The organism is Enterococcus sp. DIV0210g (genome assembly GCF_050559705.1).
Classification (GTDB): domain Bacteria; phylum Bacillota; class Bacilli; order Lactobacillales; family Enterococcaceae; genus Enterococcus_B; species Enterococcus_B faecalis_A.
Map to the genome: position 1 here is coordinate 1,612,746 of NZ_CP187903.1, position 115,343 is coordinate 1,728,088.

At 39.0% G+C, this 115,343-nt stretch carries 97 protein-coding genes, 17 tRNA genes, 3 rRNA genes, 1 other RNA gene, 1 pseudogene and 1 riboswitch (2 of these 120 cut by a window edge); of the genes and pseudogenes, 30 read left to right on the forward strand and 89 right to left on the reverse strand.

Annotation, left to right across the window (positions count from 1 at the left end; all coding sequences use genetic code 11):
* Both IGI64_RS07810 and IGI64_RS07815 read left to right on the forward strand, forming a co-directional pair.
* A protein-coding gene (locus tag IGI64_RS07810; protein ID WP_429940118.1) for a DUF58 domain-containing protein crosses the window boundary here: on the forward strand, positions 1 to 593 show its 3' portion. Its footprint begins 451 nt before the window's first position; 593 of the gene's 1,044 nt are visible here — the last part of the coding sequence; its start codon lies beyond the left edge, outside the window; its stop codon occupies positions 591 to 593.
* An 11-nt stretch (positions 594 to 604) separates the two neighbouring features.
* Positions 605 to 2,767, forward strand: a complete 2,163-nt coding sequence (locus tag IGI64_RS07815; RefSeq protein ID WP_429940119.1) for a transglutaminase-like domain-containing protein — start codon at positions 605 to 607, stop codon at positions 2,765 to 2,767.
* 67 nt (positions 2,768 to 2,834) lie between these two features.
* On the opposite strand, the gene IGI64_RS07820 is transcribed toward IGI64_RS07815, so the two are convergent.
* The 4 genes from IGI64_RS07820 to IGI64_RS07835 form a co-directional block, all read right to left on the reverse strand.
* Positions 2,835 to 5,015 carry a heavy metal translocating P-type ATPase gene (locus IGI64_RS07820; RefSeq protein ID WP_429940120.1) on the reverse strand — a complete coding sequence of 727 codons (2,181 nt, stop codon included), beginning with the start codon at positions 5,013 to 5,015 and terminating at the stop codon, positions 2,835 to 2,837.
* Entirely contained in the window at positions 5,015 to 5,224 is a 210-nt protein-coding gene (gene copZ / locus IGI64_RS07825; protein ID WP_429940121.1) for a copper chaperone CopZ, read from the reverse strand. The genes IGI64_RS07820 and copZ overlap by 1 nt, the downstream gene beginning before the upstream one ends.
* Positions 5,225 to 5,249: 25 nt before the next feature.
* The gene (locus IGI64_RS07830) at positions 5,250 to 5,690 is read right to left on the reverse strand and encodes a CopY/TcrY family copper transport repressor (RefSeq protein WP_016625481.1); all 441 of its coding nucleotides are present in this window, start codon (positions 5,688 to 5,690) and stop codon (positions 5,250 to 5,252) included.
* A 160-nt stretch (positions 5,691 to 5,850) separates the two neighbouring features.
* On the reverse strand, positions 5,851 to 7,320 hold the full coding sequence (locus IGI64_RS07835) for an amino acid permease (RefSeq protein ID WP_016625480.1): 1,470 nt from the start codon (positions 7,318 to 7,320) through the stop codon (positions 5,851 to 5,853).
* 625 nt (positions 7,321 to 7,945) lie between these two features.
* On the opposite strand from IGI64_RS07835, the gene IGI64_RS07840 reads away from it, so the two are divergent.
* On the forward strand, positions 7,946 to 8,620 hold the full coding sequence (locus IGI64_RS07840) for an ATP-binding cassette domain-containing protein (protein WP_429940122.1): 675 nt from the start codon (positions 7,946 to 7,948) through the stop codon (positions 8,618 to 8,620).
* A gap of 3 nt (positions 8,621 to 8,623) precedes the next feature.
* Complete coding sequence (locus tag IGI64_RS07845; protein ID WP_429940123.1) at positions 8,624 to 9,748, forward strand: ABC transporter permease; 1,125 nt, start codon at positions 8,624 to 8,626, stop codon at positions 9,746 to 9,748.
* A 349-nt stretch (positions 9,749 to 10,097) separates the two neighbouring features.
* Here IGI64_RS07845 and IGI64_RS07850 read toward each other — a convergent pair whose 3' ends face one another.
* The 3 genes from IGI64_RS07850 to IGI64_RS07860 form a co-directional block, all read right to left on the reverse strand.
* Entirely contained in the window at positions 10,098 to 12,182 is a 2,085-nt protein-coding gene (locus IGI64_RS07850) for a heavy metal translocating P-type ATPase (RefSeq protein ID WP_429940124.1), read from the reverse strand.
* A gap of 133 nt (positions 12,183 to 12,315) precedes the next feature.
* Positions 12,316 to 12,684 (reverse strand): YccF domain-containing protein, encoded by a 369-nt coding sequence (locus tag IGI64_RS07855; RefSeq protein ID WP_016625474.1) that lies wholly within the window; start codon positions 12,682 to 12,684, stop codon positions 12,316 to 12,318.
* The gene (locus tag IGI64_RS07860) at positions 12,681 to 13,061 is read right to left on the reverse strand and encodes a hypothetical protein (protein ID WP_429940125.1); all 381 of its coding nucleotides are present in this window, start codon (positions 13,059 to 13,061) and stop codon (positions 12,681 to 12,683) included. The genes IGI64_RS07855 and IGI64_RS07860 overlap by 4 nt, the downstream gene beginning before the upstream one ends.
* A 198-nt stretch (positions 13,062 to 13,259) precedes the next feature.
* On the opposite strand from IGI64_RS07860, the gene IGI64_RS07865 reads away from it, so the two are divergent.
* Positions 13,260 to 13,478 carry a hypothetical protein gene (locus tag IGI64_RS07865; RefSeq protein ID WP_429940126.1) on the forward strand — a complete coding sequence of 73 codons (219 nt, stop codon included), beginning with the start codon at positions 13,260 to 13,262 and terminating at the stop codon, positions 13,476 to 13,478.
* Positions 13,479 to 13,535: 57 nt separating this feature from the next.
* Here IGI64_RS07865 and asnS read toward each other — a convergent pair whose 3' ends face one another.
* From asnS to IGI64_RS07895, 6 genes are all read right to left on the reverse strand, one after another.
* On the reverse strand, positions 13,536 to 14,834 hold the full coding sequence (gene asnS / locus IGI64_RS07870; RefSeq protein WP_016625471.1) for an asparagine--tRNA ligase: 1,299 nt from the start codon (positions 14,832 to 14,834) through the stop codon (positions 13,536 to 13,538).
* 32 nt (positions 14,835 to 14,866) lie between these two features.
* Positions 14,867 to 16,063 carry a pyridoxal phosphate-dependent aminotransferase gene (locus IGI64_RS07875; RefSeq protein WP_429940127.1) on the reverse strand — a complete coding sequence of 399 codons (1,197 nt, stop codon included), beginning with the start codon at positions 16,061 to 16,063 and terminating at the stop codon, positions 14,867 to 14,869.
* Positions 16,064 to 16,080: 17 nt separating this feature from the next.
* Positions 16,081 to 16,608: a DUF5590 domain-containing protein gene (locus IGI64_RS07880; protein ID WP_429940128.1), complete on the reverse strand. Its 528-nt coding sequence runs from the start codon at positions 16,606 to 16,608 to the stop codon at positions 16,081 to 16,083.
* 52 nt (positions 16,609 to 16,660) lie between these two features.
* Complete coding sequence (locus IGI64_RS07885; protein ID WP_429940129.1) at positions 16,661 to 19,441, reverse strand: helicase C-terminal domain-containing protein; 2,781 nt, start codon at positions 19,439 to 19,441, stop codon at positions 16,661 to 16,663.
* Positions 19,442 to 19,608: 167 nt separating this feature from the next.
* Positions 19,609 to 19,809 (reverse strand): cold-shock protein, encoded by a 201-nt coding sequence (locus IGI64_RS07890; RefSeq protein ID WP_016625467.1) that lies wholly within the window; start codon positions 19,807 to 19,809, stop codon positions 19,609 to 19,611.
* Positions 19,810 to 20,064: 255 nt separating this feature from the next.
* Entirely contained in the window at positions 20,065 to 21,186 is a 1,122-nt protein-coding gene (locus IGI64_RS07895) for a hypothetical protein (RefSeq protein WP_429940130.1), read from the reverse strand.
* A 212-nt stretch (positions 21,187 to 21,398) separates the two neighbouring features.
* On the opposite strand from IGI64_RS07895, the gene IGI64_RS07900 reads away from it, so the two are divergent.
* From IGI64_RS07900 to IGI64_RS07910, 3 genes are all read left to right on the forward strand, one after another.
* Positions 21,399 to 21,527, forward strand: coding sequence for a hypothetical protein (locus IGI64_RS07900; protein WP_016625465.1), 129 nt, complete (start codon positions 21,399 to 21,401; stop codon positions 21,525 to 21,527).
* 96 nt (positions 21,528 to 21,623) lie between these two features.
* Entirely contained in the window at positions 21,624 to 22,925 is a 1,302-nt protein-coding gene (locus IGI64_RS07905; RefSeq protein ID WP_429940131.1) for a serine hydrolase, read from the forward strand.
* A 154-nt stretch (positions 22,926 to 23,079) separates the two neighbouring features.
* Positions 23,080 to 24,279, forward strand: coding sequence for a YdcF family protein (locus IGI64_RS07910; RefSeq protein ID WP_429940132.1), 1,200 nt, complete (start codon positions 23,080 to 23,082; stop codon positions 24,277 to 24,279).
* Between the two features lie 48 nt (positions 24,280 to 24,327).
* Here the strand turns inward: IGI64_RS07910 and galU are convergent, their stop codons facing one another.
* The 6 genes from galU to IGI64_RS07940 all read right to left on the reverse strand — a co-directional run bounded on the left by galU (position 24,328) and on the right by IGI64_RS07940 (position 30,138).
* The gene (gene galU / locus IGI64_RS07915; protein WP_016625699.1) at positions 24,328 to 25,206 is read right to left on the reverse strand and encodes a UTP--glucose-1-phosphate uridylyltransferase GalU; all 879 of its coding nucleotides are present in this window, start codon (positions 25,204 to 25,206) and stop codon (positions 24,328 to 24,330) included.
* 19 nt (positions 25,207 to 25,225) lie between these two features.
* Positions 25,226 to 26,242 carry an NAD(P)H-dependent glycerol-3-phosphate dehydrogenase gene (locus IGI64_RS07920; RefSeq protein WP_429940133.1) on the reverse strand — a complete coding sequence of 339 codons (1,017 nt, stop codon included), beginning with the start codon at positions 26,240 to 26,242 and terminating at the stop codon, positions 25,226 to 25,228.
* A gap of 159 nt (positions 26,243 to 26,401) precedes the next feature.
* Positions 26,402 to 27,661, reverse strand: a complete 1,260-nt coding sequence (locus tag IGI64_RS07925) for a voltage-gated chloride channel family protein (RefSeq protein ID WP_429940134.1) — start codon at positions 27,659 to 27,661, stop codon at positions 26,402 to 26,404.
* Between the two features lie 61 nt (positions 27,662 to 27,722).
* A riboswitch (Fluoride riboswitch) is annotated at positions 27,723 to 27,790 on the reverse strand.
* Positions 27,791 to 27,828: 38 nt separating this feature from the next.
* Positions 27,829 to 28,476 carry a FusB/FusC family EF-G-binding protein gene (locus IGI64_RS07930; RefSeq protein WP_429940135.1) on the reverse strand — a complete coding sequence of 216 codons (648 nt, stop codon included), beginning with the start codon at positions 28,474 to 28,476 and terminating at the stop codon, positions 27,829 to 27,831.
* Positions 28,477 to 28,738: 262 nt separating this feature from the next.
* The gene (locus tag IGI64_RS07935; RefSeq protein WP_016625704.1) at positions 28,739 to 29,248 is read right to left on the reverse strand and encodes an HD domain-containing protein; all 510 of its coding nucleotides are present in this window, start codon (positions 29,246 to 29,248) and stop codon (positions 28,739 to 28,741) included.
* Between the two features lie 122 nt (positions 29,249 to 29,370).
* The gene (locus IGI64_RS07940) at positions 29,371 to 30,138 is read right to left on the reverse strand and encodes a TrmH family RNA methyltransferase (protein ID WP_429940136.1); all 768 of its coding nucleotides are present in this window, start codon (positions 30,136 to 30,138) and stop codon (positions 29,371 to 29,373) included.
* A gap of 104 nt (positions 30,139 to 30,242) precedes the next feature.
* Here IGI64_RS07940 and IGI64_RS07945 point away from each other — a divergent pair, with 104 nt between their 5' ends.
* Both IGI64_RS07945 and yidC read left to right on the forward strand, forming a co-directional pair.
* Complete coding sequence (locus IGI64_RS07945; protein WP_034863383.1) at positions 30,243 to 30,518, forward strand: acylphosphatase; 276 nt, start codon at positions 30,243 to 30,245, stop codon at positions 30,516 to 30,518.
* A 311-nt stretch (positions 30,519 to 30,829) separates the two neighbouring features.
* Positions 30,830 to 31,789: a membrane protein insertase YidC gene (gene yidC, locus IGI64_RS07950; protein WP_429940137.1), complete on the forward strand. Its 960-nt coding sequence runs from the start codon at positions 30,830 to 30,832 to the stop codon at positions 31,787 to 31,789.
* 60 nt (positions 31,790 to 31,849) lie between these two features.
* Here the strand turns inward: yidC and glyS are convergent, their stop codons facing one another.
* The 35 genes from glyS to dnaE all read right to left on the reverse strand — a co-directional run bounded on the left by glyS (position 31,850) and on the right by dnaE (position 59,871).
* Entirely contained in the window at positions 31,850 to 33,922 is a 2,073-nt protein-coding gene (glyS, locus tag IGI64_RS07955) for a glycine--tRNA ligase subunit beta (protein WP_429940138.1), read from the reverse strand.
* 1 nt (position 33,923) lies between these two features.
* On the reverse strand, positions 33,924 to 34,841 hold the full coding sequence (gene glyQ, locus IGI64_RS07960; RefSeq protein WP_034863392.1) for a glycine--tRNA ligase subunit alpha: 918 nt from the start codon (positions 34,839 to 34,841) through the stop codon (positions 33,924 to 33,926).
* A 324-nt stretch (positions 34,842 to 35,165) separates the two neighbouring features.
* Complete coding sequence (gene recO, locus IGI64_RS07965; RefSeq protein WP_016625711.1) at positions 35,166 to 35,948, reverse strand: DNA repair protein RecO; 783 nt, start codon at positions 35,946 to 35,948, stop codon at positions 35,166 to 35,168.
* Positions 35,949 to 36,129: 181 nt separating this feature from the next.
* Positions 36,130 to 37,029 (reverse strand): GTPase Era, encoded by a 900-nt coding sequence (gene era, locus IGI64_RS07970; protein ID WP_429940139.1) that lies wholly within the window; start codon positions 37,027 to 37,029, stop codon positions 36,130 to 36,132.
* Between the two features lie 13 nt (positions 37,030 to 37,042).
* A complete protein-coding gene (locus IGI64_RS07975; RefSeq protein WP_016625713.1) occupies positions 37,043 to 37,438 on the reverse strand; it encodes a diacylglycerol kinase family protein in 396 nt (131 codons plus the stop codon).
* Positions 37,422 to 37,898 carry an rRNA maturation RNase YbeY gene (gene ybeY, locus IGI64_RS07980; RefSeq protein ID WP_016625714.1) on the reverse strand — a complete coding sequence of 159 codons (477 nt, stop codon included), beginning with the start codon at positions 37,896 to 37,898 and terminating at the stop codon, positions 37,422 to 37,424. Before ybeY ends, IGI64_RS07975 begins: the two co-directional genes overlap by 17 nt.
* A complete protein-coding gene (locus tag IGI64_RS07985; protein ID WP_016625715.1) occupies positions 37,898 to 40,099 on the reverse strand; it encodes an HD family phosphohydrolase in 2,202 nt (733 codons plus the stop codon). Before IGI64_RS07985 ends, ybeY begins: the two co-directional genes overlap by 1 nt.
* A 22-nt stretch (positions 40,100 to 40,121) precedes the next feature.
* The gene (locus tag IGI64_RS07990; RefSeq protein WP_016625716.1) at positions 40,122 to 41,093 is read right to left on the reverse strand and encodes a PhoH family protein; all 972 of its coding nucleotides are present in this window, start codon (positions 41,091 to 41,093) and stop codon (positions 40,122 to 40,124) included.
* Positions 41,094 to 41,347: 254 nt separating this feature from the next.
* Positions 41,348 to 41,432: transfer RNA gene (locus tag IGI64_RS07995), tRNA-Leu, on the reverse strand.
* A gap of 18 nt (positions 41,433 to 41,450) precedes the next feature.
* Positions 41,451 to 41,522, reverse strand: a tRNA-Gln gene (locus IGI64_RS08000).
* Positions 41,523 to 41,538: 16 nt separating this feature from the next.
* Positions 41,539 to 41,611, reverse strand: a tRNA-His gene (locus IGI64_RS08005).
* A gap of 61 nt (positions 41,612 to 41,672) precedes the next feature.
* Positions 41,673 to 41,757: transfer RNA gene (locus IGI64_RS08010), tRNA-Leu, on the reverse strand.
* Between the two features lie 23 nt (positions 41,758 to 41,780).
* Positions 41,781 to 41,851: transfer RNA gene (locus IGI64_RS08015), tRNA-Cys, on the reverse strand.
* Positions 41,852 to 41,883: 32 nt separating this feature from the next.
* Positions 41,884 to 41,955, reverse strand: a tRNA-Gln gene (locus IGI64_RS08020).
* A 13-nt stretch (positions 41,956 to 41,968) separates the two neighbouring features.
* Positions 41,969 to 42,041, reverse strand: a tRNA-His gene (locus IGI64_RS08025).
* Positions 42,042 to 42,043: 2 nt separating this feature from the next.
* Positions 42,044 to 42,117, reverse strand: a tRNA-Trp gene (locus IGI64_RS08030).
* A gap of 6 nt (positions 42,118 to 42,123) precedes the next feature.
* A tRNA-Tyr gene (locus tag IGI64_RS08035) sits at positions 42,124 to 42,204 on the reverse strand.
* 1 nt (position 42,205) lies between these two features.
* Positions 42,206 to 42,281, reverse strand: a tRNA-Phe gene (locus tag IGI64_RS08040).
* Between the two features lie 40 nt (positions 42,282 to 42,321).
* Positions 42,322 to 42,394 (reverse strand) — tRNA-Asp (locus IGI64_RS08045).
* Positions 42,395 to 42,403: 9 nt separating this feature from the next.
* Positions 42,404 to 42,476: transfer RNA gene (locus IGI64_RS08050), tRNA-Val, on the reverse strand.
* A gap of 16 nt (positions 42,477 to 42,492) precedes the next feature.
* A tRNA-Glu gene (locus tag IGI64_RS08055) sits at positions 42,493 to 42,564 on the reverse strand.
* Positions 42,565 to 42,577: 13 nt separating this feature from the next.
* Positions 42,578 to 42,666: transfer RNA gene (locus tag IGI64_RS08060), tRNA-Ser, on the reverse strand.
* A 45-nt stretch (positions 42,667 to 42,711) separates the two neighbouring features.
* A tRNA-Asn gene (locus tag IGI64_RS08065) sits at positions 42,712 to 42,785 on the reverse strand.
* A 9-nt stretch (positions 42,786 to 42,794) separates the two neighbouring features.
* Positions 42,795 to 42,910, reverse strand: a 5S ribosomal RNA gene (gene rrf / locus IGI64_RS08070).
* 77 nt (positions 42,911 to 42,987) lie between these two features.
* Positions 42,988 to 45,901 (reverse strand): 23S ribosomal RNA (locus IGI64_RS08075).
* Positions 45,902 to 46,078: 177 nt separating this feature from the next.
* Positions 46,079 to 46,151 (reverse strand) — tRNA-Ala (locus tag IGI64_RS08080).
* Between the two features lie 78 nt (positions 46,152 to 46,229).
* Positions 46,230 to 47,789 (reverse strand): 16S ribosomal RNA (locus IGI64_RS08085).
* Together the 16S, 23S and 5S rRNA genes with 16 tRNA genes alongside form the textbook arrangement of a ribosomal RNA operon.
* A gap of 673 nt (positions 47,790 to 48,462) precedes the next feature.
* Complete coding sequence (locus tag IGI64_RS08090) at positions 48,463 to 49,968, reverse strand: HAMP domain-containing sensor histidine kinase (protein ID WP_016623592.1); 1,506 nt, start codon at positions 49,966 to 49,968, stop codon at positions 48,463 to 48,465.
* Positions 49,965 to 50,651, reverse strand: coding sequence for a response regulator transcription factor (locus IGI64_RS08095; protein WP_002290973.1), 687 nt, complete (start codon positions 50,649 to 50,651; stop codon positions 49,965 to 49,967). Before IGI64_RS08095 ends, IGI64_RS08090 begins: the two co-directional genes overlap by 4 nt.
* 187 nt (positions 50,652 to 50,838) lie before the next feature.
* Positions 50,839 to 52,260, reverse strand: a complete 1,422-nt coding sequence (gene gndA / locus IGI64_RS08100; protein WP_429940140.1) for an NADP-dependent phosphogluconate dehydrogenase — start codon at positions 52,258 to 52,260, stop codon at positions 50,839 to 50,841.
* Positions 52,261 to 52,432: 172 nt separating this feature from the next.
* Positions 52,433 to 52,612, reverse strand: coding sequence for a 50S ribosomal protein L32 (gene rpmF / locus IGI64_RS08105; protein ID WP_016623590.1), 180 nt, complete (start codon positions 52,610 to 52,612; stop codon positions 52,433 to 52,435).
* Positions 52,613 to 52,668: 56 nt separating this feature from the next.
* Positions 52,669 to 53,235, reverse strand: a complete 567-nt coding sequence (locus IGI64_RS08110) for a YceD family protein (RefSeq protein ID WP_429940141.1) — start codon at positions 53,233 to 53,235, stop codon at positions 52,669 to 52,671.
* 336 nt (positions 53,236 to 53,571) lie between these two features.
* Positions 53,572 to 55,356, reverse strand: a complete 1,785-nt coding sequence (pyk, locus tag IGI64_RS08115) for a pyruvate kinase (protein ID WP_016623587.1) — start codon at positions 55,354 to 55,356, stop codon at positions 53,572 to 53,574.
* Between the two features lie 78 nt (positions 55,357 to 55,434).
* Entirely contained in the window at positions 55,435 to 56,397 is a 963-nt protein-coding gene (gene pfkA, locus IGI64_RS08120) for a 6-phosphofructokinase (protein WP_016623586.1), read from the reverse strand.
* A gap of 168 nt (positions 56,398 to 56,565) precedes the next feature.
* On the reverse strand, positions 56,566 to 59,871 hold the full coding sequence (gene dnaE, locus IGI64_RS08125) for a DNA polymerase III subunit alpha (RefSeq protein ID WP_429940142.1): 3,306 nt from the start codon (positions 59,869 to 59,871) through the stop codon (positions 56,566 to 56,568).
* A 258-nt stretch (positions 59,872 to 60,129) separates the two neighbouring features.
* Between dnaE and IGI64_RS08130 the strand changes: the two genes are divergently transcribed.
* Positions 60,130 to 60,318 carry a YjzD family protein gene (locus IGI64_RS08130; RefSeq protein ID WP_016623584.1) on the forward strand — a complete coding sequence of 63 codons (189 nt, stop codon included), beginning with the start codon at positions 60,130 to 60,132 and terminating at the stop codon, positions 60,316 to 60,318.
* 44 nt (positions 60,319 to 60,362) lie between these two features.
* Here the strand turns inward: IGI64_RS08130 and IGI64_RS08135 are convergent, their stop codons facing one another.
* Together IGI64_RS08135 and IGI64_RS08140 are read right to left on the reverse strand one after the other, a co-directional pair.
* On the reverse strand, positions 60,363 to 61,559 hold the full coding sequence (locus tag IGI64_RS08135) for a multidrug efflux MFS transporter (protein WP_429940143.1): 1,197 nt from the start codon (positions 61,557 to 61,559) through the stop codon (positions 60,363 to 60,365).
* A 139-nt stretch (positions 61,560 to 61,698) separates the two neighbouring features.
* The gene (locus IGI64_RS08140; protein ID WP_429940144.1) at positions 61,699 to 63,135 is read right to left on the reverse strand and encodes an NCS2 family permease; all 1,437 of its coding nucleotides are present in this window, start codon (positions 63,133 to 63,135) and stop codon (positions 61,699 to 61,701) included.
* Between the two features lie 415 nt (positions 63,136 to 63,550).
* Between IGI64_RS08140 and IGI64_RS08145 the strand changes: the two genes are divergently transcribed.
* Complete coding sequence (locus IGI64_RS08145) at positions 63,551 to 64,357, forward strand: Cof-type HAD-IIB family hydrolase (protein ID WP_034861596.1); 807 nt, start codon at positions 63,551 to 63,553, stop codon at positions 64,355 to 64,357.
* A 57-nt stretch (positions 64,358 to 64,414) separates the two neighbouring features.
* Here IGI64_RS08145 and asnB read toward each other — a convergent pair whose 3' ends face one another.
* Both asnB and IGI64_RS08155 read right to left on the reverse strand, forming a co-directional pair.
* A complete protein-coding gene (gene asnB / locus IGI64_RS08150; RefSeq protein WP_429940145.1) occupies positions 64,415 to 66,310 on the reverse strand; it encodes an asparagine synthase (glutamine-hydrolyzing) in 1,896 nt (631 codons plus the stop codon).
* Between the two features lie 305 nt (positions 66,311 to 66,615).
* A complete protein-coding gene (locus tag IGI64_RS08155; RefSeq protein WP_429940146.1) occupies positions 66,616 to 67,305 on the reverse strand; it encodes a M23 family metallopeptidase in 690 nt (229 codons plus the stop codon).
* A 525-nt stretch (positions 67,306 to 67,830) separates the two neighbouring features.
* Here IGI64_RS08155 and IGI64_RS08160 point away from each other — a divergent pair.
* Together IGI64_RS08160 and IGI64_RS08165 are read left to right on the forward strand one after the other, a co-directional pair.
* Positions 67,831 to 68,151, forward strand: coding sequence for a helix-turn-helix domain-containing protein (locus IGI64_RS08160; protein WP_429940147.1), 321 nt, complete (start codon positions 67,831 to 67,833; stop codon positions 68,149 to 68,151).
* A gap of 18 nt (positions 68,152 to 68,169) precedes the next feature.
* The gene (locus tag IGI64_RS08165) at positions 68,170 to 68,589 is read left to right on the forward strand and encodes an ImmA/IrrE family metallo-endopeptidase (protein WP_429940148.1); all 420 of its coding nucleotides are present in this window, start codon (positions 68,170 to 68,172) and stop codon (positions 68,587 to 68,589) included.
* Positions 68,590 to 68,812: 223 nt separating this feature from the next.
* On the opposite strand, the gene IGI64_RS08170 is transcribed toward IGI64_RS08165, so the two are convergent.
* Together IGI64_RS08170 and IGI64_RS08175 are read right to left on the reverse strand one after the other, a co-directional pair.
* Positions 68,813 to 68,900 (reverse strand) — tRNA-Ser (locus IGI64_RS08170).
* A 105-nt stretch (positions 68,901 to 69,005) separates the two neighbouring features.
* A complete protein-coding gene (locus tag IGI64_RS08175) occupies positions 69,006 to 69,572 on the reverse strand; it encodes a TetR/AcrR family transcriptional regulator (RefSeq protein ID WP_016623569.1) in 567 nt (188 codons plus the stop codon).
* Positions 69,573 to 69,824: 252 nt separating this feature from the next.
* Between IGI64_RS08175 and IGI64_RS08180 the strand changes: the two genes are divergently transcribed.
* From IGI64_RS08180 to IGI64_RS08195, 4 genes are all read left to right on the forward strand, one after another.
* Entirely contained in the window at positions 69,825 to 71,153 is a 1,329-nt protein-coding gene (locus IGI64_RS08180; RefSeq protein WP_429940149.1) for a DUF1576 domain-containing protein, read from the forward strand.
* A complete protein-coding gene (locus IGI64_RS08185; protein WP_429940150.1) occupies positions 71,122 to 71,457 on the forward strand; it encodes a hypothetical protein in 336 nt (111 codons plus the stop codon). Before IGI64_RS08180 ends, IGI64_RS08185 begins: the two co-directional genes overlap by 32 nt.
* Before the next feature lie 187 nt (positions 71,458 to 71,644).
* Entirely contained in the window at positions 71,645 to 72,241 is a 597-nt protein-coding gene (locus IGI64_RS08190) for a VTT domain-containing protein (protein ID WP_034861525.1), read from the forward strand.
* Between the two features lie 141 nt (positions 72,242 to 72,382).
* Positions 72,383 to 74,179: a glycerophosphodiester phosphodiesterase gene (locus tag IGI64_RS08195; protein WP_429940151.1), complete on the forward strand. Its 1,797-nt coding sequence runs from the start codon at positions 72,383 to 72,385 to the stop codon at positions 74,177 to 74,179.
* A 258-nt stretch (positions 74,180 to 74,437) separates the two neighbouring features.
* On the opposite strand, the gene IGI64_RS08200 is transcribed toward IGI64_RS08195, so the two are convergent.
* Both IGI64_RS08200 and IGI64_RS08205 read right to left on the reverse strand, forming a co-directional pair.
* On the reverse strand, positions 74,438 to 74,659 hold the full coding sequence (locus IGI64_RS08200) for a hypothetical protein (protein ID WP_010819209.1): 222 nt from the start codon (positions 74,657 to 74,659) through the stop codon (positions 74,438 to 74,440).
* A gap of 76 nt (positions 74,660 to 74,735) precedes the next feature.
* Positions 74,736 to 74,951 (reverse strand): hypothetical protein, encoded by a 216-nt coding sequence (locus tag IGI64_RS08205; RefSeq protein WP_236922033.1) that lies wholly within the window; start codon positions 74,949 to 74,951, stop codon positions 74,736 to 74,738.
* A gap of 1,450 nt (positions 74,952 to 76,401) precedes the next feature.
* Between IGI64_RS08205 and IGI64_RS08210 the strand changes: the two genes are divergently transcribed.
* Complete coding sequence (locus IGI64_RS08210; RefSeq protein WP_010776551.1) at positions 76,402 to 76,884, forward strand: type III toxin-antitoxin system ToxN/AbiQ family toxin; 483 nt, start codon at positions 76,402 to 76,404, stop codon at positions 76,882 to 76,884.
* A gap of 511 nt (positions 76,885 to 77,395) precedes the next feature.
* On the opposite strand, the gene IGI64_RS08215 is transcribed toward IGI64_RS08210, so the two are convergent.
* From IGI64_RS08215 to IGI64_RS08230, 4 genes are all read right to left on the reverse strand, one after another.
* Positions 77,396 to 79,327 (reverse strand): hypothetical protein, encoded by a 1,932-nt coding sequence (locus tag IGI64_RS08215; protein WP_429940152.1) that lies wholly within the window; start codon positions 79,325 to 79,327, stop codon positions 77,396 to 77,398.
* A 2-nt stretch (positions 79,328 to 79,329) separates the two neighbouring features.
* Positions 79,330 to 79,572 (reverse strand): hypothetical protein, encoded by a 243-nt coding sequence (locus IGI64_RS08220; protein WP_429940153.1) that lies wholly within the window; start codon positions 79,570 to 79,572, stop codon positions 79,330 to 79,332.
* A 540-nt stretch (positions 79,573 to 80,112) separates the two neighbouring features.
* Positions 80,113 to 82,464 carry a MucBP domain-containing protein gene (locus IGI64_RS08225; RefSeq protein WP_429940154.1) on the reverse strand — a complete coding sequence of 784 codons (2,352 nt, stop codon included), beginning with the start codon at positions 82,462 to 82,464 and terminating at the stop codon, positions 80,113 to 80,115.
* A gap of 18 nt (positions 82,465 to 82,482) precedes the next feature.
* On the reverse strand, positions 82,483 to 82,719 hold the full coding sequence (locus IGI64_RS08230; RefSeq protein WP_060813053.1) for a hypothetical protein: 237 nt from the start codon (positions 82,717 to 82,719) through the stop codon (positions 82,483 to 82,485).
* Positions 82,720 to 83,271: 552 nt separating this feature from the next.
* Between IGI64_RS08230 and IGI64_RS08235 the strand changes: the two genes are divergently transcribed.
* Both IGI64_RS08235 and IGI64_RS08240 read left to right on the forward strand, forming a co-directional pair.
* Positions 83,272 to 84,021, forward strand: coding sequence for a hypothetical protein (locus IGI64_RS08235; protein ID WP_429940155.1), 750 nt, complete (start codon positions 83,272 to 83,274; stop codon positions 84,019 to 84,021).
* A gap of 5 nt (positions 84,022 to 84,026) precedes the next feature.
* Entirely contained in the window at positions 84,027 to 84,515 is a 489-nt protein-coding gene (locus IGI64_RS08240) for a hypothetical protein (protein WP_429940156.1), read from the forward strand.
* A 77-nt stretch (positions 84,516 to 84,592) separates the two neighbouring features.
* Here IGI64_RS08240 and IGI64_RS08245 read toward each other — a convergent pair whose 3' ends face one another.
* From IGI64_RS08245 to gdhA, 3 genes are all read right to left on the reverse strand, one after another.
* Positions 84,593 to 84,820, reverse strand: a complete 228-nt coding sequence (locus IGI64_RS08245) for a hypothetical protein (protein ID WP_429940157.1) — start codon at positions 84,818 to 84,820, stop codon at positions 84,593 to 84,595.
* A gap of 292 nt (positions 84,821 to 85,112) precedes the next feature.
* On the reverse strand, positions 85,113 to 86,459 hold the full coding sequence (locus IGI64_RS08250; protein WP_034861520.1) for a glucose-6-phosphate isomerase: 1,347 nt from the start codon (positions 86,457 to 86,459) through the stop codon (positions 85,113 to 85,115).
* A gap of 111 nt (positions 86,460 to 86,570) precedes the next feature.
* Complete coding sequence (gene gdhA, locus IGI64_RS08255; protein WP_429940158.1) at positions 86,571 to 87,920, reverse strand: NADP-specific glutamate dehydrogenase; 1,350 nt, start codon at positions 87,918 to 87,920, stop codon at positions 86,571 to 86,573.
* Between the two features lie 113 nt (positions 87,921 to 88,033).
* Here gdhA and IGI64_RS08260 point away from each other — a divergent pair, with 113 nt between their 5' ends.
* Positions 88,034 to 89,305, forward strand: coding sequence for an NAD(P)/FAD-dependent oxidoreductase (locus IGI64_RS08260; protein ID WP_429940159.1), 1,272 nt, complete (start codon positions 88,034 to 88,036; stop codon positions 89,303 to 89,305).
* A 133-nt stretch (positions 89,306 to 89,438) separates the two neighbouring features.
* Here IGI64_RS08260 and ybaK read toward each other — a convergent pair whose 3' ends face one another.
* From ybaK to IGI64_RS08275, 3 genes are read right to left on the reverse strand one after another with little or no spacing between them, the layout of a single operon-like run.
* Positions 89,439 to 89,927 carry a Cys-tRNA(Pro) deacylase gene (ybaK, locus tag IGI64_RS08265; RefSeq protein ID WP_429940160.1) on the reverse strand — a complete coding sequence of 163 codons (489 nt, stop codon included), beginning with the start codon at positions 89,925 to 89,927 and terminating at the stop codon, positions 89,439 to 89,441.
* A 37-nt stretch (positions 89,928 to 89,964) separates the two neighbouring features.
* Positions 89,965 to 90,702, reverse strand: a complete 738-nt coding sequence (gene aroD / locus IGI64_RS08270) for a type I 3-dehydroquinate dehydratase (RefSeq protein ID WP_016623555.1) — start codon at positions 90,700 to 90,702, stop codon at positions 89,965 to 89,967.
* Between the two features lie 18 nt (positions 90,703 to 90,720).
* The gene (locus IGI64_RS08275) at positions 90,721 to 91,893 is read right to left on the reverse strand and encodes a class I SAM-dependent rRNA methyltransferase (RefSeq protein ID WP_429940161.1); all 1,173 of its coding nucleotides are present in this window, start codon (positions 91,891 to 91,893) and stop codon (positions 90,721 to 90,723) included.
* A gap of 227 nt (positions 91,894 to 92,120) precedes the next feature.
* On the opposite strand from IGI64_RS08275, the gene IGI64_RS08280 reads away from it, so the two are divergent.
* The 5 genes and pseudogenes from IGI64_RS08280 to IGI64_RS08300 form a co-directional block, all read left to right on the forward strand.
* Complete coding sequence (locus IGI64_RS08280) at positions 92,121 to 94,241, forward strand: LTA synthase family protein (RefSeq protein ID WP_429940162.1); 2,121 nt, start codon at positions 92,121 to 92,123, stop codon at positions 94,239 to 94,241.
* A 147-nt stretch (positions 94,242 to 94,388) separates the two neighbouring features.
* Positions 94,389 to 95,093: a hypothetical protein gene (locus IGI64_RS08285; protein ID WP_429940163.1), complete on the forward strand. Its 705-nt coding sequence runs from the start codon at positions 94,389 to 94,391 to the stop codon at positions 95,091 to 95,093.
* A 2-nt stretch (positions 95,094 to 95,095) separates the two neighbouring features.
* Positions 95,096 to 95,605 carry a hypothetical protein gene (locus IGI64_RS08290; protein WP_429940164.1) on the forward strand — a complete coding sequence of 170 codons (510 nt, stop codon included), beginning with the start codon at positions 95,096 to 95,098 and terminating at the stop codon, positions 95,603 to 95,605.
* 149 nt (positions 95,606 to 95,754) lie between these two features.
* The gene (locus IGI64_RS08295) at positions 95,755 to 95,931 is read left to right on the forward strand and encodes a hypothetical protein (RefSeq protein ID WP_429940165.1); all 177 of its coding nucleotides are present in this window, start codon (positions 95,755 to 95,757) and stop codon (positions 95,929 to 95,931) included.
* A 27-nt stretch (positions 95,932 to 95,958) separates the two neighbouring features.
* Positions 95,959 to 96,498, forward strand: a pseudogene (locus tag IGI64_RS08300) (potassium channel family protein); the annotation flags it as partial.
* 69 nt (positions 96,499 to 96,567) lie between these two features.
* Here IGI64_RS08300 and ssrA read toward each other — a convergent pair.
* Together ssrA and IGI64_RS08310 are read right to left on the reverse strand one after the other, a co-directional pair.
* Positions 96,568 to 96,936: a transfer-messenger RNA gene (gene ssrA, locus IGI64_RS08305) on the reverse strand.
* 197 nt (positions 96,937 to 97,133) lie between these two features.
* Positions 97,134 to 97,907: a Cof-type HAD-IIB family hydrolase gene (locus tag IGI64_RS08310; RefSeq protein WP_429940167.1), complete on the reverse strand. Its 774-nt coding sequence runs from the start codon at positions 97,905 to 97,907 to the stop codon at positions 97,134 to 97,136.
* A 187-nt stretch (positions 97,908 to 98,094) separates the two neighbouring features.
* Between IGI64_RS08310 and IGI64_RS08315 the strand changes: the two genes are divergently transcribed.
* The 3 genes from IGI64_RS08315 to IGI64_RS08325 are packed head-to-tail and all read left to right on the forward strand — an operon-like array spanning position 98,095 to position 100,590.
* Positions 98,095 to 98,445 (forward strand): SdpI family protein, encoded by a 351-nt coding sequence (locus IGI64_RS08315; protein WP_429940168.1) that lies wholly within the window; start codon positions 98,095 to 98,097, stop codon positions 98,443 to 98,445.
* On the forward strand, positions 98,426 to 99,142 hold the full coding sequence (locus IGI64_RS08320) for a response regulator transcription factor (RefSeq protein ID WP_016623546.1): 717 nt from the start codon (positions 98,426 to 98,428) through the stop codon (positions 99,140 to 99,142). Before IGI64_RS08315 ends, IGI64_RS08320 begins: the two co-directional genes overlap by 20 nt.
* Entirely contained in the window at positions 99,142 to 100,590 is a 1,449-nt protein-coding gene (locus IGI64_RS08325; RefSeq protein WP_016623545.1) for a sensor histidine kinase, read from the forward strand. The genes IGI64_RS08320 and IGI64_RS08325 overlap by 1 nt, the downstream gene beginning before the upstream one ends.
* A gap of 89 nt (positions 100,591 to 100,679) precedes the next feature.
* On the opposite strand, the gene IGI64_RS08330 is transcribed toward IGI64_RS08325, so the two are convergent.
* From IGI64_RS08330 to IGI64_RS08400, 15 genes are all read right to left on the reverse strand, one after another.
* The gene (locus tag IGI64_RS08330) at positions 100,680 to 101,924 is read right to left on the reverse strand and encodes an MFS transporter (RefSeq protein WP_429940169.1); all 1,245 of its coding nucleotides are present in this window, start codon (positions 101,922 to 101,924) and stop codon (positions 100,680 to 100,682) included.
* A gap of 123 nt (positions 101,925 to 102,047) precedes the next feature.
* Positions 102,048 to 102,515 carry a MarR family winged helix-turn-helix transcriptional regulator gene (locus IGI64_RS08335; protein WP_016623543.1) on the reverse strand — a complete coding sequence of 156 codons (468 nt, stop codon included), beginning with the start codon at positions 102,513 to 102,515 and terminating at the stop codon, positions 102,048 to 102,050.
* Between the two features lie 184 nt (positions 102,516 to 102,699).
* On the reverse strand, positions 102,700 to 103,437 hold the full coding sequence (locus IGI64_RS08340) for a sugar isomerase domain-containing protein (RefSeq protein WP_429940170.1): 738 nt from the start codon (positions 103,435 to 103,437) through the stop codon (positions 102,700 to 102,702).
* Position 103,438: 1 nt separating this feature from the next.
* Complete coding sequence (locus tag IGI64_RS08345) at positions 103,439 to 104,689, reverse strand: PTS ascorbate transporter subunit IIC (RefSeq protein ID WP_016623541.1); 1,251 nt, start codon at positions 104,687 to 104,689, stop codon at positions 103,439 to 103,441.
* A 3-nt stretch (positions 104,690 to 104,692) separates the two neighbouring features.
* Complete coding sequence (locus tag IGI64_RS08350) at positions 104,693 to 104,974, reverse strand: PTS sugar transporter subunit IIB (RefSeq protein WP_429940171.1); 282 nt, start codon at positions 104,972 to 104,974, stop codon at positions 104,693 to 104,695.
* Complete coding sequence (locus IGI64_RS08355) at positions 104,971 to 105,450, reverse strand: PTS sugar transporter subunit IIA (RefSeq protein WP_429940172.1); 480 nt, start codon at positions 105,448 to 105,450, stop codon at positions 104,971 to 104,973. The genes IGI64_RS08350 and IGI64_RS08355 overlap by 4 nt, the downstream gene beginning before the upstream one ends.
* Positions 105,414 to 107,048, reverse strand: a complete 1,635-nt coding sequence (locus tag IGI64_RS08360; RefSeq protein WP_429940173.1) for a BglG family transcription antiterminator — start codon at positions 107,046 to 107,048, stop codon at positions 105,414 to 105,416. The genes IGI64_RS08355 and IGI64_RS08360 overlap by 37 nt, the downstream gene beginning before the upstream one ends.
* 184 nt (positions 107,049 to 107,232) lie before the next feature.
* Positions 107,233 to 107,472, reverse strand: a complete 240-nt coding sequence (locus IGI64_RS08365) for a hypothetical protein (protein WP_429940174.1) — start codon at positions 107,470 to 107,472, stop codon at positions 107,233 to 107,235.
* A 220-nt stretch (positions 107,473 to 107,692) separates the two neighbouring features.
* Entirely contained in the window at positions 107,693 to 108,166 is a 474-nt protein-coding gene (locus tag IGI64_RS08370; RefSeq protein WP_034861514.1) for a GAF domain-containing protein, read from the reverse strand.
* A 118-nt stretch (positions 108,167 to 108,284) separates the two neighbouring features.
* On the reverse strand, positions 108,285 to 109,208 hold the full coding sequence (locus tag IGI64_RS08375) for a peptidylprolyl isomerase (protein ID WP_429940175.1): 924 nt from the start codon (positions 109,206 to 109,208) through the stop codon (positions 108,285 to 108,287).
* Positions 109,209 to 109,566: 358 nt separating this feature from the next.
* Complete coding sequence (budA, locus tag IGI64_RS08380) at positions 109,567 to 110,274, reverse strand: acetolactate decarboxylase (protein ID WP_429940764.1); 708 nt, start codon at positions 110,272 to 110,274, stop codon at positions 109,567 to 109,569.
* Between the two features lie 4 nt (positions 110,275 to 110,278).
* Positions 110,279 to 111,943 (reverse strand): acetolactate synthase AlsS, encoded by a 1,665-nt coding sequence (gene alsS / locus IGI64_RS08385; protein ID WP_429940176.1) that lies wholly within the window; start codon positions 111,941 to 111,943, stop codon positions 110,279 to 110,281.
* 274 nt (positions 111,944 to 112,217) lie between these two features.
* Complete coding sequence (locus tag IGI64_RS08390) at positions 112,218 to 112,979, reverse strand: formate/nitrite transporter family protein (protein WP_429940177.1); 762 nt, start codon at positions 112,977 to 112,979, stop codon at positions 112,218 to 112,220.
* Positions 112,980 to 113,211: 232 nt separating this feature from the next.
* The gene (locus IGI64_RS08395; protein ID WP_429940178.1) at positions 113,212 to 114,630 is read right to left on the reverse strand and encodes a glycoside hydrolase family 1 protein; all 1,419 of its coding nucleotides are present in this window, start codon (positions 114,628 to 114,630) and stop codon (positions 113,212 to 113,214) included.
* 22 nt (positions 114,631 to 114,652) lie between these two features.
* A protein-coding gene (locus IGI64_RS08400) for a PTS sugar transporter subunit IIC (RefSeq protein ID WP_429940179.1) crosses the window boundary here: on the reverse strand, positions 114,653 to 115,343 show its 3' portion. It continues 617 nt past the right edge of the window; 691 of the gene's 1,308 nt are visible here — the last part of the coding sequence; its start codon lies beyond the right edge, outside the window; its stop codon occupies positions 114,653 to 114,655.

A 115,343-nucleotide genomic window follows, 5' to 3' on the forward strand; every position in this document is an offset into this window, starting at 1 on the left:
AACTTGCGCTGCCAACAACTGTACTGCCAGCTTTTCAGCCGGATAAAGCTCATTTGATCTTTCAGCTCCTGGTTCAGCAGCAGCTAGTAACCGAAACAGATTTACAGGATTTTGAGATTGCGGGCCATCGCTTATATCAAACAGGAGATTCTTTCAATCGAATCAATTGGAAATTATCTGCTCACGCACAGGAATGGCTGTATCGCGAATATGAAACAGAAAAGGAACATCAATATCTCTTGTGCTTTTGGGGAGAGAATCAGCAATATTTTGAACAGAGCCTTGATCTGTATTATTCACTTCAAGAAATATGGCCTTTGAAAAATCACACAAAATTACTTATTCTTGGCAATCTAGTGTCCAAAACACCTGCTCCGGAAATCATGGCGCAGGTCCAACCCGAGCCGCTTTTGGACGTTTCTGCTTTAACTAATGAAACAAATAAACATATCTTGATTTTTTCATCAGGAGATTCACAGTTATTAAAAAAGACTTTACCTCTGTTGAAAAAAAAGAACAGCGTCTCACTGCTTCATTTTCAGGAAGATGACTTTTTTATCCAAACTCCTGAAAAAAACATCCGCTTATTTTAGGAGGTGCGAATTTGACTCATTTTAAAATCAATTGGCTTCGCGGTCTGCTTTATTTTCTTTTAGCCGCTATAGCTATCCCGCCATTTTTGCAGGCAAATACGATTGCACGCTCCTTTCCGATGTTCGCGGCTGCAGGGTTGATCACTATTGCTTCATTGGTCATCCAGTCCAAGCTTTTGCGGCTTCCGGTCTATGCGCTGATTGTTCTAGGCACGTTATATACTTATTTTCCTTTAAAAATGCAGGTTTCATTTGCTTGGCTCCAACGTTTTTTTGAAGAAGTCGCTCAGGAGATCCAGCAGCTGTTTGTTGGAGAATTAGGATATATCCCAGAAAAGACCTCTCTTTTCTTACTCTTGCTTCTTTTATTTATCTTCGCTGTGCTGATGATCGATTATCATCTTTGGCCACTGCCGATCATTGTCATTTTAGGCTATTTTATGTCGCTTGCAGTTTTTCGAAACTTTGATTTGACGAAAGAAACGATTTTTCTTCTTGTGCTTCTTTGCTATTATTTATTTTTCCAAAATCTTGATTTTTCTTTGCTGCATTCTCGTTATTTTTGGATCGGTAACCTGATTCTGCTTTTTCTCTTTGCTGTCAGTATGCTTCTTCCTGCTTCTTTTCCTGAGATCAATCAGTATCTAGAGAAGCGCAGCGAGCCTGTACGGACATTCTTCAATAAGGAAGGGTTATACGACACGATCAAACAATATCAGCTGACACAAGCAAGGACGGGTTTCAGCGAACACGATGAGCAGCTAGGCGGACCTCTTTATGAAAACAATGAGGTAGTCTTTACTGCAAAACAAGAAAATGAAAGTTATTGGAAAGTAGAAAATAAATCGATCTATACAGGAAATGGCTGGACGGAAGAAGAGGCAAAAAATATTGTCCCTATCGATTTTCTGCCTTATTCCTTGAACAGTTTTGAATCTGTTACAAGCGATACTGCTGAAACCATCGAACTTTCACTCGATCCTAGTCTGACCTACCTTCCTTTTGCTTATGGTAATTTTCAGCTGAAAAAAATCCAAGAAAGCCACCCGCCGCAGTTTTATTTTATGCCGGATACGCAGCGCTTCATTATCGGGACGCATGAGATACCGCTGACGATCGAGTTAGAAGTTGCGCGGCTGGATGCGGATCGCGAAAAGCTGGCGAGCATCGAATTATCGCCAGCAGATTTGGAGGCACAGAAAGACAATCTGCAGCTTCCGGAAAATTTGCCTGAACGCATTTCTGATTTAGCAGAAGAAATCACTGCTTCTTCTGCTACTTTATTAGAAAAAACCGAAGCAATTGAAAAGTATTTGAATGTCAGCGGAGATTTTCGCTACTCAAGGATCGATACACCGCACACACCTTCAGGACGCGATTACGTTGATTATTTTTTATTTGACAGTAAGGTCGGCTACTGTGACAACTTTTCTTCTGCCATGGTCGTTCTGCTTCGTACACTGGATATTCCGGCTCGCTGGACGAAAGGATTTTCAACAGGCACACGAACAGAGAATGATGAAGAATCAACCTACACGATCCGCAACAGCCACGCACATTCATGGCCGGAAGTTTTCTTTCCTGGTGTTGGCTGGATACCCTTTGAACCGACAACGACTTTTACTGGACCAGCTGGCACAACCGCTGATACTCCTGCTTCTGAAGAAACGACAGCCACCGAAACAAGCGAAGCAGAGACGAGCGAATCCGCTGCGGCAGATGGTTCTTCTTCTGAAACAGAATCTGCATCAGAAACCGAAGAGGAAACGGCAGCTGCTCCTTCTTCTTTTTCTCAAAACGGTAAACGTATTTTCCAAATCAGTGTGTTCATTCTGATTGCTGTTGGTTTGCTTTTCTTCTGGAAAAAATTCACTTGGCTGACTTATTGGGTATATCTTCATTTCTTCACGACAAGCTTTCAGAATGCTTATCGCAAGCTTTTGACTCGCTGTGAAAAAAGAATGCCCAGAACCTCTTCTGAAAGTTTGAGCCGCTATAGTGAGCAATTTGAATCCGTTCATCCTTTAGATGGCAAATTCATCCAGCTAACGAAAATCTATGAACAAGCTGTCTACGGTATAGGAGAACCCGAACTTGCAGTATACAAAAATGACTTTGATGCCATCATCAAAAAAATGCTGAAGGAAAAAAACAAGCGTATTTCTGATAAATAAAAAAAATCTCTCGGATATTCGAGAGATTTTTATTTGGTTTTGATTCAATTTCGAAAAAGAAAATCTTTTATTCATGTTTCACATTCAGCCTCAATGAATTCAATAAAACACTGACAGAACTAAACGCCATCGCTGCTCCTGCAATAATTGGATTCAAAATCCCAAATGCTGCAAATGGAATGCCCACTGTATTGTACACAAATGCCCAGAAAAGATTTTGTTTGATCTTTCTTAATGTACTCTTTGAAAGCATGATTGTTTCATACACAGAGGTCAAGCGGCTGTTCATCAAGGTTACCTCTGCCGTCTCCATCGCGACATCTGTGCCGCTGCCCATAGCTATCCCAACATCAGCAATAGCTAAAGCGGGCGCGTCATTGATTCCGTCTCCGACCATACCGACTTTTTTTCCAGATGCTTGGATTTTTTGGACATAGGCAGCTTTTTCCTCCGGCAATACCTCAGCAAAAATATGCGCAGGATCGATACCCACTTGTTTTCCGATAGCTTCGGCTGCTGGCCGATTATCCCCTGTGACCATGAAGACATCCAGTCCTTGCTGCTGAAGTTTTTCGATTGCTTCTTTGGTATCTGGTTTGATTTGATCAGCCACCGCGATGAGTCCAATCACTGTTTCTGTATCTGCTAAAAACATCACTGTTTTGCCTTGTTTTTCCAATTGAAGTGCTTGTTCCTGATAGGCTGAAAATGAGACAGACATTTCGGACAAACGTTTTCTGGTTCCGGCAAAATATTCATTTCCTTCAATCATTCCTGAGACACCAGCGCCAGGCAATGCTTTAAAGTCGCTCAATTCTTTTGCTGTGATTCCTTGCTGATTGCCATATTCGATGACGGCTTTTGCTAATGGATGTTCTGAACCTTGCTCCAAAGTATAAAAAAGCGGTAACACTTCTTTTGACCCAAGGATATCCGTCACTTGCGGTTTTCCTTCTGTAATCGTCCCTGTTTTATCAAGCAAAATACTGTTCAAATGTGCTGCACCTTCTAATGCTTCGCCGCCTTTGATCAAGATTCCTCTGCGTGCCCCTGTTCCTGTTCCGTCCATAATGGCTGTCGGAGTTGCCAGACCTAATGCACAAGGACAGGCAATCACTAATACTGAGACGCTGTGGATCAACGCTTGCTGCCAATCTTGAGTCAATACTCCTGTAAGTAAAAATGACAGTGCTGCAATGACAAGTACGATTGGCACAAAAATCCCCGAAAACTGATCAGCAATTTTTTGGATGGGCGCTTTACTACCTTGTGCATCTTCGACCATTCGAATGATTTGAGCAAGGACGGTTTGATTGCCGATTTGGGTCACTTCCATATGAATCAGCCCGTTTGTATTGATCGTGCCTCCAAATAGTGCGTCACCAACAGTTTTCTCCACGGGCAGACTTTCACCCGTCAACATACTTTCATCCACTGCGCTGCTTCCAGAAAGAATGCGACCATCGATTGGGATTTGCTCCCCAGGACGAATGACTATTGTATCACTGATTTTCACTTCTTCGATCGGCACAGAATATTCTTTGCCTTCTTTTATCACTTGCGCGGTTTTCAATTGCAAAGACATCAGCTGCTTGATGGCATCGCCTGTTTTCGCTTTGGCGTTATGTTCCAGATATTTGCCCAGCAAGATCAATGTAATGATCATACTGCTGCTTTCAAAATACAATTCATTCGCAGGGCCATGCCAAAAACCGTTATATAAACTCAATAAAAATGCTGCTGTTGTTCCTAATGCTACTAAGACATCCATATTCCAAGCATTATTTTTTATCGCATGATAAGCGCCTTCATAAAACCGCGCTCCAATATAAAATTGTACGGGTGTCGTCAAGATCAGTTGAACAATGGGCAGATGGAAAAAGTGGACCCACTCCGCATGTACCCCTAGCATCATTGCGATCATTGAAATCATCATCGGCAGAGTCAAAATCGTGCCGATTACTAAATCGATTTTCATTTTTCTTAAGTAAACCTGTTTTTCTTCTGCGATTTTTTGTTTATGTATATCATCATATAAAATCGCGCCGTATCCAATAGACTCGATACTGCGGATCAGTTTTTCTGCCGTGGTGTCTGTGTATTGGATACTCGCTTTTTCAGTAGCAAAATTGACCACCGCTTGGACGACGCCGGATTGTTTATTCAGTTCTTTTTCAATCTGAGAAGAACAATTCGCACACGTCATTCCAGTGATTACAAATGTTTCCAGCCTGGGTGCTTTATCCATTAAAGCACCTCCGCTTGGTAACCCAATTCATTGACTGCTTCCACAATTGTCTCTGGCGCTAATTGTGTGTCATCGAATTTTACTACGCTCTTTTCTTTTTTAAGATTGACTTTGACTTTTTGCACGCCTTCTAGTTGACCGATTGCTTTTTCGACGCGTTGTACGCAATGGTCACAGCTCATTCCTTGGATTGAAAATTGTTGTTTCATTTCTTTTCTCCTCTTTTCTAATCGTTTATTTGTGGTAAGAACAGATGCATTGTCCTGGTATGCAGTTGCAAGGTACTTCTGCTACACCTTGTTTTTGTTTCAATTGTTCTTGGATTTTTTCGATATCGTCTACTGACAATACAGAGTTTTCGATCAAATCAGCAATCGTTTCGCCGACTTTCTTCGCACAGATTTGAGAAAATAATTTTTCGGTGGCATTTCTTACGGTCTCATCTTCTGCAATGGCTGGGTGATAAATGAATTTTTTTCCTTCTTGTTCTGTCCAAATCACTTCTTTTTTTACTAATCTTCCAAGCAGTGTTTTGACAGTCGCTGGTTTCCAATCCATAGAGTCACCTAAAATAGAGGTGATTTCTTGTGCAGTTGTTTGACCTAATGTCCAGATGACACGCATGACTTCCCATTCTGAATCACTGATTTTCACAGACGATTTTACTTGTTCCATGGTATCTCCTTCTTTCGTTTACATAAGTAATCTTTCTTATATCTAAGTTTATAATTGTAAACGGTATTTGTCAACTTATTTCTTTTTCTATCTTATTTCTTTTAAAAAACAGCAAAAAAGACTGCGACGTTACTGTCGGCAGCCTTTTTTGAGTATTCCATTAAACTGCCGTTTTCGTTTCAGGCAATTCTTGGATTGTTTTGTTTTTGTCTCTGCGTGCGATTGCTGGCAAGATCATGCCTAATAAAATCAAGACGATTGGCGTGATGATATTTGAAACCAATTGGAACCACCAAGCTTTTGGATCTGCAGCATATTCGATTTTCGGTACCATTCCCAAGATACAAGCAAAAGCTGTAAATGCGAAACACCAAGCACCGAAGAAGAAACCAACTTTTGGATTTTTGACAAATTTGTATTCAGAATTGAATTTTTTGTAAGCTTTGTTCAACAACATATACGCTAAGAATACCCATAGATAACGCATTGGCATTACTACAGAGTTCAAGTTTGTCAGCCATTTAACTAATTCGTTCATATCTTTGATACCGAAAATCGGCAGCAAGATGATGATGCTGACAAGAATACCTGTTAATGTATAACCGTTTACTAATGTTCCTTTACGGTTACGTTTACGCAGCCAATTTGGAACGAATTCTGGGTCTGCATCAGCTAACAAGATTTTCAATGGTGCGTCGATTGAAAAGGCTAAAGCAGAGATTTGACCGATCATATTTGTCAATGCATAAATGATCATCAATGTATTGCCGATACCATAGTAATTACCTAAGATTTGGAATGCACTGTACGCGCCATTTGCCATCAAATCTTTAGGGATATTATTGCTGGCAAACAACATACCCATAGCTACAGAACCTAATACGGCACAAACACCTACCATCGCAGCTAAGAAAATCATCCCTTTTGGAAATTCTTTGGCTGGATTTCTTGTAGAGTTTACATAAGGAGAGATTTTTTCTGCCCCGCCGACAGCAAATACTAACATCGAAACAGTCGTGAAGTAAGTAAAATCAAAATTCGGGATATATGTTTTGACCTGATCCATGTGCTGTGTCGCAAATTCCATGTTTGGATTAATAAATGGAGCAGTTACTGCTAACAAAATAAATAATAACGACATAACGAACATCGCTGTTCCAGCAAGACCGCCGATGACTTTCAAGGTCGAAAGTCCTTTTGTCGATAGATATAAGAAAGCTAAAAAGATAATCAAAGAAATAACAGCTACTAATTGGACAGACATCGTATTAACGATATTGCCATTTCCTTGTACTGCCCAGCCAGCTGCGATCAAGATTGCTTGCGGTTTTTGTGCTAAATAAGGAATGTGGACAACCCAATAGGTCCAAGCCGCATAGTAAGCTAACCGTTTATTTGAACTTGTGTTTTCGACCCAAGAGCTGACACCGCCCTTGCTGTCTTTGAATGTAGATCCTAGCTGCCCAACGATCAGTGCATAAGGAATAAAATAAATGGCAAGAATCAGCAGCCAAGATGTAATAACAGAGATTCCTTGCTGTGCGTAGTTATTGACAACATTTCCCATGCCCCAAACCATGTTGAAAGCAATCAATGCCACCGTAAACCAGCGCAATTGTTTTTCGTTCATTGTTTCTCTCCTTTTTTATAAAAATTTAATGTTACATATGTTATCATAATAATTTTTTGTTATTCAATCAATAGTTTCTCTGATTCCTTGAGTATTCTTTTATCCAAAACACATCATTCTTATAGTTTTACCTACTTTCTGACGAAAAAATTTGCAGAATTTTTAAAAAAATGGATGGTTTTTCTGAACTGCCGCTTTTCATTTTGTGCGAATTTCATTCCCCATATAGATTTAAATGTCATTTTTCTTTATTAAATGACATAAATAATTCTGATATTACTATTCAATTTTATGAACTTCATTCCGTACATCAGGCAGAAAAAGATTGCGCTTTCTTTTTGGATTGATACAATAAATTAAAAGGACGTATGATTTTATGGAAACAAATTTTAAACTTATCGTCTCTTACTATAAATCTCTAGAGAATTTGAATAGTTCTCTCAATTCTTGATAGCATCTTATGACTGGATTTTTTTGTTTATGCGCTAAAACCCTCATTTATTTAATAGCTAATAGCGAACAATTTGTCCGTATTTTTAGTATTGGAGCCATTATAACGGGGATCCGCGCTCGTTTTCACTACTATATGACTTGAAGAGCGGAGCAAGTCGAAAAGGAGGCTTTTATGTCGGTTTTGATCCAGGGTATGACTATAAAAAGAGGAAAGAAAAAAATAATTGATAATCTAAATTTATCAATTATGGATGGAGAAGTAGTCGCATTAGTTGCTCCGAATGGTACTGGTAAAACAACTTTGTTGAACGGAATAGCACAGCTATTACCCTCAATATATAGAAAATTGGAAATCAATAGTTTTTCCCCTCATTCCTTAAATTTCAAACGTTCATTTTTCTATTTAGAGAGTTCAAATAATTTATTTGAACATTTAAATATTTTAGATCACTTATTAGTGATTAAAAAAAATTGGCAGAGCGAAATAGCTGTAGATGAAGTAATTAATCTCTTAAAAATCCAGCAGTATCCTACTCTTCCTATAAAAAAGATGTCATTAGGTATGAAACAGCATGCATTGTTAGCAACTTACTTGATTAGTGATGCACCTGTATTATTATTTGATGAGTCTCTAAATGGATTGGATCCTGGAAGTATCGAGATTACTAATGCAATCATTCAAAATTTAGCTTACAAAAATAAAATCATTCTTTTTTCTTCTCACGACATTGCTAATATTCAAGCTATTTGTAACAGAGTAATCTTTTTAAAAAACGGAAAAATAGAAAGAGATACAAAAAATATGGATGAAATATTGGAACTCTACAAACAATTATATGGGGGATAAAAAATGAGCTTACTTAAATTTGAATGTATAAATTTATTAAAGAATAAGATAAATTACTTACCATTTATAGTTCTAACACTCTTACTATTGATACCTGTAATTTTTCATAGAGAAGTTCCTTGGAGTGAGATAGATGAACTAAAAGCTAATCAATTTGCTAATGAGCAGACCATTAATGCAATAAAAGAGGATGACACAGCCGCAGAAACCATAGAAGACCTGAAAATTGCAAATAAGAACATTGAAGCAGTGATATCAGCATTACAGTCGCAAGATACAAACAAGATTGTCGAAAGCAAATATATTTTTGAAGAAAAAAACTTGGAAGATATGCTATCTGGAAAACTCGTTGGGATACCCATTATTGAACAAAAAAAAGTTGTTTCTAAATTAAACTATTTGTACCAAAAAAACTATCCCCTTGTTTCTTTAGACGATACTAGGGTACTTCCTTTAGCAAATTATTATGAACTAATTTTTTCGGGCACTATTCCTAGTATCTTATTTCTCGCTATTTCAGCTATTCTTGTTGCAACGATCACTTCATATGAGAAAAGAAAGCAATACATTGTTTTAATAAATTTACTTCCCAAAAGACTAGTTCCCAAAAATGCAGTACGTTTTTTTTCGTACTTCCTATTTTCTTCATTGAGCGTTCTTTTACCTTTAGCACTTGTCTCTTTGATTGTTGCTCTGAAAAATGGTATGGGAAACTTTAACTATCCAATCGCAACCATCGTTAACAATGATGTGACCATCCTGCCAATATCCACCTTTTTCTATCAAAATATCATTTTTATTATCTTATGGATTTTACTTTTGATTTTAATAAGTTTCTTTTTATCTATATTCACGGGGAATTATTTGGTTAATATAGGTGGTCTTTTACTTTCTCTTTTAATTACGAATTACAATATTTCATCAGGGGGAGCAAATAACGATAATTTTATACAATATCTTCCAACATCTTATGTTGATTTTCAACAAGTAGTTTTAGGTGGAACAGGATTTGTACCTTTAAAATCATCCAATATTAATTTCATTAATGGAATTGGTACTCTTATTACTTTTAATATATTTCTAATATTAATCACAATTTTCGTTTTGGTTAGGAAAAAACGCTATTAGACGACGGCCATTTCGTAAAAAAATTTATTAAACTTACCTTGCCCTAATAGATAAACGATTGATACACACAGTGCATATTTGAAAAAATCTAAATAGAGATAGTATAAAATTAAAGGAAGAGATAGATTAGTACGTTTATGATTACAATAATAAATGAATGAAACAGAAATTGAACTGGCAAAGCCCCGTTCAGTATCTTAAAGCAACACAATGCTGGCTAATATTTGATTTTTTTGCACGAAAAAAGGAGTGGATTTCTCCACTCCATGAAAATCTAACTTTTTGGGGCCCTACAATGTTTCACGGATTTTTCTTACTATTTAGATTGTAAAATTTGGAGCAGCTCTACTTACAAACTTTTTACTCTCAAACAACGCATCGCATTTAATACTGCAAGAACGGTCACACCCACATCGGCAAAGACTGCATCCCCCATCGAAGCAAATCCAAGGGCACCGATGGCTAAAACAATGACTTTGACGCCAATGGCAAAAACGATGTTCTGTTTGACGATCTTCAATGTTTTTCGTGCTAAATGGATAGCATCAGCGATTTTCGAAGGTTCATCATTCATAATAACCACATCGGCTGCTTCAATGGCGGCATCACTTCCTAGGCCGCCCATCGCGATCCCAACATCTGCTTGAGCTAATACGGGTGCATCATTGATTCCATCTCCGACAAAGGCTGTCTTTTTCGCTCCATCCTTCATCAGCATTTCCAATTTTTCTACTTTATCTGCTGGCAGCAGCTGGCTGTATACTGCATCGATGCCCAAGTTACTTCCGATCGATTCAGCGATTTCTTTCGCGTCGCCTGTCAGCATCACTGTTTTTTGAATTCCTGTTTTCTTTAATTCATAAATGGCTTTTTTGGCATCTGTTTTAACTGTGTCTGCGATAACGATAAAACCGATATATTTTTTATCTGCTGCAGCATAAACGATTGTTCCTGTTTCTGAAACATCTGGTACTGTGATGGCAAAACGATCCATCAGTTTTTTATTACCGATCGTTACCTCAGTCCCTGAAAGACGTGCAACAATACCTTCTCCTGAAATTTCCTCCACTTTCTCCGCTTCCATCAATGAGCCATCGTAAGCTTTTAGAATCGAAGACGCGATTGGATGTGTCGAATATTGTTCTGCACTTGCGGCAAGTTGTAAAAATTTGGAACGTTCAATCAGTGTTTCTAAAGTTTGGACTGTAAAATCTCCTTTTGTCAGTGTACCTGTCTTATCAAACACAACAGTCTCAGTATTCGCAAGGATTTCCAAATAGTTGCTTCCTTTAACCAAAATACCAATCTTGCTGGCGCCGCCGATCCCTCCGAAAAAGCTCAACGGTACAGAAATCACTAAAGCACATGGACAAGAGATCACTAGGAACGTCAATGCACGGTAAATCCATTCTGATGCATCTGTTCCAGGAATAACTAATGGCGGGATCACCGCTAAAAGAACCGCTAATACAACGACGATAGGTGTATAAAAACGTGCAAATTTCGTGATAAAATTCTCAGCAGGCGCTTTTTTACTGCTGGCATTCTCTACTAATTCCAATAATTTACTGATTGTAGATTCTTGATAGTCTTTGTCGACTTCCATCAGTATCGTTTCATTCAAGTTAATGAATCCGCTCAAAATCTTTTCACCAGCTGCAGCTTTTTTAGGTACAGATTCTCCTGTCAATGCGGATGTATCCATTGAGGAATTTCCTTTTATTACAACACCATCTAACGGCACACGTTCCCCTGGCTTGATCAATACTGTTTGACCGATCTGAACTTCTTCTGGACGTTTATCTGTGAAGCCATCTGCTGTCTGGACGTGGGCTACTTCTGGACGAATCGCTAATAATTCGCGAATCGAGCGTCGCGATTGATTGACCGCGAAACTTTGAAAATACTCGCCTACTTGATAAAAGAGCATAACAGCCACTGCTTCGGGATATTCGCCAATCAACATGGCACCGATCGTAGCAATCGACATCAAAAAGTTTTCATCAAATACTTGTCCTTTAAAAATATTGACTGCTGCTCGTTTGATCACATCAAAACCAATCAGCAGATAGACAGCTAAAAATGCTGCTAAGCGCCATGGTTCTGCTGGCTGCCAAAGAAACAGCAAGCCTAAAAATACCCCTGAAACCAAAATTCTGATCAAATCAGCACGCTGACTATCGTGTTCATGCAGCTGTTCCCCTGTGTCTTTTTTTGCTTCATAGACTGCAACATCCGGCTCCAGCTTTTTAATGAGCGTCTTGGCTTCTTCTTCTACTTCTTCAAACCCTTTTTCTTTCGCAATAATCGTCATTTTTTGCTGTACAAAGTCGACATTTGCTTGTTCGACACCTTCGATTCCACGTACATTTTTTTCGATTTTTGCTGCGCAATTTGCACAGTCAAGTCCTTTTAAATCATATTTTCTCTCCATTTCCTTCCCCTCCTTAAAAACATATGAACATCTCTTCATAAATTATTATACATGAGCAGTCGCTCATATGTCAAACAAAAAAAGAAGTCGTTTCCAACTTCTTTTTTTCTGCTTATTTTTCTAGCTTTCTTCTTTAATAACGCGTAATGATCTGCGCACCAAATGGCAATAAAGCCAGCTTTGCCAATTTGAAAGACTGCATACCAAACGGGATTCCAATAATCGTGATACATAAAAGGATGCCGCTCGCTACATGTGTCAATGCTAATGGAATGCCTGAAACGATCAGCCAGATGATGTTGACGATCAAAGAAAATCCGCTGTTGCTGTATACGATATCTTTTCCAAAAGGTGCAAAAGATAATTGCGCAAATTTAAAACACTGAAGACCAACAGGAATCCCAATGATCGTGATACACCAAAGTACCCCTGCAATACACCAGCTCAGCCCACCAATCAAACCGCCAAAAACAAACCAAATAATATTCCCTAAACACGTCATCCTTTTTCCTCCTCATCAATCAATTCCACAAAAAATTGATTGATTTTCCTTTTCTTCGCTTCTGCCAGCCAGTAACCGACAAATCGTTTTTCTGCTTCTTGTGCGTAGTCTTCTATAGAAAAAAACCTTGTCTGGATCAATCCATACTTAGGTGACTCAAAAGTAAAATCTTTTCCGCGCATCACTTCAGCCAATCCAAATGCGACGATTTTTCCATGTGCTTCGCTTTTTTCCGACTCAGCAATTATCAGACTCTTTTCTTCTTCTTGCAATTCATGAAGAAAATGTTTGATAGAAAAATGTTTCCCGCATTCTTTTGCTAATTCTTGGATTTTTTCTGCGTCTTCTGCTGCTGGTTTTCGAATCGATATCGTCATTTTTGCTCCTCCTATCAAAGAAAACTGGCACACTTTTCTCTATTGTACCCCAGACAGCAGGGAGAATGAACTGTTTCCTCTGATTAACTGTAAAAGAAATATATTTAAAAAAACTATATTCCGTTGTCCAACCAGGTCGTTTTTCAACTTTTTCTTTGTAGGGAAAAAAACGAGCAGAATCGTTGCAGATCTCTTGTTATGATTTCTTTAAGTAAAAGTTTTGAACAGACGATTTTTGAAAATATGTTGACTGAATGGGGGACAACTGATATGTACGATAAAAATGATAAAGAAAACTTGCCAGAAGAACATACGAAAAATGAAGACTTAGCATCCGCAGTTGCCGTGATGTTCGTTACATTTTCGAGTTTATTGTTGATCGTGATGTTCAGTTTTCTTTTATCAGGTGGTTTTTAGCATACAAAAAAAGACCTGGACGATCCTGTCTCAGGTCTTAAAAATAGTGGTTTATTTTTATGGATAAATACGGTTCAGCAAACGAGGGAATGGAATCGCTTCACGTACGTGGTCGATCCCAGAGATCCATGTTACTGTACGTTCTAATCCTAGTCCAAAGCCGGAATGCGGAACAGAACCATATTTACGTAAATCTAGATACCATGAATATTCATTTTCATCTAAGCCGTGTTCACGGATTTGCTCAAGCAAGAATTCAAAATCAGTTGCTCTTTCGCTTCCGCCGATGATTTCTCCATAACCTTCTGGTGCGATCATATCTGCACAGATCACTACATCTTCACGTGTTGGATGTGGTTTCATGTAGAAAGGTTTGATTGCTTTTGGATAATTCAAGATAAACACTGGTTGTTCAAATGAATTCGCGATAAATGTTTCGTGCGGAGAACCGAAATCTTCGCCCCATTCGATATCGTCAAAGCCGTTTTTCTTCAATAACTCGATAGCATCATCATACGTGATACGTGGGAACGGTAATTGTGTATATTTTTTCAATAGTTCTTTGTCACGTTCCAATACATCTAAAGCATACTCACAATGATCCAACACATTTTGGACTAAGAAAGCCACATATTTTTCTTGGACTTCTAAACTTTCTTCTTGATGCATGAAGGCCATTTCTGGTTCGATCATCCAAAATTCGATCAAATGGCGACGTGTTTTTGATTTTTCAGCACGGAAAGTTGGTCCAAATGAGAAAACTTTTCCGAAGGCCATTGCTGCTGCTTCCATGTAAAGCTGTCCGCTTTGAGAAAGATACGCTGTTTGGTCAAAATAATTTGTTTCGAACAAATCTGTCGTTCCTTCAGGTGCAGAACCTGTCAAAATCGGCGGATCGATCTTCACAAAGTTATTTGCATTGAAAAACTCGTAAGTTGCACGAATGATTTCGTTACGAATCTGCATGATTGCATGTTGTTTTGATGAACGAAGCCATAGATGACGATGATCCATCAAGAAATCTGTTCCGTGTTCTTTTGGTGTGATTGGGTAATCATGGCTTTCACCAACGACTTCCAAGTTCGTAATGCCGATCTCATAACCGAATTTTGAACGGCTGTCTTCACGGATTTCACCCGTGATCAATACAGCAGCTTCTTGGTGAAGATTTTTCGCTTCTTGGAAAATCTCTTCGCCGACTTCATTTTTTACAACGACTCCTTGAAAATAAGCAGTCCCGTCACGTAATTGCAGAAAAGCGATTTTTCCGCTTGAACGTTTGTTAGCGACCCAAGCGCCGATTTGGACTGTTTCACCTACATGATTTTTTGAATCAATGATTTGAATTTGTTCCACGTATGACTCTCCTTTTTTATTCCCATGATGACTCAGGATTGTTTTTGACTTTTACTCTCGATAAATCCTTTGATCCTGCGTACGCCTTCTTCTAATGTCGCTAAATCTGTCGCATAGCTCAAGCGGACATTTTCTGGTGCACCGAATCCTTCTCCTGTCACTAAAGCGACCCCAGTTTCTTCCAGTAGATCTTCTACCCATTTCGTCACATTTTCATACCCGCACATTTCCAGTGTTTCTTTGACGTTCGGGAAAAGATAGAATGCGCCTTGCGGTTTCTCGATCTTCACACCAGGAAGTCCAGCAACCAATGGATAAATGATGTCTAAACGTTCTTCAAAAGCTTTACGCATCTCTTCAACGGTATCTTGTTCACCATTCAACGCTTCTGCTGCTGCATATTGGCTGACAGCTGTCGGATTGCTCGTGGATTGAGATGCAATGCCGATCATTCCGTTGATGATGGTTGGATCACCGACTGCGTAGCCGATTCTCCAGCCAGTCATTGCGTAAGTTTTCGATACACCATTGATAATGATTGTTTGTTTTCGGATCGTTTCAGATAAGGCAGCGATTGGAGTAAATTCATTGTCATTATAAACCAAACGGCCGTAAATATCATCAGCAACTATCAAAATATCGTGTTTTACTGCCCATTCGCCGATTTTCTCTAACTCATCCTTTGTATAGATCATACCAGTTGGATTTGAAGGAGAATTCAAAATCATTGCTTTGGTTTTCTCAGAACGTGCCTCTTCCAGCTGTTCTACCGTTACCTTAAACTGGTTCTCTTGACTGCCTTCTACAAAGACTGGTGTACCTTCTGCCAATTTGACTTGCTCGCCATAGCTGACCCAATAAGGTACTGGAATGATGACTTCATCTGCTGGGTCTAAAATCGTTTGAAAAAGCGCATAAAGGGCAAATTTGGCTCCATCTGTCACAATCGTTTGGTTTTCTTCATAATCTAATCCATAATATTTTTTGATATAACGAATGATTGCTTGTCGTAAAACAGGCAGCCCAGCTGTTGGTGTATAATAGCTGGCTTGGCCGCTTTGGATTGCTTGGATCGCTGCATCTTGGATGTTTTTCGGTGTCGCGAAATCTGGTTCTCCTACCGTCAAACTAATAATATCTTTTCCTTCTGCTTTCAGCTTTTTCGCTTTGGCTGCTGCGGCAAGTGTCACAGACGGCTGCAAAGATTCTGCACGTTTCGATAGTTTCATACTCTTACTCCTTTTTCTCAGATATCTTTGATGACGTTCGTTTCTTCTCCTGAGTCGAACGAAATCAAATGATAACTTAGTGCGCCTTCAGGATTTTTTCCCATGACTTCCCAGACTGGTTTGTCATCGAACATCCCTAGATTCGCTTTTTGGATCGTGATATCGCTGTATTTCTCAGAAATTTTTTGTTTTGCTTCACTTTCGCTCAATCCTTTGCTGGCATCAAGGATCTTGACTTTCTCGCCAGATTTAGGAATGATGACGGCGATTTCCTGGTCATCTTTGTTTTTACCGATCAAACTGAAATAGGTTTCTTTGCGTGTGAACCAATAAAAATGATCTACTTCGTCCATATCAGCATATTTTCTCGCGATTTCTGTTGCTTCTTTTTCTGCTTGAGCCATCGGACGGTTTGCGCGTAGATAAAAAATCGAACTTAAAACGATGATCGTCAGCAAGAAAATAATCAAGCCTAATAAGACGCGATTGACGGTTTGCTCTCTTGTTGTTTCTTTTTTCAAGGACAGTCGCTCCTTTTTCTTCATTGGTTTTCATTATACCAGATTTGTGTTATGAAAAAAGTGTCTCTGCTAAAGATTATTCTTCGTTTTTCTTTAAGAAATCATGAACACTTTCAAACATTTCATCCGCCGGCAGCACTTCTAAAGGCAAGTTTTTCGGCAAAGCACGCACGATCTGCTTCCCATAACTGGCTGTGATCAAACGCTTGTCTAAAACGATCAGCACGCCGCGGTCTTCTTCTGAGCGGATCAACCGACCAAGAGCCTGCCGTAATTTCAAAGCCGCTTTTGGTACAGATTCTTGATAAAAAGGATTGACTCCTTCTGCTTCTAAATACGCATAGCGTGCTTTGACCAGCGGACGCATTGGATTTTCAAAAGGAAGGCGTGTCACAACGACCAGCTGTAACGCATCTCCTGGAAGATCGACTCCTTCCCAAAAACTGTCTGCACCAAATAATACACTGTCCGATGAAAGAATAAATCGTTTCAGTAATTTTTCCCGACTTCCGCCAAATCCTTGGGCAATGATTTCTCTTCCTTCTTCCAGCATTTTCAAGTGCATAGAATGATACACTTTTTGCAGGATCTCATGAGAAGTAAATAACACTAGGATTGGTCGTTCTTCTTTATGGATAAGATCTGTCAGCAGCTCTGTCAAATATTGGATATAGCTTTCGGCAGAGACTTTGTTGGCTGCTGGTGCGTTATCAGGCACGTAAACTCTGGCTTGTTTTTCATAGTCATAGGGCGACGCGATGACTTTCAGCGATGTTTGCTCAATTCCAAGCCGTTTTGCTAAATAGTGACGGTCAGAACCGATTTTGAGTGTCCCGCCAACATACAAGATATGCTCGTATCTGTCATACCATGTCGTTGCAGGCAAAGTTGCCGCTCGAAAATCATGCAGATGGAAAATCGTGTATTGCGGTTGTACCGCTGGAATCAGCCAATGGACATAATTTTCCTGCCAATCTTCCAACCATTGTTCCATGAATGTTCCTTGTGTTTCCAACTGATCAAATAATCGATAAAATTCTGCTAAATCGATGCGCATCCGATTGGTCCAGCTGTCTTGTACAGTTGACAGTTTTTCTTTGATCGCTTCTTGGAGCTGACGGATTTCTTGATAAAATAATTGCAGATGATCCATCGCCGTCTGTGCTTCAAAAGGCAATTGTTCCATCATTTCTTTTGTGACCAGACATTCTTCACTCGCAGATTTTGCAGCAAACGCTTCTGCCAAATGGTTCAATTCTCTGGCAATGATGAGTTGTGCTTCGATAAGTGCAGAAAGTTCTTGACGATAGATAGCCAAATAACGCAGACACTCACTGTCCTCTTTCAAATACTCTGAAAACCGTTCAAACAGCTGTCCAGGTTCATTCAGCTGATCGATTTGCTTTTTGAACTGCCCAAGATTCAATCTTCGGTCATTGATTTTTTCGGCAATGTCTGGCAGATGATGCGCTTCGTCGATCAATAAGAAGCGGCTTTTCGGCAAGAGCGGTTTTTCCCTTAGTGTTTCTTGGACTAACAGCGCATGATTGACGATCAAAAAATTACTTTGTTTCATTTGGCGTAAGAGATGCCGCAGAAAATCTTGTTCATAGAAGGGCAATTTTGCAGAAAGAAAATCAGGTCCTCGATGATAGACATCATTGAAAAATACATGATTTAGATTCGTCAATTGCAGTTCATCCAAGTCTCCTGTCGTCGTTTGGGTCAGCCAAACCAGTACGGCCATTTGATACAATGCGTATTGCTTTTGAACAGGTTCTTGCTGCAATGTCGCTTTAAAACGCTGCAAATCGATATAATGACGGAAGCTTTTTAAAACGACAGCGTGGATCGGCTGGTCCAGCAGCTGATTCAGCATCGGAATGTCTTTTTCTACGATCTGACTTTGCAAGACAAGAGAAACAGTACTGATGATGACAGGTTCTTCCGGCGTTGCTAAATAGCTCAGAGGAAAAAGATACCCAATCGTTTTTCCCATACCAGTTGCCGCTTCGATCATCAGATTTTTTGCTTCATCTTTTGTAAAATGATCATAAACTGCATTCATTAAGCGATTCTGTTCTTTTCGATATGAGAGTTTTCCTTGGAACAGCTTTTCTTTTGCTTGTTTTTTTCGCGGGTATGTTCGTTCACCGTAATAATTGGCAGAAAACAATTCGATTTCTTTTTTCTGAAGCGCGATTCCTTCAACGATTTCGACAGTATTTGGCAAAGCCATTGGCGCTGCTTTCATTTCTTCTAACACTTGCCAAATGAATCGGCCGGTATCCATACTTGTCAATTTGCTTAATCGGGCAATCTGTTCTACGGTCACTAAAGGCAGTTCTCGAATCTTTTCTTCGATCCGCAAAAAAAGACGCCCAGTTACTTCCGCGTCGCTGTCTGCCTGATGCGGATTTTCGTGGGTAAAGCCAAAACGTTCTGCTAAATCAGAAAGTCTGAAACTGGGTTCTGTCGGCAGGAAAATCTGTGCCAATTCGACAGTATCGATTCCAGGAATCTTCAACTCTGGTGCCCCGCATCTTTTGAGTTCCTCATTTAAAAAATGATAATCAAAATGGATGTTGTGGGCGACAAAAATCGTATCCGCCAATAAATGATAGATCGTCAAAGCGACGTCTTCAAAATAAGGCGCATCTTGGACTCTTTTATTGGTGATCCCTGTCAGATTTTGGATTTGTTTGGAGATCCTCTTTCCTGGATTCACATCTATTGAAAATCGACTCGTTATTTTTCCAGCTTCGATCATTACGCAGCCAAATTGAATAATGCGGTCTTCTTTAGGATTTGTGCCGGTTGTTTCGATATCTACGACCGCGTAAGTTTTTGGTTTCAAACTCATACCTCTTCTCTTGCGTTTCTTTCTGAAAATTATACTACAAATTCAGAAAAAAAACTTGAATCGCCCTACGCTTTTAAAAGAAAACTGCTTTCTTTTAAAAAACAAAAAAGGCTTGGAGCAGATATCCGAAGATTCTGCACCAAGCCTTGGTTCATCAATAATTAAGCTTTGTTAACGTTAGTTGCTTGAGGTCCGCGTTGACCGTCTTCAACGTCGAAAGTCACTGCTTGACCTTCTTCTAAAGTTTTGAAGCCTTCGCCTTGGATAGCTGAAAAGTGAACGAATACGTCGTTTCCGTTTTCTGCTGTGATAAATCCAAAACCTTTTTCTGAGTTAAACCATTTTACTGTACCTGTTTCCATAATAAAAATCCTCCTTGTGTATCAACACATATTTTGCAATTACTTGTATGGTGAATATCTGGAAGATGTTTATTTGAAACAAGCTACCATAATTACCGAACAAAAACTACACTTATTAGTATAGCACACTCACTTAGAAAAGCATAGTGTTTTTAGCTAAATAAATCGTTTTTGTCTGCTTTTTAGAAAAAAACCTCCGTTAAACTAACGAACATTGAAAACGCAACGATTAAAAATCATTAAGTTTCTCCTCAATCAATAGCGTAAAATCGCTGCTAAGCTTTTCTTATCCGGTGCATCATTTTGATCCAAGATGAATACTTGCCCGCCATTAGCTAACACATCGTCTGCGATCGTATTCAAGACTTGACGGCGATCATACTCTGTTTCCGGATCTTCGCCGAAACCATCAGCTAAATTCGAAGTAGCAATAAATAGGTGAGAGATTTTCCCTTCCTTAGCAGCTGGGACGATATCCACAAGCTGATCAAGGAATTTTCGATCTAACAGTTTTTCATAGCTTTTTGACTCTTGTTCGCCTAATTCAGCAGACAATTTTTGGATATTTTTCTCTGCTTCTTGGAGCGACAATTGCGCTGGAGAAGAAGAAATTGCTGCATCATAACTTACGTAAGGATTTTTTGCGACTTTTTTGAACATCGTTTGGTTTTCCGGCAATGCGTAAAGATAAATCGGCCATTTTTCCGGATTCTCAAATTGGTCTTTTAAATACGTATCGATTGCTTGATAATAATTTGTCCAATCGATCTCTACTTCTTCATCTTTCGTATTCACGCCATGGAATGTCATTCCCTCTTTTGAACGAGAAGAACCTCCTTGAGAAGAGTAATTCAAACCGCCGCCAGTCAATTCATCTCCTAAAGCTTTTACTAAATCAGTCGGTGCATCTTCTGGAAGCTGCACTTCAGATACTTGTTTATCTTTGACTGCAAACATCTTGATCGAATCACGGTTCAAGCCAAGGACAAAATAAGAATAGTTGAAATGTTCATTTTTGATGATCGCCAATAAATAAGGCAGATCACTGACATAATATTGATCATCTACGGCAATACTTAACCGGTGTACATATGTTTCTTCAGGAGTTACGATCACACCGACACTTTGAGTCCCGCTCCGCCAAAAGGAAGCATCATTCAATAGTGTGTCGATTTTTTCTTGGATCGGTGTCCACTCATGTTCAGGATATTTTTTTTCAAAACGTTTCTTCGCTTCTTTCGCGAAATTTTTGAATTTGATTTGATCTTTTTCTACATTTTGATGTCCTACATGTGTATTCAGCATGATCGTGACAAAAGGACCTTTTGCATCTTTCGAAGTCAGTTGTGTCAACAAATCTTTACCAATTTTTGTCATAAACGTCCCCTCCTAAAAAGTCGATCTTTATATAATAAAGTCTACCACAACAATTTTTTTCCTAACACTAAAACGATTTCTTTTTTAACAAATGTTTCTGCTCTTCACGCTTTTTTCATATATTATTCGATTCTTTCTCGATTGTTTGGGAAATTTATTCAAATCTTTTTGTTATATTGACTGTAAGATTAACTTACAAAGGAGAATTCCCTATGCAAATTCTATTGATTTTTAGTTTATTGAGTATCATCACTGTCCTTGGCTACACAGCAATTCGGTCGATCCAATTAGAACCGCAGCCTGTCAAAGCACGTGTAAAAAGCGAAACAAACCGGAAATAACCCGATTGTTTCCGACAAACATTGAAACTGTTCTCGCTCTCTGATAAAATTCTTATTTGTACACAGTCAAAAGATTTCATTTTAAGGAGAGCTGATATGTCGTTCAAAAAAAACCGGCTAGCCTTGCTAGCAGCTAGCATCATTCTATGTCTTACCCCGTTTTTGATCCCTTTTACCACTTATGCAGATACTTCGTTTAAAGTAAATGCAAAAGCAGCCTTTGCAGTAGATGCAGAAAGCGGAAAGATCCTTTATGACCAAGATGGCGAAACGCCAATGGGTATTGCATCTATCACAAAGATCATCGGCCTTTATCTTGTATTGGATCAAGTCAAAGACGGAAAGCTTTCATGGGATGACACCGTGCCGATCTCAGATTACGCGGAAGAATTAAGTACTGTCCCAGATTTATCAAACGTTCCTTTACATAAAGAGAACAGCTACACGGTCAAAGAGTTATTCGATTCTGCATTTATCCAGTCAGCAAATGCTTCAATGGTTGCTTTAGCAGAAAAAGTCAGCGGCAGCGAAAAAGAATTTGTTGCAGATATGAAAAAAGAATTGGAAGGCTGGGGAATCAAAGATGCTTCTATCGTGAATGCTTCTGGATTGAATAACCAGTATCTCGGCGACAACCGCCCAGAAGGCACTTCCGAAACAGATGAAAACGAAATGTCTGCCAAAGATGTAGCAATCGTTGCCCGTCATGTGATCAATGACTTCCCTGAAGTGTTGGACGTGACCAGCACAACGACTCAAATGTTTGGCGAAGATACACAGTCTCCTGTCGAAATGGTGAACTGGAACTGGATGCTTCCAGGTTTCATCAATTATAAAGAAGGCGTAGACGGTTTGAAAACAGGTACAACGGAACTAGCAGGTGCTTGTTTTGTCGGAACGATCACACAAGACGGCCGCCGCATCATTACCGTCGTATTGAATGCTGAAGGCCATGCCGAAAACCCAAGCGCTCGTTTCAATGAAACATCACGTTTGATGGACTATTGCTTGGATAACTGGTCAGAAAAAGAAGTTGGGAAAGCTGGTGCAAGCATCCCTGATTTAAAAACAGTTAAAGTCAAAGACGGAAAAGAAGCAACCGTTCCTGTAGCATTGAAAGATCCTGTGAAAGTTTGGGTCCGCACAGGTATGGATACTGGCAACTTGACGATCACTCCTGACTTAGACAAACTGAAAGATGATGAGTTGGCTGCCCCTGCTGATCGCGGAACGACTGTAGGAACAGCTAAAATCGCTGTGGCAGATGACAAACTGGGCTATTTGGAAGAAGACCAAATGCCGTCTACAGAGATCATCACGACAAGCAACGCCGAAAAAGCGAATTTCTTCGTTATCGGCTGGCGTCATGTTGTAAATTTCTTTAGTAATTTGTTTTAAGATTTAAATCTCTTATCAAAAACCTTTCTGAAACGATTTTTGTTTCAGAAAGGTTTTTTTTATTTGTTCTGTTTTTTCTGCGCTCCAGCAGCTGGAATTTTCCTTTTTGTTTGTTTTTCGTTATACTGATTAGTATGTAAAAGGAGTTGAAATTATGGATTTAACGAGAGATCTAAGTTTTTTTATTCTGTATCTCGCGGGTGTTGCTGGGCTGATTTTTTGGCGTAAAAAACAAAAAGATCCAGCACTGTTTTTCTACGGCAGCAGCTGGACATTTGCCGTCATGATGGCCTATTTCATCTATTTAGAGATTGCCAAGCACACATTTTATGTCGGTCTTCCTTTATTTTTCTTTGCAATTTTTGCTTATTTCTATTTTACCGAAAAACGAAGGCTGCTTAATGGGTTATTGTTCAATATCTTTTTGATGAGTTTTGGTGCTTATCTGATTTTATTGCTTTTCCAAACGCAAAATATCTTGATCGGCGGGCTTGTTGCGTTGGTTGGTGTCTTCTTTTTATTGATCGTGATCTTCGGGATCTATGCATTGATTGTTTTTCTTTATTGGAATGGCATCGTCGTACTGAAAAGAGAATCGCATTCTCTAGCTAATCTTTTAACATTATTTTTAGCGATTTTTCTAACAATCATTGTATTGGTCAACTTTTTCTTATTGGCTTATCTTCCTGATTGGGCACGAATATTAGCACTTATGGTTCCTGTGATACTTTTTTATTTTTTCATTGTTTTTTACAATTTCTTGACAGTTTCTGTCCTTTATCAATTCAACCGGCCAAGATTCAATCAAGATTTCATCGTTGTGTTAGGTGCTGGTTTGTTACATGGAGAAAAAGTCACACCTTTATTGGCTAAACGGATCGATAAAGCAATCGCCTTTTATCGAGCACAAGAAAAAGCAACGCTCAGCCCGCCAAAACTCTTGATGTCTGGCGGACAAGGACTTGATGAAAAGATTCCGGAAGCTGTTGCGATGCAGAAATATGCACTAGAAAAAGGCATACCTCCTGAACAGATATTAGTGGAGACGAATTCGAAAACGACCCTTGAGAACATGCTCTTTTCTAAAGAACTCATGGATCGCGAAAAATCTCGTTATCGTGCGATTTTCACTTCGAATAATTACCATATTTTCCGCGCCGGTATGTATGCCCGGACAGCACGATTGAAGGCGAACGGGATTGGGGCAAAAACAGCTTTCTATTATTTGCCAAATGCCTTTCTGCGTGAGTATATCGCGATTTTGATGATGAACAAGAAACGGCATCTTGTTATTTGCAGCTTGATTGCAGCATTCTTTGTTCTCTTTTCGCTTCTCACTTTCTTTATTGGTTGAAAAAATATCTAAAAAAAACAGCGTTGCGGCTTCGCAACGCTGTTTTTCTTATTTTCCTTCTAATTCTTCGCTCAATTGGATCACGTATTCTTTAAGATCCGATCCGATTTGCGGATGAGTCAGCCCATATTCGATACTTGTTTGCATGTAGCCGAATTTATCCCCTACATCGTAGCGGCGGCCTTTGAATGTCCGCGCAAATACTCGTTGTTTTTTATTCAACTTATCGATTGCATCTGTTAATTGGATCTCGTTTCCCGCACCAGGTTCTTGAGATTCTAAAATATCAAAAATATCTGGTGTTAACAGATAACGGCCGATGATTGCTAAATCACTTGGTGCATCTTCTGGTTTTGGTTTCTCGATGAAATTTTTTACACTGCATAAACCGTCGCAGACAGCTTCACCAGGATCGATGATGCCGTATTTTGATGTATCTTTATGAGGAATCTCCATGACTGCGATCGTTGAAGCTTTCGTTTCTTCGTAATCATTCATCAATTGTTTTGTCAAAGGAATCTCGTCCTTCATTAAATCATCCCCTAACATCACTACGAAAGGTTCGTTGCCAACAAATGTTTTGGCTTGCAGTACGGCATGTCCTAAACCTTGCGGATGCGGCTGGCGAATAAAGTGCAGATTTACATCTGTTGTTTCTTCAATCAATTGCAAGAGTTCATCTTTGTGTTTTTCTTTTAGATTCATCTCTAATTCAAGATTGGCATCAAAGTGATCCTCAATAGGACGCTTGCTTTTACCTGTAACGATCAAAATATCTTCGATTCCTGAATTCAGTGCTTCTTCTACGATAAATTGGATCGTTGGTTTATCAACGATTGGCAGCATTTCTTTTGCCATCGCTTTCGTTGCTGGTAAAAATCTGGTTCCTAATCCTGCTGCTGGAATAACTGCTTTTTTGACTTTCACTGTGACCCCTCCAAATTTGCTATTTTATTGAAAATTCATTTTCCATCTTGCCGTCGCGCAGCATTACTTCTTTCACTGCTTGTCGGACATCTTTTCCTTCATATAACACACTGTAGATTGTTTCTGTGATTGGCATTTCAACATTTAATTGTTGCGCTAGTTCCACGGCTGCTTTCGTTGTTGAGACACCTTCAACGATCATCCCCATGTTATCCAGCACTTCTTCCAGTTTATGGCCTTTTCCTAAAAGATTTCCAGCACGCCAGTTTCTTGAATGGACACTTGTACATGTCACGATCAAATCGCCCACACCGCTCAAACCAATGAATGTCAACGGATTCGCACCCATCGCCACGCCTAAGCGGCTGATTTCTGCTAAGCCGCGCGTCATGATGGCTGCTTTGGCATTGTCGCCAAAACCTAACCCATGGATTGCGCCAGCACCAATGGCAATGATGTTTTTCAACGCGGCGCCTGTCTCTACACCAATGACGTCATCATTCGTATAGATTCGGAAATAATCGTTCATAAATAATTGCTGAACTGTTTCTGCCGCTTTTAAATCGGTACTTGCTGCAGTAATCGTCGTAATGTCGTGGACTGCGACTTCTTCTGCATGACTTGGACCAGATAAAACAACGATTGCCTGCCGTTTTTCTTCTGGGATCTCTTCTGCGATTACTTCGGAGATACGTTTGTGCGTGCCTTGTTCCAAGCCTTTGCTGGCATGGATGATCAATGGTTTGGTGTTCATTTTCTGTACCAATTCTTGTGCAACTGCTCGCGTAGCTTTCGTTGGGACAACAAACAAGACTGCATCGACACCGTCCACAGCTTCCCCTAGTTCTTTATAGCCGATGATTGTTTCGGGCAATTTCAACTTTGGCAGAAAATGGCGATTTGTATGATACGTGTTGATTTCGTCAATTTGGGCTGGGACATTTCCCCAGATCCGTACATCATGACCATTCTCTGCTAGTGTTTGTGCTAATGCAGTGCCCCAAGAACCAGGACCTAAGACTGCGATTTTACTCATGTTATATTCTCCTTTGTACTGAAAAATCTTCCCGAAAGAAGGCGTTATTTTTTTATGAAGAAATACCATCTACTTATATAATAAACGAAAGTATTTAATATATATATTAATATACTTACGGAAGGGTGACCAGATTATTTTGAAAAAGTTTAGAAATCCCTATTTTTTAAGGTTTCCGCTTTTTTTGATTCCAGGAACAAACAGAATCCCCTTTTCGATCATTACTTTCTGCGCAGAGTAGATGCCGTTATTTCCTGAACACATAAAACTAATGATACAGATCATGAACAAAAAGCCTGCAGCATCACTGCCGAATAATTCGATGCCCATGATAAAACAAGCAATCGGAGTATTCGTCGCACCAGAAAAAACACCTATGAAGCCCAATCCAGCTAAAAACGGAATCGATACATGCATAACTTGAGCAAAGGTTGATCCTAATGATGCACCAATCTCAAATAACGGTGTCACTTCTCCGCCTTGATATCCTGCACCTAAAGACAATACTGTAAAGAATAATTTCCCAAAAAAATCAAAAAAATGAGCCTGTCCAGAAAACGCATCTTGAAGGAGGGGCAAACTCAATCCCAAATAACGATGGCCTTGGAAAAGAAGTGCCGCAAAAACAACGATGGCTCCACCCGCAAAATTTCTGAACACTGGATTTTGGAACCAGCGTGCATAAACACCTTTTAAGAAAACGATGGAACGGCTGAATACCCAGCCGCACAGACCAAATCCGATACCAGCCACCAGTAATTTGACAAAAAGAAGCACACTCCAGGAAGGGATCTCCCCCATCGAATAGTGGATATGTGTCGCTCCTAATCCTTCCGTCACGAAATTAGCAAATAATGCAGCAAAAAAACTTGGGAATAAGGCTTCTGTCCGCATTTTGCCGATTGCTAATACTTCCAGTCCAAAAAGCGTACCAGCTAAAGGCGTACCGAAAACTGAACTGAACCCCGCACTGATACCGGAAATCACTAAAATCTCCCGGTCGATTTTATCGATCTTGAACAAACGAGCAAGATTTTCAGCAATGGCGCCACCCATTTGGACAGCCGTTCCTTCTCGGCCAACTGAGCCGCCGAGCAAATGTGTAGTCAACGTACCAAACAACGTCAGCGGAATCAAACGCAGTGGGATTTTTTCTTCCCCGCCATTCCCTTGATCAATCACCAAATTATTCCCGCGTCCGGCATTTTTACCAAAATAAGTATATAAGTACGCAAACAAAGCGCCGCCCGCAGGTAATAAATAAAGCAGCCACGGATGTTCCAGACGTACATCTGTCACAAACGTCAAGCTCGTCAAAAAGAATGCAGAAAGGCTTCCCATCAATACACCCACAATAGCGGTAAGCAGTAACCACCTTGTCATGTATGTTCCGATCCTTATAATTTGACTATTTTTCATCTTATTTCCTCCTTATTATCCAAACAAAAAAACGCCTACTAAACAAAGGGCTCTCGTCCTTTCTCTAGTAGGCGTCATTAGCTGTCTTTCGATCAACGTTTAAAGGCGAACACCATCACCTTATTCCTTAAAAAGAATAGCATGTTTTCTTTCAAAAAACAATGCGGTCACTTTTCTTTTTTCACGATTTCTGCAAATTCATGAAATTTGTCCAGTTGAACAAGCTGCTTGTTGCATTGTTCGCTGTCGTGGCAAATATAGTTGCCGCGTTTTGTGTACGTCCCGTCCGAGGAAGTTTTGGTCGTTGCTAAAAACATCGAAACATTCGATGTTTTTTGGCAAATCGAACAGATTCCTTTGATGATCGTTGGTGACAACGTACCGCTGATGCCTTGCAATTTATTCTCTTTATAGAAAAGAATAAATTTCTTTTGAGTACCTGGATCATTCCAGCCGATATAAGTATGTTCACGCAAATCCAATTCTGACCAATTTGGGAATTTCAGTTTTTTGGTCTTGCGGAAGACTTTCTCAATCTGTTTTTTCTCAGGCTGTTCAAACGGGATCACCGCTTCTTTCAATGTTTCTAACGCCTGTTCTGCTTTTGCTTTCGTCCATGTCCGATCCAGCGCAAGCTTTAAGAACGCTTCTGCTTCTTCGTTTTCTGTTTCAAACAATCCTCGGATCTTTTCAGCCGCAAGTGCTTGGACTGTTTCGACCGTTTTGTTGTCATTGACAGAAGAATAAACACTTAGCAAGTGCTCTGCTTCTCGTTTGATAAAATAATAGTTGTATGTTTCGATGGTTGGTTTCATAATAGTGATTCCTTTCCTCTTTTGTTTTCATACCTTGAAGAAAGAATCAGGTTCTACAAAGTATGTTCTACTTGTAAAGCCCCATCGTTTTTAAATAAGATACGTTCTGTCTGTGCATCTTATCATCACCCCCTTTAAATTGTTGGGTCTGCCAATTTATTACTATACTTGAAAAAGGCTGAAAAAACAAGGTCGAGAAAACAGGCCTGGACGTCTACGAGCGCTTGGCGCTGTTAGAAACGATCAGACCTGTTTATCTCTGTTATTCGATGCCAACCGGTTTTTTGCCGAAGAAATGCTGCCATTTTTGTTTCATCGTTGCAGTCATTGGTTGTGATGCTTCTTTGACTGCGCAGTATTTATCGACCATTGTCACGATATAGCTTTCTTTATATTTTGGCGGAGCAATCGTTGCTCCCCACATGTGTTTCAAAATGATGTCTCTCTCCAGATCAGAGAGTTCTGTGATTTTCTCAGCGTTTTTGACAGCGATTCTTGGGTGCACATACGCATGTGTCCCTTCATCGAATTTCGTTGTCCGCCAGTCATAATAAAAGAGGTCATGTAAGAGTCCGGCGCGAGCTGTTGCTCTTGCGTCTCCGCCCCATTTTTTTGCAAGTTTATAACTATTGTAAGAAACACTGATAGAATGCTCTAATCGTGTCGAGTGGACATGTTGAGTATAATCAGCTAATTTTTTCACAGCCTCAGTTTCTAAAAGTTCTGCTACATAAGACATGTATTCTTCGTCTTCACGCCATTTTTCTGTCATATCTTCAATCTGCCACCTTTTTTGAATTTCGTTATTATTGAAATTGGTACCAGTATATCACTAGTTTTTGGTTCGTACTAGGGAGTTCTTATGCAACTATCCAAAACTTAACAGTTCCTTAATCAACGTGAAAAATGGTACATCAAGACACCGGCAGCTACGCCCACATTTAATGATTCGGCATTTCCAGGAATTGGGATATACACATTTTTATCAGTCATATCCAAGATTTCTTTTTGGACACCTTGGCCTTCATTCCCCATGATTAAAGCAAAATCAGTTGTTTTTGGCACTTCATTGAGAGGAAATGCTTCTTCATTCAGTTCTGTTCCGTAGATCGGCGTTTGCTGTTCTTTGAAAAGAGGAATGATCTCTGTCAGGTCTTTTTGGAGAATCGGCAGATGATAATTGCTTCCTTGCATACTTCTTAATACTTTAGTACTGTACAAGTCAGCTGTTCCTTTCCCCAAAATAACACCGGTTAAACCGAACGCATCGGCTGTCCGGATCATAGTTCCGACATTCCCTGGATCTTGCACATTGTCTAACAGCAGCCATCCGCCTTTGTACGATCCAACTTCTGATTCATCCATTTCGATTACTGCTAAGATTCCTTGAGGCGTCGGCAAATCTGAAACAGCAGACATGACTTCGGCGCTGACTAGATAACAGATTTCTTCCTTTACCCTGCGAGCGATCCAATCGCTCCATTCTTTGAGTCCTCGATCTGTCACAAGCAGCTCTTTGATTTTAGCGCCAGATGCCTCTGCTTCCTCCACTAAGTGAAACCCTTCTAGCAAATAACACCTCGCTTCCTCTCTGTATTTCTTTTTATGTAATTTTTTCAATTCTTTGATCAATGGATTCTTTACCGATTGGATTTCTTTCAATTTTTTCACCTCACCTGATTATAGCATGAATCAGGGGTTCGAACTTGTTTACTTTTTAAAAAATCGTTATCATAAATCTATAAAGAAGAAAGCAGGTGACTCTCATGCGCAAAGTAAGAATGAACGTGCAAGGCCGTGTCCAAGGTGTTGGTTTCCGCTATACGACGAAAATGCTTGCGGATCAGCTTGGTATTTTCGGCACGGTCAAAAATGAAGAAGATGGTTCTGTAACGATTGAAGCAATCGGTGATGACGAGACTGTAGAAGCATTTATCTCCAAGGTCAAAGATTCTCCTAGTCCTAGCGGTCGTGTCACTTACGTTGATTTACAAGAGGACCCAATGATCCAGGAACGTGAAAAATTTGACGTTATTTATTAAATAACCATTTTTTGATTTTACAGAAAAACGATGCCCTACTCTATTCGTTTTGAGCGAACCGACTTTTTCTCTGCAGAAGAAAAAAACGGCTCGCTCTTTGCTGCGCCTTGGTTTATGTCTCTATTCGGTAAAAAATCAGGACTGGTTTCTTTTCGTGTTCTATCTCTGCTTTTTCATATCAAAAAATACTTACAAAAAATAACAGTTCTTTTTAACGCAATAATGTGATTTTTCTATGAATACAATTGAATTTCGCTGTTTTTTTTAGTATAGTTAATTTTGTGTAAAAATTATGGAAGAGGAAGAATTTAATGAATAAATGGAAAAATTGGCTGCTAGGCTCCGGACTTTTGTCCATCATGCTGTTTTTGTCTGGCTGTGTACGTACAGATTCACATGGTAATCCTGATACTTCAGGCTTTGTTTATCGCATACTTGTCCATCCGATGGGTCAAGCGATCACTTATTTAGTTCAAAACTTCAACTGGTCTTACGGTTGGGCGGTCATCTTTATGACGATCATCGTTCGTTTGATCATCTTGCCTTTAGGGATCAGCCAGTCGAAGAAAACAATGATCCAATCTGAAAAAATGCAAGCCTTGAAACCTCAAGTCGAAGCAGCGCAAGCAAGAATGAAAACTGCGACAACACGTGAAGAGCAAGTTGCAGCGCAAGCAGAAATGCAGCAAGTTTATAAAGAAAATGGTATGAGCATGACAGGCGGTATTGGTTGTTTACCTCTATTGATCCAAATGCCTATCTTCTCCGCATTATACTTTACTGCTCGTTACACAGAAGGTATCCGCGAATCTTCATTCTACGGTATCGATCTTGGTTCACCTAGTCTTGTCTTAGTTGCCATTGCTGGGATCGCTTATCTGCTGCAAGGATATATCTCAACAATCGGTATTCCGGAAGAACAGAAAAAAACGATGCGTACGATGCTGATTGTTTCACCTGCTATGATCGTCTTCATGTCGATCAGCGCTCCTGCTGGTGTGACATTGTACTGGGTAGTCGGCGGTGTGTTCAGTTGTCTGCAAACATATATCACAAACGTCATCATGAAACCTCGTTTGAAAGCACAAGTAGCAGAAGAATTGAAAAATAATCCTCCAAAAACGGTCGTTACTCCGCCAAAAGATGTAACACCGGAAAAAACAGAGAAAAACGAAAAAACAGTAAAAAGCTTACCTTCTTCTGAAAAATCTGCTGGAAAAAATTCTGGCAAAGGAAGAAATGCTGGAAAACAACAAAGAAACAAAAAATAATACAAAATACTCATTGAAATAAAAAAGGCTGGGACATTTTGTCCCAGCCTTTTTCTGTGCTTATTTTGTCACTAACAGATCCAAGCTCGCTAATGAAAGAGCCATTTCGGCGATTTTTCTTAGTTGTGTCAAACGATTCATCCGTACGTTTTCATCTTCTGCCATAACCATTGTTTGATCAAAATATTCTTCGATCAATGGGCGTAAGCCTGTCAAACGTTCGTAGGTCTCTTCTGGCGTTTGTTCCGCAAAGTCTGCTTCTAGTTCGTTCACTGCTTCATACAAAGCTTTTTCTGCTTCGTTTTCAAATAAAGCAGGATCAACAGCTGCAGATGTTTCTTCTGCTTTTTTCGCTAGATTTACGACACGAGTCAATGCTTCCATGGATGGTTTGAACTCTTGGTCTTCCAAATGTTGTTTGAACAATTGTGCTGCCCCAAATATTTTCGCTAAGTCTTTTTGTTCAGCAGCTAAAACAGCATCGATCACATCATGACGGATTTGTTTTGTTGAAAGCAATTGACGCAAACGGCCTTTGATAAATTCAATAACTTCTTGCTGACCTTCAGATAACTGGATACCAAAACGTTGCGGATCAGCATTCACTGCTTCGCTGATAGCTTCTTGCAATTTTACTAATGGGAATACCCAATTTTTTGCTTCAATGATTCTTACCACACCGTATGCTTGACGACGAAGTGCATAAGGGTCATTAGAGCCGTTTGGAACCATTCCAACAGCAAAGAAAGAAAAGACACTGTCAAGTTTATCAGCAATGGCTAGAACGGCTCCGATGGCTGTTTCCGGCAATTCACCTTCACTTGAAGTTGGAAGATAGTGTTCTCTGACAGCTGCCGCTACTTCTGGTTTTTCTCCTTGCAGCAATGCATATTTCTCTCCCATGATCCCTTGAAGTTCTGGGAATTCACCGACCATATTCGTCACTAGGTCAAATTTATAGATTTCCGCAGCACGTTGCAAATCTGCAAGTTCCGCTTCAGATAAACCAACTGTTTCACCGATAACACGAGCTGCCGCTTGGACACGCTGCATTTTTTCATAGATGCTGCCGATTTTTTCATGGAACGTCACAGATTTTAATTTTTCTACATACATGTCGATTGAATTTTTCTTGTCCTCATTGTAAAAGAATTCTGCATCTTCCAAACGAGCTGTCAATACTTTCTGATTTCCGCGAATGACATTTTCGATTTTCACTCGATCGCCATTACGTGCAGAAATAAAGTGCGGAAGCAGCATACCTTTTGCATTGCGTACTTCGAAATAACGTTGATGTTCTTTCATTGAAGTAACTAGCACTTCTTCTGGAACAGACAAGTATTTTTCTTCAAAATCGCCCGCAAAAACAGTTGGGTATTCAACTAGGTTGTTTACTTCTTCCAGCAATTCAGGATCAAGGTCGATGACCCAGTTGTTTTTAGCTGCTAATGCTTCTGCTTGTTCGACGATTTCTTTTTCTCGTTTTTGAGGAGACGCGATCACGAACTGTTCAGCTAATTTTTCTTCGTATTCATTGGCATGGGCAAAAGTAATATCTTCGCCTAAGAAACGATGGCCGCGGGACACACGGTCTGTTTTGATATCCAGGATCTCGAATGGAATCACTTCATCATCCAATAAAGCAACCAGCCAGTGAATCGGACGAATATACTCAAAGTCATAATTTGCCCAATGCATACGTACTGGGAATGTCAAGCTTTTGACTACCTCAGCTAAACCAGTTAGAACGGTTTTTGCCTCGATGCCGTGAACATATTTCGTTACATAAACATATTCCGTGCCATTCAATTCTTTAAATGTGATTGCATCAGTCGTCAAACCTTGTCCGCGGACAAATCCTTCTGCTGCTTTTGTCCAGTTTCCGTCTGCATCCTGCGCGATTTTTTTCGCTGGACCTTTGACTTCTTCTTGGCTGTCTTCTTGTTTTTCAGGGATATTTGTGACTTTGATTGCTAGACGTCTTGGTGTTGAGAACGTTTCGATCGAATCATAAGTCAATTGATTTTCATCTAAAAATTTCGCTGTTTTTTCTTCTAACTGCTTCATGCTTGGTGTAACGACATGTGCAGGCATTTCTTCTAAGCCGATTTCTAAAAGCAAGTCTTTTGCCATCTTATTCTGCCTCCTTTACAGTTTCGGGGTTTGCAGTATTGTGGTTCAACAATGGATAGCCTAATTTTTCACGTTCTGCAACAAAGATTTTCGCCACAGCGCGAGCCATGTTACGGATTCGTGAAAGATACCCCGCACGTTCTGTTACTGAAACAGCGCCTCGAGCATCTAATAAGTTGAATGTATGGCTGCATTTCAAGATATAATCATACGCTGGATGGACAAGGTTTTCGTCGATACAACGTTTTGCTTCTTTTTCAAAACGGTCAAAGTTTGTCAACAACATTTCTTGGTCACTGACTTCAAAAGAATATTTTGAGTGTTCAAATTCTGGTTGTTTGAAAATCTCGCCGTATTTTACGCCTGCAGACCATTCTAAATCATAGACACTTTCCACTTCTTGGATATAAGAAGCCAAACGTTCTAGACCGTAAGTGATTTCTGAAGTAACAGGTTTGCATTGCAATCCGCCTACTTGTTGGAAATACGTGAACTGAGTGATCTCCATTCCGTCTAGCCAAACTTCCCAGCCGACACCGGCACAGCCCATAGATGGATTTTCCCAGTTATCTTCTACAAAACGGATGTCATGTTCAAGAGGGTCGATACCTAGAAGACGTAAGCTTTCTAAGTAAAGTTCTTGGATATTTTCTGGAGAAGGTTTCATAACTACTTGGAATTGATGATGTTGGTATAAACGGTTTGGATTTTCTCCGTAACGTCCGTCTGCTGGTCGGCGAGAAGGTTCAACATATGCTGCATTCCATGGTTCTGGTCCAATTGCACGTAAAAATGTGTATGGACTCATTGTTCCGGCACCTTTCTCTGTATCGTATGCTTGCATCAGCATACAGCCGTTCGATGACCAAAATTTTTGTAAAGTCAGGATCATTTCTTGAACAGTTAACTTTTTACTCATTTTTTCTGCCCCTTTCGTTTCTAAAGCTTTATGTTTGGCAGTCCGCAAAATCTTTTCAGAAAACAAAAAAATCCCTATGCCTGTTTGAACAGACATAGGGACGAATAATTTCGCGGTTCCACCCTACTTCCGGAGAATCTCCGGCAGCTTTTTCATACTGTACTCGCAAGCGCCGCTTCAAAAACCGCTGGTATCCGGCTCACACCGCCCCGGACTCGCTAAAACTGCGTATTTTCTACTGAACTTGGTCAACATACTATTTATCTATGCCTAATAATAGTCGGTCTGCCTATGTTTTGTCAAATAGTATTTTTCTTTTACCGGCTATTCTTCTGGTTTTTCTTCTTTCAGCACATGTTCCCAACTTTTCATTTGATCAATAAATTTCTTGCTTTTCAGATGGATACCCACGAATTCTTCATATAGCTGATCGATCAGCTGGCGGATTTCTTGCTTGGTCTCTTCTTTCAAATGAATGCCGGATATCTTATCATATGCGATTGCCGAAAACATTCGTGCAAAATGGACAGCCCGTGGCGATGCGTGATAACGATGCGGATCAAGCTGCCAGTGGTTTTCGCAGATAACACCATTATATTTTGAAGAAAAATCAAATTTTCCTTCTGTTTTTCCGCAAACGACACAATGCGTCCAAATCGGTGCACTACCAAAACGACGCATCAATTGGATCTCAAAAATATTCGTGATGATCTCTGCATCATAGCCTTCTTCCATTCGAACCAATGCTTGTTCAAGAAAAGAAAACAGGTTGGGATCATATTGACGGTCTTCAATCGCAGCATCTGTCAAGTTGAGCAAATATGTTCCATAGCCGCTTAAAAAAATATCTTCTTGGATTTTTCTAAAAGGCTGGATATCTTTGGCACTTGTCAAAAAAGAAAGACCCTCTTCATTAAACGTACCGATATAAACGGCTTCGGTAAATGGCAGCAATGCCGGCACTAAAGGCTGGTTTCTTCGATGGATACCTTTGACATAAAACATCATTTTTCCAGCTGATTCGGTAAATATTTTGACAAGCTTGTCTTTTTCTTTATAATTTCGGCTTGATAAAATCAGCCCTTTTGACTCCGTTAGCTGACTCATTCTATCCCTCCTTTATCACAAAAAAGAGACCACGGAAGACGTACCTCCAGTAAGAAACGATCACCTATCTTGGACGTTTTACTGATTAAAATGGTATCTAAGCCATGATCTCTATAAACTTCAAACAATAAATCACTTTTTTACGTACGATATCTGCTGCGGCTTTACGGTCTATCCTGTTTTAATATTCGTCTTTTCGATAACCGTAATCTTGAAGATACGTACGTTTGTCACGCCAATCTTTTTGGACTTTTACCCATAGCTCAAGAAAGACTTTGTCGCCTAAAAGATGTTCGATATCCAAACGAGCTTTCGTGCCGATTTGTTTCAGCATCTTGCCGCCTTTACCGATGATGATCCCTTTTTGACTATCTCTTTCAACAATGATCGTTGCTTCGATCTGAACTTTGTTATTTTCGTTTCTTTTCATTGAATCAACAACGACAGCTACTGAGTGCGGTACTTCATCTCTGGTCAAGAAAAGCACTTTTTCGCGGATCAGTTCTGAAACGATAAAATATTCAGGGTGATCGGTCACTTGATCATCTGGGAAATATTGCGGACCTTCTGGCATTTCGTCAATCAAAGTCGACATCAAACGTTCGACATTGTTTCCTTCTGTTGCTGAAATAGGAACGACTTGTGCAAAATCCATTTGAGAAGAATAATCTTCAATGATTCCTAAAAGATCGTCAGGATGGACTTTGTCGATTTTATTGATGACCAAATACACAGGCGAATCAACGTTTTTCAATCGTTCGATAATAAAGTCATCACCGCGCCCGCGTTTTTGGTCGGCACTGATCATGAACAAGACAGCATCTACTTCTCTCAATGCGCTATAAGCAGTTTCTACCATAAAGTCGCCTAGTCGGTGTTTTGGTTTATGGATTCCTGGTGTATCGATGAAGATCAGCTGTGCGTCTTTTTCCGTATACACACCTTGGATCTTGTTTCTTGTTGTTTGTGCTTTATCACTCATGATCGCGATCTTTTGTCCGACGATCCGGTTCAGCAAAGTTGATTTTCCGACATTTGGACGTCCTACGATCGCCACAAAGCCTGATTTATGTTCTGGCATAAAGATTCTCCTTTTAGTTAAACAGCAATTGATAGATTTTTGGGACAAAAATGATCAGCCCCACGATAACAGTAAAACATGCAGTAAGCAAAACGCCGCCTGCTGCCATGTCTTTGACTTTTTTACCGATTGGATGAAAATGGAAATCAGTAAACATATCAACGACATTTTCAAAAATCGTATTCACTACTTCTGCCAGCAATACTAAAAAAATAGAAAGCAGAAGCCACAGCCACTCGACTTGGGACAGCCCGAAAGCTGCACCCAAAATCAAAGCTGCTGCGCCGAAACAAACATGTTTGCGCATATTCCGTTCCTCTTCAAATACCGTTTTTATTCCTTGGACAGCAAATTCGACTGAAGTAATAAAGTGTTTATTTTTCCCTGTATTGTTATCTTTTAAGTCCATACGCATCCAGTATCTCTTTCTGCAATCCGAACATCTCTTTTTCATCTTCTGGTGTCATATGGTCATACCCATTGATGTGTAAGAAACCATGAACCGCTAAGAAGCCTAATTCCCGATCATAGCTGTGTCCATATTCTTCGGCTTGTTCCTTCGCGCGGTCGATTGAGATCATGATATCGCCTAATACTCTAGGCATTGGATTTTCATCATCTTCAAAGATTACTGGAATCTCGTCTTCCCCTTCTTCTTCCAAAGCAAAACTGATGACATCTGTCGGTGCATCTTTTCCACGGTAATCACGGTTGATTACTTGGATCGCTGCATTGTCCATGAATGTGACGGACATTTCTGTCTCTTCTGGCAAGTTTAAATGGTCTGCTGCAAATTGCAGCAGATCATCGATTTCTTTTATTTTTGTTTCCGAAACTTGATTTGTTTCGTCCATAAATGTGATATCCATTATATTTCGCTTCCTTCTTGTTCTTCTTTCATTTTCTCTGCTTCTGATTTCATCTTCGGATATTTGATCCTTGAATGGAACGTACTGCTCAGTCCGCTGATCAATGATTTCTCCACTTTTCGGATTTCTTTCAATGTCAATCCGCTGTCATCTAATTGACCATCAGAGATACGTTCTTCAATCAGATTATGCACGAATGTCTCGATTTTTTCGCTCGTTGGGTGGTCCATTGCTCGAACGGCTGCTTCACAGCTGTCGGCGATGTTGACGATCCCTGCTTCTCTTGTCTGAGGTTTTGGTCCAGGGTAGCGGAATTGCTGTTCGGTTACTTCTGGATTTCTTTCTTTTGCTTTTACATAGAAATAACGCATCAATGTCGTTCCGTGGTGCTGACGGCAGATATCGATGACCATTTTCGGCATTTTGTATTCTTCTAAGATTTTTGCACCATCTGTGACGTGCCCGAAAATGATTTGTTTACTGTCTTCTGGCAAAAGGAAATTATGAGGGTTTTCTGCTCCTGATGGCAGATTTTCCACAAAGAAACTTGCATGTTTGATTTTGCCGATATCATGATAGTAGCAGGCAACACGGGTCAAAAGCGACCGGCCTCCGATTTCTGCTACTGCATTTGCACTAAGATTTGCCACCATCATACTATGATGATACGTTCCTGGTGCTTCTTCCAATAATTTTTTCAATAATGGATGGTTCGGGTTACTTAACTCATTCAAAACAATCACACTATCGTCATTTACCAGCAATTCGATATAAGGATGCAAACCAATCGTCAATAAGAAAGACAGCAATGCGCCGGCAAATCCGCTGACTAAGGTCATCCAAGTCGTTCCATCTCGGAAACTCATGCCTTGATAAACAACTAAAATAAGATCCATTGCTAACGGAAAAACAACCACCCACATAATAGCAGGAAATCCTTGTTCAGAGATCCGTTGACGTCTTACGATCGTTGCTAAAAGGCCAGAGAAAAGATAGGTGATCAAAATAACGGTCAAAAAGTTTGTTCCGATCGATCCGTAAAAAATGAATAACGCAGAAATCACTTGGAACAAAGCTGCCATGATCCCTGCCCGCCGATTCAAGAAGAAATTCAAGACAAGCGGCATAAATGCAGCTGGATAGAACAATGGGATATACGTTGCTTGTTCTGTTTGGAATAGTTGTAAAAATTTCATCAAAATAACACTGATAGACATTGCAACTACATAAAACAAAACATATTCCGTTCGTTTTCCAACACTTTGGAATTGCATAGAATTAAACACCAGCACCGCTATTTGTAAAAGAACAGCTAAAACCATTGCTACAAGCGGGAAGATTGAAGTATTTTGATCGGTCAATCCCAGTAATTCTAACTTTTCGATTGCTGAAGCATCGATTTGGTTTCCTTCGCGGACAATGATCTCCCCTTGATAAATCATCACAGGCTGAACTGATTGGCGAGCTGTTTCTCTTAACGCTTCTGTCTTTTTCTCGTTCAAGAAATCATTGACTACGATTCCCTGATCAATCAAATAACGAATCACGCGCTGCTGTTCTGCAGAGACATTCAAATACTGCAGCTTGTCTTCGGCTTCTTGTTTAAAAGTCTCCAAATCGCTGTCACGTACTTGCTTGTTCATTTGTTCATCGATCAATTTAATACTTTCGTTGCGAACCGTTTCCAGTTCATCCGAATTTAAACCAAAAATCGATGAATAAAATTGATTTGGGAGTTTTTGATAAAAACTGATATCTTCTGCACTGACGGATTCAAAACTTCTTTTCAGGGCAGCAACTCGTTCATCGGTCGTCGGATTTGGAACATTCTCATCATCATTTGCCTGTTCCACCTTTTTTTCATACTCATCATTGATTTTTTTATTGGTCTTATCGATTAGATCAAACAGCTGATTGATCCGGCTGTTTTGCGTATCCACCATAGATTCTTGATACGTATACTCTGGTGTAATTGCTTCTGCTGCCAATTTTCGTTTTTGTTCAGTGGCTTCAGAATTCTCGACTGTTTTATTTGCCCGAATACTTTCTTCTGCTACTTGTCCTTCTCTAAAGTCGTTCGTCTTTTGTTTGACGCTGCTAAAAGTAACGCCGCAGACTACAATAAAAAACAAAAGCAGTAAAACAGGCAGAGATGCTTTTCCGAGTTTTTCTTGCAGTTGCTGCAGGGTTTTGTTTAACATGAATTATCCTCCTAAGCAAAGCCTATTCTTTGTGCAGATCCGCTTTCTCGTACGCCTCAATGATTTGAGCCACTACGGGATGTCGTACCACATCACTTGCTTCAAAGTTGACAAAATCGATTTTTTTGATTGATTTCAATGTTCGTTCTGCATGTACCAACCCGCTAGTTGTTCCTCGAGGCAGGTCGATTTGACTCGTATCTCCATTAACGATCATCTTGGATTGATAGCCTAAACGTGTCAAAAACATCTTCATCTGTGCAATCGTTGTATTTTGTGCTTCATCTAAAATAACAAATGCGTCATCTAATGTCCGGCCGCGCATATAGGCAAGAGGTGCAATCTCGATAACGCCTCTTTCCATCAAGCGATTCGTATGTTCTAAACCAAAGATTTGATACAACGCATCATAGACAGGTCGAAGATAAGGATCGACTTTTTCTTTAAGGTCTCCCGGCAAAAATCCTAAGTTTTCGCCAGCTTCAACCGCTGGACGAGTCAAAATGATTTTTTGGACTTCCCCTTTTTTCAATGCAGAAACAGCAAGGACTACCGCTAAGAACGTTTTCCCTGTTCCTGCTGGTCCTATACCGAAGACGACATCATGCGTTTTGACCGCTTCGACGTATTTCTTTTGTCCGCTGTTTTTTACGCGGATAGGTGTGCCTTTTTTGTCTTTCACGATTTCTTCTTCATACATTTCGATAAATGAACTTAGTGTCCCTTTTTGTGCCATTTTCAATGCAGTAACGATATCCGGCGTGTGGATATGGATACCTCGTTTAATCAATTCTTGCAGTGCACGGATCACTTTATCTGCTAAAGCTGCCTGGTCCTTTTCTCCTAAGATCTGGATCATTTCGCCGCGTGTGTTGATCGTTGTTTCTGTTGTTTCCTCGATCAATTTGATATGTTTATCATGTGTTCCTAAAAGCATGCTGATATCGTCAGCAGCTGTTAATCTAATTTCTAAAGAAACAGATTCTTCTGTCAAATATAGACATCTCCTTTATTCAGAATACTTTCTTATTTTACCATATACGAACGAAACTATATAGCAAATAAAAAAAGAGACAAAAAATACGGCTGATTTGAGATCCGCTGTATTTTTTGTCGTTTTGTTTGCTGCTTTTTTCAGCTCTTTATTACGGTATTTGACCATTCAGTAAGGAAACAAATACTTTCCTTGAAATATACATAAAACTAAAAAAGTATCAATCTGTTAAGATTGATACTTCAATAATATGATACCGGCGGCCGGGGTCGAACCGGCACGCCCTTAACGGGCACTGGATTTTGAGTCCAGCGCGTCTGCCAATTCCGCCACGCCGGCATAAAAATTATTTGGAAACTGGGGTAGCTGGATTCGAACCAACGCATGAGGGAGTCAAAGTCCCTTGCCTTACCGCTTGGCTATACCCCAATAATAAAAACTGAAGGGCGACCGATGGGAATCGAACCCACGAGTGCCGGAGCCACAATCCGGTGCGTTAACCACTTCGCCACGGTCGCCATAATACTAATCAACCTAATCATACTCAATAAAAAAATAAGATGAATTCATCTTATTTAATACCGGCGGCCGGGGTCGAACCGGCACGCCCTCAACGGGCACTGGATTTTGAGTCCAGCGCGTCTGCCAATTCCGCCACGCCGGCATGTTAAGGTTATATTAGTACTAAGGCGGTAACCGGATTTGAACCGGTGATGAAGGTTTTGCAGACCTCTGCCTTACCACTTGGCTATACCGCCACTATTTAAAACATTCTATAAAATTATAGAAACTGGGGTAGCTGGATTCGAACCAACGCATGAGGGAGTCAAAGTCCCTTGCCTTACCGCTTGGCTATACCCCAATAAAAACTAAAGGGCGACCGATGGGAATCGAACCCACGAGTGCCGGAGCCACAATCCGGTGCGTTAACCACTTCGCCACGGTCGCCATGGCAGGGGCAGCAGGAATTGAACCCACACTAACGGTTTTGGAGACCGCTGTTCTACCTTTAAACTATGCCCCTATTAAATGGAGGAGAGTGGATTCGAACCACTGAACCCTAAGGAACGGATTTACAGTCCGTCGCGTTTAGCCACTTCGCTACTCCTCCATGGTGGCGCGGGACAGAATCGAACTGCCGACACACGGAGCTTCAATCCGTTGCTCTACCAACTGAGCTACCGCGCCAATATAGAAATATTATATTATCATAATTGAATATAAATGACGGTTCCGACGGGAATCGAACCCGCGATCTCCTGCGTGACAGGCAGGCATGTTAACCCCTACACCACGGAACCAAATCATTATGGAGGTTAACGGGATCGAACCGCTGACCCTCTGCTTGTAAGGCAGATGCTCTCCCAGCTGAGCTAAACCTCCAGTTTTATTCAATTAATGACCCGTACGGGATTCGAACCCGTGTTACCGCCGTGAAAGGGCGGTGTCTTAACCGCTTGACCAACGGGCCAGTTAAGTTGTTACGGAGAGTAAGGGATTCGAACCCTTGAGACAGTGTTAACCATCTACATGATTTCCAATCATGCTCCTTCGGCCTCTCGGACAACTCTCCAGAGAAAAAGAAGCTCATTACTCTTTTCTCACTTTTATATGAGAACTCCGGCAGTAGGACTCGAACCTACGACATCATGATTAACAGTCATGCGCTACTACCAACTGAGCTATGCCGGAATGTTACCAGCATGGCGACGTCCTACTCTCACAAGGGGCAACCCCTCACTACAATCGGCGCTAAGAAGCTTAACTTCTGTGTTCGGCATGGTTACAGGTGTATCCTTCTTGCTATCGCCACCACACTAGTGGTTGTCTATATGAATGAATTCCCTCACTCAAAACTGGATTTGAAGTAAAAACTCTTACCGAGTTTTTCATTTTGGTTAAGTCCTCGATCGATTAGTATCAGTCCGCTCCATACATCACTGTACTTCCACTCCTGACCTATCTACCTGATCATCTCTCAGGGATCTTACTTTCTTAAAGAAATGGGAAATCTCATCTTGAGGTGGGCTTCACACTTAGATGCTTTCAGCGTTTATCCCTTCCCTACATAGCTACCCAGCAATGCCCTTGGCAGAACAACTGGTACACCAGCGGTAAGTCCATCCCGGTCCTCTCGTACTAAGGACAGCTCCTCTCAAATTTCCAACGCCCGCGACGGATAGGGACCGAACTGTCTCACGACGTTCTGAACCCAGCTCGCGTGCCGCTTTAATGGGCGAACAGCCCAACCCTTGGGACCGACTACAGCCCCAGGATGCGACGAGCCGACATCGAGGTGCCAAACCTCCCCGTCGATGTGGACTCTTGGGGGAGATAAGCCTGTTATCCCCAGGGTAGCTTTTATCCGTTGAGCGATGGCCCTTCCATGCGGAACCACCGGATCACTAAGCCCGACTTTCGTCCCTGCTCGACTTGTTGGTCTCGCAGTCAAGCTCCCTTTTGCCTTTACACTCTTCGAATGATTTCCAACCATTCTGAGGGAACCTTTGGGCGCCTCCGTTACCTTTTAGGAGGCGACCGCCCCAGTCAAACTGCCCATCTGACACTGTCTCCCACCACGATCAGTGGTGCGGGTTAGAGTGGCCATAACGCAAGGGTAGTATCCCACCAGCGCCTCCATCGAAACTAGCGTTCCGATTTCTACGGCTCCTACCTATCCTGTACATGCGGTACAGACACTCAATATCAAACTACAGTAAAGCTCCATGGGGTCTTTCCGTCCTGTCGCGGGTAACCTGCATCTTCACAGGTACTAAAATTTCACCGAGTCTCTCGTTGAGACAGTGCCCAAATCGTTACGCCTTTCGTGCGGGTCGGAACTTACCCGACAAGGAATTTCGCTACCTTAGGACCGTTATAGTTACGGCCGCCGTTTACTGGGGCTTCAATTCGTACCTTCGCATACGCTAAGCACTCCTCTTAACCTTCCAGCACCGGGCAGGCGTCAGCCCCTATACTTCATCTTACGATTTTGCAGAGACCTGTGTTTTTGATAAACAGTCGCTTGGGCCTATTCACTGCGGCTGATCGAAGATCAGCACCCCTTCTCCCGAAGTTACGGGGTCATTTTGCCGAGTTCCTTAACGAGAGTTCTCTCGCTCACCTTAGGATTCTCTCCTCGACTACCTGTGTCGGTTTGCGGTACGGGCCGTTGTTTTCTCACTAGAAGCTTTTCTCGGCAGTGTGACATCAGGAACTTCGGTACTATTATTTCCCTCCCCATCACAGCTTGTCCTTAGAAAAAGAAGCATTTGACTCCTCTTAAGACTTGCTGCTTGGACAGACATTTCCGATCGTCTGCATTCCTTAGCCTCCTGCGTCCCTCCATTGCTCAAACAAAAACAACGGGTACAGGAATATCAACCTGTTGTCCATCGCCTACGCCTGTCGGCCTCGGCTTAGGTCCCGACTAACCCTGGGCGGACGAGCCTTCCCCAGGAAACCTTAGTCATTCGGTGGACAGGATTCTCACCTGTCTTTCGCTACTCATACCGGCATTCTCACTTCTAAGCGCTCCAGCAGTCCTCACGATCTGCCTTCAACGCCCTTAGAACGCTCTCCTACCATGATACCTAAAGGTATCATCCACAGCTTCGGTAATATGTTTAGCCCCGGTACATTTTCGGCGCAGGGTCACTCGACTAGTGAGCTATTACGCACTCTTTAAATGGTGGCTGCTTCTAAGCCAACATCCTAGTTGTCTGTGCAACCCCACATCCTTTTCCACTTAACATATATTTTGGGACCTTAGCTGGTGGTCTGGGCTGTTTCCCTTTCGACTATGGATCTTATCACTCACAGTCTGACTCCCGGATATAAATGAATGGCATTCGGAGTTTATCTGAATTCGGTAACCCGAGATGGGCCCCTAGTCCAAACAGTGCTCTACCTCCATCATTCTTTCTTCCGAGGCTAGCCCTAAAGCTATTTCGGAGAGAACCAGCTATCTCCAAGTTCGTTTGGAATTTCTCCGCTACCCACACCTCATCCCCGCACTTTTCAACGTACGTGGGTTCGGTCCTCCAGTGCGTTTTACCGCACCTTCAACCTGGACATGGGTAGATCACATGGTTTCGGGTCTACGACTACATACTCAATCGCCCTATTCAGACTCGCTTTCGCTGCGGCTCCGTCTCTTCAACTTAACCTCGCATGCAATCGTAACTCGCCGGTTCATTCTACAAAAGGCACGCCATCACCCATTAACGGGCTTTGACTTGTTGTAGGCACACGGTTTCAGGTTCTATTTCACTCCCCTTCCGGGGTGCTTTTCACCTTTCCCTCACGGTACTGGTTCACTATCGGTCACTAGGGAGTATTTAGCCTTGGGAGATGGTCCTCCCGGATTCCGACGGAATTCCTCGTGTTCCGCCGTACTCAGGATCCTCCTAGGTGCTTTCCAAATTTTGTCTACGGGGCTTTCACCCTCTTTGACTGACTTTTCCAAGTCATTCGACTATCTGAAAAAACTACCATATCGGAGTCCTACAACCCCAGCAAGCAAGCTTGCTGGTTTGGGCTTTTCCCGTTTCGCTCGCCGCTACTCAGGGAATCGAATTTTCTTTCTCTTCCTGCAGGTACTTAGATGTTTCAGTTCTCTGCGTCTACCTCGAATGCGCTATGTATTCACGCAAACGTAACATCCTATAAAAGATGTTGGGTTCCCCCATTCGGAAATCTCTGGATCAAAGCTTACGTACAGCTCCCCAAAGCATATCGGTGTTAGTCCCGTCCTTCATCGGCTCCTAGTGCCAAGGCATCCACCGTGCGCCCTTATTCACTTAACCTTAATCAACCTTTCGGTTGGGTTTTGATCGTTACTTCTAGCGATAGAAGATGGATCAAGAAAATAAGCAATTGAACTTATTAAAAAACTCATTCAACGCGGTGTTCTCGGTTTTGTTACAATTTTTACTTCAATATCCAGTTTTCAATGAGCAAACTATAACAACTTTCGTTGTTAATGGAGCCTAGCGGGATCGAACCGCTGACCTCCTGCGTGCAAAGCAGGCGCTCTCCCAGCTGAGCTAAGGCCCCAGATGATTCAATTGAGAGTAAACCTCTCAAAACTGAACAAAGTATCGACGAATGTGTAGTCTCCGTAATATTCCTTAGAAAGGAGGTGATCCAGCCGCACCTTCCGATACGGCTACCTTGTTACGACTTCACCCCAATCATCTATCCCACCTTAGGCGGCTGGCTCCAAAAGGTTACCTCACCGACTTCGGGTGTTACAAACTCTCGTGGTGTGACGGGCGGTGTGTACAAGGCCCGGGAACGTATTCACCGCGGCGTGCTGATCCGCGATTACTAGCGATTCCGGCTTCATGTAGGCGAGTTGCAGCCTACAATCCGAACTGAGAGAAGCTTTAAGAGATTCGCTTAGCCTTGCGACTTCGCAACTCGTTGTACTTCCCATTGTAGCACGTGTGTAGCCCAGGTCATAAGGGGCATGATGATTTGACGTCATCCCCACCTTCCTCCGGTTTGTCACCGGCAGTCTTGCTAGAGTGCCCAACTGAATGATGGCAACTAACAATAAGGGTTGCGCTCGTTGCGGGACTTAACCCAACATCTCACGACACGAGCTGACGACAACCATGCACCACCTGTCACTTTGCCCCCGAAGGGGAAGCTCTATCTCTAGAGTGGTCAAAGGATGTCAAGACCTGGTAAGGTTCTTCGCGTTGCTTCGAATTAAACCACATGCTCCACCGCTTGTGCGGGCCCCCGTCAATTCCTTTGAGTTTCAACCTTGCGGTCGTACTCCCCAGGCGGAGTGCTTAATGCGTTAGCTGCAGCACTGAAGGGCGGAAACCCTCCAACACTTAGCACTCATCGTTTACGGCGTGGACTACCAGGGTATCTAATCCTGTTTGCTCCCCACGCTTTCGAGCCTCAGCGTCAGTTACAGACCAGAGAGCCGCCTTCGCCACTGGTGTTCCTCCATATATCTACGCATTTCACCGCTACACATGGAATTCCACTCTCCTCTTCTGCACTCAAGTCTCCCAGTTTCCAATGACCCTCCCCGGTTGAGCCGGGGGCTTTCACATCAGACTTAAGAAACCGCCTGCGCTCGCTTTACGCCCAATAAATCCGGACAACGCTTGCCACCTACGTATTACCGCGGCTGCTGGCACGTAGTTAGCCGTGGCTTTCTGGTTAGATACCGTCAAGGGATGAACAGTTACTCTCATCCTTGTTCTTCTCTAACAACAGAGTTTTACGATCCGAAAACCTTCTTCACTCACGCGGCGTTGCTCGGTCAGACTTTCGTCCATTGCCGAAGATTCCCTACTGCTGCCTCCCGTAGGAGTCTGGGCCGTGTCTCAGTCCCAGTGTGGCCGATCACCCTCTCAGGTCGGCTATGCATCGTTGCCTTGGTGAGCCGTTACCTCACCAACTAGCTAATGCACCGCGGGTCCATCCATCAGCGACACCCGAAAGCGCCTTTCAAATCGGAAACATGCGTTTCTGATTGTTATACGGTATTAGCACCTGTTTCCAAGTGTTATCCCCTTCTGATGGGCAGGTTACCCACGTGTTACTCACCCGTTCGCCACTCTTTTTCTTTCGGTGAAGCAAGCTTCGGTGAAAGAAAAAGCGTACGACTTGCATGTATTAGGCACGCCGCCAGCGTTCGTCCTGAGCCAGGATCAAACTCTCATAAAAAGTTCGAAACAATCTTGCGATTGTTAAGCTCAAAAATTGTTTGCTAGCATATTGCTTGCTTTTAAAAATGTTTGTTGTTCTTGATCGAATCAAGAACGCCCTACACATTTGGTTCGTCTTACTTTGTTCAGTTTTCAAAGGTCTACTTTGTCTCATCCGACAACTATTTAATCTTAACATTTTCTTAAGAAGTTGTCAACAAGTTTTTTTATTTTTATTTCTTCGTTTGTTTAACGACTTTGTTATATTATCATCTCTCGAAATGTTTGTCAACAAGTTTTTTAACTTGTTTTTCTAAGCTTTTCAATGAATGATTTCTTTAACAACTCCGTTATTTTATCATGAAGTTCCAGAAGCGTCAACTACTATTTTTAAAAAATTTCAATTAAATAAAATGTTTAAAATTTCGTTTCTTTCGTTTTGGAACAAATATTAATATAGCAATCTCTATTATAAATTGCAACAAAAAAAACCATTTTTTTCAGCCTTTTTTTCAAATGCGAACATTCAAACTTTTTCTAAAATTTTTGTTCTTTATTTTATCAAATAATTCTCCCTTTCCTCTCCTATTATTCTTGGATAGTTCGTGCTGTATTTTTGTAAGGAAAACAAAAAATAGACCAGCTGACTTATTTGTCTGCTGGTCTATTTTTATTGTAACTAATTAGTCTATCTATTTTTCTGCTTTTTTGGCAATTGGTATGAAGATACGGAAAATCGTCCCTTGTCCAACGACGCTTTCAGCGACGATTCGGCCTTTATAATTTTCTACTAGTTGTTTTGCAATAGAAAGCCCTAATCCGTTTCCGCCTTTTGTTCGCGCACGTGCTTTGTCTACTCGATAGAAGCGGTTAAAGATTCTTTTCAGGTCATCTGGTGCGATTCCTTCACCAAAGTCTTGGATAGCTATCTCAAATTCACTCAATGTAGAGGAGATCGAAATGTGGACTTCTTTTCTATTAGTAGAATATTTCACTGCATTATCCAAAATAATGATGATCAACTGCTCAAAGTGATTGCGATATATCTGCAAGGTCAATTCCTTGGTTAAATCGTCATCGAGTGTAATCACATAATCAGGATATAAAATCTTGAAGTTATTATACACTTGATAAGTTACTTCTTTTGCTTTCGCTGTTTCATTAGCATAATGGATATCGACTTGTTCTGCTCTAGACAAATCCAGCATTTCTTGCACTAAGCTTTTCATTCGGCTGATTTCCTGCATGCTGGCACTTAATGATTCTTCTAAGATTTCAGGATCATCTTTCCCCCAGCGGTTCAATAAACTTAAATGTCCTTCAATGATTGCTACAGGTGTCCGCAGTTCATGAGAAACATCTTCGACAAATTGTTCCTGCTGTTCAATATACAAACGCATGCGGTCCAACATCTCATTAAAGATTTCTGCCAAATCTGCTAATTCATCATTTGTGTCTATTTCCGGCATATGGATATCGGATTGCGGATTTTTCCGGATCGTTTCCATCGTGTCTCTTAGTACTTTCAATGGTTTCAAGAAATAAGAAGATAAAAAGAATCCTAAAATACTGCTTAATATCAAAGAAACGACTTCTAGAATGATCAGCGTTAAAAGCAACCGGTTTCGAATATCATAAAAAGAAGACAATTCATAAAAGCTTTGCGCGTACCCGATTTTTTCTCTGGTTCCTTTTGAATAAATCGGCTGGATAGACAGAAACCCTGTCTTGCCTTCCAGATTAACGATAGTCGGGACTTTTCTTTCCGTTTGGATCAAATCTTTATCTTTGTCCTGCGTCTTGAATATCAGCTCTTCTTCTAAATTATAAATGTATAAATCCAATGAGGGCTGTCCAAGCTCAGAGATAAAAGAATCCAACTCCATCAATTCGCCTTCCATGACGGTCGTTTTATCATCGATATTATTGGTGTCTTTTGTATTGTTCGTTAGGTACTTGTAGGTTGTTTCCGGTGTTAGTTCTTCTTCTGAATTTGCCAAACGAGACGTAAGTTCTGAGATCGTCCGTTCGACATTGTTTCTTTCTTTCGCTACAATCAAATTAATTGATGATTTATACGTAATTACCGCGAAGATCGTAAATACTACAAATATAAAGAAAGAACTCGCAAAGGCCCACTTGATAGTCAAGGAGGGCCCTTTCAGTTCTCTTTTTTTAGAATTGGTTTTATTTATCACGAGCGCATCACATATCCTGTACCGCGGACAGTTTGAATATAGCTTTCTTCTCCGGGTACATCGATTTTGTTACGCAGGTATCGGATATAAACATCTACGACATTGGTTTCTACTTCTGTCTCATATCCCCATACTTTGTTAAGTAAAACATCACGGGCTAATACCACATTGACATTTTCCATCAAAGTCAAAAGCAATTCGTATTCGCGTTTTGTCAATTCAATGACTTCATTGCCTCTGCGTACGACACGGTTTTCTTTTTCAATCGTTAAGTCGCGGTAAGTGATCGTTGTTTGTTTTGCTACGTTTTTATCCCCTTCGATATCGATTCGGCGAAGCAAAGCACGCAAACGAGCTAAAAGCTCCTCGATAGCAAATGGTTTGACGATATAATCGTCAGCTCCATGATCTAGACCAGATACACGGTCGATTACTGAGTCTCTCGCAGTCATCATGATGATTGGTGTATTCTTTACTTGACGGACACGGCGGCACACTTCCAGCCCATTTAATTCAGGAAGCATCAAATCCAGCAAGATCGCATCCCATTCATTATTCAATGCTGCATCTAATCCAGTACGGCCATTGTAGTGGACTTCTGCATTGTAGCCTTCATGTTTCAATTCCAACTCGACAAAGCGAGCTAAGTTCTTTTCATCTTCAATGATTAGAATATTACTCATTTATTTTTGTATCCTTTCTCTCTGAGAGGTTTTTAAAACTCTATAATTATAACGGTTATTTGCTTAAAAATCTATAGTCATTTTATCATGAAATACTATTTTAAAAAAGAGCTGAAGTCTAAGAAGGTTCGTCGACTTCAGCTCTGCTGCTTTTTTCAGTTTTAATCCTCAGAAAAACGGATGCGGATTACTCTTCGTTATACCAAGAATAGTGGTAGATTCCTTCTTTGTCTACGCGTTCATAAGTATGAGCGCCGAAGTAATCACGTTGCGCTTGGATGATGTTTGCTGGCAAACGTTCTGCACGATAAGAATCAAAATAAGCAATTGCTGAAGAGAAAGTAGGAACTGGAACGCCTGCTTGAACAGCTAAAGCAACAACATCTCTTACAGATTGCTGGTATTTCTTCGTGATTTCTACGAAGTAATCATCTAACAATAAGTTTTCGATATCTGGTTGTTTATCATAGGCATCCGTGATTTTTTGCAAGAAACGAGCGCGGATGATGCATCCTGCACGCCAGATTTTTGCGATGTCGCCGAATGGAAGATCCCAGTCGAATTCTTTGGAAGCAACGCGTAATTGAGCAAATCCTTGCGCGTAACTCATGATTTTGCTGAAGTATAATGCTTCACGAATTTTTTCTACAAGCTCTTTTTTGTCTCCTTCAAATTGGAACTGCTCTGGTTTTGGAAGGATCTTGCTTGCTTGGACACGTTCTTCTTTGTAGGCAGAGATATAACGCGCAAAAACAGATTCAGTGATCAATGGTAATGGAACACCTAAATCTAGAGCGCTTTGGCTTGTCCATTTACCTGTTCCTTTATTACCGGCAGCATCAAGGATAACATCCACGATTGGCTTGCCTGTGCCTTCGTCATCTTTTCTTGTCATGATATCAGCCGTGATTTCGATTAGGTAGCTGTCTAATTCGCCTTGATTCCATTCTTTGAAGATCTCAGCCATTTCATCAACAGAAAGACCTAAGATATTTTTCATCAAGTCGTAAGATTCAGCAATCAGCTGCATATCACCGTATTCGATTCCGTTATGGACCATTTTTACATAATGTCCTGCACCGTTTGGACCGATGTATGTTACGCATGGCGCGCCATCTTCTGCTTTTGCAGAGATTTGTTCTAGAATTGGTGCAACTAGTTCATAGGCTTCTTTTTGTCCGCCAGGCATGATTGAAGGGCCTTTTAATGCACCTTCTTCACCGCCGGAAACACCTGTACCGATGAAGTTGATACCTGAGTTCGCTAACTCTTCATTACGGCGCATTGTGTCTTTAAAGAATGTATTCCCGCCGTCGATCAAGATATCGCCTTTGTCTAAGTGAGGCAACAACTCTTGGATCGTTGCGTCAGTCGCAGCTCCAGCTTTGACCATCAAAAGGATACGGCGCGGTTTCTCGATCGAGTTAACAAACTCCTCGATTGAATATGTGCCTTTAAAATTTTTATCTGGATGTTCTTCGATTACTGCTTGAGTTTTTGATCCTGTACGGTTGAACAGCGCAACAGAGTAGCCTCTGCTTTCGATATTCAATGCAAGATTTTTACCCATAACAGCCATACCGACAACACCAATTTGTTGTTTCGTCATCTGAATTCCTCCTACATCACTCACGGGGATAAATTTCCTTATCCACCTCATTATAGCCTAACATCTGCGGAAAGAAAACTAATTGCGAGCGACTATTCGCGATATTTTTCAAAAAATAAACCCCAAGGCTCCATGGTTAGCCTTGAGGTTTTACATTTTCTATTAAAATGTATTAAGCTTCTTTAGACATTACGTCCTTGCCATCGTAGTAACCGCAATTTGCACATACGTGATGGCTTTTTCTCATTTCACCACAGTTTGGACAAGCGTTTAATCCGTTGATAGTCAATTTGTAGTGTGTACGACGTTTTGCTTTTTTAGCTTTCGAAGTTCTTCTAGCTGGTACTGCCATTTTGTTACACCTCCTTGTAAAGTCATGTATCTAAATAGATACAATATATTCCAATCCTACTCTTTATCTTCATCCTCCACATTTTCTTGGAGAAGTTGGGATAATTTCGCAAGACGAGGATCTATTTTGGTTTCGGCTTCTTCCGCTTTGCGTCTTTGATATTCTTCTTCAGAAAGAACTTCCCAGTCTTCGCCTTTAGGAAGGTCGACTGCTTCTTGTTCTTCTTCTGTAAGAACTTGCATCGGAATCGCCAATAGAATATTGTCTTCGACGGATCTGATCAAATCGATTTGATTTCCTTCAATGATCAAGATTTCATCTGCGGACAAGTCATCTCTTGTTTGATACTGCTCGGCTGTCATAAAGACTTCATCTACAGAAAAGGATAGAGATAAGTCGACAGGCTGCAAGGAACGCGTCGATGGTACTGTGACGGTCGTCTGCACTGTATAATGAACAAGATAATCTTTTCTTTCTACAGAGATCAACCCTTCGACTTCGACCGGCGCAACATCTAGTATTAAATTATCACGTTTCATCAGAGATTCTTTTATATCGATTGTCTCTTTAAAAGTTAACGGTGTCTCTTGGTATTTTCTCAATTCCAGTAAAGACCATTTCATTATTCATCACCCCTAAGCAACAAAAGCAATTATACAGGGCAAAAACAAGCTTGTCAATGAAATTTTCTTGACACCTTCCACTAGCTTTCCGTTTGAAAAAATTTTACCGGAAAAACAGTGGTTTCTCTTCCTTTTCTATGGAAAAACATCGCTGTTCAAGCGGTACAGCTTTTCCAATAAAAGAGTCGGCAAAATACTGTCTCAATTGATCAATCCTGCTTAGAAGCGCCAAATACACTGCTTTTTTACTGTTATAAAAAAGAGGGTCGGACGTTGTGTCCAACCCTCTTTTATACATCAGTTATTCGATGTTCAAGAATCAATTGCAGCGTTCTATTAGATCGCTGTTGTTTCTCCACGGTAAACGATACCGCGACGTGAATCAACAGTTACTAATTCGCCGTCTTTGATTGTTGAAGTTGCTTCTTTAGCACCAACGATAACAGGGATATCTTGAGCGATACCAACAACTGCTGCGTGTGATGTCAAGCCGCCTTCTTCAACAATGACTGCTGCTGCTTTTTCGATAGCTGGCATATATTCTTTGTCTGTTGTTGGCACAACTAGAACCATACCATCTTTTGCTTTGCTGATTGCTTCTTCAGCTGATGAAGCTACGACTGCATTCGCAACAACAGATTTTTGTCCAACGCCTTGAGCTTCTAATAATTTAGAGCCAATCATTTGGATTTTCATTACGTTTGTTGTTCCGCGTTCACCAACTGGTACACCAGCAGTGATCAAGATCAAGTCGCCTTCTGAAGCGAAACCTAGTTCAACAGCTTTTTTAGCTGCTAATTCAAACATTTCGTCAGTTGTTGATGGTTTTTCAGCAACTGTTGGGTATACGCCCCAGTTCAACATCAAACCGCGTTTTGTACGTTCGTCAAAAGTAACTGCCAAGATGTCAGCATCTGGACGGTATTTTGAGATCATTTTCGCAGTGTAGCCTGATTCAGTTGCAGCAACGATTGTTTTCACGCCTAAGTTTTTAGCAGCGCGTGCAACAGATAGACCGATTGTTTCAGTAACGTCTGTTTTATCGAATTCATTTAATTGGAATGTTCCTAATTCTGATAAAGCTTTTTCTGCTTCTTGGTCGATACGAGCCATTGTAGCAACTGATTCTACTGGGTAGTCCCCGTTTGCAGATTCACCTGACAACATTGTTGCATCTGTTCCGTCGAATACAGCATTGGCAACGTCAGAAGCTTCCGCACGTGTTGGACGTGGGTTTTCTTGCATTGATTCTAACATTTGTGTAGCTGTGATTACTGGGATACCAGCAGCGTTACATTTTTTGATGATACGTTTTTGAACCATTGGTACTAATTCAGCTGGAATCTCAACACCCATATCTCCACGAGCGATCATAACACCGTCAGAAACTTTGATGATTTCGTCGATGTTGTCGATACCTTCTTGAGATTCGATTTTAGGGAAGATTTGAACATGAGTCATGTCTTTTTCTTCTAAAATTTGACGGATGTCTAAAACGTCTTGTGCTTTACGTACAAAACTTGCAGCGATAAAGTCGATGTCGTTGTCTAAACCAAAACGGATATCGTCAGCATCTTTTTCTGTAATACCTGGCAAGCTGATTGATACGCCTGGTGCGTTAACACCTTTACGTGATCCTAGCATACCTGCATTTTTAACTTCTACGATCAATTCACGGTTAGCTTCGTCTTTTTCAATGATTTGCATGTCGATCAAGCCATCATCGAATAAGATATGTCCGCCTACATGAACGTCTTCAAATAATCCAGGGTAAGTAACAGCGATTTTTTCTTTTGAACCAACATGTTCTGGGTCCATAGAAATACGTGTTTGGTCGCCTACTTCAAATTTGATGTATCCTGCACGGCCGAAGTCAGCTTCAGTTGTTCCTTGAACAGTTGTACGGATTTCAGCACCTTTTGTATCTAAAAGAATACCAACATCTTTACCTGTTTTTTTCACAGCTTCACGAACCATTACCATACGTGATAATTGTTCTTCATGGTCACCATGTGAGAAGTTAAAACGAAAGACATTTGCTCCAGATTCAATCAATTTAGAAATAGTTTCTACTGAGTTACTTGCTGGTCCTAATGTACTAACGATTTTTGTTTTTTTCATTTACAAAACTCTCCCATTCAAATTAGTTTATTTAATGCCTTTTACAGCTTAAATAGCTTTTATCAGTTCTTCCATTGATTAAAATGAAAGTGAATTATTCAGATCATATAATGATAAATCTGGTTTGTGTTTGTTGTTTTCTAATGTATCAACGATATCAGATGCGATCACTTCATTGTCACGCATACCGACACACAATCCGCCTTTACCTTCTTGAAGCAATTCAACAGCATATGCGCCAAATTTACTTGCTAATACACGGTCGCGTGCGCTTGGTGAACCGCCACGTACAACGTGTCCTAAAATAGATACACGAGTATGGAAGTCGCCGTATTCTGAAAGTTTGTCAGCAAATTCATTACCGCCCATTACACCTTCAGCTAAAACGATCAAGCAATGTTTTTTACCGCGGTCGCGTCCTTCTCTGATTTTCTTAGCAACTTCTGCCATATCAAATTCATGTTCAGGGATGATGATTTCATCAGCACCGCCGGCCACACCTGACCATAAAGCGATATCGCCTGCTCCGCGTCCCATTACTTCGATCACGAATGTACGTACGTGTGAAGTCGCAGTATCACGAATGCGGTCGATTGATTCTAATACTGTATTGATTGCTGTATCAAAACCAATAGTGAAATCTGTACCTGGAATATCATTATCGATCGTTCCTGGAATACCTACTGCTGGGAAACCGCGTTTTGTCAACGCCATTGCTCCATGGTAAGATCCGTCTCCGCCGATTACGACTAAACCTTCGATACCGAATTTTTTCAATTGTTCAATACCTTTTAGTTGTCCTTCTTCTGTCGCAAATTCAGGATAACGTGCAGAGTACAAGAAAGTTCCTCCGCGTTGGATCTTGTCGCCTACGTCTGCAACATCTAAACGACGAATATCTCCAGCAACTAATCCGGCAAAACCATAATTGATCCCGTAAACTTCTAAACCTTCATAGATCCCTTTGCGGACTACTGCACGAACAGCCGCATTCATCCCAGGAGCGTCGCCGCCGCTGGTTAAAATTCCGATGCGTTTCATTAAACATTCACCTCATTAAAATACTTTATCCTAAGCTAGTAATGACTTAGGGAATAACCATTTTTGTCATAACCACGAGTAGTATTCTACCATTAAATTTCCGAAATGTCTTGAGTTATGAAGAAAAAAATGAAAAAAATGAAAACAAATGGTAGTTTTTACCGTAAGTTATTTGAAAACCACATTCTCTTCTTTTAATAGATAATGAAGCTGACGTTGTGAAGTCTGGCTGTCATTGACCCAAAAGTCTTTGGCAAGAGCCACTTTCCGATCGGTCGCTTCAAAAAATAAAATAACAGGTATGTGTCCCGGATGCTTCTTCAACAGCTCTCTCAGCCTTCTCATCACTTCTGGCTGATCGTTTTCTTGGGTGATTCTTAAATAGCAAGTGACATCTTTCAAATTGGTTTCCAGCACTTGCGGATCTGCGATTGTATCCCCAATAACTTGCATCTCTTGGTTGAACTTGCTGATCTCGCTTCTGCCTTCTACATAAATGACTTGATTCGGCTGCAGCTGCGCGCGCGCTTGCCGATACAGCTGCGGAAAGACGGTCACAGAGATTTCTCCCGTACTGTCTGTTCCTTCAACAAAAGCCATCAATTCCCCTTTTTTAGTCTTGATTTCTCGGACTTTACGGATATAAAGAAGCAGATGCAGCTGCTGATTCGGAATGATTTCTACTAATGGAGTGATTCTTTTCGCTAAGCGCAGTTTCTCAAATCCTTCAGTAGGATGACCAGACAGATAAACACCCAAATATTCTTCTTCCAGCTGTAATCGTTCTTCCAATGTATAATCAGGTTTTTCTTCTTTTTTCAATTCCATGATTCCTAACAAATCTTGGCTGCCGCCGCTGTATAAGACATTTTGGATTTTTCCTTCCAACTCGTCGATCAGCTGTTTGCGGTTTGGTTCCAGCTCATCGAATGCCCCAGAAGCTGCTAAAGGTTCAAGTACATCTTTTTTCAGCCAACGTTTGTCGATCCGGATCAAAAACTGGTCAAGGGAACGATAAGGCCCGTTTTCTTTTCTTTCATTAATGATTTCTTCTGCAAAATCTCTGCGAACTCCTTTGATAGCTGTCAGGCCAAAAAGAATCGTCTGCTTATCAAGCAATTCAAAACCATAGCGACTTTGATTGATTGAAGGTTGAAGCAAAGCAACATTATTTTTATGTGCTTCTGCGATATATTCTTTTAGTTTTTCAGTCGTATGTCGCGACGCATTCATCAAACTAGTGAAAAAAGCACCCGGATGATTGACTTTTAAATAAGCCATTTGAAAACCGACAAATGAATAGGCGAATGCATGGGATCGGTTAAATCCGTAATTGGCAAAGCGTTCGATATAATCGTAGACTTCCATTGCTTTGTCTTTTGCATACCCTTGCTTCTGTGCCCCTTCAACAAAATGCGCCCGTTCTTCGTCCAAGACTTCTTTTTTCTTTTTACTGATAGCACGACGCAAAATGTCTGCCTGTCCTAGTGTAAATCCAGCCATTTTTGAAGCGACTTGCATGATTTGTTCTTGGTAGACAATGACTCCGTACGTGTTTTTCAAAATCGGTTCTAATGAACGATCCGGATAGTCGATTGCTTCTTTTCCCTTTTTTCTGGCGATGAACATATCAATGTTTTGCATTGGTCCTGGACGGTATAACGCATTGACTGCAGCAATGTCTTCAATTGACTCGGGTTCCAGTCTGCGCAAGACATTTTTGATCCCTGCTGATTCAAATTGGAAAATACCGCTTGTCTCTCCTTTTTGGAAAAGCAGTAACGTTTTAGGATCGTTCAAGGGTATTTTTTTAAGTGCCAGTGTTTGGCCTTCTACACGTTTGATTGCTTTTAATGTGTTATCGATGATTGAAAGATTCTTCAACCCTAGAAAATCCATTTTCAATAAGCCCACTGCTTCAACATCGTTCATTGTATATTGAGTCAAGAAAATAGTATCCGAACCTTTTTGGAGCGGCACGTATTCCAATAGATTATGATCACTGATCACCACACCAGCTGCATGCGTGGATACATGCCGCGGCAAACCTTCCATATTACGCGCGACTTGGAACATCAGCTGATTTTTTTTACTGCTCTGTGCTAATTCAGCTAAACGAGCGGAACTTTGATACGCTTGAGACAACGTGATCTTCAATGTATTCGGCACAGCTTTCGCCCATTGGTTTGCTTCGCTTTGGGATAAACCAAACACACGAGCAACATCCCGCAGTACCATTTTGGCAGCCATCGTCCCAAAAGTAGCGATTTGAGCCATGTGGTATTGTCCGTATTTCTCTTTTACATAGTTCAAGAGTTCTTCACGACGATTATCTGGAATATCCAAATCAATATCAGGCATCGTATAGCGTTCGGGATTCAAGAAACGTTCAAACAGCAAATCATAGGCTAAAGGATCTACATCTGTGATAGCTAAGACATAGGCAACTAACGAACCCGCTGCTGAGCCTCGGCCTGCGCCGGTAACAATATTATTTTTATGAGCAAAAGCCATGACATCCCAAACGATCAAAAAGTAATCATCGAAACCCATGTCATGGATGACTTTCAGCTCATAATCCAAACGCTCTTGATACTTTTCTGTAAATCCTGGCACTCGTTTTTCTAATTGCATTTGACACAGCTTCTTCAAGAATCCGCCAGCCTCTTCGCCTTCAGCTAAAGGGTAATGCGGCAAGAGTTTTTGATGCAGCGGCAATTCACATTGCGCGGCTTGTGCGATGGAACGCGCGTTTTCTAACGCACGTTCCAGCTTTTCGCCTGTGAAGGCTGCCCGAAGTTCTTCCTGAGAAAACATATATAAGGAAGTTTTTTGATTTTCCGTCAATTCTTCTGCGGAAATCTGCGTACCGTTTTTTAAATGTTCCATGACGTCCAATGCCAAACGCTCTTCTTTTCGCAAAACAGCGATTGGATGCAGTGCACATAATTCAATGGATTCTTTTTCTAAAAAATCGAACCATTTGTCTTCTTCTGAAAAAGCCTCACCGGTGACACCTGCAAAAAATTGCGTTTCCGCAAATCGAGAACGAAGCAGCGCCCAATGTTCTGAAAAAGAGTCAGTTTCTGTTTCAAACCGAAGCGGGGTATCCGCTGGCAAAACAGCAATCAATTCCTCAGATTGCTGGATCTCTGACAGTGCGATTTCGCCTTCGATCATTTTTTTGCTGGATAGTTCCATCATAGACTGATAACCTAAATAGCTTTTAGCATAAAGAAGCAGTTCGTAGTCTGTTTCTTGGTATTTATAAGTCAAACTTATCCCGATGATCGGTTTAAGTCCTGCTTTCTTACTTTTTTGATAAAATTCAACTGCACCATGTAAGACATCTTTGTCTGTGATGGCAATCGAATCGTATCCCAATTCTTTGGCCTGCTGGATATAAGTATCGATTCTTATCGTACTTTGAAGCAGAGAATAGGCAGTCGTTGTCTGTAATTGTGGAAAAAACATCTTGCATTCCGCCTTTTTATTCGTTAAAATTCACTATCGTCAGAGGTTGCAAGAGAATCCGGTGTTCAGCGTACAGAGGAGCATATTCTTCTGCTGGTAAACGGTTCTCCTGATTTTGGATGTTCAGAGTTTCTTTATCCTAAAACAAACTGAAACTCTTTCTACAAAATATACCTCATTCTTCCGTTTTATCCCAGGGTCATTTCTTTACATTATTGAAAAATCTGGTAAACTTGATTTAGAAAAGAGGTGTTCTTCATGCGCTATATCGTTACATTAGTTTGGGCATTTATTTTGGGTCAGATCGTTGGTTATATCGGCGGAGCTTTGACACAAGGTTCATACGATTTTATGTTGACGACTATCGTTTCTTTAGTAGCTGGTATTATTGTTATTTTGATTGGTGCTGCTTGCGGTACAAAAGAAAAAGCCTCTGCACACTCATAAAAAAAGCAAACAGATTAGGCAAGATGCCTAGTCTGTTTTTTTTGCTAAAATTTCTGGCGAAGTATTTTCCTGAAGTTGAATAAAGAAAGACAAATGTTGGATAGAACAAAGAAGCTTGTCGCTAAGAATACTGCACTGTAACCAAAAGAATGTGCCACCGTAGAACCCAGCATTGGTCCGAAAACTTGTCCGAAGTTGCTGAACATTTGGTTATAACTGTAGACCCGGCTGACTCCTTCTGGCGGTGTGATCTTGCTGATAAGCGTATTGATGGAAGGCATCAGCGCTCCTGTAGAAAAACCCAAGATAAAACGCAAAACGCCTAATTGCAAAGGTGTCGTCACAAAAGCCATAGGGATATAACATAGGAAAGAAAGAACTAATCCGCCCAGCAATACTTTATGATTACCGATCTTATCCCCTAATTTCCCTAGTCTTGGCGAAGAAAATACTGCAGAAACCCCTGCGACTGATACGATCAGTCCGCTGACAAACAATACATTTTCTGTATTCCCGCTCAATTCGCGGATATATAAAGTCAAAATAGGACTAATACTTGTTACACCAATCTGAAGAATCAGCGTCGTTACAAACAAGCCAATCAAGATAGGCAGCTGATCCATTTTACCAAAGATTTCCCGCGTACTTAACAAATCTTTCTTTTCCACTGGATGAAAATCTTCTTTAACCATAAAAATCGTCAACAATGTAGTAACAAATAATACCACTCCTGTAATGATAAATACATTTTCCATTCCGAACCATTGTGCTAAAGCACCACCCATAGATGGACCGATCAAATTTCCAGCGATAGCCCCTGTCGATAATGTTCCTAAAGCCCAACCGCTTTTTTCTTTTGGCGCTTGTGACGCGATCATCGCCGTTGCATTAGGGATGTAACCAGACAATATCCCATTCAAAAAACGCATGATGAGCAGCCAGTAGACATTGGGTACAAATGCCAAAGAGCCCATCGTGATCGTCATCCCTGCTGCAGCGCGGATCATCATGATTTTTCGGCCTTTTCGATCGGCGAGGTTTCCCCAAACTGGCGCAACGATCGCCGCTGCAAATGCTGTGACAGAGATAGCCAGGCCAGAAAATAATTCGATTTGATCATGCGGCGTCCCTAAATTCTCAACATATACAGGAATAAACGGCATCACTAAACTAATACTTGAACCTGTAAAAAAGCAACCAATCCATGCAACAATCAAATTTTTCTTCCATTTAATCTCCATCGAATCCTCCCTCTTTCGTCTATTTAATCATACCCATTTTTGAAAGAACAAGCAATGAATGCGCAAAGAAAAACAAAAAAGATCTGCAGCAGAAAATTCCGCTGCAGACCTTTTATTTCAATGAAAAAAGAAGTCCATATTACATAATAGTTAAAATCACGAAGTTCAAAATGAACAACGCATTGACGATCCACAATGCAGGTGTGATTTCATGAGCTTTTCCTTTTACTAATTTAACGACTGCAAAGAAAAGGAAACCCGCTGCGATACCGTAAGAAATACTATAGCTAAATCCCATAAAGATCGAAGCAAAGAATGCTGGTACTGCTTCTTCTAAATCTGTCCATTTGATATCTGCAAATGAAGCGAGCATCATCACACCCACCAAGATCAATGCAGGTGCTGTTGCTTGTGTAGGAACGATTGCAATCAGCGGAGAAAACAGACTGCTCAACGCAAACAATGCTGCGACAACGACTGAAGTCAAACCCGTACGTCCGCCTGCACCAATACCAGCTGCAGACTCAACATATGTTGTTGTATTTGATGTACCAAAAACTGCGCCAATCGATGTTGCGATGGCATCTGCGAAAAGAGCTTTGTCCATTTTTGTCTTGAATCCTTTACTGTCTTCCAGTGCTGATTCATCTTCTTTTGAAAAGATACCTGTACGACGGCCTGTTCCAATAAATGTCCCAATCGTATCAAATGTATCAGACAAACTGAAAGCAATGATCGTCATCAATACTTGCGGGATTCTGGAAGAATCGCTGAACAAAGATTGCATTCCTTCTGAGCCAAATGCTGCACCAAATGTTGTGCCTAATTCATTAAATGAGCTTCCTAGAGAATTTGCTTTCCAATCGATAGCATTTAAATCGACCACGTTCATGAAAATACCTAAAATAGTTGTTACCACGATACCGATCAAAATCGCGCCGCGCACATTGCGGATCACTAAAATCGTTGTTAAAACCAAACCAATCACAGCCAATAAAATAGGTGCATTGTTGAAGTTTGCCAAAGCAGGAACGATTCCGCCGTTCATTGTTACGTTCGTTGCTTTTCCGCCTTCCACTACTGAACTAGTGATAGCTGATTGATCGGCAGAAAAAGATAAGAACCCTGCATTTTTCAAACCAACATAAGCAACAAAGATACCAATACCGCCGCCGATTGCATGTTGCAGACTTTCAGGAATCGAATTGATGATCAATTTACGGATTTTTGTCACAGTGATAAAAATGTTGATCAATCCGCAGATAAATACCATTGCTAAAGCTTGCTGCCACGTATACCCTAGACCAAAAACGACAGTAAATGTAAAGAACGCATTCAATCCCATCCCTGGTGCTTGTGCATAAGGAACATTTGCGAACAATCCCATAATCAGCGTACCGATAACGGATGCGATGATCGTTGCTAGAAAGACTGCTTGGAACGGCATGCCGGCAGTTGACAAAATAGTAGGATTTACGAATAAAATATAACTCATTGCAAAGAATGTCGTTACCCCCGCCATAACCTCAGTTGATACATTTGTATTGTTTTTCTTTAACTGGAAAAACTTTTCCATTAAAATTCCACTCCCTGATTTTTTCTGATGAGCAATAATTTAGATCGTCCAATACCCATCGAACAATTACAAATTATATCGGCGTTTCATTCGCTTTTCAATCTATTTATGTAAAAAAACCACTTTTAAATCTTTAATGTTCGTTTTTTACCTATAACTTTGGATCCACTTCTCTTTTTTTATCAAAAAAAAATAAAATAATTTTGTTTTTTACAAAATCGGTAAAATACTTTTTATTAATCAGTCGAAATATGCTAGACTAAGGTGGCTGGAACATGACCAGTCTCTCGAAAATCCACAGGTACGTTCAACAGCCTCGCTGCTAAATGACACAAATATAGAAAGAACGAATTCTATTGTCGTCTTTTTTGTAAGCGAACACGGTTGTCTGCTGCCTCTGAAAGGACTGCATAGATTGAATAAAAAATTGATTGCTATCGATTTAGACGGAACGACACTGAATCCTGAGTCTCTTATTACCGCCAAAACAGAACAAACATTGAAAAAGGCTGTAAAAGCAGGCCACTATGTCAGCATTGCTACTGGACGCCCTTACCGGATCAGCGCTCAATTCTATCAACAATTAGCCTTGACTACGCCAATGGTCAACTTTAACGGTGCGCTTGTCCATATCCCAAATCAAAAATGGAACCTAGAAAGCGAAAGCTCTGTTAGCCGCGAAATCGCTTTTGAGATCTTGGCACAGAAAAAACATTTGAATCTTGACTTTGTTGCTGCTGAAAATCGTGAAACTTTTTTCATTGATAATTTAGATTATGTGGATCAAAAAATCTTTGCAGCGGTCCCAAATGAAAAAAATCTTCTTTCTCCATTAAATATGACTACCGACCCGACTTCCCTGCTTGTTCGTACAGAGCGAGCATTTGCGGAAAATGTTTCAGAGAATTTGACCAAACAATTTGGTGATTATGTAGATGTTCGAACATGGGGAGGTCCAACAGCGATTTTAGAAATCGTCTCGAAAGGAATCCAAAAAGCAAAAGGCGTTCATCAAATCGCGAATTTTTTGGATATCGACCAAAAAGATGTCATCGCATTCGGCGACGAACACAATGACCTTGAATTGCTTGAATATGCAGGCTGGGGTGTCGCGATGGCGAACGGCACAGATCAGCTGAAAGCAGTCGCGAACGATATCACTGAGCTGACCAATGCGGAAGACGGCTTAGCAGGCTACTTGGAAAATCTTTTGAAACTATAAACAAAGAACCAGACCTCGATTTGAGCTCTGGTTCTTTTGCTATTATTGATACATTGATCAAACAGTTACATACTCGATGGCTTCTGCTTGAGGGATCTCTTCATCCACAAAATAAACCTTGTACCATGTCAAGAAGCTGAAAATCGTCCAAATCTTTCGTTGTTCTTCTTTTCTGCCTTCATGATGGTCATCCAACAGCTGCATGATTTGTTTTTGGTCAAAGAATTCTTTGGCAAAATCAGCTTCAAACAGTGCTTTGACTTGTTCATAGCCATGGTCTTCTTTCAGCCAAGCTTTGATTGGCACTGGGAAGCCCAGTTTCACACGATTTGACCATTCTTCCGGCAAGTGACGATTTGCTGCTTGGCGGAATGCGTCTTTGGTATTGTTTTGATTCAATAGATATTTACTTGGTATTTGCTGTGCAAGTTTCATTACCTCGATATCAAGCAGCGGCACACGTACTTCCAGAGAACTTGCCATGGATAATTTGTCTGCTTTCAGCAAGATATCTTTTGGCATCCACTGATGTAAATCAACATATTGCATTTTATTGATTTCATCCTTGATTCCATCTGTTTTCGCGTAGTGCGCTGACATGATTTCTTCTACAGAAGGTGCTGTTTGATATTCTTGTGTCAAAAGTTCTTCTGCTTCAGATTCTTCAAATACTTTCGCATGTCCGATAAAGTACTCTTTGGCTGGTGCCAATGATTCATAAAGATGGATCCGGCCATGGAAGTTTTTCATTTTGCCGATTTTCCGACCCAAGTTGTAGCGTGTTCCTTGCGGCAGTTTTTTCAGACCTTGAGCAATCACACGGATCATTTTTGAATTCGTATGGAACCCATATGTTTGATACCCTGCAAACAATTCATCTGCGCCTTCACCTGATTGGACGACACGGACACTTTGCGCTGCCAAGTTCGCTAAAAAGTAAAGCGGCACACATGAAGGATTGGAATCCGGCTCATCCAAATGATACTGGATCAACGGGAATGCTTTGAATGACATATCGCCATCAATGACAGCAGCAGTGTTATCTAATTCCAGCATCTTCGTCAATTTGCGTGCTTCGATGGCTTCGTTATACGTTTTGTCATCAAATCCGATAGAGAACGAATGATCTGGTTTCAAAACAGAAGTAACATAACTAGAATCGACACCGCTTGACAAGAAAGAACCCACTTCCACATCACTGATGGTATGTGTTTCGATCGATTGCTTGACTGTTTCATCGATTTTGTCGATCCATTCTTCACGAGAAAGTGTTCCTTTTGTCTCAAAATCAGCATCCCAATATTGTTGGATATCCAATTGACCATCTTTGTAAGTAAAGTAATGCCCTTCTTGCAAACGATGGACACCTTTGAAAAATGTTTCGCCGTTCAATGGTGAATATTGGAACGTCAAATAAGGTTTCAATGCTTCTTTGTTCAATTCTTTATTAAAATCTGGATGAGGCAAAAAGCTTTTGATCTCAGAACCAAACATGAATGTGCCATTCATTTCAGCGTAATAATAAGGTTTGATCCCAAAATGGTCGCGGGCGCCAAACAATTCTTTCTTTTCGTTATCCCAAATCGCAAAGGCAAACATGCCGCGAATTTTTTGTAAAAGTTCTGTACCCCATTCTTCGTAACCATGCAAAAGAACTTCTGTATCTGCATGTGTCGTGAAAACATGTCCTGCTGCAATCAGTTCTTTTCTCAAAGGCTGATAATTATAGATTTCTCCGTTAAAAATAATGATCTTTGTTCGATCTTCGTTATAAATAGGCTGCGTTCCGCCCTCTAAATCAATAATACTTAATCGTCTAAATCCTAAAGCGACTTGATCGTCAATATATTCTCCTGAACTATTTGGTCCACGGTGAACGATCCGATCCATCATAGCATTCACGATTGTTTTTTTATCTTGTTTGTTACTAACAAATCCTACGATTCCACACACCTAGTCTTCACATCCTAAACTAAAATTACTCGTTTTTTTCATACCCATCAATAGTATCACATAAAGTGCTATCTATACGTTTTCTTGACTCTAACAATTTCGTCACCCGAAAATGAAAATCTTTCTTTTTTCAGAAATATGAACTTATATATACTAATTTACCATGTTTCCAGCGCTGAGACCATGCTCTTTAGAAAAGATTTAAGGAATGTTTGGGTGAAAGAATAGTGCTTCGCAAAATATTTTTGAATAATAAAAAACCGCAAGCATACTACGCTTACGGTTTCACTATTTCATTCAACTTTTTAACTATTTACCTTTTCTGCCATTAAACCAATTAAGTCAATAGTAGATTGATTATTTGGGAGTTTCCAAGTGTAAGTTTTGCATTCTTTCCCTGTTTGATCAAGAACAATATTTTGAAAATCCTTATACATTTCTTTACTTGTTAAATGAAACACTTTATTTCCCCATACTCCGTATACTTCTGGTTGACCTTCTAACATATATGCAAACATCTTCATCATTCCTTTATTTTTATTTTCGTTATCGCCGCCTGTTGAATCTCCAGATGTTAGGATAGGAATAGGATCCAGCCACGTCCCATCATCAATATCCCAACTAGCTAGAGCTGATTGCCAATTCTTTTTTGTAATACCTAAATGTAGGTGACTGCTAGTCAATGTTCCCAAAGGCTGCCCAACTGTTACTTTATCTCCTACTTTAACAAAAAAAGTACTACCAAATTCTTGATACATTACTTGATATTCCTCAATCTGCAGCACAATAGCGTAACCTATGCTTGATCCATAATAACCTGCATAAATAACTTCTCCATCGTTTACTGCTTTAAAGTTTCCAGAATACTTCGCTGACCCGAAATCATACCCATCATGAAAATATCCTCTCCCACGTGGATACGATGTTTGACCAAACTGTTGCCCTTCCTCGTAAGGCTTCAACTGACCATCAAACGGAAGACGCCAAATCCCCATTTTACCAACCCCTTTCTAATGATTAGATGGTATGCGTCCATACCAGACATATGTCTTAAATATAATAAATCGAGATTTTTATCTAAGCAGTATCCCCAAGACAAATCTAGCCGACTACTTGTCTTGTAACTACTACTCAATCTCTAAGTTGCTGACAAGGAATCGAACCTTGCATTTAATTAAGGATTTATTACTAAGTACAGCATCTATCCTTCCCATTACAGCAACACACTAATAATTTTACTGTGTTTGTCGAACTAATCGAAACTGACCACATTTTTAATACTAGTACAACTTTCTCCGATATATTTCTAAGCTTTATTTCTAATAAATTTGACATTTCATAGAATATATTCTATTGTTAACCCATAGGAAATAGCCCATACAAAAATTGTAGTGGATACTAGTAATATATCTTAGATTATTATTATGTGGAAATGGCTGTGCTCTTAAGCACATACATAATATATCATAGAAAATATTCTATTGTAAACTATTAAAATAGAATTAATTCGGAGGCGTGTAATGAATACGTATGAGATTATAAAAAATCTTGCTAAAACTAACAAAATAAGTATTGCAGAGTTAGAGAGAAAATTGAATTTGAGTAATGGCAGCATTTCTAAATGGTCAAAAAATTCTCCAAATACTGAACCTATTGCTAAGGTAGCTGATTACTTTGACGTTAGTATAGATTTCCTTTTAGGACGAGAAAATAACGAAGAGAAAAAACGCATTGATCTTTCTGAAGATGACACAGTATTTTCATTTAACGGTAAAGAAATATCTAAAGAAACCATGCGCAAAGCGATCACTATTGCTAAAGCTTTAGAAGAAAATGAATAGTCGGAGTGATGAAAGCATATGTATTTGAATATGGAAGAACTGCTCAAAAACCATAATTTAAAATTGATTTACATGGATATGAAGGAGCCTGGCTTCTATTATCCAAAAGCTAAAATGGTTGTTTTGAATGAAAAGCTACATGAGAGTACTTCGGAAGCCTTTCATTTAGCTCACGAGCTTGGGCACTTTATTGCATCACATTTTGAATATGCAGCTTTATACACCTCACCAACTTTTCATTCAAAATTTGAAATGGAAGCAAATAAAATAGCTATTGCTCTTCTATTAAATATTTTTATCGAAAATGAATTAACCGATGAATCTCAATTTAAACTAGATAAATTTATGGATTTTTATTCTATAAATAAAAAATTAAGAGAAACATGTTTTGAGGTTTGTCAGTCTTATTTTAAAAACAACTATCCACATGCTGTATAAAATAAAAAGTCCGTGCTGCGGCACGGACTTTTTTAATAAATTCAAGAACTAACGGTGTGATATCAAGGAATTAAAAGGAGAATTTTTTAGTTTCTAAAAAAGAAAACTAATCGAAAACTACTGAACATATCCAAAAAAGTATTTACATAAAATACAGAGGCAAAAACATCGCAAGCAAATGCTTGTATAGCAATGTTTTCGCCTCTGTTCTATGATTGATATAAGGAAGGTACGGGATTTGAACCCGTGCACCAGTATAAACCGGCTCGCCGGATTTCGAGTCCGGTGCATTACCACTCTGCCAACCTTCCGCGAGTTCTATTCTTGCCTTTTTTCACTAAAAAGTCAAGAAAAAATTTCAAAAGACAGCGGGAGGATGTCAGAGTTGGTGTATATTGTTGTTTCAGTTTTCATGGTTAACGAATCATCTCTGGATTTTCTAGTTTAAGAATCATATCGATCGACTGACGGATCAAGTTGATGATCTGCTCTTCTGTTGGGTGCATGATATTTGAAGACATCAATGATGCAAGCCCTGTGACCACGATCCAAGTACCAGTATGGAGCGCATCGATATATTGTTCAGATAGATGACTGTAATGTTCATCTTCTTTAACGATTTCCTTGAAGTAATTGTAAGAAAAATCATGCATCTTTTGTCCGTCACCATGTTCGTCAATAAATAACGCCATATATAAGCTGTGATGTTTTTGTGCAAAATAAATATAGTTCAAACCTAGATCAATGATTTTATCTCCTGTTCGTTCTACAGGAAATACTTCTTCTTTCAAGTTTTCCAAAATCGAATCCAGCAACGTGTTTTTCAAATCATCCATATTTTCAAATTCCAGATAGATCGGTTGTGTAGAAATACCCATTTTCTTTGCGATATTTCTAGCAGTAAATCCTTTGAATCCTTCTTTAGCGACAACTTCATAAGCAGCTTTTAAAATCTGCTCTTTTGTATACACTTTCCTTCTCATTCAAAATCCCCCACTTCTCACTGCTCTATATGTTCTTTTATTTTACCTGATAAACGTCCTCTTTAGCAAATAATTTACCTAATTTTGTTATATTTTAACAAACTATCCCGAATATTAAAGTTTTTTTAACCAAAAAATGCCTTTTTATCTGCTTATTGGTTCCCTTTCCAAAATTTCCTATTTTAACGATATAGGTTGACCTAGGCTTTTTATTCACGTTATAGTTAAATAAAAGAAGAAAGAAGGTGTGCCATGAAAAAGGAAACTGACGTTATTTATATCCACCCGCAAAAGCGGATCGTTTCTCAGCAACAAAAGTATATCTACCTATCTATTTGCGGGCTTTATTTTCTGCTTATCGGTTTATTTTCAGACTCTCTCTCGAATAATATTGCGGGTTTAAATAGAATCGTTACATCGCCTAGTAATCTTTTAACAGATTATTTTTATTTAGGCGGTTTTGGAAGCGCATTTATAAATTCAGGAATATTGACATTGTTGGCAGTTTTTTTAGCATATAGGCAAAAGGTTCTTTTAAACGGGCCGATGTTCGCTGCGATTATGACTGTTACAGGTTGTTCTTTTTTCGGAAAAAATCTCTACAATTCGATTGCAATCATTCTTGGCGTCTATTTATATGCTAAATTTGTCAAGAAATCTTTTTCTCAATATATTATGATCGGGCTCTTTGGAAGTGCGCTCTCACCAGTTGTCAGTTACGTCACTTTCGGTATGGAACTGCCGCTGCTTCAAGGAGTTGTTTTAGGCAATCTGGCAGGTATCCTGATTGGCCTCCTCTTACCTCCGCTCTCTGTCCAAGCACTTGTTTTCCATCAAGGTTTTACACTATATAACATTGGATTTACTTCTGGTCTGATTGCCATGGGTTTCACAGGCGTTTTGCGTTTGTTCAGCTATTCCGTCGAAAACAATACCAAGCTTTCCACGGATCATCATACAGAATTGCTGCTCATCATGCTTTCCTTTTTTTGTTTGACTGTCTTCTTAGGCGTGTTGTTCAATAATTTTCGTTTGAAAGGACTGCGAGATATTTTCAAGACTTCTGGCAAACTGATCACTGATTTTATCCTGATTGCTGGTCTCGGTCCTACATTGATCAACATGGGATTGATGGGGATCATGCTGGTTTCTTATGTATTGCTTGTCCAAGGTCAGTTGAACGGACCAGTGATTGGCGCGATTTTGTCTGCTGTGGGGTTTAGTGCATTTGGTAATCATCTTAGAAATAGTTTTCCGATTTTAGTTGGTATTACGATTGCTTCATTATTTGGAACCTTTTACGACATCAATCACACAAGTATGATCGTAGCTGCTGCTTTTGGCACAGGCTTAGCGCCAATCAGCGGATTTTACGGCAGTTTTTATGGTATTCTTGCTGGCTTTTTACATATCGCTCTTGTCCATAATGTAAGTTCTCTGCACGGCGGACTTAATTTATACAACAGCGGGTTTTCTACAGGCTTCGTAGCTGGTATTATGGTACCTGTATTAGATAATTTCACTGCGCTTAGGAAGGAAAAACAAAAATTTGGAAAAAGAGATATCAAAAAGAATCATTGATGAATTGCTTACTTATTTTTATTCGCTGGATATTGCAGAGATCCGGATCGGTCTGGATTTTTCTGAGGAAGGATTTTTTGCTGAATTCCAAGGTGTCTGCGATGAACAACCAGAAGACCTGAATAAGTTTGCTCGTATTTTAGAAACGCCCAGAGATCCTAGTATCGAAAGTTATTATCAAGAATTGCTGGGCAACATGCATCACGTAAAAGAAGATTATTACTTATTAGGAAGCTTGATCGATGATATCGAGATCATGTACGATCAGCCGCATCTGAATATCAAGATTTTCCGACATAAATAAATAAGTCTGATTATTAAATAAGTCTTTAGTAGGATGTTTTTTTGTGCCATCTCTCTTATACTTACATGGAAGAACTGAGAAGTGACAAAAATGTTTGTTTCTTGTCATCTGAAAAAATGGCGGCTTTTCTCTATCAGCTGTTATAGTGAATATAATCAATTAAACATGTATCAAGGAGATGAACAACATGAGTATTGCAACATCAAGAAAACTTATCAACTTTATTTCGATCATCGGGTTGCTTTTATCGATCGCTTTGACGGTCTACTTCTTCAACCTAGGTGTTTTTAAAGATATGGATGCACTGCGAGGACTCGTTGGAAACTCCGTTATCTTGGGACCGATTATTTTTATGCTGATCCAGATCCTGCAAGTCGTCATCCCTATCATTCCTGGAGGGATCAGTACAGCAGCTGGTGTATTGATTTTTGGTCCGTATGCTGGTTTTGTTTATAACTATGTTGGAATAAGTATTGGTTCAGTAATCATCTTTTTATTAGGACGTCGTTATGGAAAACCTTTGATTTTAAGTCTGATTAATGATAAAACATATAATAAGTACATTGGCTGGTTAGACAATCAATCTCGTTTTGAAAAATTATTTGCATTAGCGATCTTTCTTCCCGTTGCTCCAGATGATGCCTTATGTTTGATGGCTGGTCTGACAAATATTTCTGTGAAGAAATTTACACTGATCATTTTATTGGCAAAACCTTTGTCTATCTTCCTTTATAGCATGGCTTTGATCTACGGCGGCCATTTCTTGACAGGATTACTTGGCTGAGACATCTGAAATCAAATCTGTACCTTTAAAAACCTAAGAGCAAGTAGCTAAAAACAGCTTCCGTGTTTTCAAGCTACTTGCTTTTCTTGCGGACAGCTGCTTTTCAGATAGAGAAATATTTTTTTAGAAAAAGGTGATAGTTTGAATTATTTTAAAAACAGTGTGGTCAACACCTGGGATTTTTTGAAAGGAACAAAAGCATATTTCCGCGATGTCCTCTTGATGCATGGCGCAATTTTATTTATTTGTCTTCCTTTGTTGAATAGTGCAACACGGTTTATTTTGCACCGCGGATCGATCGATTATCTTTCTTATGATAATATTCCCTTGATTTTTTCGCAGCATCCAGGTGTTTTGGCTTCGCTGTTTGTAGTTTTATTGATGATTTTATTACTTGTTTATTTTGAATTCACATTCTTATTGATCAGTGTCTATTTCATTAAAAAGCGAGAAGCTGTTTTTCTTAGACAGTTGTTGAAAATGACATTTGCACAAATAAAAAAAGTCAGACCGCTGACTTTTCTGTTTTTCATGGCCTATTTTCTTTTGATCTTGCCCATCAGCGGATTGAGTTTTAATTCTGATTTTCTTTCAAAAGTAAAGATTCCTGCATTCATTATGGATTTTATTTTTACGAATCGCTGGGTTGTCGTTAGTTCATTTATCTTGCTTTACTTATTCCTAGCATATATTGGGATCCGGTTGATTTTTGCATTACCAGAAATGATTTTAAGAGATCGCCCCTTTCGCACAGCTGTTAAAGAAAGCTGGCGTCTGACAAAATATCGTTTTTTTGCGATTTTAGGACAATTTATTATTATCGGCGGCAGTATCCTGATTCTTTCTTCCATTGGTTATCTTGTGATTTTCATTGCACAGATAGTTGTGGAAACAGCACTTCCAGATTACGCTTTGATCAGTGCTGTCTTTGCGATGACGTTGCTTCAAGGGATTTTATTGTTCAATATCGTTATGTCTACGGTTGGTATCTTTTATATCATTGTTGATTTCATGGATGATGAAGGTTTTCTTCCTGAAATCCCTGAATGGTTTACTCCTGTGAAGGCTGAACCACGCTTTGTCCATTTAAAAAGCAGCTTGTTTTTCTTATTTGCCGTATTTTTTGGTGTAGGTGTCTGTCTTTATAACATGGATTATTTGACTTCAGCTTCGGATAAAGTCCCTATTACGATCTCTCATCGCGGCGTCAGCAATCAAAATGGTGCGCAAAATACGATTGATGCGTTGGAAAAAACCAGCAAGACTTATCACCCTGATTATATCGAAATGGATGTTCAGGAAACGAAAGATGGTCAATTTGCGGTCGTCCACGATTTCAATTTGAAAAACCTAACTGGACTTGACAGCCGTCCGCAAGATCTTTCCTTAGAAGACCTAAAAAAACTGATTGTTGACGAAAATCATACACGTGCTCCCTTAGCTTCTTTTGATGATTATTTGGAAAAAGCGAATGAATTGAAACAAAAATTAGTGATTGAGATCAAAACAACAAAGATGGATAGTCATGATTTGGTCGAACGCTTTTCCAAAAAATATGGTGAAAATATTCTGAAGCATGGACATATTCTTCAAAGCCTGACTTATCAGACTGTCAGTGATCTAAAAACAGTCGAGCCCCGGTTTTATGTTGGTTATATTTTGCCGTTCAATGTGGTCGGTCCTCCGATTACACCAGCTGATTTTTTGAGCATGGAATACAGTACGATCAATCGGAACTTTATCAATGCCGCTCATGCAGATGGAAAAAAGGTTTACGTTTGGACACCGAATGAATCCGATACGATCAGCCGGATGATTTTCTACGGTGCTGACGGTATCATTACCGACAGAATGGATCTATTGAATGAAGAGGTGCATCAAAAAGACGAAATCACCTATTCTGATAAGTTATTGAATTTCGTTCTTGGTGTCGGTTGATTCGTTATAAAAAAGATCAGTAATCGCTTGCGACCACTGATCTTTTTTTATTTTTTAAGAAACCAATTCTATCTGAGACAAGATATCTTCATATTTTACAAGCATCCGATGCTGCTTTTCAATAATGGTCGAACGGTCTTTCTCATCATACTCTTCCACACAAATCAGCACAGTGTTCGCGTATGTATGTTCAATTTAGTGTCATACTCTATTATTATAACAGTTTTTAAGCCAGTTTTGGATAATAAAAAACCTAATCTAAAATAGACTAGGTTTATCTGTTTGAAATTTTTGAGACATATGATAATGCAAAGCAATTGCTCTTGAAGTATCTTCTGTATAAATTGAAAAATCATAATTTTTTTTTAATTCATCCATCAATAATTGTAATTTTTGATTGTGTTGTTTTGGATAATATTTCTTTTTCATTAGTTGATGAAACTCTTTTTCAATATCTCTATAATCTCGTTTTCTACTCATAATTAATATCATCCTCTTTTATCAATAATCAGTATATCTATAAACATCTATAAATCAACTACAATGTTTTAATTATCTAAAAATAAGTACTGCCTTCAATATTAGGTAGTGATTCTATAATAGTTAGTTCATTTTCTAAGCTATCTAAAGTTTGAGCAATAATTTTTTCTGCGGTATCTCGATATACCTGATTTCCCACACAATCATTAGACAATACCTCTAATGCTAGTAAAGAGAAAATAGCTTGTTTATAGCTTAGATTACTTGTAATAACAGTTACGCACTCATTCATAATAATAGCCTCCATTCATCTTAATGGTCCTGAAGATTATCATCCAAAGTTACTATAGTCAATAAAAAAATACGATTTTTCTATTCAATCAAATATTTCTTTGTATAATTAATTTAAAGAAAAAATAGTCTTAATGTTTCATCTCCATCAGGTATGATAAATATTTTTATCTCTAAATTTTAGATAAAAACCACTTAAAAAATGACCCTCAAAAAAATCAATAAAACCAAGGGTTTTCTACTTGTTGACAAAATCAACAGATTGTTGTTATATCAACGTTTTAAAGCACTATTTTTCAAAAAACACCTGTCAGATGCAACGAAAAAAATTTTATGGGGAATTATACACTTATTGTTGTCTGAAAGGTGTTTTTTGTATTGAAGATTTTCCTAAGCTATGCTTAAACGCGTATATATCAATCTTTACATATAGTTTTTCAAATTCTAAAACTGGTACAAGTAAAATTTTTATCTTGCCGTCAGATTATGATTTAAAATAATATACACAAAGTCATTTTACTATTTAAAAGTTCAAAATTATTTTACAGATTCCTACAATCGATTCTATGCTGCTTATTTTGCGTTCTAATACGTTTTAAATTTTTATGTATAATTTATCGAAAACGATTTCTAACACTCTCTAGAGAGAATATATGCTGTTTAAAACACATTTAGAGTTATTTTATTATCTAAAAACTTCATCAATTCATTTTATATAATATTATGTATATTGTTGTTAGATAGAGGTTCTTATAGATTGTCTAAGTACTTTCATTTAATAAATAAAAAAAGATAAATATAGAATTTCGTTATATATAAATACCTAATCACTGATAAAGAGTAAATTTTAGCTATTTTACCGAACCTAGGAACATCAATTAAGTAAGCAAGATGAAATCTCGCTGGCACTAAAAGATAAATATTGATATATCAATGTTTTACAGCTATTTACATTACACTATTATTTAATGTAAATAAGTTGTTGCGTATTTATATGTGTGAAAACAGATAGTTTCCCCCTGATTTCTATCAATTTTCCCAATATTTCTAGAGGTAAACGATAAGGATTTTCTTAGTTCAATACGCAATTTTTATACTTCATTTATTACTTATAAATTATTATCCTAGAAGAATACTGTTCTGTTACTCCTAGTTCTTGATGTAATCCCTTAGTTAACTTTGTTCTTTTTAAAGAATATTTATTGATAATATCTGCCCTAACCTTATTATACTGTGGACGAATACTAGCTATCTTTTTTTAATCTACTGAATTTAATGTTTTAAAATCTTGACAAAATTACAAGTTCTCGTTACAATGAATTTGTAGTAAAGGTACTACAAGTTTACGGACTTTAAAAACCGACTTAATTCGAGTTTACGGACTCATCAAAACCGACTTAATTCTTAAGTACTAAGTTTATGCTTAGTACTTTATTTTTTGCGAGGATGAAATGGATAGATTACAACTTTTTGAAATAGAACCTACCTACATTGATTTTTTAAAACAATATGATGATAAAATACCGAATCATGATTATGATACACATGATAAATTATATTGCGGCGTAGTATTAATAATTAATGATTTAAAGTATTTAGTTCCATTATCTAGTTTTAATAAACGACAAGCAACCAACCTGCTTATAAGAGATAGAACAAGAAATAATCGTGTTATTGCTAGTTTACGGTTCTGTTTTATGATTCCAGTTTTAGATGAAGTAATCAAAATAAAGGATTTTTCTGAAGAAACTGATACTAACTATGTGGCTCTTTTATCTAAAGAATTACGTTATTGTAGAACACATGCAAACGAAATATATGCAAAAGCTTTAGAAGTATATTCTTTTGGTACTGATGAAACTCATCCTCAATATATCAATTGTTGTAAATTTAAAGTATTAGAGTTAAACTGTAAAAACTATAATAATATTTAAAAGACATTTTTTATGTCTTTTTTATTTATCTAATTATGATAAAACCTACCTTTTACTCATTTCAACATAAAATAAAGTCCTCAGAAATTATTCTAGGCAGCAAATTTTAGCTATTTTACTAAACCTAAGAATCTCTATTAAATAAGCAAGTCTTTGACTTGCTACTACCTAAAAACAAGAGAGGAAAACAACCTCTTTTTAAATCTAAATATTCCTATTATAAGTAAGCAAAGCTTCGCTTTGCTAATACTAAATCAGTATGTATGATTATAAAACCTACATGATATACACCATTAATATTGAATTGGAACTTTCATGGAGAAAACCCAGTTTTTCTGGTAAAACTTATTAGGTTTTATAATCATACCTCAAATAAGAATATATAAATAATAAGTTCTTTGAGGTATGATTATAAAAGTTATGATTTACCCCTAGTTTTATTGAAGAAATCGAATGAAAGTTACAATTCAATAAAAATAGGGTATAACTTATACAATCTCTTCAATAATTACTAATTCTTCACGTATATGATACTTCTACTCCTAATTTCATTAGATATTTTATAACTGTCTCTAATACTATTGGTTACTCTGATAAGCTCTAAATCATAGTCTTTACAGATATTTGCACGGCATTGTTTTACCAAATATTCAGCATCTTTCTTTGTCTTTTTCTTTAATAGATATTTATAAACATAAAAAATTATATCTCTTTCAGCAACATATCTTTGAGTTTCTATTTTTCTTAAAATGAATTTAGCTATTTTCAACTCATTTTCCTTTTTTGATTCTGATAATAGATTTTCATCTACTTTAATTTTCTTAGATACTACAGTGGTTTCTCTTTGCTTAAATACATTACTAGCAATATCTTTTCCCAGAATTCTAGCAATTCCTTCAAAATTCAAAGCACTCAACGTGTAATTATTATCATATAATTCTTTAGATATGTTCTCCGATTTTTCTATGTCAGCATTTTTAAACTCTATAAAATTTGTATGATGATATTTATTACGAGTTATTTTTTCATAAGAATTTTCTGTGTATTTTTCAAATAATTCAGTAGGTATTTGTGATTCTTCTAGCTTTTCAATATTTTCTGTAATCGCCAGTTTGTTAATTACTCTTTGTATTCTTTTACTATCATACCTTGTTCCCAGAACAATATTTATTTCTTTTGCAATATTTTCACTTGTTAGGCATAGTAAGTGTCGAACTTCTCCTGTTTTAAAATCTTCATACATATATTCAGAAAGCATATCCAACAATGCGATAGATATATTCAAATCACTTCCTAGAAACTTTCTGAATTTAGGGTATTCAACAGCTAATTTTTCACTCTTCAGTACTTTTCTAAAGAATTGAATTTTATCGATTTGTTCTGCTGATTCAGAAGTTCTATCCAAACTACTTCCAGTTAAATATAGTAATAAATCGATGGATTTACAACTTCCTTCATACCCTGTTAGATTTAACAGTTTAGAAATTACTCGCAAAATATCTAAATTGGCGAAAGAATCCTTATTAAATCTATGGTAAATTTGAGTGCCATCTTCCCATTGAATCACGCTCGCACTTGGATTTTCGTCTTTTTCTAAAATATCATGAAACGGTTCTGATTTAGGTAGTTCTAAAAACTCTCTCATATCAATCGTTTGTCTTAAAATGACTCTTGCATTTGTATACGAAGGATATATTTTAGAAATTTCTGAATCAAATTTATCTAGGATGATGGCTCTTGCTTCATCAATTGATTCTTGCGTATTTTCTTTAATTAGTTGCCAAACCAGCTTTCTATCTTGAATTTCATATTGTTCACTAGAAATTTCTGTTTTTACCATTTTGTTTGACTGTTTTTTCATCGGCACAATATCGCTTGTAAATTCTTTAACATTAATCAGATTGGAAAAATTAATTTCTTCATACCCTCTATCACTTCCAAAAAATAAACGGTTAGGATTGGAACATTTTCTATCAGCAGATGGGAACATACGAAATAATTTAGTATAAATATTACCAATTTCTAAATAGTCTATTACAGGCTTATTCAGCACAAAGACTACTCTAAATTTATCAACTATTGCTTCTTTATCAGAGAAGGTTCGATACATGAAACAAGCATTTTGTTTAATAAAGTCATGATTTTTTACATAGTCATAAGTGGTCATACCGTATTTTTCTATATCTGCTTTAGAATTATCAAAATCAAGCATAATCAGTTGTTGTTGTTTAAAATTAATCGAATGTATGCGTTCAGAAAATTCTTCTGTCTCAAAATAGGTTGCCAACATACTTGTTTTTCCTTGATTAGCAATGCTTTCAGCGAATTCTTGAACTTCTTCTTTCTTTATTTTTTTATATAAAGTATTTTGAATCAATCTAATTTCATCAGGATTAGGTTTACTTTTTCTTTGAATATCTTCCATACACAGCTCAATTTTCATACTTATAACTCCTCCTCGAATAATTTACCATATTTAAATTGCAATAATTCCTCTAACAAACTTAATTTTTCTTCACTTATCGTTCGTTGTCCTTTTCTGAAATTATGTAAATTTTGATAGTGAATCCCAACAGCCTTAGCTACACTAGTCATCTTCACTCCATAATATCCTTCTAAAGTATCTAACCACTCTTTTACTTTTTCTTGTCTTTGAATAGTTTCTTCTGTGAATTTTTTATTGCTCATGCTAATTTTCTCCTTTATAGTTATTAATTTTCTAATCACGATAGGACCTTACCATCATTTAAAACGAAAGTAAAGAAAATCTATCATTTATTTTTAGACAAAAAATCTATTCTTTTACCTACTTACTTTAGAAAGAACCAAACTAATTAAAAACATTGATTTATCAACGTTTTATTTAATTATTCTCAATTCTATATACAAAAAAACACTTCAAATTGAACACGAAGTGGATAATTCCCCACAAAAATTTTTTCACGTTCAATTTAAGGTGTTTTTTGAAAAATAGTGCTTTAAAATATTGATATAACAATAATCTATTAATTTTGTCAACAAAGAGAAAAACATTGATTTTATTGGCTTTTTCGAGGGTCATTTTTTAAGTGGTTTTTGAAAAAAATTTCGAGAAAAATTCTCTACCCAAGGTAGCTATTTACATGCATCATACGAAAAAACATTTTTGAATATCGGATACCTCTTAAAAATCTCTATAAAAAACCGAAATACGATTCGTTTAAGAATCATATTTCAGCCTGTTCTTGTTTATTTACTTTTCTTAAATCTTTTTTTAAACATTATTAATACGCCTAACACCAGTACCAATCCACCACTTGTTAATATAGCACTATTCATGACTTTAGAACCAGTATCTGGTAGTTTCTTATCTTCTTTAGTATCTTTTGTTGTTTCTTTTTCTTTAGAATCTTCTTTAGAATCTTTTGTTGTTTCTTTTTCTTTAGAATCTTTTTTAGTCATTTCTTTATTTGTATCTGTTGTTGTAGTAGTATCAGTAGTTCCTTCAGTATCTGTTACAACATTACCATTTCCATTCCCATCACCATTATCAGTAGGTTTTTCAGGGTCTGTTGGTGTTGTTGGTTCAGTAGGTTCAGTAGGTTCAGTAGGTTCTACTGGATTTGTAGGCTCTGTTGGGTCTGTTGGGTCAACAGGGTCAGTAGGGTCTGTTGGGTCAACTGGTGGGTTTACATCTTCAGGACGTGTAATTTCTAACGTTTCTGATTTTTCCCCTTCAGCATTTTCTGTGTAATACTGAACAGTATCTCCTTTTGCTACTTCTTTTGTTAGATTTAATGTTGTTGGTTCTAATGTTGGGTCAAAATCTGCAAACATTGCACGATTGAAGAATGATTTTTGGTTTTCTGCTTTACCAATTACTTCTCCTTTATATACTACATACATTGTTAATCCTTTTGGAATTACTGCTGTCATTTGGTGTCCATTTAAGAACTCTACATTTTCAGCATTAGCTACAACTTCTTTTACTTGTTTATAAGTAAATGTCATTGTGTTTTCGCCTTTTTTAATAACCATTTCTTTTTCTTCTGTATCTGAACCTACTAATTCGTATCCTTTAATTGCTAAAGCTACTTCTGTATGTGATTTACCAACTTCTAAGTCTTTTACCACTTTAGGTGTTGCTAATTCTTTACCTGATTCATCAACATATTTAACTGTTAAATTACCTTTTTCTACTACTGGTGGATTTACTTCTTTCACTTTATAAGTAAATGCAATTTCAGAACCACCACTTTGAACATCTACTGTTTTTTCAGCTTCACTTGTCAATTCATAGCCATCAATTGTAATTGCTTTTTCAGTATGTTTAGTTCCAACTTCTAAATCTTTCACTACTTTATCATCAGCAATTGATTTACCATTTTCATCAACATATTTTACTGTTACATTTGCTTTTTCTACGACAGGAGCATCTTTTTTATAACGGAAGCTAATAACATTACTATTTGCATCTTCTACAACATTAATTGTTTTTGATGCATCATCTGATAGTGTATAACCATCGATTGCAATAGCATTTCCTACATAATCAGTTCCTACTTTTACATCACTAATAGTTGTTTGTGGTGCAATACTTTGTCCTGTTTCACTATCTACATATTGAATAGTTACAGTAGAGAATTTATCTTCTGGAACAACTGCTTTTTTCACATAATAGAATACATGTGTCATAGAATCTCCAGTTACATAAACATCTTCACTTGCAGGTGATACTAAATCATAACCTTCAACTGCTTGAGAAGTTAGAGTATGTGTCATATCAGAATCCAATTCTTGAACATTAGACCATAGTGTTTCTCCACTATCTCTATCCATACCCATTACAGTTACTGCAGTTTTAGCAGTTACAGGCATGAATGTAGCCCAAGTTTTATCTGATTCGACTTGTGTATCAGGGTTAATAGATACAACATAAATTTGTTCACCTTTAGTTAATGGACGAACTAGGTCTAATTGAGCTTGACCTTCTGTTTGCATATACATTGAACCATCATCAATTTTGTTCCCACTTGCATCATAGACGGAAGTTGAAGTATTTGCTCCTACCCAAGCAGTAACAAAATCACCTGCATCATTAAATGTAATATTACTTGGTGCTTGTGGTTTATCAGGTGTTGGTGTTTCACCTTTATCAAAAGTAACTGCTACTGTAACAGTTCCTGTTAATTCAGAACCAGTATCAGCTAAATTAATTGTAGCATACTGAGTAGTTCCTTCAACGACAGGAATAGTTGCCATTGGAGATGCCATGTAATCATTACCATATTGAGCATCACCTGCTGCGACTGTTAAAACACCCTCTTGTTGAGAATAAATACCAATTTTAGCATTACCAATAGTTACAGTTTTAGCACTTCCTAAATCACCATGAGTCCATTTATCTGCATCATCATTCCATGTAAAGCTTGCTGTTTGTTCAGCTGCTTTGACACTGCTGTTAGGTTCATAGCTATTTGTTCCATTAGTAGCCGCCAAAACTGTGGGAGCAATCAACATAGTAGACAATGTGGCAATTACAGCAGTTTTCCGAAGTTGCTTCCCTCTTATTTTTCTTTTTGTTTTTTCTAAGCGATTCATTTTTTTCCTCCTAAATTTTTATAAAATAAACTCTTGCTCCATTCGTTCTACATGTTTTTGAACCAACAGAGGCAATAATTCATCACTAAATAATAGTCTTTCTTGCTCTTCAATAGATAAATTTATAAATTCTTTATATAGAGCAGTAGCCATCCCATTGATTACTATTTTAGGAATCGTTACATTTGCTTTGATAAATGCTTTCCTGACTTTATTTTTGACATATTTCTTTTGTGCCAATTCCATTGAATACATTTTCTAATTCCTACCAAATTTTGTTGCAACAATAATACCCTACTACTTCTTTTTTCGCACCAATTGGCTTGCATATGTATGATTTCCCAATTTCTATTTCAAACATCCGTTCACTTCCTCTCCTATTTTTTCTATTAGTATAATAACACAGAAAGCGCTATTTGAAAACGTTTTATTTTTCTTGCAAGATGAAAAAAATGATTTTTCGAAATGCCCACATCGTTATCTCTTTGTTTAAATCACCGTTTTTTATAACCATTTTAAAAAAACGTTGATAAAAAATTGATTAAAATATTTCCTTACATTCAAGTGTTTAAACAGTCTGTTTTTGCAAAAAACAACGAACTTTATAATCTTAAAGCCACTTATATTTAACAAAAAAGGTTATTTAACGATCATATTTCTAATAAAAGCGATATATTTTTTTATTTCATCATGCTATTATTTATAAAAAATATGTAAGCATACCCAACAGAAAATAACGGTTATGGCGACTACTTCTACCTGCCATAAAGTGGGAGTTGAAATAATTTTATTTTGGAGGATGAAAAAGTGGGTACATTTTTAGGGTTAATAGGATTTGTCGGATTCCTTGTTGGTTTTGGTATGCTTATCCGATCTTTTTTCAAGAAAACTGCTAAAAAGAAAAATTTGATTATCATGGGAATTTCTTTTATTGTATTTTTTACAGGAGCAATTATCAGTCCAAATGATACAAACAGTACATCTGCAACTACTCATAATACGAGTGATACAACTGCTGCAGTGAAGAAAAAGAAAAAACAAGAGGCTGCTAAAAAAGCCGAAGAAGAAAAACAAGCTCAAGAAGCTGCCAAAAAGGCTGAAGAAGAAAAACAAGCCCAAGAAGCTGCCAAAAAAGCTGAAGAAGAAAAACAAGCCCAAGAAGCTGCTAAAAAGGCTGAAGAAGAAAAACAAGCCCAAGAAGCTGCTAAAAAGGCTGAAGAAGAAAAACAAGCCCAAGAAGCTGCTAAAAAAGCTGAAGAAGAAAAACAAGCTCAAGAAGCTGCAGCTCAACAACAAGCTGAACAACAGGCTCAAGAAGCCGCAGCTCAACAACAAGCTGAACAACAGGCCCAAGAAGCCGCAGCTCAACAACAAGCTGAACAACAGGCTCAAGCCGCAGCTCAGCAGCAAGCTGAACAACAAGCACAAACAGCTAGCCAACAGAATCAAAGTTCAGGCATCACTGGTTATTGTAAAGATGGCACACCTGCTAGCGGAAATCCGAGTGCTCGCGGAAAAGCAAATTCTTGTTATGGCCACGGCGGATGGGTTAGATAAAGAACATGAATAATTTATTCAAAAAAACAAAAAAAGTAAGACTACTCTTTTTATCTATTCTTTTGTTTTGTATTCTCTTCATTTCTTATCAGAAAATCACTCATAAAGATATTTTGCGCCAAAACCAAACTTATGTGTTTAAAAATCTCGAACATAAAAAAGACGGAATATATTTCTTTTATTTTCCTGAGTGTCCGTGGTGTAAGGAAATCATGCCTATTCTTAAAGAAGAAGCAATCAACAAACATGTTTCTGTAAATATCACAAATATCCACGACAAAAAATATTCTAAAAAAGAAAAAAACGTTTTAGAAAAAATCATTCAGCAAACAAATCATATAGATGGACTTGTCGTTCCATTTTTTGTTGTCATAAAGAATCATGAAATCAAAAGAGCTCGAATTGGATTGATTAGTCCAGAAATAAAGAATAAAAGATCTGAACTTATAAAAAACGAAGTCGATCATTTATTAACAGAAGCATTTACTTCTTAAAAAACAAAGAATACCCAAAGCCTCTATAAGGACTTGGGTATTCTTTGTTTTTTACTATTTAATTAGAATTTTACTTTCTATTTCCCCTCAAACCCCTTAAGAAAAACATCTGTCTGCCAAAGGATCCCCCAACAAAACAGAATAGACAAACCGACAAATAAAATCGTTTGTGCGATTTCGCCAAGCGCTCCATAAATCACGGAGTCTCTGACAAATATGTATTCAAGGCCGCAAGCCAAGAGCAAGACGATGATCCGTAAAAATTGAAGTATGTACATACTTGTCCTTCTTTGTTTTTTTGCCATTTTTACCACCTCTTTTTCCGCTGAAACAACGAAATTTGATTGTTTCTCTCACTCTCATTATAAGACTCTTTTCAACTGAAAATGCATTTTTTTGTTAAATTTTTTCATGTTTTTTTACTAAAACGTGAAAAAAACAAAAAAAGAAGTAAAGATAGTTATTTTTTGAAAAAAACTATCTTAGTTGTATCTTCAGTATTGGCCGCACAAAAAAGGATGGCTGAACTATCAGCCATCCTTTTGAATAATCAACTCTAACATGCTTTTGATTGTTCAATACATGTCAAAATTTATTTTATAGACGTTCGTTCAATTCTTTTGCAAGATCTTCGAAACCTGGTTTGCCTAGAAGTGCGAACATGTTTTTCTTGTAAGCTTCTACACCTGGTTGGTCAAATGGATTGATACCGTTCAAGTAGCCTGAGATTCCAACTGCAATCTCGAAGAAATACATTGTGTATCCTAATGTGTAAGCATCCATTGTTGGGATTTTTACTAATAGGTTTGGTACATCGCCATCTGTATGCGCCAATAATGTTCCTTCGAATGCTTTTGTATTTACAAAGTCAACTTCTTTACCTTGTAAATAACCTAAGCCGTCTAAGTCTTCTTCTTGTTCAGGGATCACAACAGATTTACGTGGTTTTTCCACTTTGACGATTGTTTCGAAAATGTTGCGGCGGCCTTCTTGGATATATTGACCTAATGAATGTAAGTCAGTTGAGAAGTTTGCGCTTGAAGGATAAATTCCTTTTTGGTCTTTTCCTTCTGATTCGCCAAATAATTGTTTCCACCATTCAGAGAAATATTGCATGCCTGGTTCGTAGTTGACTAGTAATTCTGTTACTTTTCCTTTGCGATAAAGGATGTTACGCATTGCTGCATATTGGTAAGCTTCGTTTTCTTCTAATTTATCGCTTGAATAAGCTTTGCTTGCATCTGCAGCACCTTGCATCAAGCTGTCGATATCTGCTCCGCTGACTGCGATTGGAAGTAAACCAACTGCTGTTAGTACAGAGAAACGTCCGCCGATATCATCTGGGATCACAAATGTTTGCCATCCTTCAGCATCTGCTTCGACTTTTACGGCACCTTTTGCTTTATCGGTTGTTGCATAGATACGTTTGTTTGCTTCTTCTTGACCATATTTTTTGATCAATAATTCTTTGAAGACACGGAATGCGATTGCTGGTTCAGTAGTTGTTCCTGATTTAGAAATAACGTTAACTGAGAAATCGCGGTCTCCGATTACTTCGATCAAGTCAGCAATGTAAGTAGAGCTGATTGAATTTCCAGCAAAGAAGATTTGTGGTGCTTTGCGTTTGTCGCTATCCAACATGTTGAAGAATGAATGGTTCAAGAAATCGATGGCTGCGCGGGCACCTAAGTAAGAACCGCCGATACCGATAACTACCAATACTTCTGAATCAGATTGGATTTTTTCTGCTGCTTTTTTGATGCGAGCAAATTCTTCTTTATCATAGTTGGTTGGAAGATCCACCCATCCTAAAAAGTCGCTGCCTGCGCCAGTTCCTTCGCGTAATAATTTATCTGCTGCTGTAACTTGGCTTTGCATGTAGCTTAATTCGTGTTCGTTGACAAATGGGGCTACTTTAGAGTAGTCAAAACGAATGTGTGACATGTGTTTTCCTCCTTTAAAAGTTCACTTCATACAGGTATTACTTTACGTTTTTTTTGCGTTTTTTTCAAGCAAATAATATAGAACATTCGTTATTTTCAAGAAAATTTCATTTTATACTAATCCTTGGCTGTACATAGCAGAGGCAACTTTTTCAAATCCGGCGATATTCGCCCCCAATGTCAAGTTCTGTTTTTCGCCATATTCTGCTGCTGTATCGCGGCATTTTTCGTAAATATTCTTCATGATTTGGTCTAGTTCAGATTCTACTTCTTCTCTTTCCCACACCAAGCGTTGGGCGTTTTGACTCATTTCCAGCGCAGAAACAGCTACACCGCCAGCATTCGCTGCTTTTCCGGGACAATGCCAAACGTTTGCTTCTTGGAACGCAGAAACTGCTTCAGCGGTACATGGCATGTTCGCTCCTTCTGCCACGATTTTGATGCCATTCTCAATCATTCTTTTTGCCAGTTGCTCATTGATCTCATTTTGTGTTGCACAAGGCAGTGCGATATCTCCTTGTTCCGTGTGTGACCATACCGACTCTCCTTCATAGTACACAGCAGAAGGACGCTTGTCAGCATAGGCAGTCAACCGTTCGCGGCGCACTTCTTTGACCTCTTTCAATAATGCCAAATCAATTCCTTCAGCGTCATAGATATAACCCGTCGAATCAGAACAAGTGACAACTTTTGCCCCTAGCTCTTGGGCTTTTTCAATCGCATAGATGGCCACGTTTCCGCTTCCTGAAACATAAACCGTTTTATTTTCAAATGTCTCTTGCAAATCTTTTAATAGATAATGAACAAAGTAAACCAATCCGTAACCTGTAGCTTCTGTACGAATATTGCTGCCCCAGTAATTCAATGGTTTTCCTGTCAAAACTCCTGCATCGTACTTTTGCAGACGTTTATAGGTTCCAAATAAATAACCGATTTCTCTTGCGCCTACACCAATATCTCCTGCCGGCACATCGACGGAAGGACCGATATGTTTGGACAGTTCTGTCATAAAACTTTGACAAAAACGCATGATCTCGCTATCGGATTTCCCTTTTGGATCAAAATCGCTGCCGCCTTTCCCGCCGCCGATCGGTAACCCAGTCAGACTGTTTTTAAAAATTTGTTCGAAAGCAAGGAACTTCAAGATGCTCAAATTCACACTTGGATGGAATCTCAATCCGCCTTTATAAGGACCTAAAGCTGAATTATATTGGATTCGGTAGCCGCGATTCACGCGCCATACACCTTGGTCATCTTGCCAAGGGACTCTAAAACGCAAAATACGTTCGGGTTCCACCAAGAGTTCCAATATATTTTTTTCCAAGTATTGCGGGTGCTTTTCTAAAAAACGGGTAATGCTAGGCAGAACTTCCTCTGCTGCTTGTAAAAATTCAGTCTCTGCTTGATCTTTTTGACGTAATTTTTCTAGTACCGTTTGAACATATTCTTTTGCATCTGTCATTGTTCCACACTCCTTTACTTATCTGTTTCCATTCTATCGCAACTCTCCCCCTTTCTCAAAAAAATTCTGCTTTCTTTTGCTAAATATGCTAAACTCTTTGGGAGGTGAAAAAGATGAAAAAAACCTATGATGTAATCGTGGTCGGCGCTGGAACTAGCGGTATGATGGCAGCAATTAGTGCGGCTGAAGCTGGTGCTGCTGTTTTGCTGATCGAAAAAAATAAAAAAGCAGGCAAGAAACTGCTCATGACCGGTGGAGGCCGCTGCAATGTTACCAACAATCGTCCTGTAGAGCATCTGATTGCCCACATCCCTGGGAATGGAAAATTTCTTTACAGTACGTTTTCACAATGGAACAATTTTGATATCATGGAATTCTTTGAATCAAGAGGCGTTCATTTAAAAGAAGAAGATCATGGAAGAATGTTTCCTGTAACAAACAAATCCAAAACGATCGTTGAAGCTCTTTTGACTTACTTGAACGAATTAGGTGTTGACGTATTATTCGGCACAAAAGTAGAAAAATTGATCCATAAAAACAACCAGATTTATGGGCTTCGTACAGAATTTGAAGAATTCAAAGCACCTTGCGTGATCCTGACAACTGGCGGACGGACTTATCCTTCGACTGGTTCCACTGGAGATGGCTATAAATTAGTCAAAAAACTTGGTCATACTATTACTCCGCTGTACCCAACAGAATCTCCGCTGATCTCTGAGGAAAGCTTTATTGCGAAAAAAACACTGCAAGGTCTGGCACTGCAAGATGTTTCGCTTAGCGTGTTGAACAGCCAAGGAAAAGTCGTGACTTCTCATGTCATGGATCTGCTCTTCACCCATTTTGGTCTCTCTGGTCCGGCTGCATTACGCTGTTCAAGCTTCGTCAATCAGGAACTTAAACAGCAAGATCAGCCAGTCACTGTTGTCCTTGATTGTTTCCCTGAACGTTCATTGCAAGAAATCATCGATCAATTGACAGCGGAAGCAAAGCAATCCAGAAAACAAGTCATCAATGCTTGGCATGGATTTTTGCCAGAACGTCTGCTTCAATTCTTTATTGAAAAAGCACAGCTGCAAGAACAAATCGGTGTCCAAGTTTCTGCAGAACAAATCGAGACTTTTGCAGAACTTTGCAAAAATTTCAAAATCACTGTTGTCAAAACGTTTCCTTTAGAAAAATCTTTTGTAACTGGCGGAGGCGTTTCTTTAAAAGAAGTCGCACCGAAAACATTAGAAAGCAAACTCGTAAATGGTTTGTTCTTTGGCGGCGAACTGCTTGATATCAATGGCTATACCGGCGGATTCAATATCACCGCTGCCTTTGCTACTGGACATACAGCAGGCATCCATGCAGCAGAAACAGCCAGTTATACGTATCTTGACTAACCCTGTATAGCGAAAACTAATCATATGATACAAAAGACACCCTCGTTTTTCATTATTGAATGAAAAACGAGGGTGTCTTTATTTGTTTTCTAACCTCTGTTCAATAGCACTTTTTTACTTTGGCCGATTCCTCTTATTCTGCGGTCAAAGAAGCAAATTTACCATTCGTCAGTTGCAAAATCGCCTGCGGATCTAATTCCACTTGCATGCCCCTGCGCCCAGCCGAAACAGTGATGGTTTCAAAATTTTCCGCACGGTCATCCACATAAGTAGGAAAAAGTTTTTTCATACCGATCGGCGAGCAGCCTCCTCGAATATAACCAGTCGTTTGTTCAAGATCTTTTACATGAAGCATTTCGACTCTTTTATTTCCTGATACTTTAGCCAATTTTTTCAGATCCAGTTCTTCGTTTCCTGGAATAACTGCGACTAAAGGTCCAGTGTTGTTGCCTACGGTTACGAGTGTTTTGAACACTCGTCCGACATCTGTTCCGAGTTCTTCTGCTGCATAGGACGCACTAATATGATTTTCATCCCATGCATATTCATGCTCAATATAGGGAATCTTTTTTTGTTCGATCAAACGAATCGCATTCGTTTTTGTTTGTTTTTTCTTAGACAACTTTCTTCACCTCGATAAATATCCGTAAAACCATGTTTCATTTAAGTGTATCTAGTGCTTGAGCCAAATCGTTCACAGGGATCTGACCAGGAGCTGAAGCATTCTCTAAAGCGCCAAAAGTCATGACAGATCCTGTGAGTTTGCCCGAAACTCGTGATATCTTGCCCATTTCTCCCATCGAAACAGTAATCAAAGGTATTGACACAAAGGCGCTCGCTCTTCGGGTCAAATCCATCAATCGTAGTACATCTTGCACGTTTTTCGGCATTACTGCAAGTTTTCCGATCGACGCACCAAAATGTTCCATCATATTCAACCGGTACAGCAAGATTGGATCAGCTGGTGTCTCTTCAAATTCATGATTGCTGATAATGATCGGCACATTCGTTTTTTTGATTTCACTAATCAGACTTTTTCCGAAATGTTCGATTTGCTGAAGCTCGATATCGACTAGATCTACTAATTGTTTGCTTGTTACCAATTCATAAAGACTTTTGTAATCTGTGAGAGTGATATCTTGCTGGCCGCCTTCTTTTATTGTTCGAAACGTAAATAATAGCGGCTTCTCTTGCAAAATCATTTGTAATCGTTCTAGGGTCTCAACGACTTTTTCTAGAAGCAAACCATCTTCATAATAATCTGCTCGCCATTCTGCCAGTTGTGCTGGACTTTGGCGGATCATCTCGGCTTCGCGAAAAATCTCTTCTTGCGTTGCCCCAGTAATAGGTACACAGATTTTAGGTATCGTTGAATCAAACCGCAGTTCTTTTGTCATTTGCTTCTAGCTCCCTTCTCACTTCTTGATTTGGTAAATGAATACTTTTAAATAATTGCCTTCTTCAAAGGCTGGTATCGTACGAAAATCAGCCGGCAGACGATAGGCTGCTTTTTGTACATAATCCACATTTTTTTTGTCAAATTCTTCTTCGATCATTTTTTGAAATTGTTCCGCTGGCAGATTTGCAGTGTTCGCGGAAGTAATCAAGATTCCCTCATCTTCAAGGATATCGATACTGTCTCTGACTAATTCACCATAATTTTTTGCTACCCGAAATACTTTTTTCTTGTTTCGAGCAAAACTTGGCGGATCTAAAACGATCATATCGTAAGTAAAACCTTTTTTGACAGCATATTTGAAATACTCAAATACGTCCATCACCACGATTTTGTGATTTTCTAAACTTAATCCGTTTACTTGGAATTGTTCCTGTGTTTTTTTCAAGCTGCGTTTTGCTAAATCGACGCTGGTAGTTTCCGATGCTCCGCCCATTGCCGCAGCGACAGAAAATGCACCAGTATAACTGAACATATTCAAGACTGTTTTTCCTAATGCTGATCCTTCTGCCAAGGCGCCGCGTACTTCTTTTTGGTCCAGGAAAATCCCAGTCATCAGCCCTTCATTCAAGTAAACGGCAAAATTGATCCCATTTTCTTTGACGATCAATGGTTCTGGCGCTTGTTTCCCTGATACATGACTGCTTTCTGGTAAACTTGGCGCATCAAATCGAATTTTTTCATAAATCCCGACAATCTCGGGACAGCTTTTCTTAAACGCTTCAACTAATAATTTACGGTAACTGTATAGTGTTTCGTTATACCAAGAAAAAACAGCATAACCGTCATAATAATCGATGATCAATCCGCCGATCCCATCTCCTTCGCCATTAAATAAGCGAAAAGCAGTCGTTAATTCATCTGCAAAAAACGGTTTGCGGTATTCTTTGGCTTTAAAAAACAATTTCTCAAAAAAGTCTGAATCAAACGGGCGATCTTTTTGGCTCAAGATCCATCCGATTCCTTTATTTTGTTTTCCTAAATAACCTTTACCGACAAACTGTCCATTCTGATCTGTGAATTCGATCCATTCTTCGGTTGTCGGGGCTGCTTTAACTAAGTCTTCTTCTTGGACGAGCGGATAGGCCTTTTTAAAGCGGCTGGCTGCTCTTTTTTTCACTTGTACTTTCATTTCGTCACCTGCTTTAACTTTCTCCGCTTAAGTATAACAAAAAAACACATGTTTGTCTTAGCTCTCATACCTTAAAGAAAGCTTAATAGAGCTTGTTTTTCCTTGTGAAATAATTGACACCCCAGCATGGGACGAGTAAAATAATGAGGAATATATTATATTGTAGACTTAGGTCTGATATGCACTTTCGCTTATTGAAGAGAAAGATGTAGAAAGGAAGATTAAACTTGAAACGAATAAAAACTCCCGCTTTTTTGAACAAGCGGCTGGGCTTCTTTGCGTTTATCGCCGCTCTGCTGTGGTTGAAAACGATTCTTGCCTACTTGGTAGACTTCAATCTGGGTATTGAAAGTCCGATCCAATACTTTATTTTGTTTATCAATCCGATTGCTACGACATTGTTATTGTTAGGGATCGCACTTTATGTAAGACGGCCGAAAGCAGCTTATATCACGATGATGGTCATTTATTTTCTACTGACTTTGCTGTTGTTTTCAAATATCAGCTACTATCGTGAATTTACAGATTTCATTACGGTCAACTCGATCCTAGGTGCTGGAAAAGTTGCCAGCGGACTAGGCGAAACAGCTTTACGTTTATTCAGAATCACTGACATTCTTTACTGGATAGATATCGTTATTCTAAGCGTACTGCTCTTTACCAAAAAAATCAAAATGGATGCACGACCTGTCCGTGCCCGCATGGCATTTGCCGTGTCAACATTAGCGATCATGATTTTTTCAGGAAACTTGTTTCTTGCTGAAGCGGACCGTCCAGAACTTTTGACTCGTACGTTCTCAAGAGATTATTTAGTAAAATATCTAGGTTTGAATGCTTTTACTGTTTATGACGGAATCCAAACGTATCAAACAAACCAGGTACGTGCGGAAGCAAGTCCAAACGATACAAAAGAAGTCGAAAGCTATGTCAAAGAACATTATGCTGAACCAAACGATGAGATGTATGGTATCGCAAAAGGTAAAAATGTGATCTATCTCCACTTGGAAAGTTTCCAGCAGTTTTTGATCGACTATAAACTAAAAGATGCCAATGGCGTAGAACATGAAGTAACGCCATTCATCAACAGCTTGTTCCATAGCAACAGTACGTATAGTTTTGACAACTTTTTCCATCAAGTAAAAGCTGGGAAAACAAGTGATGCAGAAACATTATTCGAAAATTCTCTTTTCGGCTTGAATCAAGGATCATTGTTCACTCAATTAGGTGGAAAAAATACTTTCCAAGCCGCTCCAGATATCTTGAAACAAACACAAGGATACACAAGTGCAGCTTTCCACGGAAATACCGGAAGTTTCTGGAACAGAAATGAGACCTATAAAAAATTAGGTTATGATTATTTCTTCGATGCTTCTTATTATGATGTAACGGATGAAAACTCATTCCAATATGGTTTGCACGATAAACCATTCTTTGAACAATCAGTTCAATACTTGGAACACTTGCAACAACCGTTTTACTCTAAATTTATCGCTGTGTCGAACCACTTCCCTTATTCTAAGTTCACGAATGAAGAAGCTGGCTTCCCACTAGCGAATACCAATGATGAAACGATCAACGGCTATTTTGCAACAGCAAACTATTTGGACAAAGCAGTAGAAGAATTCTTTAACTACTTGAAAGCGAGCGGACTTTACGAAAATTCTGTGATCGTCCTTTACGGGGACCATTATGGTATCTCTAATTCACGTAATAAGAGCTTAGCAGAGCTTTTAGGGAAAGATAAATCAACTTGGTCAAACTACGACAATGCGCAAATGCAGCGTGTGCCTTACATGATCCATATTCCTGGACAAACAAACGGCGGGATCAATCATACGTATGGCGGACAAGTCGATGCACTGCCTACTCTGCTTCATCTATTAGGTGTTGATACGAAAAACTATATCCAATTAGGTCAAGATCTCTTTTCTAAAGACCATGAGCAGTTAGTAAGCTTCCGCGATGGCGATTTCGTCACTCCAGAGTACACTTACTATGGTAATACTTTATATGATAATGCTACTGGTGAGGAAATTTCTGAATTGACACCGGAATTACAAGATAAAGTCGATCATTGGCGTCAAGAAGTCAATCAGCAGTTAGCTGTTTCTGATCAAATCAATAACGGAGACTTGCTTCGTTTCCATACAGACAGCAATCTAAAACCGCTGAATACAGAAGATTTTGATTATAAGAATGCATTAGACAAACTTACTGAAACAGAGAAAAAATTAGGTGCTGATTCGACAAGTGTCTTCAGCCAAAACAACAACCAATCAACGGCTAACTTATACGACTCAAAAACGTATAAAGAGTATAATGGCACGACTGATACTTCTGCCGAATAATTAAACGAAAAGAACCAGATATTGCAGAAAGGGTCACTTTCTATGCAATATCTGGTTCTTTTTTCGAAAGACTTTCTGTTTTTCACTAAAAGAATTTCATACTTTATTCATATTCATTTTTTATACTTTATAACAGAGGTGAAAAAGATGAGAGTGATGCGTTACGCAACTGCCAGTTTGTTCTATCACAAAAAGCGTACTTTATTTTATACTGCTGTTTCTAGCGTTTTCGCTTTTTCGTTGATGGTTTTTTTCAACTTGATGAATCTTCAAACGACTTTATATACCCAAATCAAAAATAGGATCTTGTTTTATGATCCGACTTCTAAAAATATCCCATCTCTGGATGACGTGACTAAATTTTATCAATATATCGTTCTTTTTTTGCTGATTGGATTCGCTGTTTTTTTCTCGATCTATTTTTTGCTTCTTTTGAAAAACAGCCGTAAAGAATTATACAATTGGCGTTTGATGGGCTTTTCTCCAGGAAAACTATTCTTTTTTGTTTTTTGGCAGCTTCTTCTGCCATTGATCGTGATTGCTTTGCTGCTGCTGTTGTGGGTCATTGCTTTTCAGCCCATTTATGAATCGCTGCTCCAAAGAATCAATTTACCTTTACTGCATTTTAAAGAATTCCAGTCCATTCCTTCCGACGTTATTGACGGGTCTGGTTTAACGATTCCGCAGACACAGCAAGCGTTCTTGGAAATCGATTTTAAAACAGATTTTCTGCTGACAGATACCCTGAAAGGAATCAATCAAACTGCTGCCAGTCTTCTTTTATGCAGTTTCATTATCAGCTTACTAAGTTTTTGTCTATTTTATCGCACGATTGAGAAAAGGAGTGAATAGTGATGGATATCCCTTTTGACCATCGTTTATCTGTTGTGTTATGTCCTCTTCGCCTGCAGCAGCAGATACTCGCTGAAGCACGAAAAAAAGTGTTAAAAGAACAGCCTTCAAAAACAGTGATCATCCAAAAAGAATGGCCGCTTTTCCCTTATCTCTCTTTGAAAGATCAAGTATTCTTGAATACTGCTGGCAAAAAAGAGAAAAAGAATCATGCAAAAACAGCTTCTTATCTCGATTGCTTGAAACTTTCATCAGAGATTTTGGCAAAACAGGCACAGGAACTGACACTTTTGGAAAAAATCAAACTCCAGCTGCTCCACTCGTTGATTGCGGACAAAAAGCAGCTTCTTTTAGAAGAAGTATTTGACCAGTTGACGATTCCTGAAATCCAAGAAATTTTGACGATTTTGAAATTGCTTGTGAAAGAAAAACAGTTCAGTATCTTGGTCTTTACAGATGATGCGACAATCGCTCAAAGCTCCTATGTAGACGAACTTAAAATCGTCTCTTAAAAATCTGAAAAAGAGGAGAGTTTGCTCCTTCTCTTTTTCAGATTTTCTTGTTTTACACGGAAAAAACGAGACTGCTTTTTTCCGCAAAAACTTTATAATAGCATAAGCTCATTGCCCTGAGTAATCCAGTTTAGAAACAAGGTGTGCTTATGATTTCTGCAAGTTATAAAAAAGGATATGATTCTCTGATTATTCTTTTATCTGTTTTTTCTATTCTTTTAGTAGTTTTTGATTTTTCGAATATCATTCATCTTGACCGCTATCCCTATCGTTTTATTGATGAGTTGATTCTTGCTGTTTTTACGGCTGACTATGTCATTCGCTAGTTTTTTGCACCTAACAAAAAGGAGTTCTTTATTCATAATATTTTTGATTTGATTGCTATTTTACCCTTGGATGCTCTGTTCAGTTTCTTTCGAATCGCACGTATTATCAGAATTACGAAAGTCTCTCGCTTATCTCATTTAGGAAGATTAGTGGGTGTCTCTGGGAAAATGACGAATCGTTTATCTGATTTTCTAAAGATCAACGGCTTTATCAATGTCCTTTACACAAGTCTTATTTTGATTATTTTGTCTTCTTTGACTTTCTCTTATGCGGAAAATCTTCCTTTACCTGAATCCTTGTGGTGGGCTTTCGTCACAGCGACAACTGTTGGTTACGGCGATGTTGCGCCACACACTGTTTTAGGAAAACTTGCTGCGATCCTTCTCATGTTTCTGGGTATTGGTTTTATCAGTTTATTGACCTCAACGATTACAGAATACTTTAACCGAAATACTGTTCATGAACAGACAGAAATGGACGAAAAAATCGATCTCCTGCTTCAAAAAATCGACCATTTAGAAAAACAGGTGTCGGAATTGAATAAAAGGGAAATCAATAAAAAATAATGAACACAGAAAAACAAAAAACGTTCCAACCTTTGATCAATAAAGGTTGAAACGTTTAAAGTCTTCTCTGAATGGAGACGGCGGGAGTCGAACCCGCGTCCAAACATATCGACACTCAAAAATCTACGCTCATAGTTGCTCCTATTGAAGATTCGCTCTGCAGACTGCCGGAGAACGGGCGATTTACATTGCTAGTCTGATATGCTCTTCTAGATTTTACAGACGGAAAAAATCTAGCGTATCCCACTAAATTTAGGACCCTTACTCGAGCACATGGGCGATGCCGAGAGGATCTACGTTAACTGTTTTTAGGCAGCTAAAGCGTAAGAGTTGTTTTCGTTTTTAGCAGTTATATTTAACTGTAACGTTTTTGCGTAGACGTAACCTACGAAGCGCAATTCAAGCTCGAACTATGCCTGTCGAATCCGTAACGTCCCCGTTAGCTAACAAGGGTTACGTATATTTTATACATTTATAGTATATCATACTTTTTGTTTTTTTCAACTGATGATAAGTCTCAGAAAGTTTTCTTTTTGTTTTCTTAAGTAATTGGTTGTAGCAATTGTATACAAAAGCAAAGACAGCATGAATGCGCATGCTGTCTTATTAGAATATTCTTTTATAAGATCGTCCTTTTAAATCAGATCAAAATGTTTTAACGCGTGGACAATGCCGCCTTCTGTATTCTTCTTCGTAATGAAAGTTGAGATTTCTTTTAGGCCATCATAGGCATTCCCCATCGCGATTTTGTTGTCGCAAGCTTCGAGTAAAGCAAAGTCATTCGGTCCGTCGCCAAACCCAAATGTCGGCACATCTTCCAATCCCAATTTTTCTTTCAAACGCTTGACTCCTGCCCCTTTGGAAATACCCTTTTTCACTGTGTCGATGGAATATGGGCCATTGCGGTAAAAAGTCAATTCTGGAAATTGTTCATGGTAATACTCGTCGCCATCTTCGGAAAGAATAAGCAGCATGTTGACTGGTTCATTTTTGAAACCAAATGGATCAATCATTGGTACATCGGAATGGATATAATCATAGGCACTTTTCATCACATCGTTATGTCCTGTACACCAAATCTTGTCTGGATTGTAATAAGACAACTCATGTCCTTGTATTTGCACATGGTCATACATTCGTTGACATTCTTCTACAGAAAACTGCTCCGAATGAACGGCTTCACCGTCTACACGAACAAATGAACCATTCATCGTCACAGCTGAAGTAATGCCAGCATGTGCCATGATTCCTCGTATCTCCACTTCTGTTCTGCCCGTAGCGATTACTGGCAGGACTTGATTCATTTTCAATGCTTCCATTGCTTCTGCGATTTCAGGTGTGATCTTTGATTTTGCATCTAATAATGTTCCGTCTAAATCGAAAAATGTGATTCCGCGATAATTTGACACATATAAAACCCCTTTTATATCGAATACCTTTATCTTAACAAAGAATGAACAAAAGACAAACCTTTCATGAAGAATTCACGAATATATTGGTTGTCAGAAAATTTTAGAGTATACTACATATAGAAAGAACAGATCATTTATGTACAAAATGATTCACTTTCAAACCAGTTATTTCAAGGAGGAAGATATGATATTTTTAGTTATAGGAATCTTTTTCTGTCTGATTGGCGCATTACACAGATTATTGCCATCTAAAGGGAATCTTCCTTTCTACGGCTATCACTCTCCTTTAGCTGGAAAGTCTGATGCCCATTGGTTTCTTGCACAAAAAACCAGTGGTACTTATTTTTTACTGGCCGGTTTATTTATGACAATAATTGGCTATTTGCTGACATCTTCTGGAAATACCAATTATTTTTTAGTTGAGATACTGCTATTGATTTTTCCAATTCTGCCGGTCTTTCTATTGACTGAAAAGAAATTACAAAAATACGACCGCGAACACGGAGGAGACACGAATGAATATACTAATGATTGAAGATAATCAGTCTGTTTCAGAAATGATGCAGATGTTCTTTTTGAATGAAGGCTGGGAAGCAACCTTCAAATATGATGGGCAAGACGGCTTAGATGCGTTTTTAGAACGACCAGAATACTGGGACATGATTACGCTCGATTTGAATCTGCCAACGTTAGACGGAATGATTGTGGGCCGCGAGATACGTAAAGTTTCCAGCACTGTTCCTATTATCATGCTGACTGCACGAGATTCAGAAAGTGATCAAGTGATTGGTTTAGAAATGGGCGCAGATGATTATGTGACAAAACCTTTCAGCCCGCTGACACTGATTGCTCGAATGAAAGCATTGCATCGCCGCAGCGAATTAACTGAAACAAAAGATGAACTGGAAAAAACAGACAGCTTCTTTGACATTCAAACGGAACATTTCAAAATGAATACAAAAACACGTGAAGCTTACTTGAACGAACAGCCGATCGAAGGTTTGACACCAAAAGAGTTTGATCTGCTTTTTACTTTGGCAAAAAAACCTCGACAAGTCTTTTCACGGGAACAACTTTTGGAATTGGTTTGGGATTATCAATATTTTGGTGACGAACGAACTGTAGATGCGCATATCAAAAAGCTGCGTCAAAAAATCGAAAAAGTAGGACCGCAGATCATCCAAACAGTTTGGGGCGTCGGCTATAAATTCGATGATTCTGGTGTTGCCTGATGCGTTATCTTTATCAGCAGCTCCTTGCCTTTTTCAGCATGATCATCATTATCGTGCTGATTGTAGGGATCTCTTTTACTCAGCTGACAAAACAGACGATTGAAGAAAACAATTATCAGCAGCTCTTTGGTTATGCTGAATCTGTTGAAAAGACGACTCAAACCTATGCCGACACTTTTCCGAATCTGAATCAGGATCAGGCTTTCCAAAATGCGCTGTTATTAACGGAACAAGTATTATCTGAACAAAATGTCAATTTTGTTTTTATCGACCGAAATGAGCGGACGATCTATCCGACCAATTCTTCATTATTGAATCTAAATATTACTTCCGCGCAATGGAAAAACCTTAGTCAAGGAAAACAAGAAAAGTATACAGCGAACAAAAATATCTGGGGACAGCAGCAAGCAACATCCTATGCTCTCATCCCCTTTAACCTGAATCATGAGTTTTATGGTGCACTGGTTGTCAGTCAACCTGCCCGAAATATTGAAAACAGTGTTCGTTCAGTGACTTTGAATCTTTTCAAAGGATTGATCTTTTCTAGTATCGTGGCTATTATTGCCAGTTACTTCTTCGCTGCTTTCCAGGTAAAACGGATCAGCCGTTTGCGAAAAGCGACGAAAGAAGTCACGAACGGAAACTTTGATATCCAACTGCCTGTCAATGATCGAGATGAATTTGATGATTTGGCTGATGATTTCAATAAAATGACAAATTCTTTAAAGGAATCGCGGGCAGAAATCGAAGAACAAGAAGAACGCAGGCGGCAGTTCATGGCAGACGCGTCTCATGAGATGCGGACACCTCTTACAACTATCAATGGTTTATTGGAAGGCTTGGAATACCATGCTATCCCTGAAAACCAGCGTGATAATGCCATTCACCTTATGAAAAATGAAACGGAACGCTTGATACGGTTAGTTAATGAAAACTTGGACTATGAAAAAATCCGAACGAATCAAATCAGTATGGTGATCAAGAAATTTAATGGGACAGAAACATTGAAAAATATCATTACTCAGTTAGAAAATAAAGCGGAAGCCGCGGGCAATCAACTTATTTTAGAAACAACTGAAGAAGTAGATGTCTATGCTGATTATGATCGATTTGTCCAAATCGTGGTCAATATTCTTCAAAATGCGATCCAGTTTACACAAAATGGTCGTATTACCTTGCAAATCGAAAAAGGCTATTTGGAAACGATCATCAAAATCACAGATACTGGTATCGGAATGTCCGAACAGCAAATGAAAAGTATTTGGGATCGCTATTACAAAGCCGATCCTTCTCGAAAAAATACAAAATATGGCGAATCAGGTTTAGGGCTGCCGATCGTACAGCAGCTGGTCAGACTCCATAAAGGAAAAATCGCTGTAGAAAGCACTTTAGGTGAAGGAACCACTTTTACTATCACCTTGCCAGATGTAGAAATCAAAGATGAATAAATCACGCAATAGCGAAAAAAGATCCGGTTGCAGACCGGGTCTTTTTTGGTATAGAATCTTTTTCTTTTTAAAATTTTCAAACGTACGTTTTACTGACCTTCTTGAATAAACGCACTTTCTTTGAATTTCTTCAAAATACCAGCTGCTGCAATCATCAACAAAACACCCATCAGCGCAGGTGCAAAATTTCCTGCTGAGATATAGAGTTGTCCGCCAAGTATGGGACCAATCATTCTGGCTAATGCTTGAATCGACTGACTACTTCCTTGGATTCGTCCCTGTTCATCCGGACTGGCACTTTTTGAAAGCATCCCAGTGAAAGATGGACCGAAAATCGAATCACCGAAGCCGAAAAGAAACATTCCGACAATAAACAACGGATAAAAAGAATAAATCCCGGATAACGCAATGAATAAATAACCCAGACCTTCTCCTCCCATGCCAAAAAGTGCAATTTTCTTGTCGCTGAATTTCTTCAAAAGCTGAGGCATGATCAGACTTTGAGAAAAGATATCTTGAAAGCCCATAATCGAAAACATCAAGCCAATAATAACTGGTTTCCAGTGAAAGGCATCCATCGTGAATTGAGAAAAAACAGCTTGTAGTGCGCCGCTTGGTATCCACAATAAGAAACCAGAAAGAAGTAAGATCCGCAATGTTTTCATAGACAAAATACCAGAAAACTGATGGATAGGATTGAGTTTCTTTAAAGAAAGATTTTGAGAACGACGATCTTTAGCTAAACTTTCCGGCATATAGAAATACCCATAACAAACATTTAATAATGTGACTGCCGCACCAACGTACATCGGCACTGCGTAACCAAACTTAGCCAATAAACCGCCTACTGCTGGTCCAATAATCGTTCCAGCGCCTACAAATGCACTGACCCAGCCGAAGTATTTTGTTCGCTGTTCTGGAGGAAGAATATCTGAGAAATAGGCAAAAAGCGTTCCAATACTTCCACCTGTGATCCCTTCTATGATTCGTCCAGCAAACAGTATCCAAAGTGCGCCGCCTAAGCCAAAAATAAGATAACCAACAGCGGAGCCTAAAAGACAAATCAGCAGCAGCGGACGTCTGCCGTATTTGTCACTCAATGCTCCTAATATCGGTGAGGCAAAAAATAAACAAAGTGCATAAACAGATGATAATAGTGTAACGAAAAAGGCTTGCTGACTTGTTGAATGGACATAAGGGCTAACTAAAAACGGAACAACTGGATTGATGATACTAAAACCGATGCCGCAAAGAAAAACAGAAAAGAGCCCAAAAGACAAAGCTCGCTTATTGATAGGTTGATTTGGATTTGCTGAAGCTTGATAAGTATGCATGTATTTCTCCTTCGAATTATTATTTCCAAGGAAACAATACCTCGTTTTTGTTTCTTTGTCAACAAAAAATATCCAGAATATTTTCCATAAAAAAAGAAGCCGTTGCAAACAGCTTCTTGTATCTTAAAAAGTATCCAATTCTTTTCTTTTGATTTCTTCATCCAGATGATGGTTATATTTATCCAAGAAATCCAGCATGCTTTTTAACTCTTCTTTAGTGGTCTGTTCAAAAACGACTTTGTCACGCTCTTGGAACTCTTGATGCAATTCTTCATGAAGGTCATATAATTTTTTTCCTTCTTCGGTTAGACGGAAATAGATTTCTTTTTTGTTGTTTTCTTTTTGATAGGTCTCGATCAATTGTTTTTCTAACAATTTTTTTGTGATTTTACTGATCGCGCCTCTTGTCATGTACAAAGTTTCTGCCAGCTTTGTTACATTTGGATCGGTGTTTTTTTCGATTGCTTCAATACAGTGTATCTCTGAAGATTTATGGCCTCTCAGTGCTTTTTCCATCTTTCCTTTGTTCAGCCAAGACATCTTATTTATCAAATCTTTCAACTTTTCGATAACCAGTTCTTCCTGATCCATTTTTATCCCCTGCCCTTGTTATTGAACGTAGCTCAATTATAGACAAAAGAAAAGAGGTTGTAAACTCGGTGTTCTGACTTGAGCATTAAGATTCTTTGCGGATGAGAAACAGTTCTTTTGTTTTTCATCCGCAAAGCTTAATGCCGCAAGTCAACTGAGCGAGCACGCATTAAGATTCTTCCACTCATAACCGATAATGGATACTCTCTTTGTAGCTTTCAAAAAGTTCTTGATTCAGCTGATCGCCGCCATCGATATTGGCTGAATAAAAGATTGGCGGATATTTCACACCATTTTCGATCATTTTCTTTGCTGTTTCGACAACGATCGTATTTAAAATGGCTGCACCAATCACTGTCGATGTTGGACCGGCTTTTTGTTCGATTCCTGGAAGTTCACAGCACGCATCGCCTATATCTCCATGGTTATCGATGACGATATCTGCTAATTCAAACAGCCGTTTCTTCGATGAATGTCTGCTTGTGACTGACTTCGAGTAAGTCAAGTTTGTCAAAGCAACGATTTTCACACCTTTTTCTTTGGCTGCTAACGCCAAATCAATAATGACTGAATTTCTTCCTGAAACAGAATGAAGAATCAATACATCTTCCTCTTTGAAATCTACTGTTGCGGCTAGCGCTGTACCGTATCCCTCTAACCGTTCCATTTGACTAGTGAACTGGATTGGCTGTCTATCTAACATAATCTCTCTTCCAAAAATAGCATTGATCGTCATCATTCCGCCTGCTCGATAATAAAGCTCTTCTGCTAAAATACCAGCGTGACTCGCACCGAAAATAAAAATCGACCGCTTCTTGCTATTTGTTTCTGTCAATAGTTCAATCGTCTGATTCATCGCTTCGACTTCTTTTGATGCAACTTCTTTCAGTTTTTCATTGATACATTCCATATATTGAAACATTTTACATTCCTCCAAACAAACCACTAATCAAACGTCCTAGCATTCCCCACAAAGAAAGATCATTTCCGCCAAAAATCAATAGCCAATTTTGGATCGTCGTAGAAAATACAACTGCTGATGCACCTGCCAAAAGTACCATGACGAATGAAGCTGCAATCGTTCCGATAACCGCGCCTCTAAAACCGCCTTGTCCTTCGCCGATAACTGCCGCTCCTCCGCATTCAAAAAAGCTTGTGATAACTAATGGGACCAGCAATACACCAAATACATTGAATGAATTCGCCGCTACTACTAGGATCGTAGATGTGATCATCGCTACGATAAATCCGATGATCACTGCATTGGGCCGATAATTGAACAAAATCGGCACATCAAATGCTGGTTTTGCTCCTGGGACAACTTTTTCAGCAATCCCCTGAAAAGCCGGAATGATTTGATTGATCAGCAAACGCACACCATATAACATGATCAGCAACCCTGCACCAAAATTAAGTCCTGCTTCAATAGAAAACATGATCAGATTTGCGCCTTCTGGTACTAAAACAGGGGCAATGATCCCTACGACTGCATTCATCAAGAACATGACTAGCCCGCCAGTAATCGAAATCTCTCTAAAAAAAGATAAGCTTTCTGGTATGTTCAGATCTTCTGTTGATTTTTCTTTGTTCCCTACCCTTTTAGCAACAAATCCAGAGACGAGGGATAAAATACCAGTTGGATGACCAATTAAAAATGAATCATCTTCTGTAGCAGCCCATACATATTTCCGCATGATCCAAGGCATGAATGACCAATAGCAAGCAGCTAATACCGCACTAACACTGATTAAAAGCACACCTTCCAAACCAGCCTCAACTCCGCCAGCAACAAGAACAAATGGGAACCACCACAGCATATGGCCGGTCAGGAAAATCGTCTTCACCGGTGTAAACCGAGCAATCAATAAATGGATGATCAGCCCGAAGAACATAGCCAAACCAACCGTTCCGCCGTATTCTGCTGTGAATGTCGCATCTGAAAGCCCTTCTGCGACCGTTACACCGAGCTGTGTCTGAACTGCCACATTGATTGGCGCGATCGTCCCCACCAGCATATTGACACCTGCTGTCAAAATAACCATTCCAAACGCTGCCGACATTGAACCTTTGATGATCTCAGAAAAATTCTTTCGTTGCAGAATAAGCCCTAACATAGCAATCAACCCTAAAAGAACAGGGGGATTTCTCAATATATGATCAGTTAAAAAGTTCATTTTTTATCCTTCCTTTTCAGCTAAATAGTTTTCCAACTGTTGTTTGACTTCATTCTTATCCATATATTTTTTGATAGCATATACCGGTGCTTTCACTGATGTTTTTAGTTCCGGCAATAATTCATTGCTGGTAAAATACACATCTGCACTTGTTGCTTTTGCAGTGGAAAGATCTGTGTTTTCGACAGAAGCATCTAAGCCCAATTCCTTTGACGCTTTTTCAATCGTCATTTTCAAGACCATTGAACTTCCTACACCAAAACCGCAAACTGCTAAAATTTTCATAAACTTTCTCCTCCATTAAAAATCTCTGTTAGTTTTTCTTGATCGCTTGTCAATATTTCTTGATACTTTTCTTCATCCATAAATATTGTCATGATGTCTTGCAGACTCTCCAAATGACTTTGATTATCTTGGGCTGCTAAGATCAAAAAGGCTTTTACTAGTTTTCCTTCCATATCAACAGGCTGTCTGACCACGAACAAACTCATACACTGCTGATTTACTCCTTCTCCAGGTCGAGCATGCATCAAAGCGAAGTAATCATTCAAGACCATGTACGGACCATGTTCTTTTACGCTTTCGATCATATTTTTTATATATTTCTCAGTGATCAGCTGTTCTTCCAACAATGGAGTACTCGCTTGTCTCACTGCTTCCTGCCAGTTTTCTGCTTTTTCGCAAACTTGGATATGCTTCTTCGGCAGCCAGCTTTTCAATCTGCTCACTTTTTCACCTCCATCATTTTTGAGATAAACCATTCTTTCTCTTTTATTCCTTGCATCACTAATTCCATAATCGGTTCTACTTGCTGCATTTCTTCTTCGCGGATCATCAAAAAAACAATAATATCTGCTTTTTGTTTTCCCCATAACACTGGTTTATCTAATATCAAAATCGTTACTTTTGTTTGTTCTGCAAACTGCGGGTCGCCGTGAGGAAGCGCAAAACCGTTTTCCAGATAGGTGGACTGGAGATCCTCTCTTTCTAAAACAGACTGAATGAAACGTTCTTTTTTATTCCCATCATTGAACTGTTGATTCTCTGTAAGGTAGCTAAGTACTTCTTCTTTAGATGAGAAATCGCTGAACAAGATTGTTTCACTTAATAATTCTTGTGTTTGTTTTGGTATCACTCTTTTTTTCGGATGGTTTTCTCCTTCAATGATCAGATCGATATAATGTTCCATAATTCTTTTCATATCGGCTCCTGTCACCATGGGCGTTATCTGTACAACTGGTATGTTTAAGTTAGGGATCGCGACTGTTGAAATAATAAAATCCACATCTTTTAGATCCATCCGCGCTAATTTTGCCAGAGAAGCTGCTTCGATCGTGTCTATATCAGGCAAGATCCGACGAATTTTTGCTGCAACAAATGAACTGGTTCCGATACCATTTGGACAAACAAACAAGATTTTTTCTTTTTTTCGCGTGCGTTCAATGGCGGCTTGGAAATGGATAGCGACAAACCCTATCTCATCATCTGACAACTCCATTTGATAGGGGCGGCAAAAATCCGTAAGCGAAAACCAGATAACACCGTATAGAACTGGATATGTTTGTTTGATTTCCTGGATCAATGGATTCACCACCGAACTTTGTGCGCTGATTCGCAGCATCAGCTGGTAAAGATGGATCAGCAAATCTTCTTCTAATCGATGGTCTTGGGTCAGATCTGTCTGGATGCCTTCGCTTACTTTCTGGATAAGAGCGCGGACTTTCCCTCTGAATGAGAGCGGGACACGCTGATCTTTCATAAAAAATTTTAAGCCGCTTCCTATGATAAGATACGTCAGATATTGGATTTCTTCCGTGGAAAATTGATAGATTCCTTGATTTTCCAAATGCTTCAATAATTCATAAACAAGCGGATAATTATTGAATTCCAGAAATAGATTGTCAAACCGACTGCTGCCTTCCAGATGGATATGATGCCCTTTTTCTGCTCGCTGGATCATTACATAAAGCGAAACGATGATATTTTGGACATAACTTTCTGGAATCTCGATCCCTCTTTTCTCCATTCCGTCATAAAGCGCTTCCGAAATTTCGTTGTAAGAAACCGGATCAACAAATAGTTCTTTACCAATTGCCTGACCTGCTTTTTTTAAAATGATTCGTTTCAGCATTTTTTGGATTTGGCTCTCGCTGCCTTCAAAGTAAGTGCCCGAATTATCAAATGACAAAGCCAACCCTTCTTTTAGAAAAAGTGATTTGATAAATGAAATATCATTAGCGATACTGCTTCTCGATACAAAATACTCATTAGAGAGCTGCTGATAACTTAAATGTTCTTGATCTAGTAGACGTTTCAATATAAACCATTTTCTTTCTTTGCTTCCTATATGCAGTTCCACTGTTTTTCTCCCCCTCCGTTACAATCTATCATCTTTGTCTCAAGAAAAGGAGACCAAAAAATAAAAAAGCTTCTGCGAAAAAAACTGAACACCGCTTATGCCGAAAGCAAACAAAAAAATTAGGCGAATCCTTTTTCAGGATTCGCCTAATTGCGTGAATAATATAAGTGCAATGAAAGTTGTGTTACATTGCTTTTAAGCTGACAGTCTCGATCATTGTTTCTATTTCATAGATATTTTCATATTTTGCGACTACTTTCCCGCATTTTTCTTGAATTTCTAAATGATCTTCACTGTTGTAATCTTCTACACAGAAAATAACACAATTTTCTAGTTTTTTGATTACTTCACCGCTTACTTGATTTTTTAAACCAATTGGATGACACTTGTATTTTTGACCTAAAACAATTGCTTCTCTTTCCATATCTAATCACCTTCTAATGTTTTCATCATTTAAATTAAAATAATAATAACATTAAAATTATATTTTGCAAAGAGAAAACCTCTGTTATTTTTAAAAATAAAAAAAGAACAACAAACCAGCACTGGTTCATCGTACTTTTTTCATAAAAACTATCATTTTATCCAATGTACATATATAAATTTTCAGTTATTTTAGTCTTTTGTTTTTTCAGAAACTTTCATCAACTATTAAAATTAGATAATAAAATTTCCACATATTTTTCCAAATAGATTTGGTCTGTATGGTCATACCCGTTCGTTTCACTGCAATCCAAATCAAGAACGCCAACTAATTGACCGTTTTTCACCATCGGTACGACGATTTCTGAACGTGCCGCAGAATCACAGGATATATAATTTTCGTGTGTTTTTACATCATCTACAATCAATGTTTCGCGTTTCTCCGCAGATTCTCCACAGACACCTTTTCCCATTTTGATACGCGTACAAGAAACACGACCTTGGAAAGGACCAAGGATCAATTCTTCTTGATTGTATAGATAGTATCCTGCAAAAACAGTTTCTTTCAATGTCTCATTCAGCAGCGCAGAAGAATTCGCTAAAGTCGCGAGCCAGTCTGTTTCTGCTTCTATAAGTCCTTTTTGCTGAAGCAATAATAATTCATAGGCATCTTTTTTCTCTTGTTCTGTCCACATATTTTTCAGCTCCTTTTGTTGAAGATTATAGCTTAAAATCAGCCGCTGAACCATGTTTTCTTTATAAAAAAACTGAGGCAGACAAGAATTCTTTCTTGATCTGCTTCAGTTTCTAGGATTATTTAGAAGATTCAGTGGATGAGCTAGTTGTTCCAGTCAAGCTGTTTAAGGCATCTTGGAAAGTAGTATCTTTCACTTTCACGTTTGCTTCTTTCAATTCTTCAGCCACAACTTTTGATGTGAATGTGCTGTCGTTTAGTTTTGTTTGTTTCGCGATTTCTTTTACTTCATCTTTATATTTATCCATGTCATTGCCTTTATCTTGGTTTTTCACCATTTTGACAACATAGTAAGATGTCGCATAAGTTGAAGTATCTGTTGCTGTGATCACGTCAGAGATTTGGCCGTCTTTCAATTTGAATGCTGCTTCTTTGACTTCTGACGGAACAGTTGTTGATTGGGAATCAAATTTGATTTTTCCGCCGTCTTCTTTTGTTGTTGTATCAGTTGATTTTTCTTTTGCTAGTTTTGTAAAGTCGCCTTTGTCATCCGCAGATTTCTTCACGTCTTTTGCATCGTCTTCGCTGTCCAACTTGATGATTTGTGCTTCTACTTCTGGATGGAAGGATTCCCATGCTGTTTTCAAATCGTCGTCTGTCAACTTGATATGTGATTCTAAACCTTTGTTATAAGCAAGTTGTTTTTTGATGTCTTCTTTGTATGATTCTTTTGTATAATTAACAGCTGCCAATTGTTCTTCAAAGCTGTCACCTAGTTGTTCTGCTGTTTTGTCATATTCAGCATCTACTTCTTTGTCTGTGACTTTATCGCCGTATTTATTATTGAATACTTCCATGACCGTCATCATTTGGACTTGTTGAGTGGCTTCACTGCCTGTTTTTAATTTATCGTAAAGATCTTGCTGCGTAATTGTTCCGCCTTTCATCGTTACGATTGCTTTGTCCCCTTCGTTAGTAGAACAAGCTGCCAATGCCGCTGATGCAACTAAGATGGCGAATCCAAATTTCAATTTATGTTTCATTCAATGTACTCCGTTCTGGTCTTTTATTTTCAAGTGAGTGTTTAATAACTACAGTAATAATAATAACATGTCCTGCGTAGAATGTAAGGTTAAAAAATTTAAGTTATTTTAAATTTTAATTGAACAATTTATGAAGAAGTTGTGTCTTCTTATTTTAAAAAAACAACGTATCCCTTAAAAATAAATAGTATGACACAAAAAAACAGCTGTTTTATACCGTTTATTTTTTTATAAAAAAAAATAAAACAACGCCACACCTTAAAAATCAGCTCCTCAAAATCATCAAGATGTTTTGAGGAGCTGATGAGAAAATTCTTTTATTTTTTATTATTTACACGAAGAAAGTCTTTGTTGAGGATCATTCTGCTTTTTGGATCTCTGAAGCTAAATCTGCATAATCGATCTCTGTTTGTACAAAGGTTGGGTCTTCAACTGGGAAATGCTGGATCAATGATTCGATCCGGCTGATTTCTGCTGTACCTTCTGAAAGCTCGAAATCGATGATATGTCCTGCAAACTTATGGTCTTCATCAATAAAATGCAGATGGAAACCTGCTGCGGCTACACCTTGGAACAATTCCGGCGTGAAGAAGCCGACAATGGTTCCTTTGATATCTGTTTGTGTAAATTCAGGCTGCTGCTCGGATACTTCAACTAAACGTTTGTAAGGTTTTTCTTGTTTTGGCATGATACGGATATGCATCTTTTTAAATTCGCCAGTTATCTTGACTCCTAAAAAGAGATTTTTACTCTGTTTTTCCAAAATCATTTCTTTTGCTTCAGTGCTGGACATTTCTGACAAAGCGATTGTTTCATCTGATTTAAATGAAGTCACCGCAGCATACGGTGTTTTTTCTGATCCTGTCAGCGGGATAACTGCGCCATCAGAACGACCTTGATAAGCCGCTCCATCTAAAAAAACTACTTCTCCATCAAGTCCGTGAAGCGTACCTAACCCAAAATCTCCTTGAGCTAAGATCTCATCAATCGCGGCTGTTCCGTCCATCAATCCTGCCATCAATGCGCCTAGCGTTCCATGCTGATACAATTTATTCATTTGGGACATCTCCTTAATAGAATTGGTCAGGTAAGATCGTTTCACCTAATTTTTCATTGTCTTGGTAATCGATTGGGATATCGATGATAACTGGGCCATCTTCTTTCATGCCCTCTTGGATCGCTTGCTCTAATTCTTCCACATTCGTTGCTCTAAAACCTTTGGCACCAAAAGCTTCTGCATATTTCACAAAATCGACAGGACCAAAATCAACACCTGAAGCACGTTTGTATTTCATTTTTTCTTGGAATTCGACCATATTGTAGTGTCCGTCGTTCCAAATCAAGTGAATTATTTTTAATTTTTTGCGTACTGCTGTTTCCAAATCTTGCGCAGAGAATAAGAATCCGCCGTCTCCCGATACTGAAATGATTTGTGTATTTGGACGAACAAGAGCTGCTGAAATCGCCCAAGGAAGTGCAACACCTAGCGTTTGCATCCCATTACTGAAAAGCAGATGTCGTGGTTCATAACTTCTAAAGTGACGAGCCATCCAGATATAATGGCTGCCCACATCCACCGTAACAGTCATATCATCTGTTACATTTGACTGTAGCGTGTTGATGACTTCAAGTGGATGTAATGCGCCTTCCAATTCGCTTGGTTTTGCAATATCACGTTTTGTCAGTTTGTCTTGCAACGTTGCTAAATACGCTGAAGCCTCTGATGAGATTAGAGAATCTTCTAGATTTTCGCTGATCAAATCAAGGGTAGCAGAAATATTTCCGATCAATTCTTTTTCTGGCTGCATATAAAAATCGATTTCTGCTGGGCTTTCATCAATAACGATAATGCGTGCATCTTGCTCTGCGTTCCAGTTTCTCGCTTCATACTCGATTGGATCATAACCGATTGCAATCACTAAGTCACTGCGTTTCAACAGCATATCTCCTGGCTGATTTCTGAATAAACCAACACGTCCGAAGAAATGTTGTTCCAACTCACGAGAGATCACACCAGCTGCTTGGAAAGTCTCAACGACAGGTAAACCTGTTTTTGCCACTAATCGGCGAATCGCTGCTGTTTCTTCTTCACTTGAACCGCGCATCCCTACTAAAAGAACAGGAAGTTGCGCTTCTTTGATACGTTCTGTTAAATAAGCAATATCAGAAGCTGAAGCAGAGCCAAGTTTCGGATCACTTAATGGTTTGATTACTTCACCTTTCACAGGAGCATCTACCACGTCTTGAGGGATACTGATGAAGCTGGCACCTTTTTTAGAACTTTTCGCCATACGATAAGCATTTGCAATGACTTCTGAGATTGTTTCAGGATCATGGACTTCTGCACTGTATTTAGTGATTGGTTTGAACAATCCAGCATTATCCATGCTTTGGTGTGTCAATTTCAATAAATCGCTGCGCTTTACTTGTCCGGCAATTGCTAATACAGGATCGCCCTCTGCTGTTGCTGTCACTAAGCCTGTAGCTAAGTTGCTTGCTCCAGGTCCGCTTGTCGCGATGACAACACCAGGTTCACCGGTGATACGGCCAATTGCTTGTGCCATGAACGCTGCATTTTGTTCATGTCGTGTCACGATCAATTCTGGTCCGCCATCTTCTAATTCATTGAACACACCATCGATTTTCGCCCCTGGAATACCAAAAATATAATCTACTTTGTGGTTTACCAAACTTTCTACAACAGTTTTTGAACCTTGTTTCATATTATTATCCATTACTATTCTCCTTTTAATCAATCCTCAACAATAAACACAGGTTAACTATACAACACATTTTCAAAAAATACTAGTACAGTTTTAACGTTCTGTTTCAAAGACAGTATAGCATGTTTTGTTCGATTTGTTGAATCATATGCAGAAGGCTAGATAAAAAAAGCCGAAGCCTTCGAAAATAATTTATCTCATTTTCGAAAGCTTCAGCTTTTTAAGATATTATCGCTGGTATGCTGTTTATTCTATTTTGTAAATAAAAATATATGTCTTATAAAAATCAATGCTTTCTGAAACTCAAATAGTAAAATCCTGAAACAAAAACAGCACCGCCAATGATATTTCCAATGTAGACAAAAAGGAAATTGATGAAGAAGCTGCTCCAATCAGCTGTACCTTCAAATATCGCAGCTGGGATCACAAAACAGTTTGCCACACTATGCTGAAAACCAATTGCAACAAAAATCATTACTGGAAACCAGATGCCCAATATTTTTCCAGCCGCATCCTTTGCCCCATAACACAGCCACAAAGCCAAACCAACAAACCAGTTACAGCCGATTCCTGACCCTACTGCTTGAATCCAGCTTACGTCTACTTTGTGTTCTGCTAAACTGATTACTTGATCCAAATAAACACCGTTCGAAGTCAATCCAACCACATGTCCAAAAAAATAAGCAACAAATATTGCGCCGATCATGTTCGCAATAGTGATCGTTAACCAATTGACTGCCAGCTCTTTAAACGAGACTTTTCGATCAAACCACGCACAAGCAACAGCCATCATATTTCCTGTAATCAGTTCTCCGCCGGCCAATAAAATGACGATCAAACCGATTGGAAACACGCTAGCGCCGACCAACGCCTGGACACTTGCTAGATCTGCCGGAATAGAAGCTGAAACTCTGATATAAGCTAAATAACCTAATGAGATCATGGCTCCGCCGATAAAACCTAAAATCATCTTAGCCAAGAAAGGCTTTTCAATTTTCTTGACACCGTATTCAATACTTTGTTCTAATATTTCTGATGCTTCTTTCACTTTCCGCTCACTCCTTCACCTTATCCTTCTACTTTACAATGTCTCGAAGCAAAAGCAAGCGTCTTGTGAACTATTTCATTTGTTTCATCGAGTAGGCTAATCTTTTTTTAATCGTTAAATAACAAGTTTATTTAAACTGTTTCATTTATGGTATACACGCGTTTTGACGCATCTTTTTCAGCAAATAAAAAAATCTGTTCCTCTTGTTTATAAACAAGAGGAACAGCCTATTTTACTTATTCACAGCATCATCCGGCAGTTCTAAGATCCGCTCATCCACCAAGCTTTTATACCAATAACCAGATTTTTTCAAAGTCCTTGTTCTTTCTTCATTTAATTCGATCCGTACCAATCCATAACGGTTTTTAAATGCATTCATCGGCGATACACAGTCAGTGAAGGCCCACAGCATGTAGCCTTCGCAATTTGCCCCTTCTTCGACTGCTTTCAAAAGATAGCGCAAATGCTGACCAATAAAGTCGATTCGGTAATCATCGACCACTTTGCCGGTTTCATCGATATACTGTTCTTCGTTTTCTCGGCCCATCCCATTTTCAGTGACTAGCCATGGAATATCTCCGTAATTTTCTTTTAAGTAGATAGCCATATCGTACATGATTTGCGGAAAGATTTCCCAGCCTCTGGAATTATTCATCTTTTTCCCTGGTAAATCAAATGTCTCATAGTACATTTCTGGATGGAACGGCATTCCTTCATGCCATTGATAGCGCGGCGCACGAACTCGTTTTGGATAATACTGATTGATTCCTAAGAAATCTAATGTATTTTCTTTGAGGATCGTTTTTTCTTCTTCCGTTGGGTCAAAATAAATCTCGTGTTTTTGACAAAGTTCGATCAATTCAGGATCGTATTCTCCTTGGATCATCGGATCGAAAAAGACACGATTATAAAACAAGTCATACATTTTTTGCGCCTGTTGATCTTCTGGCGAGGAAGAACGTGCATAAACCATCTCTGGGTTCAACACGCAGCCGATACGGCCATCTTGTCCGAGTTCTTTAAAGATTTTCACTGCTTTTGCTGAAGCAAGAACTTTATGGAAATTCCAAAGCATCCATTTTTTCGTATTTTGCTCGTGAGGCCAGCGAATCGCATCAAGATAACAGCGTGTTTGGGTAACGATCGGTTCATTGAACGTAAACCAATTTTTCACTCTGTCACCGTATCGTTCAAAAACGATACGTGCGTATCCTGCATATAATTCAACAACTTCTTTTGAAGACCAGCCATCATATTTTTCTAACAAGAATGCCGGAACTTCATAATGTTCGAGACAAAGCATTGGTTCTACACCAGCTTCGATCAATCCATCAATAACATTGTCGATATGCTGAGCATACTCTTCATCAACGACCAGATTCTCATAGTCTGTAAAAAAACGCGCCCAGTTGATCGATGTCCGATAATGTGTCAAATGGATCTCTTTCATCAAATCAATGTCTTCTTGGTATTTTTCCATAAAGTTTGTTGCTACTGCTGGTCCATACCCTTCATGCCAAACAAACGATTCATTTTTATACCAACTGTCTAGAAAAGAGTCTTGTCCTTCTTTTTTTCCTTTCCAACCTTCTGTCTGCCAAGCAGAAGAAGCAGCCCCAATGATAAATTGTTCTGGAATCTTGATTTTCATAATTTCCTCCTACGATTACGTTTTATGCAACTTCAGTCGTCGTTTTATTCATTATTTTGACAAATGGCAAGTAGATCACGATCGAAACAAGGATACACACGATTTGTGTAGCCACTGCACCGATATCTCCTGCCGTTGCTAGATAGGCATTGACGATCGGCGGCATCGGCCACGGAACCATCACGACTGCTCTAGCCGCAAATCCTAACGAAGTAGCAAAGTAGCCAATCGTTCCCGTTACTAATGGTGTGATGATGAACGGAATTGCTAAAATCGGGTTCAGCATGATCGGCATCCCAAAGATAACTGGTTCATTGATATTAAAGATCCCTGGTGCAAAAGATAATTTACTGATTTGACGCATATCTTCTCTTTTGCCAACCATGAAAATTGCAATCAGCAGACCGATCGTCACCCCTGAACCGCCCATACTCATGTACATATCCCAAAACGGCATCGTAATGATATTCGGTACTTCTCTTCCTGCTTCGAAGGCCTCTGTGTTGACAGCAATTGCAGCTAACAATAATGGTTCCCGTATCGGTTTCACCATTTGATTGCCGTGGATACCGATTACCCAGAAAACTTGTGCAATGAACATCAGCAGCAAGATCCCAGGTAATCCTTGAACCATACCTTCAAGCGGACGTTGGATGATGTTATAAATAATATCGTATACATAAAGTCCAGTTAGTTCTTTTACAACAAACCCA

Excerpts from the sequence above, each read along its gene's own strand:
- IGI64_RS07925 (WP_429940134.1), bottom strand. The coding sequence starts at position 27,661 with ATGAAAAATAGTCAAATTATAAGGATCGGAACATACATGACAAGGTGG.
- IGI64_RS08230 (WP_060813053.1), bottom strand. The coding sequence starts at position 82,719 with ATGTATTCAATGGAATTGGCACAAAAGAAATATGTCAAAAATAAAGTC.
- IGI64_RS08350 (WP_429940171.1), bottom strand. The coding sequence starts at position 104,974 with ATGAAAATTTTAGCAGTTTGCGGTTTTGGTGTAGGAAGTTCAATGGTC.
- recO (WP_016625711.1), bottom strand. The coding sequence starts at position 35,948 with ATGAGTCAGCTAACGGAGTCAAAAGGGCTGATTTTATCAAGCCGAAAT.
- IGI64_RS07855 (WP_016625474.1), bottom strand. The coding sequence starts at position 12,684 with ATGACGTGTTTAGGGAATATTATTTGGTTTGTTTTTGGCGGTTTGATT.
- IGI64_RS08245 (WP_429940157.1), bottom strand. The coding sequence starts at position 84,820 with ATGGCAAAAAAACAAAGAAGGACAAGTATGTACATACTTCAATTTTTA.
- IGI64_RS08155 (WP_429940146.1), bottom strand. The coding sequence starts at position 67,305 with ATGGGGATTTGGCGTCTTCCGTTTGATGGTCAGTTGAAGCCTTACGAG.
- dnaE (WP_429940142.1), bottom strand. The coding sequence starts at position 59,871 with ATGTTTTTTCCACAATTACAGACAACGACTGCCTATTCTCTGCTTCAA.
- IGI64_RS08165 (WP_429940148.1), top strand. The coding sequence starts at position 68,170 with ATGTATTTGAATATGGAAGAACTGCTCAAAAACCATAATTTAAAATTG.
- IGI64_RS07890 (WP_016625467.1), bottom strand. The coding sequence starts at position 19,809 with ATGGAAACAGGTACAGTAAAATGGTTTAACTCAGAAAAAGGTTTTGGA.
- IGI64_RS08355 (WP_429940172.1), bottom strand. The coding sequence starts at position 105,450 with ATGGTTTATCTCAAAAATGATGGAGGTGAAAAAGTGAGCAGATTGAAA.
- IGI64_RS08215 (WP_429940152.1), bottom strand. The coding sequence starts at position 79,327 with ATGAAAATTGAGCTGTGTATGGAAGATATTCAAAGAAAAAGTAAACCT.
- IGI64_RS07865 (WP_429940126.1), top strand. The coding sequence starts at position 13,260 with ATGATTTCTTTAAGTAAAAGTTTTGAACAGACGATTTTTGAAAATATG.
- era (WP_429940139.1), bottom strand. The coding sequence starts at position 37,029 with ATGCCAGAACATAAATCAGGCTTTGTGGCGATCGTAGGACGTCCAAAT.
- IGI64_RS08375 (WP_429940175.1), bottom strand. The coding sequence starts at position 109,208 with ATGAAACATAAATTGAAATTTGGATTCGCCATCTTAGTTGCATCAGCG.
- IGI64_RS07905 (WP_429940131.1), top strand. The coding sequence starts at position 21,624 with ATGTCGTTCAAAAAAAACCGGCTAGCCTTGCTAGCAGCTAGCATCATT.
- IGI64_RS07845 (WP_429940123.1), top strand. The coding sequence starts at position 8,624 with ATGAGCTTACTTAAATTTGAATGTATAAATTTATTAAAGAATAAGATA.
- ybeY (WP_016625714.1), bottom strand. The coding sequence starts at position 37,898 with ATGGATATCACATTTATGGACGAAACAAATCAAGTTTCGGAAACAAAA.
- IGI64_RS07910 (WP_429940132.1), top strand. The coding sequence starts at position 23,080 with ATGGATTTAACGAGAGATCTAAGTTTTTTTATTCTGTATCTCGCGGGT.
- IGI64_RS08395 (WP_429940178.1), bottom strand. The coding sequence starts at position 114,630 with ATGAAAATCAAGATTCCAGAACAATTTATCATTGGGGCTGCTTCTTCT.
- IGI64_RS08190 (WP_034861525.1), top strand. The coding sequence starts at position 71,645 with ATGAGTATTGCAACATCAAGAAAACTTATCAACTTTATTTCGATCATC.
- IGI64_RS08320 (WP_016623546.1), top strand. The coding sequence starts at position 98,426 with ATGAATATACTAATGATTGAAGATAATCAGTCTGTTTCAGAAATGATG.
- IGI64_RS08095 (WP_002290973.1), bottom strand. The coding sequence starts at position 50,651 with ATGAGTAATATTCTAATCATTGAAGATGAAAAGAACTTAGCTCGCTTT.
- IGI64_RS07930 (WP_429940135.1), bottom strand. The coding sequence starts at position 28,476 with ATGAAACCAACCATCGAAACATACAACTATTATTTTATCAAACGAGAA.
- IGI64_RS08250 (WP_034861520.1), bottom strand. The coding sequence starts at position 86,459 with ATGTCACACATTCGTTTTGACTACTCTAAAGTAGCCCCATTTGTCAAC.
- alsS (WP_429940176.1), bottom strand. The coding sequence starts at position 111,943 with ATGGATAATAATATGAAACAAGGTTCAAAAACTGTTGTAGAAAGTTTG.
- IGI64_RS08225 (WP_429940154.1), bottom strand. The coding sequence starts at position 82,464 with ATGAATCGCTTAGAAAAAACAAAAAGAAAAATAAGAGGGAAGCAACTT.
- IGI64_RS08240 (WP_429940156.1), top strand. The coding sequence starts at position 84,027 with ATGAATAATTTATTCAAAAAAACAAAAAAAGTAAGACTACTCTTTTTA.
- IGI64_RS08220 (WP_429940153.1), bottom strand. The coding sequence starts at position 79,572 with ATGAGCAATAAAAAATTCACAGAAGAAACTATTCAAAGACAAGAAAAA.
- IGI64_RS08135 (WP_429940143.1), bottom strand. The coding sequence starts at position 61,559 with ATGGAGATTAAATGGAAGAAAAATTTGATTGTTGCATGGATTGGTTGC.
- IGI64_RS07895 (WP_429940130.1), bottom strand. The coding sequence starts at position 21,186 with ATGACAAAAATTGGTAAAGATTTGTTGACACAACTGACTTCGAAAGAT.
- IGI64_RS08210 (WP_010776551.1), top strand. The coding sequence starts at position 76,402 with ATGGATAGATTACAACTTTTTGAAATAGAACCTACCTACATTGATTTT.
- IGI64_RS07875 (WP_429940127.1), bottom strand. The coding sequence starts at position 16,063 with ATGAAACTATCGAAACGTGCAGAATCTTTGCAGCCGTCTGTGACACTT.
- IGI64_RS08140 (WP_429940144.1), bottom strand. The coding sequence starts at position 63,135 with ATGGAAAAGTTTTTCCAGTTAAAGAAAAACAATACAAATGTATCAACT.
- budA (WP_429940764.1), bottom strand. The coding sequence starts at position 110,274 with ATGTCCCAAATGAATAAATTGTATCAGCATGGAACGCTAGGCGCATTG.
- IGI64_RS08315 (WP_429940168.1), top strand. The coding sequence starts at position 98,095 with ATGATATTTTTAGTTATAGGAATCTTTTTCTGTCTGATTGGCGCATTA.
- IGI64_RS07975 (WP_016625713.1), bottom strand. The coding sequence starts at position 37,438 with ATGGACTTAAAAGATAACAATACAGGGAAAAATAAACACTTTATTACT.
- IGI64_RS07840 (WP_429940122.1), top strand. The coding sequence starts at position 7,946 with ATGTCGGTTTTGATCCAGGGTATGACTATAAAAAGAGGAAAGAAAAAA.
- IGI64_RS08110 (WP_429940141.1), bottom strand. The coding sequence starts at position 53,235 with ATGAAATGGTCTTTACTGGAATTGAGAAAATACCAAGAGACACCGTTA.
- IGI64_RS08260 (WP_429940159.1), top strand. The coding sequence starts at position 88,034 with ATGAAAAAAACCTATGATGTAATCGTGGTCGGCGCTGGAACTAGCGGT.
- IGI64_RS08200 (WP_010819209.1), bottom strand. The coding sequence starts at position 74,659 with ATGAGTAGAAAACGAGATTATAGAGATATTGAAAAAGAGTTTCATCAA.
- rpmF (WP_016623590.1), bottom strand. The coding sequence starts at position 52,612 with ATGGCAGTACCAGCTAGAAGAACTTCGAAAGCTAAAAAAGCAAAACGT.
- IGI64_RS07860 (WP_429940125.1), bottom strand. The coding sequence starts at position 13,061 with ATGACGATATCGATTCGAAAACCAGCAGCAGAAGACGCAGAAAAAATC.
- yidC (WP_429940137.1), top strand. The coding sequence starts at position 30,830 with ATGAATAAATGGAAAAATTGGCTGCTAGGCTCCGGACTTTTGTCCATC.
- pfkA (WP_016623586.1), bottom strand. The coding sequence starts at position 56,397 with ATGAAACGCATCGGAATTTTAACCAGCGGCGGCGACGCTCCTGGGATG.
- IGI64_RS08370 (WP_034861514.1), bottom strand. The coding sequence starts at position 108,166 with ATGTGGACAGAACAAGAGAAAAAAGATGCCTATGAATTATTATTGCTT.
- glyS (WP_429940138.1), bottom strand. The coding sequence starts at position 33,922 with ATGGCAAAAGACTTGCTTTTAGAAATCGGCTTAGAAGAAATGCCTGCA.
- IGI64_RS08325 (WP_016623545.1), top strand. The coding sequence starts at position 99,142 with ATGCGTTATCTTTATCAGCAGCTCCTTGCCTTTTTCAGCATGATCATC.
- pyk (WP_016623587.1), bottom strand. The coding sequence starts at position 55,356 with ATGAAAAAAACAAAAATCGTTAGTACATTAGGACCAGCAAGTAACTCA.
- IGI64_RS08295 (WP_429940165.1), top strand. The coding sequence starts at position 95,755 with ATGATTTCTGCAAGTTATAAAAAAGGATATGATTCTCTGATTATTCTT.
- IGI64_RS08285 (WP_429940163.1), top strand. The coding sequence starts at position 94,389 with ATGAGAGTGATGCGTTACGCAACTGCCAGTTTGTTCTATCACAAAAAG.
- gndA (WP_429940140.1), bottom strand. The coding sequence starts at position 52,260 with ATGACGAAACAACAAATTGGTGTTGTCGGTATGGCTGTTATGGGTAAA.
- IGI64_RS07850 (WP_429940124.1), bottom strand. The coding sequence starts at position 12,182 with ATGGAGAGAAAATATGATTTAAAAGGACTTGACTGTGCAAATTGCGCA.
- IGI64_RS07945 (WP_034863383.1), top strand. The coding sequence starts at position 30,243 with ATGCGCAAAGTAAGAATGAACGTGCAAGGCCGTGTCCAAGGTGTTGGT.
- IGI64_RS08345 (WP_016623541.1), bottom strand. The coding sequence starts at position 104,689 with ATGAACTTTTTAACTGATCATATATTGAGAAATCCCCCTGTTCTTTTA.
- IGI64_RS08365 (WP_429940174.1), bottom strand. The coding sequence starts at position 107,472 with ATGGAAAGAGAAGCAATTGTTTTAGGTCAAAAATACAAGTGTCATCCA.
- IGI64_RS08130 (WP_016623584.1), top strand. The coding sequence starts at position 60,130 with ATGCGCTATATCGTTACATTAGTTTGGGCATTTATTTTGGGTCAGATC.
- IGI64_RS08275 (WP_429940161.1), bottom strand. The coding sequence starts at position 91,893 with ATGAAAGTACAAGTGAAAAAAAGAGCAGCCAGCCGCTTTAAAAAGGCC.
- IGI64_RS08340 (WP_429940170.1), bottom strand. The coding sequence starts at position 103,437 with ATGTTTCAATATATGGAATGTATCAATGAAAAACTGAAAGAAGTTGCA.
- IGI64_RS07820 (WP_429940120.1), bottom strand. The coding sequence starts at position 5,015 with ATGGATAAAGCACCCAGGCTGGAAACATTTGTAATCACTGGAATGACG.
- IGI64_RS08180 (WP_429940149.1), top strand. The coding sequence starts at position 69,825 with ATGAAAAAGGAAACTGACGTTATTTATATCCACCCGCAAAAGCGGATC.
- IGI64_RS07880 (WP_429940128.1), bottom strand. The coding sequence starts at position 16,608 with ATGAAGAAAAAGGAGCGACTGTCCTTGAAAAAAGAAACAACAAGAGAG.
- IGI64_RS07935 (WP_016625704.1), bottom strand. The coding sequence starts at position 29,248 with ATGACAGAAAAATGGCGTGAAGACGAAGAATACATGTCTTATGTAGCA.
- gdhA (WP_429940158.1), bottom strand. The coding sequence starts at position 87,920 with ATGACAGATGCAAAAGAATATGTTCAAACGGTACTAGAAAAATTACGT.
- IGI64_RS08175 (WP_016623569.1), bottom strand. The coding sequence starts at position 69,572 with ATGAGAAGGAAAGTGTATACAAAAGAGCAGATTTTAAAAGCTGCTTAT.
- IGI64_RS08290 (WP_429940164.1), top strand. The coding sequence starts at position 95,096 with ATGGATATCCCTTTTGACCATCGTTTATCTGTTGTGTTATGTCCTCTT.
- IGI64_RS08205 (WP_236922033.1), bottom strand. The coding sequence starts at position 74,951 with ATGAATGAGTGCGTAACTGTTATTACAAGTAATCTAAGCTATAAACAA.
- IGI64_RS07985 (WP_016625715.1), bottom strand. The coding sequence starts at position 40,099 with ATGTTAAACAAAACCCTGCAGCAACTGCAAGAAAAACTCGGAAAAGCA.
- IGI64_RS07920 (WP_429940133.1), bottom strand. The coding sequence starts at position 26,242 with ATGAGTAAAATCGCAGTCTTAGGTCCTGGTTCTTGGGGCACTGCATTA.
- IGI64_RS07830 (WP_016625481.1), bottom strand. The coding sequence starts at position 5,690 with ATGGAACAAGTAAAATCGTCTGTGAAAATCAGTGATTCAGAATGGGAA.
- IGI64_RS07900 (WP_016625465.1), top strand. The coding sequence starts at position 21,399 with ATGCAAATTCTATTGATTTTTAGTTTATTGAGTATCATCACTGTCCTT.
- IGI64_RS08160 (WP_429940147.1), top strand. The coding sequence starts at position 67,831 with ATGAATACGTATGAGATTATAAAAAATCTTGCTAAAACTAACAAAATA.
- copZ (WP_429940121.1), bottom strand. The coding sequence starts at position 5,224 with ATGAAACAACAATTTTCAATCCAAGGAATGAGCTGTGACCATTGCGTA.
- IGI64_RS07835 (WP_016625480.1), bottom strand. The coding sequence starts at position 7,320 with ATGAACGAAAAACAATTGCGCTGGTTTACGGTGGCATTGATTGCTTTC.
- IGI64_RS08335 (WP_016623543.1), bottom strand. The coding sequence starts at position 102,515 with ATGGATCAGGAAGAACTGGTTATCGAAAAGTTGAAAGATTTGATAAAT.
- aroD (WP_016623555.1), bottom strand. The coding sequence starts at position 90,702 with ATGACAAAAGAACTGCGGTTTGATTCAACGATACCTAAAATCTGTGTA.
- IGI64_RS08330 (WP_429940169.1), bottom strand. The coding sequence starts at position 101,924 with ATGCATACTTATCAAGCTTCAGCAAATCCAAATCAACCTATCAATAAG.
- glyQ (WP_034863392.1), bottom strand. The coding sequence starts at position 34,841 with ATGAGTAAAAAGTTAACTGTTCAAGAAATGATCCTGACTTTACAAAAA.